Here is a 113,141-nt window from a genome sequence, read left to right on the forward strand (position 1 = left end):
GGCACGGAGGCATCGGCGATGCGGTTCACGAACGAGGTGTTCGCGCCGTTTTCGAGCAGGCGCCGCACGAGGTACGCGAGCAGCGTTTCATGCGTGCCGACCGGCGCGTAGACGCGGCACGGACGGTTGAGCTTGCCCTGCGAGAGCGGGCCCGTGACTTCTTCGTACAGCGGCTCGCCCATGCCGTGCAGGCACTGGAATTCGTACTGGCCGGGATAGTAGTTCTGGCCCGCGAGGTGATAGATCGCCGAGAGCGTGTACGCGTTGTGGGTGGCGAACTGCGGATACACGGCATCCGGCGCGCCGAGCAGCTTCTTCGCGCAGGCGAGGTACGAGACGTCCGTGTAGATCTTGCGCGTGTACACCGGGTAGCCTTCGAGGCCGTCCACCTGGGCGCGCTTGATTTCCGTATCCCAGTACGCGCCCTTTACGAGGCGCACCATGATGCGGTGACGGCTGCGGCGCGCGAGATCGACGATGTAGTCGATCACGAACGGGCAGCGCTTCTGGTACGCCTGCACCACGAAGCCGATGCCGTTCCAGCCCGCGAGTTCCGGGTCGAAGCACAGCGCTTCGAGCAGGTCGAGCGAGAGTTCGAGGCGGTCGGCTTCTTCGGCGTCGATATTGAGGCCGATGTCATAGCGGCGAGCAAGCACGGCGAGCGCGCGCACGCGCGGCAGCAACTCGCCCATGGTGCGTTCCTGCTGCGCGCGCGAGTAACGCGGGTGCAGCGCGGAGAGCTTGATCGAGATGCCCGGACCTTCGTAGATGCCGCGGCCGCCCGCGGCCTTGCCGATGGCGTGAATCGCCTGCTCGTACGAGGCGTAGTAGCGCTGCGCATCGGCCTCCGTCGTCGCGGCTTCGCCGAGCATGTCGTACGAGTAGCGGAAACCGCGCGCTTCGAACTTGCGGCTGTTGGCCAGCGCTTCGGAGATGTTCTCGCCCGTGACGAACTGCTCGCCCATCAGGCGCATGGCCATGTCCACGCCCTTGCGGATCAGCGGCTCGCCGCCCTTGCCGATCATGCGCGTGAGCGCCGACGACAGGCCGGTTTCGCTGTTCGTCGTGACGAGCTTGCCGGTGATCATGAGGCCCCAGGTGGCGGCGTTCACGAACAGCGACGGCGCGTGGCCGACGTGCGATTTCCAGTCGCCCTTGCTGATCTTGTCGCGGATCAGCGCGTCGCGCGTGGCGCGGTCGGGAATGCGCAGCAGCGCTTCGGCGAGGCACATCAGCGCCACGCCTTCCTGGCTGGACAGCGAAAACTCGTGGATCAGGCCTTCCACGCCGCCGCCGGTGCCCTTCGCGCGCAGCGTTTCGACGAGCTTCGTGGCGAGCTTCGTCACCTCGCCCGTGAGGTTGGCCGGCAGGCGCGCTTCGCCGATCAGGAACGGCACGCACTCCGGCTCCGGACGGCGGTACGCAGCCGTGATGGCCGCGCGCAACACCGACTGCGGTTGCACGTTTTGCGCAAATTCGAGGAACGGGTGCGACGCGGCTTCGTCGTCGTCAGCGGTAGCACCTTCCGCGAGATCGGTCGCACCGACATGACCGTTGAGTTCGGGAGGCAGCTGGCCGTGCTCGATTTTCTCGAGATAGGCAAAGATGGCTTGCTTGATGAGCCAGTGCGGCGTGCGCTCGAGCCGCGTGGCGGCGTCCTTGAGACGGGAGCGGAGGAGATCGTCGACTTTGACGCCAAGTGTGGTGCTAGCCATGTTTCCTTCGTATGCCGGCAGACCCGCACCGGCGGTGACCAAAAAGTTGGCGAATCGTAACCCTACAAATAAAAAGGTGCAACCACTCTCTCAAAATGGTTGCACCACGGTTGAGGCCTTGTGCAGCCTGGGTTTGCGGCCGATGGCCGTCCACCGGGCCGCGCGGGTTGCGCTCGGTATTTTCCCTGGCCCAGCAACACGCTGGACAACCCTAATCGATTCCGCGGCCGTGCCGTTATACAAACAGAGCGGGGGTTGTTGATCACAAGAAAGAGCGTAGGGACCGAAAAATGGAAAAGCTGCTGGTAATCGCAGGGATCTGGACGATGTGCGCCATGTGTGCCGTGCTGTTCATGCGCGGCGCGACGGCGCCGGATGAACGCCGCATGAGCTTGAAGCGCGCGGCGCGCAGGGAAGTGGCCGATACCGTCGGCCAGTAAGGAAGAAACGGGAAGTTGATGCCGGTGGCCCCGCTGCTGCGGTAACGGGGCCATGCCGGCTGCTGTCCGCGGCTAGATGTCGAGCGGATCGACTTCGAGGTTCCAGCGCAGCACGCCGCGCAAGGCGCGCAGCGCGGGTTGCCATGCGCGCAGCGTGGCCTGCAGCGCGGCACGCGACTGGCTTTCCACGAGCAGTTGCGCGCGATGCACGTTCATCACCTTCACGATGGTGAGCGGCACCGCGTCGTAGGCCATGACACGCTCGGCGCCCGGAATCGCCGTGAGCGCCTCTGCGGCCTGGGCGAGAAACGCCAGCGCCGCCTCGAGCGTGCGCCCTTCGGCGCGCAATAGCGCCTGATAGACGAACGGCGGCAGGTGCGCGTCGCGCCGCTCCGCGACCTGCGTATTCGCAAACCCCACATAGTCCTGGCGCGCCAGCGCGTGATAGAGCGCATGGCGCGGATAGCGCGTCTGCACGAGCACTTCGCCGGCCAGGCCGGCGCGCCCCGCCCGCCCGCTCACCTGCATCAGCTGCGCGAACAGGCGCTCGCTCGCCCGGAAATCGTGTGAAAAGAGCGCATTGTCGGCGTTCAGCACGCCAACGAGCGACACGCGCTGGAAGTCGTGCCCCTTCGCGATCATCTGCGTGCCCACGAGGATGTCGACTTCGCCCGCGTGCACGTCGGAGAAAAGCGCCTGCGCGCTGCCCTTGCGGCGCGTGCTGTCGGCGTCGATGCGCAGCACCCGCGCGCCCGGCACCGCGCTCGCGAGCGCCTCCTCGATGCGCTGCGTGCCGCGCCCCATCGGCGCGATGTCGACGTTGCCGCACTCGGGGCACGAATGCGGAATGCGCGATTCCCAGCCGCAGTGATGGCAGCGCAGCGCGCGCTCGGGCTTGTGCAGCACGACGTACGCGCTGCAGCGCGGACAGCCCGCCACCCAGCCGCAGGCGTCGCACGCGAGCGTGGGCGCGTAACCGCGACGGTTGAGAAACACGAGGCTCTGCTCGCCGCGCTCGAGGCGCGCCTTCATCGCCGCGACCAAAGGCCCGGAGAGCCCTTCGAACGACGCGCGGCCCCGCCGGCGCTCCTCTTCGAGATCGATCAGCTTGACCGTCGGCAGCACCGCATCGGCAATCGCTCGGCGCGAGAGCGTGAGGCGTGTGTAGCGGCCCTGCTCGGCCTGCCACCAGCTTTCGAGCGACGGCGTGGCCGAGCCCAGCACGACCGGCACACCCAGCTGCTTCGCGCGCCATACCGCGAGGTCGCGCGCCGAGTAGCGCAGCCCTTCCTGCTGCTTGTAGGCGGGGTCGTGCTCCTCGTCGACCACGAGCATCGCGAGACGCGGCAGCGAAGCCAGCACCGCGAGCCGCGTGCCGAGCACGATGCGCGCGCGGCCCGTGTGCGCCGCGAGCCAGTTGCGGGCGCGCTCGCCTTCCGCGAGGCCGCTGTGAAGCGTGACGATGGCCTCGTCGGCGAGCGTGGCCGCGAAGCGCGTCCGAAAAGCCGCCTCGAACTGCGGCGTGAGATTGATTTCAGGAACCAGCACGAGCGCCTGGGCGCCCGGGTCGCGCTCGAGCAGCGCCGCGAGCGCACGCAGATAGACCTCGGTCTTGCCGCTGCCCGTCACGCCGTGCAACAGGAAGGGCGCGAAGCCGCTCGCCGCGCCGATGGCTTCCACGGCGTCGGCCTGCTCGTCGCTCAGGCGCGGGACTTCCGCCACGGCGGCCGTCGCCGCGGCGCTGTGGGCCACGCTTGCGGCCGCGCCGAATTCGATGGATTCGTGCTCGACCCAGCCGGCTTCGCACCAGGCTTCGAGCGTCGCGATCGCCTTGGGATGCAGCGCGCGGGCCGCGGCGGCGTCGAGTTCGCCGGCGTCGGCCAGCGCCTGCGCGAGACGGCGCAGCGCCTGGGCGCGCGCCGGCAAGGCGTCGGGCAGCGCGGCGCGCCCTTGCGGCGACAGACGGTAGCGCTCCTCGGGGGCGAGCAGGCGCGTCCAGCGCGACGGATCGCGCAACGCCTGCGGCAGCGCCGGCAAGGCGACTTCGCCCAAGCCCCGCTGGTAGTAGTCGGCGGCGAAGCCGGCCAGCGCGAGCCATTGCGCCGAAAGCGGCGGACAGGCGGCACACACCGCGCTCACGTCACGGAGCTTGTTCGCGGGCACGTCGCTGTGAGTGGTCACTTCGCAGATCAGGCCGACCACGTCGCGACGCCCGAACGGCACGCGCACGAGCATGCCGGGCGCGGGGGCGCTGTCGAGGCCATAGCGATAGTCGTAGAGCGCATCCAGTGGATGGTCCAGCGCCACGCGCACGTACTGCCCTGTCATGCCTCGCTCCCAGGGAAGTTCCGTACGCCAGCGCACAGACACACAAACCTAAAGTGATACTTGAGATTTCGCGCTAAGTTTTGGATTCCGCAGAACAATCGCGCCCCCGAATCTGCGCCTGTGGATAACTTTGTTGAGAACTTGCCGGGCGCCGCCGCGGCGCTCCCGCGTGTCGTCGTTATGTGGGATACCGCACACAGCGCCGTGGAGCGCCGAAAGCCTTGTCTGTCAAGGGTCTGATTGATTCTCCCCAGACCTGAACGGGCGCCTGCGACAACCTTTCCCTCTTGCGCGCCGCAACGAGCCAAGTGTGTATAAGTCAAGTCTTGACAGGACCGCGATGGCGTCTGGATGGCCTCTTGGGCCCGGTCATACCCTGACGCCCGGAGCCCAGCTTGCTGCGACGCACCAAAAACGTCACGCACCGTTCGCGCGAATCGCGCGGCTGTGACGATGCACTTCGTCCACGAGTTCGGCCACGCTTTCGGGCGGCGTGAACTGCGAGATGCCGTGACCGAGGTTGAACACGTGGCCCGGGTGCGCGCCAAAGCTGTCCAGTACCGCGCGCGCCTGCTCGCGAATCGCGGCGGGCGAAGCGAACAGCACCGTGGGATCGAGATTGCCCTGCAGCGCCACGCGCTCGCCCACGCGCTCGCGCGCGCGGCCGAGGTTGACGGTCCAGTCGAGCCCAACGGCGTCCACCCCCGTATCGGCAATTTCGTCGAGCCAGAGGCCGCCGCCCTTCGTGAACGTGATCACGGGCACGCGCTCGCCGTCGTGCTCGCGCTTGAGCTGCGCCACGACCTGCGCGATGTACGCGAGCGAGAAGCGCTGATACGCGCCGTCCGCGAGTGCGCCGCCCCAGGTGTCGAAGATCATCACGGCCTGCGCGCCGGCTTCGATCTGCGCGTTCAGGTAAGCCGCCACCGCCTGCGCGTTGACTTCGAGAATGCGCTGCATGAGGTCCGGGCGGGCGTACAGCATCGACTTCACCGTGCGGAAGTCGTCCGAGCCGCCGCCCTCGACCATGTAGCAGGCGAGCGTCCATGGGCTGCCCGAGAAGCCGATCAGCGGCACGCGCTGGCGCCCTTCTGCATTGGTGAGCGCGCGGCGAATTTCGCGCACGGCGTCGGTCACGTAGCCGAGCGTCGCGCCGATATCGGGCACGGCGAGTCGCGCCACGTCTTCTTCGGTGCGCACGGGGTGCGCGAACTTCGGCCCTTCACCCGCCTGGAACGAAAGGCCGAGGCCCATCGCGTCCGGAATCGTGAGGATGTCGGAGAACAGGATCGCGGCGTCGAGCGGATAGCGCTCGAGCGGTTGCAGCGTGACCTCGGTCGCGTAATCGGGATTCTTCGCGAGGCCGAGGAAGCTGCCCGCGCGGCTGCGCGTGGCGTTGTACTCCGGCAGATAGCGGCCTGCCTGGCGCATCAGCCAGATCGGCGTGTACTCGGTCGGCTGGCGCAGCAGCGCGCGCAGGAAGGTGTCGTTCAGGAGAGTGTGGGCCACGTGCTGGATGCGCGAAGTCGCGCCAAGGTTCGGAAGCAAGCGGCCATTTTACCGGAGCGGCCGCCGCGTCATGCCCCTGATGGGCGGGATCAGAAAGCGCAATGCCACTGAAGTATAGGTCCTGCCTACCCAGGTAAGTCCGCGCTTAACGGCCGCGTACGCGAGGACTATCATCAGACGGCTTTCCAAAACATTACATCAATCAAAACCAGATCTGGAGACACGATGAAAAAAGCCGCCCTCGGCCTGACGATCGTTAGCGCCGCTTTGCTGAGCGCGTGCGCCACGAACCAGTCCGCCGGTACCCCCGCCAACGGTGCGCAGACCGCCACCGCCCCTTCGCGCCTCGACGAAATCATCGCGCGCGGCACGCTGCGCGCCTGCACGACCGGCGACTACAAGCCCTACTCGTTCTACCGACAGGACGGCACGTTCGAGGGCATCGACATCGACATGACCCAGTCGCTGGCGAAGTCGCTGGGCGTGAAGGCCGAGTTCGTGAAGACGTCGTGGTCGAACCTCATGAACGACTTCCTCGCGAAGTGCGACGTTGCGGTGGGCGGCGTCTCCACGACGCTCGAGCGCCAGAAGCGCGCGTTCTTTACCGAGGCCTATCAGGTCGACGGCAAGACGCCGATCGTGCGCTGTGAAGACGTCAAGAAGTACCAGACCGTTGCGCAGATCAACCAGCCTTCGGTGCGCGTGATCATGAATCCGGGCGGAACCAACGAGCGCTTCGCGAAGCAGTTCCTGCCGAATGCGAATCTCATCATGTATCCGGACAACGTGACGATCTTCAAACAGATTCTCGCGGGCAAGGCCGACGTGATGGTGACCGACGCCTCCGAGACCATGCTGCAGCAGAAGCTCAACCCGGGGCTGTGCTCGGTGCATCCCGACAAGCCGTTTCAATACGGCGAGAAAGCGTGGATGGTGCCGCGCGGCGACGTGGTGTTCCAGCAGTATGTCGATCAGTGGCTGCACCTTGCGCGCGCGAGCGGCGAATATCAGGCAATCTCCGACAAGTGGCTGAAGTGAGGTGTTGAATCGCGCCGCATTGTTATGGCCCTTCGAATTGCTACGATGAGTTGCAGAAGATGGGGTCACACGTGGCGCGCAAAGTTTGCATTTCACGCACGAGCGCAATGCCGACGCATTGCGCATGTGCGCAGCCGGTAATTCTGTAACGTACGCCTCGTGCGTAAAAGGCCCATGCCGTGGGCCTTCCTTCATGCAATTCGAATCCTCGCGCGCGGGTTGCCGTCAAGGCTGTCAAACAGCCTCGAAAAATAGCGGTAAAAATGACTTCCGCAAAACGCTCAGGATGGCAAAAAGAGCCGCAGAGCCTTATCTGACGGGCGTTACAACCTGAAACACTTTGTTACCGCGAACCTATCTTAATTCGCCCACAATGCCTTCAACGGTTTCAACACGGATGTGGCACGGTGCCAGTGTGAGCGGACACAAAGCACCAGCCGGTCGGCCCTACGCCGAAGCCCTCTCGAGGGGCATCCTTGTTGGAGCCGTGACCGGCGTCGAAGACGTTTCATGACCCGGCTCCTCCTTTGGTCTCCTCGCGCTAACCCCGTAGCGTGTGGTTTTTAGCGGGCTCCAGGCCCGCTTTTTTTTCGCCTGTACGTTTCGTTATTCAACAGGCATCGCTCTGCACCCACTCCCTCCAGCGTCAGATAATCGTTCGGTTTCCCGACTATTTTTGCGCGTTCTGCAATGCCGCAGCGGCGCCGTGAATCGTCCGCCGCGGCATTGCATCGAACCTCATATCAAGCCGTCTTCTGCTCGCTGATCTTGAGTTCATCGATCATGCGCGCGCGCATCACGAACTTCTGCACCTTGCCTGTCACGGTCATCGGCAGTTCGTCGACGAAGCGGATGTACTTCGGGATCTTGTAGTGCGCAATCTGCCCCTGGCAGAACGCCTGGATCTCCTCGGCCGTTGCCGCTTCGCCCGGACGCAGCACGATCCACGCGCACACTTCCTCGCCGTACTTCGCATCGGGCACGCCGAACACCTGCGCGGACTGCACCTTCGGGTGGCGGAACAGAAACTCTTCGATCTCTCGCGGATAGATGTTCTCGCCGCCGCGGATCAGCATGTCCTTGAGGCGGCCGACGATGTTGCAGTAGCCTTCGGCGTCGATCGTCGCGAGATCGCCCGTGTGCATCCAGCCATCGACGATCGACTCGGCCGTCTTCTCCGCGTCGCCCCAGTAGCCCTGCATCACCGAATAGCCCTTCGTGCACAGCTCGCCCGTTTCGCCCACCGGCACGGTGTTGCCGAGCGCGTCGACGATCTTCACTTCGAGATGCGGCTGAATGCGGCCCACCGTGGTCGTGCGCTTGTCGAGCGGATCGGTGGTCGAACTCTGGAACGACACCGGGCTCGTTTCCGTCATGCCGTACGCGATCGTGATTTCGGCGAGATGCATCTTCGAGACCACGCGCTTCATCGTCTCGATCGGGCACGGCGAGCCCGCCATGATGCCCGTGCGCAGCTTCGAAAGATCGAAGCGTGCGAACTCCGGATGATCGAGCTCCGCGATGAACATCGTGGGCACGCCGTGCAATGCCGTGCAGCCCTCCTCCGAAACCGCTTCGAGCGTCGCACGCGGATCGAACGCCTCGCCGGGGAACACCATGTTCGCGCCCACCGAGACGCACGCGAGCACCGCGAGCACCATGCCGAAGCAGTGATAGAGCGGCACCGGAATGCAGAGCGAGTCTTCTTCCGTGAGGCGCATCGCCTGGGCGATGAAACGCCCGTTGTTGAGCACGTTGCGGTGCGTGAGCGTGGCGCCCTTCGGATTGCCGGTCGTGCCGCTCGTGAACTGGATGTTGATGGCTTCGTCGGGCGATAGCGTCGCGTTGATGGCGTCGAGCCACGCCGTGCCGTCGCGCGCGATGCGCTCGCGGCCCATCTCCACGAGTTCGCTGAAGCAGAGCATGCCGGGCGTGGCCGTGTCGCACATGCGCACGACCGCGCGCAGTTCGGGCAGGCGCGCGGCCTGCAACTGGCCGGGCGTGGCGCTCGCAAGCTCGGGCGCGAGCGTCTGCAGCATCTCCAGATACTTCGAGGTCTTGAAGCTCTCGGCCGAGACGATCGCCTTGCAAGCGACCTTGTTCAGCGCGTATTCGAGTTCGGCGAGGCGGTAAGCGGGATTGATGTTGACGAGCACCGCGCCGATCCGCGCGGTCGCAAACTGGGTGAGCAGCCATTCGACGCGATTGGGCGACCAGATGCCGACGCGGTCGCCCTTGACGATGCCCAGCTCGGCGAAACCGGCGGCGAGCACGTCGACTTCGGCGGCGAACTCGCGCCAGTTCCAGCGGATGCCCTGCTCGCGGAACACCACGGCAGGCCGCTCGGGAAAGCGGGTCGCGGTCTCCTGCAGGAACGTGCCGAGGGTCGCGTCGCTGAGCGGCACGTCGGTCGTGCCTCGCACGTAGGAAAGGCCGTCTTTCGGCGCGATGAGCGGCTCATGTAGACCGGGCGCGGCGCGCGCGCCTGCTGCGTCGATTGCCATGATGGCTGTCTCCTGGGGAGCGTCACTCCCGCGTTTGAAATGAATTTGAAAACTATTGTGCCACCGGCTTTCCCGGGGGCGGCATCAAGTCTTACCCGCAGGGTCTGGGCCGGCTGCGAACGCATGATTTGGCATTACCTTTCCGTAAACGTCAAGTATGCCAGAGCGTTTTTGTCGACCTCCGTGGCTCACGGCATTTATGCCGCGTTTTTCATCGCGTTGCCATTGGGCCGTGCCCGCTCACCGGCGCCAAAATGCAAAAAGGGCTCCCAGCTTGGGGAGCCCTTTTCGCTTCGAACGCGGCGCCACGAGGGCGCGCGTACGAGAACCAATTAGTGCTGGTTCATCTTGCGCAGGCGCTGGATCGCCGCGAGCTGCGCGACCGCGTAGGCCAGCTCGGCCTGGGCGGTCGCGTACTCGAGGTTCGAGCCCGCGTTCTGCAGCGTCTCTTCAGCGCGCTTGCGCGCTTCCGTGGCCTTCGCCTCGTCGAGATCCTTGCCGCGGATCGCGGTGTCGGCGAGCACCGTGACGGCGCCCGGCTGCACTTCGAGAATGCCGCCGGCGACGAACACGAACTCTTCACCGCCGTCTTCGGCCACGATGCGCACTGCACCCGGACGAATACGCGTGATGAGCGGCGTGTGGCCCGGCAGAATGCCCAGCTCGCCCGCCTCGCCCGGAAGCGCGACGAACTTCGCCTGGCCGTCGAAGATGCTCTCTTCGGCGCTGACGACGTCTACCTTGATGGTTGCTGCCATATGTGTCGACTCCTTGGGGATCAATTGGCTGCTGTGGCGGACAAGTCGCGTGACCTATCCGCACTTCGGCAACTAACCCTTACTGGATCTTCTTGGCCTTTTCGAAGGCTTCGTCGATCGTGCCGACCATGTAGAACGCCTGCTCCGGCAGGTGATCGCATTCGCCGCCGACGATCATCTTGAAGCCGCGGATCGTTTCCTTCAGCGGCACGTACTTGCCCGGCGAGCCCGTGAAGACTTCCGCGACGTGGAACGGCTGCGACAGGAAACGCTGGATCTTGCGAGCGCGGGCCACGGTCAGCTTGTCTTCCGGCGACAGTTCGTCCATGCCCAGAATCGCGATGATGTCGCGCAGTTCCTTGTAGCGCTGCAGCGTCTGCTGCACGCCGCGCGTGATCGAGTAGTGCTCTTCACCGATCACGTTCGGGTCGATCTGGCGCGAGGTCGAGTCGAGCGGGTCGACTGCCGGGTAGATACCCAGCGAGGCGATGTCACGCGACAGCACGACGGTTGCGTCCAGGTGGCCGAAGGTCGTAGCCGGCGACGGGTCGGTCAAGTCGTCCGCAGGGACGTACACGGCCTGAACCGACGTAATCGAGCCCTTCTTGGTCGACGTGATGCGCTCTTGCAGCTTGCCCATTTCTTCAGCCAGCGTCGGCTGATAGCCCACTGCCGACGGCATACGGCCGAGCAGTGCCGACACTTCCGTGCCAGCCAGCGTGAAACGGTAGATGTTGTCGACGAAGAACAGCACGTCGAGGCCTTCGTCACGGAAGTGCTCGGCCATCGTCAGACCGGTCAGCGCGACGCGCAGACGGTTGCCCGGCGGCTCGTTCATCTGGCCGTACACCAGCGCGACCTTGTCGAGAACGTTCGAGTCCTTCATTTCGTGGTAGAAGTCGTTGCCCTCACGGGTACGCTCGCCCACGCCGGCGAACACGGAGAAACCACCGTGTTCCTTGGCGATGTTGTTGATGAGCTCCATCATGTTGACGGTCTTGCCCACGCCAGCACCACCAAACAGACCGACCTTGCCGCCCTTTGCGAACGGGCAGATCAGGTCGATAACCTTGATGCCGGTTTCGAGCAGTTCCGCCGACGGCGACAGCTCGTCGAACGCCGGAGCCTTCTGGTGGATCGAGCGCGTCGTTTCGCTCACGATCGGGCCGGCTTCGTCAATCGGACGGCCGAGCACGTCCATGATGCGGCCGAGGGTCGGCTTGCCGACCGGCACGCGGATGGGGTTGCCCGTGTTCTTGACCACGGTGCCGCGGCGCAGGCCGTCAGCCGAACCCAGACAGATGGTGCGGACAACGCCGTCGCCCAGCTGCTGCTGCACTTCCAGGGTCAGTTCCGACCCTTCGAGAATCAGCGCGTCGTAGATCTTCGGCATGCTCTCGCGCGGGAATTCCACGTCGATCACCGCGCCGATGCACTGTACGATCTTGCCTTCTACCAAAGCAGTTGTACTCATCGATTTTCCTTTAGATACCTGAATTCTTCACTCGCTCACCGGCATACACCGGCGCGGTTTCGCAATCGGTTCGCGCTTGTCGCTTGATCAAACGGCTGCTGCGCCGCCGACGATTTCCGAAAGTTCCTTCGTAATCGCGGCCTGGCGGCTCTTGTTGTACGAGAGCTGCAGTTCGTTGATGACCGTCTTCGCGTTGTCCGACGCCGCCTTCATCGCCACCATACGGGCCGACTGCTCCGAAGCCATGTTTTCCGCCACGGCCTGATAGACCAGGGCTTCGACATAGCGCACCAGCAGTTCGTCCACGACGGTTTGCGCGTCCGGCTCGTAGATGTAGTCCCACGCCGACTTCGGCGTCGTGCCGTCGTCGTTCGCTTCGAGACGCTCGGCCGACAGCGGCAGCAGTTGCTCGATCACAGGCTCCTGCTTCATCGTGTTGACGAAGCGCGTGTACGCGAGGTACACGGCGGAAAGCTTGCCTTCCGAGTACTGGTCGAGCTGCACCTTGATCGCGCCGATCAACTTTTCGAGGTGCGGCGTGTCGCCGAGTTGGACAACGTTCGAGACGACCTTCGCGCGCAGACGGTTCAGGAAACCGAGGCCCTTGCTGCCGATCGCAGTTGCTTCGATCGACGTGCCGGATGCTTCCAGATCCTTGAACTTCTGCAGCGTCGCGCGCAGCACGTTGGTGTTCATCCCGCCGCACAGACCCTTGTCGGTCGTGACGAGAATCACGCCTGCGACCTTCGCACCGGTGTTTTCCACCATGAACGGGTGGCGGTACTCGGGGTTCGCACGGCTCATGTGCGCAGCGATGTCGCGGACCTTGTCGGCATACGGGCGGGCGGCGCGCATGCGCTCCTGGGCACGGCGCATTTTCGACGCCGCGACCATTTCCATCGCCTTGGTGATCTTGCGCGTGTTTTGCACGCTCTTGATCTTGCCGCGAATTTCCTTCATTCCAGCCATTGCTTTGCTCCTTTGTCGACCCGGGTTAGCGCTTTCGCGCTGACTCGGGTCCCAGTCCGTTTATCGTGTTTGATTCCGGGACGGATCAATATGCGCCGGACTTCTTGAAGTCCTTGAGAGCCGCGTGGAGCGCGTTCTCGTCGTCCTTCGACAGGTCCTTCTTGTCCTCGATGCGCGCGACGAGGTCAGCGTGCTTCGACTTCAGGTATTCGCGCAGGCCCTTTTCGAACGGCAGGACGTCCTTGACGTCGATGTCGTCGAGGTAGCCGTTGTTCGCCGAGAACAGCGCAACAGCCAGTTCCCACACTTGCAGCGGCTGATACTGCGGCTGCTTGAGCAGTTCCGTCACGCGGCGGCCGCGCTCGAGCTGCTTGCGGGTCGCTTCGTCGAGGTCCGATGCGAACTGGGCGAATGCAGCCAGTTCACGGTACTGCGCGAGGTCGGTACGGATACCGCCCGACAGCTTCTTCACGACCTTCGTTTGAGCCGCACCACCCACACGCGACACCGAAACGCCGGCGTTGATTGCCGGGCGGATGCCTGCGTTGAAGAGGTCGGTTTCCAGGAAGATCTGGCCGTCGGTAATCGAGATCACGTTCGTCGGAACGAATGCGGTCACGTCGCCGGCTTGCGTTTCGATGATCGGCAGTGCGGTGAGCGAACCCGTCTTGCCCTTCACTTCGCCGTTCGTGAACTTCTCGACGTAGTCGGCCGACACGCGCGCGGCGCGCTCGAGCAGACGCGAGTGCAGATAGAACACGTCGCCGGGGTAAGCTTCACGGCCCGGCGGGCGGCGCAGCAGCAGCGAGATCTGACGGTATGCCCAGGCTTGCTTGGTCAAGTCGTCATAAATGATCAGGGCGTCTTGACCGCGGTCGCGGAAGTATTCGCCCATCGTGCAGCCGGCGTACGGCGCGAGGTACTGCAGCGCGGCCGATTCCGAAGCCGAAGCGGCGACGACGATCGTGTATTCGATCGCGCCCGTTTCTTCGAGCTTGCGCAGCACGTTCTGGATCGACGAAGCCTTCTGACCGATGGCGACGTAGATACAGATGAGGTCCTTGCCCTTCTGGTTGATGATCGTGTCGACGGCCACCGCGGTCTTGCCGCACTGACGGTCGCCGATGATCAGCTCACGCTGGCCACGGCCGATCGGCACCATCGAGTCGATCGACTTCAGACCCGTTTGCACCGGCTGCGACACGCCTTCACGCCAGATCACGCCCGGAGCGATCTTTTCGATCGCGTCGGTCATCTTGGCGTTGACCGGGCCCTTGCCGTCGATCGGGTTGCCGAGCGGGTCGACCACGCGGCCGATCAGTTCGGGGCCAACCGGCACTTCGAGAATGCGGCCCGTCGTCTTGACGATGTCGCCTTCCGAGATGTGCTCGTACTCACCCAGAATCACGGCACCGACCGAGTCACGCTCGAGGTTCAGCGCGAGGCCGAAGGTGTTGCCCGGGAATTCGAGCATTTCGCCCTGCATCACGTCCGACAGGCCGTGGATACGCACGATACCGTCGGTCACGGAGATCACGGTGCCCTGATTGCGAACGTCTGCGCTCGCTTCAAGGCCCTGGATCCGGCTCTTGATCAGCTCGCTGATCTCAGAGGGATTGAGTTGCATTATTCGCTCCTGATGTTCAATTCTGTTGCGTGCCAGCCGCCGCGCCCGATATTTGTAATCGGGGCGCTCAGGCGGTCAACGCCGCCTGCATGCTGGCGAGCCGCGCGCGGACCGAGGTATCGAGCACTTCGTCGCCGACCGTGACGCGCACGCCGCCGATCAGCGAGTTGTCGATCTCGACGGTCGGCTTCAGCTTGCATTTGAACTTGCGTTCGAGGCTGGCGACGAGGTCGTTCAACTGGGCGCCTTCGAGCGGGAACGCGCTGACGATCACTGCGTCAGCAGCGCCTGCCTTGGCATTCTTGAGCGCTTCGAACTGCGTCTGGATTTCCGGCAGCAGTGCCAGGCGATGATTCTCGATCAGCATCTGCACGAGGTTCTTCACCTCGGCCGATTCCTTGACCGGCGACTTCACCGCGGCGAGCAGCAGCTCGACGACCTGGGCATGGCTCACCTTGGGGCTCGTCGCGACCGACTGCACCTCGGGCAAGGCCGCAACCTGTGCCAGCTCCGAAACGAGCGTGGACCAGGCAGCGGTGTCACCAGCTTCGGCCACGCCAAACAATGCTTCTGCGTACGGGCGGGCGATGGTTGCAAGTTCGGCCATGATCAGAGCTCGGCTTTCAGTTGATTCAGCAGTTCGGCGTGGGCCGACTGATCGACTTCGCGCTTCAGGATCTGCTCGGCGCCTTGCACGGCGAGGGCGGCGACTTCGGAACGCAGTGCTTCGCGTGCCTTGACGACCTGCTGGTCGGCGTCGGCCTTCGCCTGGGCGATGATGCGTGCCGCTTCGGCGTGTGCCTGGGCCTTGATTTCTTCTGCGACGGCCAGCGCGCGCTTTTCAGCGTCGGCGATACGGCTTTGACCCTCGTTACGGGCAGTAGCGAGCTCTTCACCGACGCGCTTGTGCGCCGCTTCGAGTTCCGCCTTGCCCTTTTCCGCAGCGGCGAGGCCGTCTGCGATCTTCTTCGAGCGCTCGTCGAGGGCGTTGATCAACGGCGGCCACACGAACTTCATCGTGAACCACGCGAGGATCAGGAACACGACCATTTGCGCAAACAGGGTTGCGTTGAGATTCACGGTGTTTCCTTCATCGTTGCTATTCCGGGGAATTGAAACGGCAAGGCGCTCATCGGTTGTGAACTCGATCAGCGCCTCGTCTCCCGTTCCGCCATGCGCCCACTACCCGTTATAGGTCAGGCGCAACCTTCCAGGGAACTTAGCCCGCGAGCTTCGAGAGCAGCGGGTTAGCGAACGCGAACAGCATTGCAACACCAACGCCAATCAGGAACGCCGCGTCGATCAGACCAGCCAGCAGGAACATCTTCGTTTGCAGCGGGTTCATCAGCTCAGGCTGACGTGCGCACGCTTCGATGTACTTGCCGCCCATCAGGCCGATACCGATACAGGCGCCGATTGCACCCAGGCCGATGATGATGCCGATACCGATGGCCGTGAAACCCTGGATGTTGGCGATGAAAGCTTGCATGATCACTCCTTATTGAGATTTTCTGGAACTGGGGATTTAAAACTGCAAATCTGGTTTGACGAGCACTTAGTGCTTGTCGTGTGCCTGGCCGATGTACACCAGCGTCAGCATCATGAAAATGAACGCCTGCAGCAGAACGATCAGGATGTGGAAGATCGCCCAGACGCTGCCCGCAATCACGTGGCCGATGAAGCCAAGCACCGTCGTGTCCGCGCCGAAGCTCCACAGACCGCCCAGCAGCGCGATCAGCAGGAACAGCAGCTCGCCTGCATACATGTTGCCGAACAACCGCAGGGCGAGCGAAACCGTCTTGGCGACGAACTCGATGATGTTCAGTGCAAGGTTCGGGATCCACAGGAGCGGATGCGAGCCGAACGGGGCCGAGAGCAGCTCGTGTGCGAAGCCGCCAGGACCCTTGATCTTGAGGTTGTAGTAAATCATCAGCACGAACACGCCGAGCGCGATGCCGAACGTGCCGTTGAGGTCGGCAGTCGGAACGATGCGCTGGTGCGGCAGCACTTCTGAGAGGCCGAGCCAGCCGATCACGCGCGTGGGCAGGTCGACGGGAATGAAGTCGAGCGAGTTCATGAGCGCGACCCAGATGAAGACGGTCAGCGCGAGCGGTGCGATGAATGCGCGGTTGCCATGGACGATGGACTTGGACTGGTCCTCGACCATCTCGACCAGCATTTCGATGGCGCACTGGAAGCGGCCCGGTACGCCCGGGGTCGCCTTGCGCGCAGCGAGGCGCAGGATGAGGATCGTCACGACGCCGCACAGGATCGACCAGAACAACGTGTCGATGTTCCAGACGCTGAAGTCGACGATCGACGTCTGGTGCGAGGTCGCAAAGTTCTGCAAGTGGTGAGCAATGTACTCGGACGGACCCGGTGCGCTCGTTCCTTCGCTAGCTGCCATATCGTTAAAGCCACCCAAATTGTCGAAAATCGTTTTCGGCCGCTCCCGCCGCAATACTGTATTGCGGGAACGCACCGCCGTGGATCGTGTCTTATCTGCTTCGCATCGGCCAGCTAACTTCCACCGTCATCGCTTCGACGCCCTGACTTGAGGCGGCGCGATGTGGGTGGGTCAGCGCCACGCGAGCGCGATCCAGTATGTCTTTAGTGCGATCAGGTACGTGACGAGCAGGGGAATCCACTGCACGTCGTGATACCAGAACGCGATGGCGACGAACATCGCAATCGTCGCCCCCATCTTGAAGGCTTCACCGAGCATCCAGTTAAACACGGTGCCGGCACGACTCAACTGCTTCAGGCGCGCCGCGAACAGCGCACCGGGAAACCAGCAGATCGCTCCGCCCAGGAACGCAGACAGCGCAGCATCGGCCGGCTGCTTATAAAACAGCCACCATACCAACGTTGCAACCAGGGACAAAACCACTTGCGCCGCGACGACACGAAACGGCGTGACGCGCGATGGGCGACTCACCTGTGCGCCGAAAATTTGCTCGGCTTCGGCCCGGGTGAGCGGAACGATGTCGTTGTTATCTTGCTGGCTGGCGTCCAGCTCATCCCAGCGCGCGTTGTGATCCGCTTTGGAAACAACGCGTCCGGAATTTTTTGCCGCTGCATCCTGCCCCTGGCTGGATGCCCCGACTTCGCCCGGCGGTACATCGGGCCCTTCATGCGCCTGTGGCGCTTCGTCTGGCCTCTGACCCACCATCGCTTGATTCCGGAAATTCGCCGCGCACGCGCCTTATTACAGCGTACTTACAGCATCGCCAACCAAATAAATCCGGGCGATTGTAAGCGATAGTTGCAGGCAATTCAAGACTTTAGGCCCTTCAATAACACCTGTGAAATGCGACTTCATGATGCGGAAAACACGGCGCCGCGAAGGTGTGACCGGTAACTGTAAGGGACGCAGCAGGCAACGCGCAATCATCAGGATGACCAGGTAATTTTGAAGCCATCTGGCGCGCAATCCTGGCGATGCGCCACGATGTGGGACGGGGTGCCGTCAGAACAGATGCAGCAGCAGCGCGCCGCCCAAAAAGGCCACGATCCAGAACGGCACGGCGATCAGGTGAAACAGCAGCCACACGCCGCGCTGGCCGGACAGACGCACGGCGATGAGATTCGCCAGCGAGCCGATGGCGACCCCGAAGCCCCCCACGCTCACGCCAAACGCGAGCGCGCGCCAGTCGTGCGTGAAGCCCGCGAGCACGATGGCGGCCGGAACATTGCTAATAACTTGCGACAGCACCGCGCCTGCGGCAAAAGCGCGCATCGGCGTTTGCAGCGACAGCGACGTCAGCGCGTGATGGATGGCGGGCAGCGCGGCCACGCTGCGCAGGACGATGAACATCAGCACGAAGATCAGCAGCAGCAGCCAGTCGATCTTCAGCACGATGCGAATGCGCCAGATCACGAAGCCCGCGGCGACGGCGGCCAGCGCGACGCCTGCGTGGTGTGCATCGGCGAGCAGCACGAACGCGACGAAGAGCAGAGCCGCCACGCTCGCCAGCGCGCGATCGACGCGCTGCGGCGCGGCGTCTTTCGAGAGATCGAGCGGCGCGGCCCTGAAGAGGAACGCCGCGACCAGGATGAGCATCGCCATGAGAAACGCGCAAAGCGGTGCGAGCCCCACGACGAAGCGTCCGAACGACACCCCGCTCGCCTGCCAGAGAAACAGGTTCTGCGGGTTGCCGAGCGGCGTGAGCACCGAGCCCGCATTCACGGCAAGCGCGATGACGATCACGAGGCGCTTGAGCGGCAGCGGCATGAGCTTGTGCAGGGACAGCACGAGCGGCACCACGACGAAGAGCGCCACATCGTTGGTCACGATCATCGCCAGCACCGCGGCCAGCGCGACGAGCAACAATGCGAGCCCGCGTTCCGAATGAATGTGGTGGACGAGCTTGTGCGCGAGCCAGGTCAGCAGTCCTGAATATTCGATACCCTTCGTCAGAATGAGCAAGCCCGCGAGAGTCATCACCGTTTGCCAGTCGACGAGTGCGGGCAGCGAAGCGATGGGTCGAGGCGCGTAAATCTGCAACGCCACGAACGCCACGACGAGGATCGCGAGCACCGGCTCCGAAACGGCGAATGCGCCGATGCGGCGCAGCAGGCTCAAGGGCTCGCGCGCGCCCTGCTCCGATTCGCGCACCGGCTTTATGCGCCGGCGCGCGCGTTAGCCACGGCGGCGCCCATCGTGCCCATCGTGCCCATCACGCCGCCGTCTCGCCGCGCAGGCGCAGCAGGATGCCGTCGAGCGCGTCGAGGTCGCCGAAGTCGACCGTGAGCTGCCCTCGCCCGCGTCGGCCGAGTTTGATCTTCACCGAGGCGGCGAGCAGGTCCGACAGCTCCTCTTCGAGGCGGCGCGTGTCGCGCCCGCCGTCGTGCGCGGCCTTCGCCTTTACCGCCGGTGCGGCCTTCGTCGTCGCCGAAACGAGCTTCTCCGTTTCACGCACCGACATCCGCTTGTTGACCACCTGGTTCGCCAGCGTGATCTGCGTGGCGGCGTCCACGGCGAGCAGCGCGCGAGCGTGGCCCATGTCGAGATCGCCGGCCAGCAGCATGGTCTGCACGGGCGCCGCGAGGTTGAGCAGACGCAGCAGGTTCGACACCGCGCTGCGCGAGCGTCCCACCGACTCGGCCGCCTGCTCGTGCGTGAAGCTGAACTCGTCGAGCAGGCGCTGGATGCCCTGCGCCTCTTCCAGCGGATTCAGGTCCTCGCGCTGGATGTTCTCGATCAGCGCCATCGCGGCGGCGGCCTGGTCGGGCACGTCCTTCACGAGCACCGGCACTTCGGTCAGGCCGGCGATGTGCGCAGCACGGAAGCGTCGCTCGCCCGCGATGATTTCGTAGCGCCCCGTCGCAACCGGGCGCACGAGAATCGGCTGCATCAGACCCTGCGCGCGAATGCTCGCGGCCAGTTCCTGGAGCGCGCCCTCGTCCATGCGCGTGCGCGGCTGGTACTTGCCGGCCTGCATTTGCGTGAGCGGCAGCGTGTTGGGCGCGCCGTCGATCTTCACCGCCTCGGTGATGTCCGCGCTGCCGCCGAGCAATGCTTCCAGCCCCCGGCCCAGCCCCTTCTTCCGTGCTACTGCATTCATCGTGCTTCCCCAGTCTCGTCAGAGTGCGCGCACGCGCTCGATCATTTCCGCGCCGAACTGCACATAGGCCTGTGCACCGCGCGAGGCGCGATCGAACACCACGCCGGGCAAGCCGTAGCTCGGTGCTTCGGCAAGGCGGACGTTGCGCGGGATCACGGCGTCGAAGACCTTGTCGCCGAAGTGCTCTTTCAACTGCTCGGAAACCTGCTGCTGCAGCGTGATGCGCGGATCGAACATCACGCGCAGAAGGCCGATCACCTTCAGGTCGCGATTCATGTTCGCGTGGACCTGCTTGATCGTATTGATGAGATCCGAAAGGCCTTCGAGCGCGAAGTATTCGCACTGCATCGGGATCACCACGCCATGGGCGGCGCACAGGCCGTTGAGCGTGAGCAGCGAAAGCGCCGGCGGGCAGTCGATCAGCACGAAGTCGTAGTCGGCGTCGACTTCGGCGAGCGCGGCCTTCAGGCGCCGCTCGCGCTGCTCGACCGTCACCAGTTCGACCTCGGCGCCGGCCAGCTCGCGGTTGGCCGGCAGCACGTCGTAACCGACCTGCTCCGGTCGCGTGCGCGCGGCGTTCACCGTGACGCCGTCGACGAGCACCTCGTACACCGTGTTCTCGCACGCGGCCTTGTCGATGCCGCTGCCCATCGTGGCGTTGCCCTGCGGGTCGAGGTCGATGAGAAGGACACGTTGTCCCTGCGATGCGAGGCTCGCGGCGAGATTGACCGTTGTCGTCGTCTTGCCGACGCCGCCCTTCTGGTTCGCAACGCAGAAGATTTTTGCCATCTTTTGTGTGTCCCTTTTACTGCCTTAAGAAGTTTGCTTACGTTATGACCAAACCGCCTCGCACACCATTCGGCCGATTGGCCATCGCCGGACCGGCTCAGACCGCGGCGACCGGCTCAACAGACACTTCGGTCAGGTGACGCTCCGCGTCGAGCATCGGCACGCTCAGGCGAATCGTATTCAGTGCCCGGGTGCCGGCCGGCAGGCGCTCGATCTCGCCTTCGGGGTGCACACCCTTCATGGCCCAGATCGCGCCACCGTCGGCAACGAGATGACGGGCCAGTGTAACGAAATCGGCGAGATCCGCGAATGCCCGAGACACGATCAAATCGAATTTTTTCGATACTTCGATGCCGGGACGCAGCGATTCGACCCGGCCGGTCACCACCGAGAGGTTCGCGAGTCCGAGTTCAGCCTTCGCCTGCGACTGGAACGCCGACTTCTTCTGCACGATATCGTTGAGCGTGACCTGCCAGTCCGGGCGCACAATTGCGAGCACGATGCCGGGCAGGCCGCCGCCGGAGCCGACATCGAGCACCGTTGCTTCGGCGCGCGTCGGCAGATGCGGCACGATCGAGAGCGAATCGAGAATATGCTGGATCAACATCTGACGCGGATCGCGGATCGCCGTGAGGTTATACACGGCGTTCCACTTCGCGAGCAGCGTAACGTAGTCGAGCAACTGCTCGTGCTGCCGTTCGCTGAGTTCGACACCCAGCGCCTCTGCGCCCTCTTTCAGCAGACGAGCCAGCGCGTCGCGGTCCGCAATACCGGGTTGCCTCGAGCGGCCCGTCATTGCGCCACCGGCGTCGAGTCGGTGCCGCTTTCGTCAGCAGCGCCCGGATTCTGGCGGCGGCGACCAAGGCCGCGCTTGAGGTGCACCATCAGCAGCGAGATCGCGGCGGGCGTAATGCCCGAAATGCGCGACGCCTGGCCGATCGTCTCAGGGCGGAACTGGTTCAGCTTCTGGCGCGCTTCAAACGACAGGCCGCGCACTTCCGCGTAATCGATGCCTTCGGGCAGACGGGTATTTTCCTGCGCGCCATTGCGCTCGATCTCGTCGGCCTGGCGATCGATATAGCCCTGATACTTGATGCCGATTTCGATCTGCTCCTTGATCTGGGCGAGCAAAACCTCGTCGTCGGCGAGCGGGGTTTCCGGCGCGCAAGCGCCTTCGCGCAGACCGCAAACGCCGTCGTAACTCACGCCCGGGCGGCGCAGCAGGTCCGCAAGGTTGTATTCGCGGTCGATCGACTTGCCAAGCAGTGCCGTCGCTTCTTCAGCCGAAAGCGTCTTGGGGTTCACCCACGTCGACTTCAGACGCTCTGTTTCACGTGAAACAGCATCGCGCTTGCGGCAAAACGCGTCCCAACGAACGTCATCAATCACGCCCAGATCGCGACCGATCTCCGTCAGGCGCATATCCGCATTGTCTTCACGCAGGCTCAAGCGGTATTCGGCTCGGCTCGTGAACATGCGATACGGCTCGGAGACGCCTCGCGTCACCAGATCGTCAACCAGCACGCCGAGGTACGCCTGATCGCGGCGCGGGCACCATGCGTCCTTGCCCTGCACCTGGAGGCCTGCGTTCATGCCGGCGAGCAAGCCCTGCGCTGCAGCTTCCTCATAGCCCGTCGTGCCATTGATCTGGCCCGCAAAAAACAGGCCGTTGATCACCTTGGTTTCGAGCGATGCCTTGAGGCCGCGCGGGTCGAAGTAGTCATATTCGATCGCGTAGCCCGGACGCAGGATGTGCGCGTGCTCGAGGCCGCGCATCGAGTGCACGAGTTCGAGCTGCACATCGAACGGCAGGCTCGTGGAGATGCCATTGGGGTAGAACTCGTTCGTCGTCAGGCCTTCCGGTTCAAGGAAGATCTGGTGCGATTCCTTCGAGGCGAAGCGATGAATCTTGTCCTCGATGGACGGGCAATAGCGCGGCCCTACCCCTTCGATCACGCCCGTGTACATCGGCGAGCGGTCGAGACCGCCACGAATGATGTCGTGGGTGCGCTCATTCGTATGCGTGACCCAGCACGGAATCTGGCGCGGATGCTGCTCCGCGCGGCCGAGAAACGAGAACACCGGCACCGGATCGAGGTCACCCGGCTGCTCTTCGAGCATCGAGAAGTCGATCGTGCGGCCGTCGATACGCGGCGGCGTGCCCGTCTTGAGGCGGCCCTGCGGCAGCTTCAGCTCCTTCAGGCGCGACGAGAGCGTCACGGCAGCAGGATCGCCAGCGCGGCCACCCGTGTAGTTGTTCAGGCCCACGTGGATCTTGCCGTCGAGGAAGGTCCCCGCCGTCAGCACAACCGCACGGCTGCGGAAGCGGATGCCCACCTGCGTGACGGCGCCTACGACGCGGTCGCCTTCGACCATCAGGTCTTCCACGGCCTGCTGGAACAGCCACAGATTCGGTTGATTCTCGAGGCGTCGGCGGATCGCCGCCTTATAAAGAATGCGGTCGGCCTGCGCGCGCGTCGCCCGAACTGCCGGGCCCTTGGACGAATTGAGGATGCGGAACTGGATCCCGCCCTCGTCCGTCGCCGCGGCCATGGCGCCGCCGAGCGCATCGACTTCCTTGACCAGATGGCCCTTGCCAATGCCGCCAATCGACGGATTGCAGCTCATCTGACCGAGCGTTTCGATGTTGTGAGTAAGCAGGAGCGTCTTGACGCCCATGCGGGCGGCGGCAAGCGCAGCCTCGGTTCCGGCGTGACCGCCGCCGACGACGATTACGTCAAACTCTGTGGGATAAAGCATGGCGGGACCTCACGCATGGACGGAAACGACCGCGTGAGCCTTCTCAGAAAAAAATGGTATGCGCGAATTATAACGGTTTCGGGTTTTCGGCCGTTCACACCCGATTTTTGTTCCCGGACTCGGCCCGTGTTGAACAAAAAAAAGCGGCGTGTTTCACGTGAAACACGCCGCTCATTTCTACAGCAATAGACGAAGTCAGACCGGCTTCTTGGCCAACCCGAGATATGTTTCGATCACGCGCGGGTTCTGCGCCAACTCCCCTGCCGGCCCTTCGAGCGCCAGGTCGCCGGTTTCCAGCACGTAGCCGTAATCGGAAATCTGCAGCGCGGCTCGCGCGTTCTGCTCGATGAGCAGCGTCGCGACGCCGGTTTGCCTCAGCGCGCTGATGATGTGGAAGATTTCCTTCACGATCAGCGGCGCGAGACCCAGGCTCGGCTCGTCGAGCATCAGCAGATCGGGCTTGCCCATCAATGCACGGCCGACTGCGAGCATCTGGCGCTCGCCGCCCGAGAGCGTACCGGCCGCCTGCGCCCGGCGCTCCTTCAAGCGCGGAAACAGCGCGAAAACCGGTTCGAGCTGATCAAGGAAATTACGCTCACCGGCGCGCTTGCGACGGTATGCGCCAAGCACGAGGTTGTCCTCCACCGTCATCGAGGCGAACAGCTCACGCTTTTCCGGCACGAGACACATGCCGCGCGCCACGCGCCGCTCGATCGGCAGCGCGCCAATCTCTTCGCCCATATAAGCGATGCGGCCACTCGCGTGCCCCGCCACGGGCAGCGCGCCCATGATGGCGTTGAGCAGCGTGGACTTGCCCGCGCCGTTCGGACCGATCACGGAGACGATCTGCCCAGCGCCCACCTTGATCGCTGCCTTGTGCAGCGCCTCGATCTTGCCGTAGCGCACCGCGAGTCCGGAAACTTCCAGTACGGGAGTCGTCATCATTCCACCCCGCCCAGGTACGCTTCCAGCACCGCCGGGTCCTTCTGCACCTCTTCCGGCAGACCTTCTGCGATGCGCGTACCGAACTCCATCACCACGAGGCGGTCGGTGAGATTCATCACGAAATCCATGTCGTGTTCGACCAGCAGCACGCTCATCCCCTCTTCTCTCAGCTTGCGCAGCAATGCCGCCAACTGTTGCTTTTCCTTGTAACGCAGGCCCGCAGCCGGCTCGTCGAGCAGCAGCAAGGTCGGATCGCAGCACAGCGCGCGTGCAATCTCCAGGATGCGTTGCTGGCCGAGCGCAAGGCTGCCCGCTTCGTCATACATATGCTGCTCGAGCCCCACGCGGCGGATCTGCTTCGCCGCCTCGCTCATGAGCCGCCCTTCTTCCGTGGCATTGAGCTTGGCGACGCTGCGCAGCACGCCCGCGTGACCCCGCAGATGCGCGCCAATGGCGACGTTCTCGAGCACCGTCATCGTCGGCAGCAACTTGACGTGCTGGAACGTGCGGCCAATGCCGCGCGCGACGATTTCACGTGAAGTCAGGCGATCGATGCGCTCGCCGCGGAACGTGATCTCGCCGCTGGTCGGTTGGAGCACGCCGGTCACGAGATTGAAGGTCGTCGACTTGCCCGCGCCGTTGGGACCGATCAGGCCGATGATCTGCCCCGCCTTCACTTCGAAACTCACGTCGTTCACGGCCACGAGGCCGCCGAACTGCTTGCGCGCCTTGTTCACCGTGAGCAGCATTTCGCCGGTGGCCGGCTTGCTGCGCTGCGGCAAAGCCTCCGCGTGCTCGGGCACATGCGCCCGCGGACCGCGCGGGAAGAAGCGCGCCACGAACGGCCAGACGCCGCGCCGCGCGTATTGCAGCAGCAACACCATCAGAATGCCGAACACGATGATCTCGAAGTTGCCGTTCTCGCCGAGCAGCTTCGGCAGCAGCGTTTGCAGCCAGTCCTGCAGCACGGTGAGAATCGCCGCGCCCAGCACCGCGCCCCAGACGTGCGCCACGCCGCCCACCACGGCCATGAAGAGATACTCGATGCCGTGATTCAGACCGAACGGCGTCGGGTTCACCGCACGCTGCAAATGCGCGTACAGGAAGCCCGAAACGGCCGCGAGCACGGCCGCATAGACGAAGATCACCACACGCATCCAGCCGGTGTTCACGCCCATGGCCTCGGCCATCAAGCCGCCGCCGCGCAGCGCGCGAATCGCGCGTCCCATGCGGCTATTAAGCAGGTTCTGAACCGACACCACGGACGCTAGCACCACGACCCAGATCAGGTAGTAAATATGGCGGCCCGATTCGAGGTCGATGCCCAGCACGTTCAGCACGGGAATGCCGTTGATGCCGTCGTACTTGCCGAGCATGTCGAGATTGCCGAACAGGAAGAACAGCGCGAGGCCCCAGGCGATCGTGCCGAGTGGCAGGAAGTGGCCCGACAGACGCATCGTCACGAGCCCCAGAACGAGCGCCACGAGCCCCGTGATCACCACGCCGACGATCAGCGCGAGCCACGGCGAAACGCCGTACTGCGTCGTCAGATAGGCGGTCGCGTAAGCACCGAGCCCGACGAACGCGGCCTGCCCGAAGCTCGTCATCCCGCCGATGCCCGTGAGCAGCACGAGCCCGATCGCGACGATCGAATACAGGCCGATGTAGTTGAGCAGCGTGATCCAGTACTCGGGCACGTGCACCGGATGCGGCAGCACCGGCAACGCGAACATCACCACGAGGAACAGCCAGAAGAAGCGGTTGTGCATGACGAATCGTTTCATCGCGTCACTCCTCTTCCTCTTCGGCGTGCGGCGTCGAGAGCGAGCGCCACAGCAGCACGGGGATGATCAGCGTGAACACGATCACTTCCTTGTATGAGCTCGCCCAGAACGACGAGTACGACTCCAGCAGGCCCACGAGCACGGAACCTGCCGCAGCCAGCGGATAGCTCACCAGGCCGCCGATAATGGCGCCCACGAAGCCCTTGAGGCCGATCAGAAAGCCAGAGTCGTAGTAGATGGTGGTGAGCGGCGAGACGAGGATGCCGCACAGCGCACCGAGGCCCGCGGCGAGCGTGAACGCAAGCCGTCCGGCCTGTGTGGTGCCGATGCCGACGAGCCGCGCACCGAGCCGGTTCACCGAGGTCGCGCGCAGCGCCTTGCCCGAGATCGTGCGATCGAAATAGAGATACAGCGCGACGATCAGCACGGCGGCCGTGCCGATCACCCAGAGGCTTTGGCCCGAGATCGACAGGCTGCCGATGTTGAACGTTGCATCGGAGAACGCGTTCGTGCGCGAGCCTTCCGCGCCGAACATCACGAGCCCGAGGCCCACCATCGCGAAGTGCACCGCCACCGCTACGATCAGGAGCAGTAGCGTGGTCGCTTCGGCGATGGGCTCATACGCGAGGCGATAGATGAACGGCCCCATCGGCACGACGATCGCGAGCGTGAGCGCGATCTGTACGAGCATGGGTAGCTGCTGGCTCGCTACGCCGCGCGTCACCGCATAGAGCGCGATGGGAAAGAGCAGATACTTGCCCGCAAGCGTCACGAGTGTGCGCGCTGCATGGCGCCGGCGTTCGGCGTGACGCACGAGTCCGGCGGTCTCGACCACGAAGCACGCCGCGCCGAGCGCGACGAGCAGCCAGCAGGTGGCCGGAAACTTCTGCGATTGCAGTGCGGCGAGCGTGAGCGCGCCATACGAAACGAATTCGCCCTGCGGAATGAAGATCACCCGCGTGACGGAGAACACCAGCACCAGGGCGAGCGCTAGCAGCGCATAGATCGCACCGGTGGTGTTGCCGTCCTGCGCGAGGATCGCGGCGATCGATAAATCCATACTCCCCTCTTCCTGAAACTTTCTGGAACCCGGAAAAACTACGACGTCGAAACAACGGCAATGCTGGCGTGAGTGAACCTTCAGAGGCGCGGTTCGGACTTCATGTGTGAAAAGCCGGTGCGCAGCGACGACGCCGCACACCGGTCATGCTTGATCTCGCTTGATCGCAATTGTCAGTGGCCAGAATGACGCCGTGACACGCGCGTGGGTTTCACGGGAAAACGCGCGGCGCTTTCCCGTGCGCCGCACGTTATTCGCTCTGCAGCTTCCACTTGTTGTTGACGATCTCGACGATCACGCGCGCGCGCTGGTCGAGGCCCGCATGATCCGTCGCGCTCATGTTGAAGATGCCGTGCGCGCCCGCCACGTCCTGCGAGCTTTCGAGCGCGGCGCGCAGCGCCACGCGGAACGCCTCGGTACCCGGCTGGCCTGCCTTCAGCGCGACTGGAATGGCGCGCTGGAGCAGCTGCCCAGCGTCCCACGCATGACCGCCGAAGGTCGCCACCGTGCCGACGCCATAGGCCTTCTCATAGGCCGTCTTGTAGGCCAGCGCCGACTTCTTCACGGGGTTCGAATCGGGCAACTGGTCGGCCACGAGGATCGGGCCTGCGGGCAGCAGCTCGCCTTCGCAGTCCTTGCCGCAGACGCGCAGGAAGTCGTTATTCGCCACGCCGTGCGTCTGATAGATCTTGCCTTTGTAGCCGCGATCCTTGAGCGTGGTCGCGGGCAGCGCCGCGGGCGTGCCCGAGCCGGCGATCAGGATCGCATCGGGGTTCGCCGACATCAGCTTGAGCGCCTGGCCCGTCACCGACGAGTCGGTGCGGTTATAGCGCTCGTTCGCCACGATCTTGAGGTTGTGCTTTCCGGCCGCGTTGGTGAATTCCTTGAGCCAGCTGTCGCCGTAGGCGTCGGTGAAGCCGATGAAGCCCACCGTCTTCACACCCTGCTTCTCCATGTAGCTCGCGAGCGCGTCGGCCATCAGGCTGTCGTTCTGCGGCGTCTTGAAGGCCCACTGGCGCTTCCCCTCGACCGGTTCGACGATCGCAGCGGACGCGGCGAGCGAGATCATCGGCGTCTTGCCCTGCGCGACGACATCGAGCATGGCGAGCGAGTTCGGCGTGACCGACGAGCCGATGATGGCGTCCACGTGGTCTTCGTCGATCAGCTTGTGCGTGTTTTGCACTGCCTTGCTCGTGTCCGAGGCGTCGTCGAGCACGATGTACTGCACGCTCTTGCCCGCGATCTCCTTGGGCAGCAGCGCGATGGTGTTCTTCTCGGGAATGCCGAGCGACGCGGCCGGCCCCGTTGCCGAGAGCGTCACGCCAATCTTCACCTGCGCGGCGGCGATGCCCGCCGTGCCCATCAGCGCCACTGCGAGTCCGGCACTAATCGAGCTCAAAACCCACTTCTTCGTTTTCATTGCGCGTCTCCAAACGCTTCGTCTGCGTGTTGTCGATTGATCCTGCGCCGATTACTAGGATATTCGTAAATCGGCGCCGGCCTTTGAGTGTAGTAATCGGGATCGCGCGTGTAATGCATGGTTTTCCCTGCCTGCGGCGCCGCACAAGCCGCCGCACGCGTGGGTGCGCTTTCCCCTTTTATCGACTGACTACTGCCCTGCCTTTACTGCCTTCCCTGCTGCTGCAAAGCCGTTGTAACGGCAACAAAAAAGGCACCTCAATCGAGCGTGCCTTTTTCGTGTTTCGTGCGTCATTCAACCGGCGCTCAATCGCCGGCGAGCTTCCACTTGCCGCCGACGATCTCCACCATCACGCGGGCACGCTGGTCGAGACCCGCGTGGTCGGTCGCGCTCATGTTGAAGATGCCGTGCGCGCCTGCCACGTCATGCGAGTTTTCGAGTGCGGCGCGCAGCGCTTCGCGGAAGGCCTTCGTGCCCGGCTGACCGGCTTTCAGCGCGACCGGAATTGCGTGCTGGAGCAAAAGGCCCGCGTCCCACGCGTGACCGCCGAACGTCGAGATCGAGCCTGCGCCATAGGCCTTTTCATACGCTGCCTTGTACGCAAGCGCCGATTGCTTCACGGGATTCGCATCCGGCAATTGATCGGCGACGAGCAGCGGCCCGGCGGGCAGCCAGGTGCCGTCGCAGTCCTTGCCGCACACGCGCAGGAAGTCGTTGTTGGCCACGCCGTGGGTCTGGTAGTACTTGCCCGCGTAGCCGCGCTCCTTGAGCGTCTTCTGCGGCAGCGCGGCCGGCGTGCCCGCGCCTGCGATGAGGACCGCGTCGGGGTGCTGCGAGATCATCTTGAGCACCTGGCCCGTGACCGAGGCATCGTTACGCGCGAAGCGTTCGTTCGCGACGACCTTGATGTTCTGTTTGGCAGCGGCCGCGCTGAATTCCTTGTACCAGCTCTCGCCATACGCGTCTGCGAAGCCGATGAAGGCTACCGTCTTCACGCCGTGCGCCGCCATGTGCTGTGCGATGGCGCCGGCCATCAGCGCGTCGTTCTGCGGCGTCTTGAAGACCCAAGAGCGCTTGGCATCCATCGGCTCGACGATCGAGGCCGCGGCGGCCATCGAGATCATCGGCGTGGACGTTTCCGCGGCGACGTCGATCATGGCGAGCGAGTTGGGCACGACAGTCGAGCCGATCAAGGCGTCGACATGGTCTTCGCTCGTGAGCTTGCGCGCGTTCTTCACCGCCTGGGTGGAATCCGTGGCGTCGTCGAGCACAATGTAATCGACTTTCTGGCCCGCGATTTCCTTCGGCAACAGCGCAACCGTGTTCTTTTCCGGAATCCCGAGCGAGGCAGCCGGCCCCGTCGCCGACAGCGTCACTCCGATCTTCACATCTGCATACGCCCCGCCGGCCGTCGCCGCGAGCACCCCGGTCGCGACGCAAGCCGCCCCCATCCAACGCAAAACCAACTGCATCTCCACTCCTTCGATATTCGTTTTCTTTATTGCTACGGATTTGTGGCGCACCGCGGCCGATTACCTCATACGCAAATCGATAATCGGCTGCGGGAAATCAACGCAAAAATGCTGACCGCATGGTCGGTGATTGGCGAGTGTAGCGGTCTGCGTATTCAGATGGCAAGCGCTTTCCATTTGCTTACAGTGAGCAGGATTCCGCGCCCGCTTTGCGTAATGTGCAAACGCCTGTGCAGCGGGCGAAGCCGGCCGCGTGGCCTGATTTGCGTAATTTGGGAAGGGATAATCGACGCGTGCGAAGGTGCGTAAGTCGCACGCCTCGGAGCGGATAAAAGATAATCGGCTCGCCGTTGAAAACAGGCGCGCAGAAATATAAAAAGCGCTGTTGGACTCTCATCCAACAGCGCTTCCTTGTCCGGGCACTTGGTGCCTCAGTTGTCTCCTCGTTCTCCACCTGCAAATTCGGTGCATCAGAACTAAGTGCAACTTTAAACTTCACCCCCCTCTGCAGCAACTAGCATTTACCCTAGTGGTGCAGTGCGGCACCGAAATGGGGCGTTGCTACACAGGTTTGTCGCACGGCGGGCCGCCTCGGCATGCCGCAGCGCGACATCTTTGCGCGGGCTATGCCAGCTCAGGCCGGCGGGCGACCATTCTATCGTAGTCCGGAGCAGTCCTGGCATACCCGGCCGTCACGCGCGCAGGGGCCGCACGCGCGCCACGATCTCGCCGACGATGCCGCGCCGGAACGCCAGCACGCAGGCAATGAAGATGAGGCCCGTGACGATCGTTGTGGACTCACCGAGTGAGCGGAACCACTCCACACCCGTCCCTCTCGCGAGCGCCGTGCCGATGTCGCCTAGCCGGTCCTCCAGCGCGACGATCAGCGTCGCGCCGAGCAGCGGCCCGAACAGCGTGCCCATGCCGCCCACGAGCGTCATGAGGATCACGAGGCCGGACATGGTCCAGTACGCGTCGCCGAGCGTTTCGAAGCCGAGCACGAGCACCTTGAGCGCGCCGGCCAGACCCGCGAGCCCCGCCGACAACACGAACGCGAGCAGCTTGAAGCGGTCGGTGTCGTAGCCGAGCGAGACGGCGCGCGGCTCGTTCTCCTTGATCGCCACGAGCACCTGCCCGAACGGCGAATGCACGATGCGCACGATCAGACCGAACGCGAGCACCATCACGACGAGCACGACGTAGTACAGCGTGAGATCGGAACCGAGCGAGAGCACGCCGAACAGCTTGCCGCGCGGCACGCCTTGCAGACCGTCTTCGCCGTGCGTGAACGGGGCCTGCAGGAACACGAAGTAGACCATCTGCGCGAGCGCGAGCGTGACCATCGAGAAGTAGATGCCCTGCCGGCGAATCGCGAAGATGCCGACCACGAGCCCGAGGACCGTGGCCACCACCGTGCCCGCGAGCACGCCCACCTCGGGCGTGAAATTGAGCGACTGGATCGCATAGCCGGCGGTATAGCCCGCGCTCGCCAGAAACATCGCGTGGCCGAACGAGAGCAGGCCCGTGTAGCCGATCAGCAGGTTGAACGCCGCGGCGAACAGGGCGAAGCACAGCACCTTCATCACGAAGAGCGGATAGGCGCCGGCAAACGGCGCGACGATCAACCCGATCAGCAACAAACCATAGAGCGCTTTTCTTTGCATCATCGTTCCTTGCCGAAGAGACCAGCGGGGCGAATCAGCAGCACGATCGCCATGATTACGAACACCACGGTCGCGGAGGCCTCGGGCCAGAACACCCGCGTGAAGCCTTCGATCACGCCGAGCATGAGGCCGGTGAGGATCGAACCCATGATCGAGCCCATGCCGCCGATCACGACCACGGCGAACACGGTGATGATCATCGGCTGGCCCATGAGCGGCGACACCTGGATCACGGGCGCGGCGAGCACGCCCGCGAACGCCGCGAGTGCGACGCCGAAGCCGTAGGTGAGCGTGATCATGAGCGGCACGTTGATGCCGAACGCCTCGACGAGCTTGGGGTTCTCGGTGCCCGCGCGCAGATACGCGCCAAGGCGTGTCTTTTCGATCACGAACCAGGTCGCGAAACACACGGCAAGCGAAGCCACCACCACCCAGGCGCGATAGTTGGGCAGATACATGAAGCCGAGATTGGTCGCACCGGCGAGCAGGTCGGGCACATCATAGGGCTGGCCCGACGAACCGTAGATCGAACGGAACACGCCCTCCACCACGAGCGTGAGACCAAAAGTGAGCAGGAGTCCGTACAGATGATCGAGCCGGTAGAGCCAGCGCAGCATGGAGCGCTCGATCAAGACACCGAACAGGCCGACCACGAGTGGAGCGACGACGAGCATCACCCAGTACGGCAGATCGAAGTACGCGAGCCCCATCCACGTGAGCATCGCGCCCAGCATGAACAACGCGCCGTGAGCGAAGTTGATCACATTGAGCATGCCGAAGATCACCGCGAGACCGAGGCTCAGGATCGCGTAGAACGAGCCGTTCACGAGCCCGAGTAGCAACTGGCTCAGCATTGCCGGAAGCGGAATGCCAAAAATCGTCATGAGAGCCGCCCATTGACGCATTAACGGATTACACAATCATGCCGCGCCCGGCGCACCCACCTCGGGGCGCCGGGCGCGGCATCCGACTGCAGCATTTACGCGCGCGCGCTTACTTCCACAGCGCGCACTTGCTCTCCTGCTTCGTCGTGTAGGCCTGCTCACCCGGGATCGTCTGCAGGACCTTGTAGTAGTCCCACGGCTTCTTCGACTCGGACGGCTTCTTCACCTCGACGAGATACATGTCGTGGATCAGCACGCCGTCCTGGCGGATGTAGCCGCCCTTGGTATAGAAGTCGTTGACCTTGGTCTTCTTGAGCTGCTCCATGACCTTGTCGGAATCCGTCGTGCCGGCCGCCTGCACCGCCTTCAGGTAGGTCGTCACCGCCGAATAGTCGGCCGCCTGCAGTTCCGACGGCATCTTCTTCGTCTGGTCGAAGTAGCGCTGCGCCCATTTGCGCGTGTCGTCGTTCTGGTCCCAGTACCAGCCGGTCGTCAGCACGAGGCCCTGCGTGGTGTCGAGCCCGAGGCTGTGCACGTCGGGCAGGAACATCAGCAGCGCCGCCGTCTTCATCGTCTTGTTGATGCCGAATTCCTTCGCGGCCTTGATCGCGTTGACCGTGTCGCCGCCCGCATTCGCGAGGCCGAGGATCTGCGCCTTCGAGGCTTGCGCCTGCAGCAGGAACGACGAGAAGTCCGACGCCGAGAGCGGATGGCGCACTTCGCCGAGCACCTGGCCGCCGTTCGCCTTCACGACGTCCGCGGTGTTCTTCTCGAGCGACTTGCCGAACGCGTAGTCGGCGGTCAGGAAGAACCAGCTCTTGCCGCCCTGCTTGAGCACCGCGAGGCCCGTGCCCTTCGCGAGCGCGACCGTGTCGTAGCCGTAGTGCACCGTGTACGGCGTGCACTGCTCGTTCGTCAGGGCGTCCGTGCCCGCGCCCGTGTTGAAGTACACCTTCTTCTTCTCTTGCGCGACCTGGTTCATCGCCAGCGCCGTTGCCGAGTTCGTGCCGCCGAGCAGCATGGTGAGCCCGTCACGGTCGAACCATTCGCGCGCCTTCGAAGCGGCGATGTCGGCCTTGTTCTGGTGATCCGCGTACTCGACCTGGATCGGCTTGCCGAGCACCTTGCCGCCGAAGTCCGCGACCGCCATCTTGATCGCCGTGAGGCCGCCCTGGCCGTCGTCGTCGGCGTAAAGGCCGGACATGTCCGTGATGAAGCCGATCTTCACCGCGTCGTCGGCGGCCTGCGCGCTCCCCGCGCTGAACGCCATCGCAGCTGCCGAGGCGGCAAAAAGGCCCGCGAGCCGCGCGAACGTGGTTTTCTTCATTGCAGTCTCCTTCCTTGGTTGCGTAATTATTCAGGAACACTCCATGAACGCTGGAGGCAAAGCGATTCGCGCGGCACGGTTGCGTCGCGCAGCAAACCAGAACCGAAAATTAAACGCCCAGCAGGTCGTGCAGCACCGGCATCTTCCCCTCGAGCTCGGCAGTGCCGAAATGCTCGACGATGCGCCCGTGCTCCATCACGTAAAAGCGGTCCGCGAGCGGTGCCGCAAAACGGAAATTCTGCTCGACCATCACGATCGTGTAGCCGCGCGACTTGAGCGTGAGGATCATGCGCGCGAGCGTTTGCACGATCACCGGCGCGAGACCTTCGGATATCTCGTCGAGCAGCAGCAGGTTCGCGCCCGTGCGCAGGATGCGCGCCACGGCCAGCATCTGCTGCTCGCCGCCGGAAAGCCGCGTGCCCTGGCTGTTGCGCCGTTCGGCGAGATTGGGAAACATCGAGTAGATCTCGTCGAGCGACATGCCCTCCGCCAACTTCGCCCCTTTCGCCCCGATGTGCGGCGGCAGGAGCAGATTCTCTTCGCACGAGAGGCTCGCGAAAATGCCGCGCTCCTCGGGGCAATACCCCACGCCGCAGTGCGCGATGCGATAGGTGGGCATCTGGATGGTCTCGCGCCCGCCGATGCGGATCGAGCCCGTGCGCCGCCCGGTGAGCCCCATGATCGCGCGCAGCGTCGTCGTGCGCCCCGCGCCGTTGCGCCCGAGCAGCGTCACGACTTCGCCGCGCCCGACGGAGAGATCCACGCCGTGCAGAATGTGCGACTCGCCATACCACGCCTGCAGCCCCTCGATCTCCAGCGCCTTCGCGCTCTCAGTCGCGCCGGCAGCCGCGGCCGTTTCGCGTTCGGTGACCGTGTTCATGCGTGCGCCCCCGTGAGCGCCGCGTCCGCACTGCCCATATAGGCCTCGGCGACGAGCGGATTCTTCGAAACTTCGGCGTAGCTGCCTTCGGCGAGCACCTCGCCGCGCTGAAGCACCGTGATGGTGTCGGAGATGCCGGCAATCACGTTCATGTTGTGCTCGACCATGAGGATCGTGCGCCCGCTCGATACCTTCTTGATGAGCGCCGTCACGCGGTCCACGTCTTCGTGGCCCATGCCCTGGGTCGGTTCGTCGAGCAGCATCAGCTCGGGCTCCATCGCGAGCGTCGTGGCGATTTCCAGCGCGCGCTTGCGGCCATAGGCCAGCTCGACCGTGGGCACATCGGCGAAATCGGTGAGGCCCACCTGTGTGAGCAGATCCATCGCGCGGTCGTTGAGCTCCGCGAGCGTGCGTTCGCTCTTCCAGAAGTGGTAGGCGGTGCCGAGCGAGCGCTGCAGCCCCACGCGCACGTTCTGGAGCGCCGTGAGGTGCGGAAACACGGCCGAAATCTGGAACGAGCGGATGATGCCGCGCCGCGCGATCTGCGCGGGCCGCTCATGCGTGATGTCGATGCCGTTGAAAACGATACGCCCAGCGCTGGGCACGAGGAATTTGGTGAGGAGATTGAAGCAGGTGGTCTTGCCTGCGCCGTTCGGCCCGATCAGTGCATGGATCGAGCCGCGGCACACGCGCAGGTTCACGCCGTTCACGGCCGTGAAGCCCTTGAACTGTTTCGTGAGGTCGCGCGTCTCCAGAATCGTGTCGCCGAGAATCATGTCCCCTTCCGAGCGTGGTAAGGCGTAACACTGCAGACCGTCCGTGACTCGTGGTGCACGGTGAGGTCCGGCGCGGACGTGGCGGCGCGCCTCCCGATGCGCGCAACGCGCGCCTGCCGACTTTCGCGTCATTGTCTCGCCAATGATGCAGCGCAATCATTGGGATTTGCACTTAAGGGAGCGCCACAAGGACAGCGAACATTACAACCAATAGTTGACGACAGTTTGACGAAAGATGCCTGCAGGTTAGGCGCACGATCGCCACAAACCCGTATCTGACGGACGTACAGAAACACGCACGCGGAAGCGCTTCCGCGTGCGTCCCATATATTCATGAACCTGACGCTATCTTGCGCGTCGCTCCATGCCCTCAGGCGGTCGTCAGCGTTGCACCGGCGGCGGCCTCCGTTTGCGCACGCGCGCCCTCGCGGCGGTCGGTGCGCAGCATCTCGGCGGCGCGCTCCGCGATCATCAGCGTCGGCGAATTCGTGTTTCCCGAGGTAATGGTCGGCATGACCGAGGCGTCCACCACACGCAGGCCCTCCACGCCGCGCACCCGCAGGCGCGCATCGACCACGGCGTCGGGGTCGTCTGCGCGGCCCATGCGGCATGTGCCGACCGGATGAAAGATCGTCGTGCCGACGTTGCCGGCCGCCTCGCGCAACTGCTCCTCTGTCTGAAACGCGAGCCCCGGCAGGATCTCGTGCGGCTGGTAGCGCGCGAGCGCGCCGGAGGCCGCGATGCGCCGCGTGAGCCGCATCGCGTTGGCCGCAACGCGCAGGTCGCGATCGGTCGACAGATAATTGGGCGCGATCGCGGGTGCCTGCGACGGGTCCGCCGAAACGGCGTGGATACTGCCGCGCGACGTGGGCCGCAGGTTGCACACCGAGGCCGTGAACGCGTTGAAGCGATGCAGCGGCTCGCCGAAGCGGTCGAGCGAAAGCGGCTGCACGTGGTACTGGAGATCGGGCCGCGTGAGCGCGGGGTCGCCCGGGTCCGACTTCGCGAACGCGCCGAGCTGCGAGGGCGCCATCGACATCGGTCCGCTCTGGAACAACGCGTACTGCATGCCGATCATCAGCTTGCCCCACCAGTGCGCGGAGGCCGTGTTGAGCGTACGCACGCCGTTCACGCGAAACGCCATGCGCAATTGCAGATGGTCCTGGAGGTTCTCGCCCACGCCGCGCAGATCCTGCACGACGCCGATACCGAGCTGCGCGAGCCGCCCGGCCTCGCCGATGCCCGAAAGCTCGAGCAATTGCGGCGAATTCACCGCTCCCGCACTCAGGATGACTTCGCAACGCGCGCGCGCGATGTAATCGACGTCGCCGCGATACTCCACGCCCACGCAGCGCTTGCCTTCGAAGATCACGCGCTGCGTGAGCGCGCCGGTGACGACGGTGAGGTTGGGCCGCTTCATCGCCGCGCGCAGGAACGCCTTCGACGCGTTCCAGCGCACACCGCGCTTCTGGTTCACCTCGAAATAGCCCACGCCGCTGTTGTCGCCGCGATTGAAGTCGTCGGTGGCCGCAATGCCCTGCTCCTGCGCGGCGTGCGCGAACGATTCGAGAATCTGCCAGCGCAGGCGCTGCTTCTCCACGCGCCATTGGCCGCCCGCGCCGTGAAACTCGCTCGCGCCGCCGTGATGGTCTTCGCTGCGGCGGAACACGGGCAGCACGCTGTCCCACGACCAGCCGGCATCGCCGGTCTCGCGCGCCCAGTTGTCGTAGTCTTCGCGCTGGCCACGCATGTAGATCATGCCGTTGATCGACGACGAGCCGCCCAGCACGCGCCCGCGCGGGTACGAGAGCGAGCGGCCGTTGAGGCCTTTTTCGGCAGCGGTCTTGTAGAGCCAGTCCGTGCGCGGATTGCCGATGCAATACAGGTAGCCCACTGGGATGTGGATCCAGTGATAGTCGTCCGCGCCGCCCGCCTCGATGAGCAGCACGGAAACGTCCGCGTCTTCGGTCAGGCGATTGGCGAGCACGCAGCCCGCGGTGCCCGCGCCGACGATCACGTAGTCGAATTCGCCTTCGAGGCGGCGCGCGGCCTGGGCTTCACTCGGTGCAGGCATGATGTGTCTCCAGCGATGACTGCTCTCTTCATGTTGTATTTTTTGAACTGCGATTGCTGCGCCGGGCGGCATCGATCGCTTCGGATTCCTGTCGAGTCGCCCAGCTCGCGCCCGCCTACTTCGCCACCGGCATGGTGAATTCCGCGCCCTTGGCGATGCTGTCGGGCCAGCGCTGCATGATGCTCTTGTAGCGCGTGTAGAAGCGCACGCCTTCCTCGCCGTAGGCATGGTGGTCGCCGAACAGCGAGCGCTTCCAGCCGCCGAACGAGTGCCACGCCATCGGCACCGGAATCGGCACGTTGATGCCCACCATCCCCACCTTGATCTGGCGCGAGAAGGCGCGCGCGACGCCGCCGTCCGAGGTGTAGCACGACACGCCGTTGGCGAATTCGTGCGCGTTGATCAACTCGACGGCGCTCGCGAAATCGGGCACGCGCACGACCGACAGCACCGGACCGAAGATCTCTTCCTTGTAGATCGTCATGTCGGTTTTCACGTCGTCGAACAGCGTGCCGCCGAGGAAGAAGCCGTCCTCGTGACCGTCCACCTTGTGGCCGCGCCCGTCCACGACGAGCTTCGCGCCCGCCGCCACGCCCGCCTCGATATAGCCCTGCACTTTCGCACGATGCACGCCCGTGACGAGCGGTCCCATTTCCGAGGCGCCGTCCATGCCGCTGCCGATCTGCAGCGCCTTCACGCGCGGCGTGAGGCGCTCGACGAGTTCGTCGGCGATATGGCCCACGGCCACCGCCACCGAAATCGCCATGCAGCGCTCGCCGGCCGAGCCGTAGGCCGCGCCGATCAGCGCATCGACGGCCTGGTCGAGATCGGCGTCGGGCATCACGACGAGGTGATTCTTGGCGCCGCCCAGCGCCTGCACGCGCTTGCCGTGCTTCGTGCCTTCCGTGTAGATGTACTCGGCGATCGGCGTCGAGCCGACGAACGACAGCGCGGTGACGTCGGGATGCGCGAGCAGCGCGTCAACGGCCACCTTGTCGCCGTGCACGACGTTGAACACGCCGTCGGGCAGCCCGGCTTCCTTGAGCAGTTCGGCAAGCCGCACCGAAGCGGAAGGATCGCGCTCCGAAGGCTTCAGCACGAACGTGTTGCCGCAGGCGAGCGCGATCGGGAACATCCAGCACGGCACCATCATCGGGAAGTTGAACGGCGTGATGCCCGCCACGACGCCCAGCGGTTGGCGCAGATTCCAGTTGTCGATGCCGCCGCCGATCTGGTCGGTGAAATCGGTCTTCAGCAGATTGGGAATGCCGCACGCGAACTCGACCACCTCGATGCCGCGCATCACCTCGCCCTTCGCGTCGGAGAACACCTTGCCGTGTTCACGCGTAATGAATTCGGCGAGTTCGTCGTGATGCTGGTCGAGCAGATCCTTGAACTTGAAGAGAATGCGCGCGCGCTTGATCGGCGCCATCTCCGCCCAGGCGGGAAAGGCGGCCTGCGCGGCGGCAACGGCGGCGTCGACCTCCGCCACGGTGGCGAGCGGCACGCGCGCGCTCACTTTGCCGAATGCCGGATTGAAGACGTCGCCATGCCGCTCGCCCGTTCCAGCCAGCGGCTTGCCGTTGACGAAGTGCGTCAGCATGCGTACGCCGGCTTCGTTTTGATGTGTCTCGCCCATGGGTGTGCCTCTTGTGTCGTGAAGCCTCGATCTAACTAGCGTAATCGCCTGGCGTCGGCGCGATCCAATGATTAATGCTCAACAGCGATATAAGGCGGTTTAATATCAGGATATGGACCTGACCTTGCTCCGAGCGTTTGTCACGGTCGCGCGCGAGGGCAACCTCACGCGCGCGGCCACCCATCTGCATCTCACGCAGCCGGCCGTGAGCCTGCAGATCAAGCATCTGCAGGAGGCGCTCGGCGTTACGCTCTTCACGCGCACCTCGCACGGCCTCGCGCTCACGCGCGACGGCCAGGCGCTGCTGCCGCATGCCGAACGCGCGCTCGCCGCCGCCGGCGACGTGCTGCGCGCCGCTGCTGCACTACGGCACGAGGTGCGCGGGCGCTTGCGCATCGGCACCATTCTCGATCCGGCATTCCTGCGCCTCGGCGGCTTTCTGCGCCAGCTCGTCGAAACCTGGCCGCAGATCGAAACGGCGCTGCGCCACGGCATGTCGGGCTGGGTGCTCGACCAGGTGCGCTCGCGCGAACTCGACGTCGGCTACTACATCGGCCAGCCCGCGCCCGACCCCGACACCTTCCACGCCATCACGCTCACGCGCTTCCAGTACCGCGTGCTCGCGCCCGCAGGCTGGAAAGACCGCGTCAAAGATGCGCGCGACTGGCGCGCACTCGCCGCGCTGCCGTGGATCTGGACACCGCCCGCCTCCGCGCACAATCGCCTGCTCACCACGCTGTTCGAGGCTGCGCACGCGAGGCCGGTGAAGGTGGCCGAGGTGGACCAGGAGCCGTCGATGCTCGATCTCGTGAAGTCGGGCGTGGGCCTCACGCTCGCACGCGATTCCACGGCCCTCGCCGAAGCGCACGCGCACGGGCTCACCATCGTCGAAGGCGTGACGGTGCCCACGGAACTCACCTTCATCACGCTCGCCGCGCGGCGTGACGAGCCCACCATCGCGGCGGCGCTCAAGTCGATCGAAACGCAATGGGCGATATGAGCCGCGCTCATGAAGACACGCGCGCGCCGTTCATGTCTGACGTAAGCGCAAGCCTGGTCGCGTAACAGCGCTGTCACACAAGTTTTGATAGATTGGGAATTCGCTCCGCGTTTTCGGCACGCCCACGGGTGTGTTCACCCTGCGCGGCGCGTTTCCCGCTTCTCCCATCGTTCCCCTTGTTCTCTTCGTTCGACAGGAGCCTTGCATGGCCCGCAACATCGAAATCAAAGCCCGCGCCCGTCAATTCGACGCCCTGCGCGATCGCGCTTCCCAGCTCGCCACCGAAGCGCCGCTGATCTTTCGCCAGCAGGACTTCTTCTATGACGTACCGCGCGGCCGCCTGAAGCTGCGCCAGTTCGACGACGGCACGCCGCCCGAGCTGATCTTCTATCAACGCGATGACCGCGACGGCCCGAAGGCCTCGTACTACACGCGCAGCCCCGTCACGAATGCCGAGGCCATGCACTCGCTGCTCGCCACGGCGCTCACCACGCGCGGCATCGTCTCGAAGGAGCGCCACGTGTATCTGGCGGGCCGCACGCGCATCCACCTGGACCGCGTGGATGGTCTCGGCGACTTCGTCGAGCTGGAAGTGGTACTCGGCCCCGAGGACGACGAGCAAGGCGGCGAAGCCGAAGCGCACGCGGTGTTCGCGAAGCTCGGCGTGGACGAGAGCGATCTCGTCGCGGTGGCTTACGTGGATCTGCTCAATACGGCCAACGCGGCCTGACATCTGTAATTGGCCAAGCGGGCCCTTGCGGCCCGCTACGCCTTCCCTCCCATGCCACTCACGCCGCCGGCGCGCCCGGCTCCAGATGCCCGAGCGGCAGCGGCCCGTTGCGCTTGAACGTGGTGAGCACGATGTTCGAGCGCACGCTGTCCACGCCTGGCACGCGCATGAGCTTCTTCATGACGAAGGTCGAGAGCGCGTTCAGATCGGGCGCGACGATGCGCAGCAAATAATCGGCGTCCCCCACCACGGCATGGCATTCGAGCACTTCGGGCAGCACGTCGATCTGCTGCTGGAACTGCTCGATGATCGAATCCCCATGATGCTTGAGCTTGAGGCTCGTGAACGCGGTCACGCCCAGCCCGAGTTTTTCGGGGCGCAGCACCACGCGATAGCCGTCGATCACACCCGACGCCTCGAGGCGCTGCAGCCGCCTGCCGATCTGCGAGGGCGAGAGCGGCACCTGCTCGCCAAGCTGCTGATGGGTGGCGCGGCCAAAGCGCTGCAGCACGTCGAGCAGCGCCAGATCGAAATGGTCAAGTTCAAGCATGAATTGAATCCGCATTAATTGACTATATTGTGCTCGATTATTGCATATACCAGCCGCAACCCATGGAGTACGCGCACATGCCGCGCGCCAATCGCTCTAGACTTGCATGACAGCAAGCCTTTTTAGTGGAGCGTTACGAACATGGCCGCCGCCACCGCGAAACTGCAGGAGCAGTTCGACGCGGGTCTCACCACCCGTCCCGATTTCACGATCGACCAGCCGCTCGAACGCTACGGCGCGGCCGATCACGCCGTCTGGGACCAGCTCTACCGGCGCCAGCGCGCCCTGCTCGAAGGCCGCGCCTGCAAAGCCTTCCTGGAAGGGGCGTTGCGCATCGGCCTGAATGTTGCCCACGTTCCGTCCTTCGCGCAGGTGAGCGAGCGCCTGATGGCCGCAACCGGATGGCGCATCGTGGCCGTACCGGGCCTCGTGCCCGAGCGCATTTTCTTCGAGCACCTGGCGAACCGGCGCTTTCCGGTCACCTGGTGGATGCGCCGTCCCGATCAGCTCGACTATCTGGAGGAACCGGACTGCTTCCACGACCTGTTCGGCCATGTCCCGCTGCTCACCGACCCCACTTTCGCCGATGCGATTCACGCCTACGGCCGCGCCGCGCTCGCCGTCGAGGAACGCGCGTTGCCGTTGCTCGCGCGGCTCTACTGGTACACGGTGGAGTTCGGCCTGATGCGCGCCCCGAGCGCCCCCAACGGCGTGAAGATATACGGCGCCGGCATCGTCTCGAGCAAGGGCGAGACGCTATACAGCGTGGAGAGCCCGGCGCCCAACCGGCTCGGGTTCGACCTCGACCGCGTGCTGCGCACGCGCTATCGCATCGACACGTTCCAGAAGACCTACTTCGTGATCGATTCGTTCGCCCAGCTTTTCGACGCGCTGGGCGCGGGCATTGCTGCCCGTCTGGCTGACCCGGCGGCGCTCATCGCGGCGCAGCCTCACGCGGCAGGCGACGTGCTGCACAGCGACACGATCCTCACGCGCGGCACGCGTGAGGGCTGGCTCGACGACGGCGACGTCTGACCGACACGCGGGCTTTGCGCCGCAGCAAGCGCGCGTTCCTTGATGCGAGCGCTCGCACGCGTGCCCCAGACGTGAAAAAATGGCTGATCGGCTCACGGCGCACGCCCGGCCTCAAGCTCAATACAGGTGCAATGATGATCAACCGACTCACATCCGAAGAGCGCGCATCCGAACTCGCCGACCTGCGCGGCTGGCAAGCCGTCGCCGGCCGCGATGCGATCCAGCGCCATTTCCGCTTCGCCGACTTCAACGAAGCGTTCGGCTTCATGACACGCGTCGCCATCAAGGCGCAGGAAATGAACCATCACCCCGAGTGGTTCAACGTCTACAACCGTGTGGAGATCACGCTTTCCACCCACGAAGCCGACGGCCTCACCTCGCGCGACATCGAACTCGCGCGCTTCATCGACTCGATCGCGCCGGGGCCGCTCAGCGCATAAGCAGCGGTACTAACCATGGGTACGCTGTGCGCACGGCGAATGCACACAACGAGCGCACAGCGCGCCGTGAAAGCATAATGCAGGGTAGCGGGCCTTCAAACCTTCAGCTTTGAAGGCTATTCTTGATGGATACGTAAGACTCCCAGGCAGCGCGGGCAATCGGGTCTAAACGTTCCGGTGATATGGTGTTCTGACGCTGTACAATCAGCAGCGCATAAGGCTTGGAGAGCGCACTCGCCTCCTGGCACAACGCGAGTTCATCGCCAATCGAAGGCGAGCGGTTGCGCCAGAAGTTGATCGCGGCTTCGAGTTCGGTGATTGAAATATCGGACATGTGGATCGTGATCGCGCAACCGTCGGGCTGTGCCTCGAGGCCAGCAAGCGACGCTTCGCGAACTGCGTGCCTGAACGCTAAAACCCATTGTACTTGAGCGAATCCCATGCGACTCCTTCTGATCGAAGACGACCGCCCTATCGCACGCGGTATCCAGTCCAGCCTCGAACAAGCCGGCTTTACGGTCGACATGGTCCACGACGGCATCTTCGCCGAACAGGCCCTCACGCAGAATCGCCATGAGCTCGTGATCCTCGATCTGGGGCTGCCGGGCATCGACGGCATGACGCTGCTTTCGCGCTTTCGCCAAAGCAACCGGCATACGCCCGTCATCGTGCTCACCGCGCGCGACGAACTGAACGACCGCGTCCAGGGCCTGAATTCCGGCGCCGACGACTACATGCTCAAGCCGTTCGAACCGGCCGAGCTCGAAGCGCGTATTCGCGCCGTGATGCGCCGCAGCGGCCCGCACGGCGACGTGCCGCGCCCTGAAGTGTCGCTCGGCGGCGTGCGCCTGTCGGGCGTCGATCGCCGCATCTTCAACGACGACAAGCCGCTCGAACTCTCGCCGCGCGAGTTCGCCGTGCTCGAAATGCTGCTGCTGCGTCACGGCCGCGTGGTGAGCAAGGCGCAATTGCAGGACCACCTCACGCACTTCGGCGGCGACCTCGGCGACACCGCGATCGAAGTCTACGTGCACCGCGTGCGCAAGAAGCTCGAGAACTGCCGTGTCGAGATCGTCACGGTGCGCGGCTTCGGCTATCTGCTGCAGGAAATCCGCCAGGCGGCCTGATCCGCCTCGTTTTCCGGGCCAGCCAGCGGCGGCGGAGCAATCCGCCGCCGTTTGCGCTTGATGGCGCCGGCTTTGGGCGTCTCACTGGCACTTCAGCCGCCACGCCCGCGGCCCGCGTACAATGGATCGGTCCCGTGCCGCGCACGCCGCCGCACCCACGATTCATCATTCGCCCCGAAGCCATCATGTCCCCACCGGCCGCAACGAGCCTGCGGCGCACGCTGCTACGGCGCCTCGCCGCCCCGCTTTCGCTGCTCGCGCTGATGAGCGGCCTGATCGCCTATTGGCTCGCCTGGCAGTACACGCAGCACGTGGTCGACCGCTCGCTCGCCGACCTCGCCACGGCCATTTCCCGCCAGATCCAGATCGCCGGCGACGATGCCCCCAACACCGTCCCGCCGCTCGCGCAGGCGATGTTTTCCGATCCCGTCGAGCACCTCGTCTATCGCATCAGCAACGGCGAAACGGAAATCGCGGGCGACCACGACCTGCCGCTGCAGGGCACCAACGTGCGCCGCATGCACTACGCGTACGTGTTCGAAACGATCTATCGGGGCGTGACCGTGCGCGTCGCCCAGGTGCGCGTGCCGCAGCCGCATGGCAATCCGATCGTCGTGGAAGTCGGCCAGCCGGTGCATCATCGCTTTCGCATCGCGGCCGAATTTCTCGTCGCGATCATGATGCCGTTGCTGCTCCTGCTGCTCGCCGGCTGGGTCATCGTGTGGCGCGTGGTCAACCAGCAGCTCAACCCGCTCACCGCGCTCGCCGACTCGCTCAACCGCCAGACGCACACGTCGCTCGAACCCGTGGACGAGACCTACGTGCCGGTCGAGATCCGTCCGCTCACGGGCGCGCTGAACGCGCTGCTCGGCCGCCTGAAGACCGCGCTCGACGCGCAGCGCAAGTTCATCGCCGACGCGGCCCACCAGCTGCGTACGCCGCTCACGGCGGTGAAGCTGCACGCCGAGCAGGCCGTGAACGCACGCGAGCCGCAGAAGGTCACCGACGCGGTGCGCGAGCTGCGTGCGGCCGCCGATCGCGCGGTGCGTCTGTCCAACCAGCTGCTCTCGCTCGCGCGCGCGGAGCCGGGTGAACAGGCCGCGCGCTTCGTCGATATCGACATGGCCGCGCTCGCCTTCGAGACGGGCGCCGAGTGGGTGCCGCGGGCGCTGGCGAGCCACGTCGATCTCGGCTTCCAGCGCCTCGACGATCCCGAAAACGACACGCCGCTGATGGTGCGCGGCAACCCCGTGCTGCTGCACGAGGTCATCGCGAATCTGCTCGACAACGCGCTCAAGTATTTGCCGCCCGCGCGTCTCGAAGGCGCGCGCATCACCGTCACCGTTTCGCAGTCCTCCGCGGAAGGCATGCCGATGGCCGAGATCGTCGTGGAAGACAACGGCGGCGGCGTGCCCGCTTCGCAGCAGGCGGATCTCTTCAAGCGCTTCTTCCGCGGCGACGGCCAGAGCGAAAGCGGTGTCGATAGCGGCGCGGGCCTGGGCCTCGCGATCGTCCACGACATCATGACGCTGCATCGGGGCAGCGTGCATTACGAAGACGCGCCGGAAGGCGGCGCGCGCTTCATCGTGCGCGTGCCGCTCGCGCATCGCGGCGCGCCTGGCGGCAAGGACGCCAAAGACCGCAAGGACAGCAAGGAGGCCGCCGCGCTCGAGGCCGCAAATCTGCGTACGGACGAGGCCGGCGAGCCGCCGCGCGAGAACAAACCGAGCCACCAGGCGAGCGTCGATCTCTGACGCTGCAGGTGCCGGGAAAACGACAAGGGCCGCTCATGCGGCCCTTGTGCTTGATACGGTGCGACGCGCGCCGCGCCGCTTACTTCTTCTTTTTGCTCTTGCCTTTCGACGCTTTCGCGCCCTTCGCAGACTTGTCGTCGTCGGGCGGCGCGAGCATCGTGCCGCGGCACTTGCGGGCGCCGCAACGGCATTCGTATTCGCGCTTGAGCTTCTTCGTCTGCTTCGCGTCGATCACGAGGCCGTAGTCGTAGAAAAGCTCCTCGCCCTCCGGGATATCGCGCAGCGCGTGGATATAGACGTGTCCGTCGATTTCCTCGGCTTCGCAGTTCGGCGCGCACGAATGATTGATCCAGCGCGCGCTGTTGCCCTTCACCTTGCCGTCGATCACGTCGCCGTCGTCGAGCGCGAAATAGAACGTGTGATTCGGTTCGGCAGGATTATGCGGATGGCGCCGCAACGCTTCCTTCCAGGAGATGCGCTCGCCCTTGTATTCGATCAGTCGTTCGCCGGTCGCAATGGGGACCGCCGCAAACACGCCCTTGCCGTGCACGCCCGACTGGCGCACGACGATCCTGCGTTCACTCATTGAATGAATCCTTGTGAAGTACTGGGGGAGACTGTCCCGGTCATGACAGGCGGCGCGGAACATGTCCTCCCGCGCGCCGCCTGCGGCTCTCTCATGAAGCCGTGCCTGGCGGTCTGCCTGGCCTTGCATCGGCCCTTGCATCAAACCTCGCGTCCTGGCTCGTCGCGCTCCGTACGCAAACGCGGCGCCGATTGGGCGCCGCGCTCATGCGACGCCCGGCGCGCCACAGACGGCATCGTACACGCTCGCGCCTCTTTCGTTCAACCCATATGCGCCGTGAGAAACCGCCACGCGCCATGTGTTTCAGCGCTGGCCGAGCGTCGTCTCGCCGAACAGCTTCTTCAGCTCGCGCGGTTGCGAGCGCCAGTATTGCGGCGGCGCGCTCACGCTCGCGCCGAGTTGCGCCGCGGCGTGCCACGGCCAGCGCGGATCGTAGAGCATCGCGCGCGCCATCGCGATCATGTCGGCTTCGCCGTCTTCGATGATCTGGTTGGCCTGCAAGGCGTCGGTGATGAGGCCCACGGCAATCGTCGTCATGCCGGTTTCGGCCTTCACCTTGCGTGCGAACGGCACTTGATAGCCGGGTTCGAGCGGAATCTTCTGGAGCGGCGACACGCCCCCCGACGACACGTCGATCCAGTCCGCGCCGCGCGCCTTGAGCGCCTGCGCGAAGACGACGGTGTCCTCCGGCGTCCAGCCGCCATCGACCCAATCCGTTGCCGAAACGCGCACGCCAATCGGGCGATCGGCCGGAAATTCGGCGCGCACGGCGTCGAACACTTCGAGCGGAAAGCGCATGCGGTTTTCGCGCGAGCCGCCGTACTCGTCGCTGCGCTGGTTCGCGATCGGCGAGAGAAACTGGTGCAGCAAATAGCCGTGCGCCGCGTGGATTTCGAGGGCGTCGATGCCCAGACGCGCCGCGCGGCGCGCCGTGGCCACGAACGCATCGCGCACGCGATTCAGACCCGCGACGTCGAGTGCCAGCGGCGGCGCCTCGCCTTCCTTGTGCGCGAGCGCCGAAGGCGCGTGCGGCAGCCACCCGCCGTCGGCGACCGGAATCAGCTGGCCGCCCTCCCAGGGCACATGACTCGACGCCTTGCGCCCCGCGTGCGAGATCTGCATCGCGATGCGGACAGGCGAATGGCGGCGGATCGCGGCGATCACGGGCTCGAGCGCGGCTTCGGTCACGTCGTCCCACAGGCCGAGACAGCCCGGCGTGATGCGGCCGTCCGGCTCGACCGCCGTCGCTTCGATGCAGAGCATCGCCGCACCCGAAAGCGCGAGGTGGCCGAGATGGATCATGTGCCAGTCGTTCGCTTCGCCGCGCTCGGCGGAGTACTGGCACATCGGCGAAACGACGATGCGATTGGGGAGCGTCACGCCACGCAGTTCGAGCGGAGTGAAGAGCTTGCTCATGGGAGGTCCACGGACGGTTGGCAGAAGCGTCCGAGAATAGCACGCGCTTTTTTCACGCGTTCGACAGGGAACACGACGCCTGCGCGGCGCGCGCCGGCGCGAAGTGGATCAAGCCGGGTTCAGGCGCGGGTCAGGGTTGGCGCGCGGCCATCTGTGCGTCGACGGCATCGAGCCATTCGCCGAACATGCGGCTCGCCTGCGCTTCGAGGAGCGGCCCGTGGCGCGCCGTGTCGTCGCGCAACGCGTTCACGTCCACGCCCGCGCCGGCGATTTCCGCGGCATGACCGATCAGCCAGGGCTCGAAGCGGTCGGCGCGCACTTCGGGATGACACTGCAGGCCGAGCACATTGTCGCCCCACGAAAACGCCTGGTTCTCGCAGAGCGGCGTGGAAGCGAGGTGCGTCGCGCCCTGCGGCAGATCGAAGGTATCGCCATGCCAGTGCAGCATGGAGGTCGCCGCGCCGTCGAGGTGCTGCAGCGGCGAGGCGCGGCCAGCGTCGGTGAGCGTGAGCGGCGTCCAGCCGATTTCGGGCTGGGGCCCCGCATACACGCGAGCGCCGAGCACGCGCGCAATGAGTTGCGCGCCGAGGCAGATGCCGAGCGTAGGCAGACCCGCCGCGATGCGCTTTTCGATCATCGCGGCAAGGGGAACGAGTGTGGGATAGCGCGCATCGTCGCACGCGTTGATCGGGCCGCCGAGCACGACCATGAGCGACGCCGACAACGGATTGAGCGCGCCGACACGGGCGAAGCCGACGTCGACGTAGCGCACGGGGCGGCCGCGGTCGCCGAGCACGCGCTCGAAGCTGCCGAGGTCCTCGAAATAGACATGGCGCACAGCCAATACTTCGCGATTCATCGGCAAATTCCCGGGTCGGCTGTGGACGGCATGCACGTCACCGCTCTTTCACGGCGCGTGCGAACGTTTGCGCCAGCGGTCGTGACAAAAAACGTGTGGCCAATACTTGCGAGAACTACACAAATTGCCACGCACGCGTTTGATACACGCAAAGTCAGCACGCAACGTCGGCACGCCAACGACCGCGCGCTGCTTTGCATTACCGTGCATTACATGCATGACGCGCGCCGCCCGCATGGGGGCGGCGGCGCGGCTTCGGCCTTACACCGCGAAGATCTTCCAGTTTTTCTTCTGGGTCGTCACGTCGGCCTGTTCGTAGACCGAGCAATCGAGACGCAGATCCGTGTCAGCCATGTCGATGTTCAGCAGCTGGCAGTGATGCGGCGTCTTCTTCGGGTTCTTGCTCGGCTCGAAATGCGAGCAGGTCAGGCACATGCGGTGCTGCGGGCTGGTTTCCTGCGCTTCGAGCAGAAAAACCGTCTTGAGCAGCGTGCGATAAAGCGTGGACTGCTCGTCCGCCTTCAGCGTGCCGACCGCCTTCGACAGGAAGTCAGGCCACTGCGAGGCCTTTTTCGCCGCCGTGCGGCCGCGCGACGTGAGACGCACCGCGAGTGCGCGGCCGTCGTCGAGCGCACGGCGCTTTTCGACCAGCCCCTTGGTTTCGAGCGTGCTCACCGCATCGCTGGTGGTCGCGGCCGTGAGGGCCGTTTCACGCGCGATCTCGCCGAGGCGCATCGGCCCCTTACGCTGCATCAGCAGCACGAGAATTTCGCCCTGGGTAGGCGTGAGTCCTGCCCCTTCGGCCCAGTCCCACGCCTGGCTCCGCATTGCCGTGCTCAGTCGCAGCAGGCTATGGGTCACCCGCCCGGCTGCCTGCTCTCCGTATACGCCTTCGCTCATAGTCTTTCGCTGGTTATTGGCAGCTTGCGCTGCATCGTCAGCCGCCGCTTTGACCGACGGCCTGTGGGAACGCTGGCGCCCGGTTCCCCGAGCGCCGCACCATCTCAAAAAATTCCTGCTTCGCGTACGCCATCGTATGCGTTGCACTGTCATGTTTCTTGCCGCTGGCCCCGGAAACATCCTTCAAGTCCCGACGCCAGTGCAGCAAACCGACATTCTATGCGAGAGCGGCAAATCGCACAGCTAACTTATCCAGCGCGAATTGTGGATAACCCGTTGATAAGCAGGCTATTGCCTTGTGTACAGGTTCCGCGCTGCTCGCCGCCACCGCCCCGTGACCCATGCAGGTTATCGCGGATTTCTGTCCCGAACGCAACTGGAATCTGCCCGATTGTGACTAACCAATCATTACGTAGTCCATTGAGTTTGCAGGGAAAACGAAGGTTACCCACAACGGCCTGGGCCATTTGTCCTTGAATATGGACCATGTCGGGACCCAGGTCAAAAAAATAAGAACCCCCAGGTACCTCGAAGCCGGCAAAAAAAATTTCGTCCACCGCGAAAAAAGTGGCGTGCGGAACCAACGCGACCCGTTTTTGGCCCGCTTTTAACAGCTTCTTACCCGTTTTCCGGTCCCTGAAAGCACGAAGGGCAGCCCGAAAGCTGCCCTTGCATCCTGCTTTGCCGGCGCGGGGCGCATCCGGCACCCCGCGAAAATCGGTCAGTGGTCCTGTGTGTCCGCCGGCTCCCCCTTTCGATTCCCGTCAGGCGCGCCAGCGCAGACACTGCTGGCGCACCGCTTCGTGCAGCGATTTTTCCTCGGCCACCACGCTGCGCAGCCACGTGGCGTCGTTGTTCTGCGCACGGGCGATCGTGCCGATTTCGGTGAGCGCGCGCGTCGAGCCGAGCACCTCGCCGTGCGGCGCGATCCGGTCCAGCGTTTCGAGAATGTCTTCGGAAATCGTGCGGCGCTCGCCCGTTTGCGGATTCACGCAGGTGCCGGCCAAGCCGAAGCGGCACGCCTGGAAGCGGTTGAACGTGTAGACGAGGTAGTCGTCCTCGAGCGGCGCGATCGGCCGATCGGTGAGCAGATGGCGCGCGAGCGTCTGGATGTAGCAGGCGATCGCGGCGGCGCGCTCCACCGAAAGCGGCGTGTCCATCACGCGCACCTCGATCGTGCCGAAGCCGGGTTTCGGGCGGATGTCCCAGTAGAAGTCTTTCATGCTGTTGACAACGCCCGTGTGCACCATCTTCGAGAAGTACTCCTTGAACTCCTCCCAGCTCAGCACGAACGGCGCGCGGCCCGACAGCGGAAACGCGAACACGGAATTCAGTCGTGCCGAATGAAATCCGGTGTCCACGCCCTGAACATAGGGCGACGACGCCGAGAGCGCGATGAAATGCGGGATGAAGCGCGAAAGCGAGTGCAGCAGGAAGAGCGCGCTGTCCGCATCGGGGCAGCCGATATGCACGTGCTGGCCGAACACCGTGAACTGCTTCGCCAGATAGCCGTACAGCTCGGACAGATACTGAAAGCGCGGCGTATCGACGATGCGCCGGTCGCTCCATTGCTGGAATGCGTGGGTGCCGCCGCCGCACAGACCGACGTTGAGACGATCGGCCGCGCCGACGAGCACGTCGCGAATCTTGCGCAGATCGGCCACGGCCTGCTCGTGATTCGTGCAGATGCCGGTGGAGAGTTCGATCATGCTCTCGGTGATTTCGGGCGTGATATTGCCCGGAATCTCCTGATCTTTGACGAGGCGCATGAGGTCGCTCCCCGCCTTGGTCAGATCGTAGTCGTGCGTGTTGACGATCTGCATTTCGAGTTCGATGCCGAACGTGAACGGCTTCGAATCGACAAACGTTTCAAGTGACATGGCGTTTCCTTCGGGGCGTCGCGCGCAAGCCGCCGGCCGCGCGCGCCGCGAGATTCATTTTTCGCCGCGTTCGCCGACGAGCGCAAGCGCGCGGTAGACCACCCAGGGTCCGAAGAGCTGCAGCACGACGATCGAGCACAGAATGATCGCGCGCAGGCGCGGATCGAAGGTCGGATAGAGCTCGTAGGTGTCCTCGACGAGCAGCAGCGCGAGCGCCGACATGGGCGTCAAGGCGAGGCCGAGCGCCACCCCCTGCTTCCAGTGCAGCCCACTCGGCTTGGCGAATATCAGCACGCCGACGAGCTTGGCCGCGAGACGCGCGACGATCAGCCCCGCCGCCGCCACGCCGCCCACGAGAATGTCGTGCCACTCGAAGGTGGTGAGCGTGAGCACGAACAGAATCACCGTGAGCAGCCAGCCGGCCGTGCCGAAATGCTGCGGCCACAGCTGCGGGCGCGGCTCCAGATTCTTCACGATGATGCCGGCGGCGAGCAGGCTCAGGATCGTCGAGAGCTTGAGCAGGTGCGCTATGGCGATCGCGAGCAGCACGAGGCCGAAGAGCGCGACGAACGAGTGCTCGTCCTGCGGGCTCAGCCGGCGGTAAAACAGCGTGCATGCGCGGGCGAGCACGAACGCGAGAATCAGCGAGCCGATCAGCAGATAAAGCGGCTGCAGGATCGTCGCGAACACGTTGCCGTACATCTCCTGATGCAGCCAGGTCGAGGCGAGCTTTTCCACGATCACCGCATACATGCTGTTGAGCGCCGTGAGCGTGAGCAGGCGCTGCGTGACCTGGCCTTCTGCGCGCAGCTCCGTCTTGAGCTGGATCACCATGGCAGGCGACGTCGCCATGGCGATCGCCGACACGACGAGCGCGATCATCGTCGGTACGGAAAGGAACAGCAGCACCGCGAGCACGAGCACGAAGGTGAGCGAGGACTCGGCGAGGCTCGACAGGATGAGCCAGGGATTGCGGCGGATCCAACGCAGGTCGAGACGGCTGCCCAGTTCGAACAGCAGCAGGCCGAGCGCGACATCGAGCAGCGGCCGCGCGGCCGTGCCGACATCGGCGTCGATCACGCCGAACCCGGCCGATCCGGCAATGAGCCCGATCACCCCATAGCCCGAGATCCGCGGCAAGCGCCACGCCCGATAACAAAGCTCGCCGCACAAACCGGCGGCGAGCAGCGCGAGCCCGGCCCAGAAAATTCCGTCGAGCTGCAACGGCCAGGCGGGAAAAAACGAAAACGCCGACTTCATCGTGGTGGCTTCTCCTTGGCAACGACTTCTTGCGTGGGATCGAATCCGGCTGTCCGACGTTAGTTCGACATACGACTGGCTGACAGGCAAGCCGCGTGCCGCACGAGGCGAACGACACCTCTACTCCCCGTCCGTTGTCTGCCTGCCTGGCGCACCAATCCATGCAGCCGGCTGGCCCGACGATATGACGATTGGGCGAGCCGGCGCGACCAGGCGCTTCCTGCGGCGAGTGCGGACAAACCGTGCGGCAAAACGCTGCGACAAAGCAGCCGGCACATGACGGTGCGGCGAACAGCCGGTACGGGCGCGTTGCGTGTGGTGTGGCTGCGCCCGCGTTGGATGAACGAACGCTGCCGTCTACCCTGAGCACTCAGATTCAGGATGAGGGGCAACCGTTCCTTGGATGCGTCGACCGTCTGATGCGGCGTTTGACGCGGAAAGAACGGCGATTGTGCCATAGCTTTTTTGCAATTGTCCCCACCTCTTCGAAAGCATCGACAAAGACGGTAATAGCGTCCGTATTGTGCGCTTTTGGCGACGTATGCGGAAAAAATGACCGCATCTGCGGCCGGCTTTCGTCTGGGTTTTCAAGCCCCGGCTGGATCGTCTTTGCCGGCAGCGATGGCGCTAGCTTGGGGTTTACTGTTTACCGTATGTATACGTAGTAGAAGTTAACAAGAGCCTGGATTTCCTGTGGATAACCGGGGTTTACCGAAAGGAATCCACGAGTTGCCGCTCGTACAACCGCGCGCAAAGCATGTGCGGTCCATGCGCACTTCGAAGAGTAACTTTTGGGCCTGGAGCGGGGCGTGCCGAGTTACCCCGTTTACGTCCACACCGCTTCCACACTCGATTCGCTGGCAATTCGCGCGGTTATCCACAGATTGGCGTGGATAACCTGGGCGGCGCCTTTCCGAGTGAGGCGCTCAAAGACTGCGCTGGCGCAAGGCGCGCTGCAGGAAGCGCGCCGGATCCAGCTGGTCCGCGAGTTCCCGCTCCAGCGGCCACGGCTCGCCCTCCAGCTGCGATGCGATCAGCTCCGCCCCCAGCCCCGCCCAGACGAGCCCGCGCGAGCCAAACGCATACGCGCCGTAGAGGCCGCTTGCGCGCGGCAGGTCGAGCGGCCACGCGCCCGCCAGACGCTGGGCGTCGCGGCGGGCGGCGTCTTCGTCGGCGAGCGGGCCGAGCATCGGCATGCGGTCGCTGGTGACGCAGCGGAACGCCACGCGGCCCGCGAAATCGCGCTCGCCTGCGCTTTGGGCCGCGGCAAGCTCTGGGAGCATGTGCGCGACGCGTTCGATGTTCTCGACATGGCCGGCGGCGCGCAGCGCGTCGTCGGCGTCGTCGACTTCGTAGGTGGCGCCCGCGAGCGTGACGCCGCCGTCGAGCGGCACCGCATAGCCCTCGCCGATCACGGGTAGGTGCAGGTTCGCGAGCGGGCTGGGATCGACGAGCGTGAGCTGGCCGCGCACGATGCGGGTGGGCGCATGCGCGAGCGCGGCGGCGCGCGAGGCGTCCTGGGCGTTGGCGAAGATCACTGCGGCTGCCTGGGCGATGAGCCGACCGGCGTCGTCGAACACCTGCCATTCGTCGGATTCGGGTTCGCCGGCGCGCGCAATGTGACCGATACGCACACCGAAACGTGTCTCGACCTGGGCGCCGGGCAGCGCGGCGGCGAAGGCGCATTGGGCGCGGCAGAGGGTTGCCGGGTCGATCGCGCCGCCCTGCGGATAGAACCACCCACCCTGATTGAGCGCGACGCCGGCCAGCGTCTGCGCTTGCTCGCGCGTGACGGCGCGCACGAATTCTTCGGGATAGCCGAACGATTCCAGCGCGGCGGCGACGGCGCGCGACTCGTCGTCGGTGGCGAGATGGAGCAAGCCGGCGTGCGAGCGCCGGGGCGCATGGCCGGCGGCTTCGAGCGCGGCCCAGCGTTGCAGCGCATAGAGAAACCCCGCGCGCGTGATGCGCGACGCGCTGCTGTCGTCGCGCGAAATCAGCGGATGAAATACGCCTGCCGGATTGCCCGATGCCTCGAGCGCGGGCGCGGCGTTGCGTTCGACGAGCGTCACGCGCCAGCCGCGCACGGCCAGCCGCTCGACGAGCGCGCAGCCGGCGAGTCCCGCTCCCACGACGACCGCGTGCCGCTCGCGCAGCGCAAGCGGCAGCGGCGGCTCGTAGCGGCGCACGCGCCAGCGCGGCGCGAAGCGTCCGGCCAGCATCGCCCACTTGCCGTTGAAGCCTTCCACCTTGTGGTATTCGAAGCCGTTTTGCTGCAGCGCGCGCTTGACGTCGCCCGAACTGCTCCAGGTCGCGAAGGTGGCGTCCTCGCCGGCGATGCGCGCCAGCGCCTTGAAAATGGCCGGCGACCAGAGGTCGGGATTCTTCGCCGGGGCGAAGCCGTCGAGGTAGATCGCATCGGCGCGCATCCACATTTTGGGAAATACCTCGAGCGCGTCGCCGAACACGAGCGTGAGCGTGACGCGCCCGCCCTCGAATTCCAGGCGGTGCGTGCCCGGCACGAGCATCGGCCAGGCGTTCACGAGTTCGCGCGCGAGCGGCGCTTCGCGTGCGTGCGCAACGACTGCGTCGAGTGCGCTTCGCAGGTCGTTGCGCGCGAATGGATGTTTTTCCACCGAAACGAAATGCAGGCGTTCGCAGCGCGTCGGGTCGTCGCGCCATGCCGACCACGTGGCGAGAAAGTTTACGCCCATGCCGAAGCCGGTTTCGACCACGGTGAAGATCCGCCGGTCTTGCCAGCGCTGCGGCAACGCGTTGCCGTTCAGAAAGACGGCTTGAGCCTGTGCGAATGCGCCCGCAGTGCTGTGATAGACGTCGCCATAGATGGGCGAAAACGGCGTGCCGTCTTCCCGGAAAGCGAGCGTGGCGGGTGTCAGGGTGGCGGTCATGAGGAACGCGAAGCCAGAGGTGAGGAGAAAACGGGCAAGCAGCGAGGCTGCAAAAAGCGTGTGGCGAAGGCGGATCGCGTCGCCGCAAACGCTTGCCGGGCCGGCGTTTGCGCGCATGCTGCGTTGGCGCGGCGCAACGCGTGCGGCGGGAAAAACGTCGCAGACGGGGGGATTTGCGGGGGTGGACACCCGAAAAAGGTCTACAAGCTCCAAAAAACCCGCATGTCCCGCGCGAAATCTTCGAAACCCTTGTCGTTATTGGGTTTGCGCTGCGCTATCATAGCAAGCGCCGCCCAGGGAAGCGGCAGCACGGACGTTGCGGCATCAGACACACGCTAGTCGCCGCAACGCGAAAACGCCGGGGTGCTCCGGGTCCGTCGCTGCTCGACGGCGCGGCACGCGTCCGTATAATCGGCGCGTTCGCGCTGTTCGTGTCAACCTAAACACAGAAAGGAACTTCTCAATGAATAAACAGGAACTGATCGACGCCGTCGCAGCACAGACGGGCGCTAGCAAGGCACAAACCGGCGAGACGCTGGACACGCTCCTCGAAGTGGTCAAGAAGGCTGTGTCGAAGGGTGACGCGGTTCAGCTGATCGGCTTCGGCAGCTTCGGTTCGGGCAAGCGCGCAGCCCGTACGGGCCGTAACCCGAAGACCGGCGAAACCATCAAGATTCCCGCTGCCAAGACCGTCAAGTTCACGGCTGGCAAGGCGTTCAAGGACGCCGTCAACAAGCGCTAAGGCATTGCCGCTTTAAGTTGACACCCGCCCCTGGCGGGTTTTTTTTCGCCTGCGAGCCTCATGCATCGCGCGCGCAAAAGCAAACGGCGCCGCATTTTTGCGGCGCCGTTGTTCGTTGAGCGCGTCGTTTGGCTCAGTTCGGACGATGGACGATTTCGTCGTGATCGCCGTGATCATGATCGTGATCGTCGTCGTCGAGCTCCCAGGACGGGAACGGGTCGGCGTAGCCCAGCCAGGCTTCTGGGCCTGCCGCGTACTCCGCATCGTTGAGAAGGCATGCATCGAGCTTCGCGCGCCACGCGTCGCGGTCGAGATCCACGCCGATCATCACCAGCTCCTGGCGGCGGTCGCCGACGCTGGGGTCGTCGAGATCGCCTTGCCAGTCGGCGGCGATTTCCTTTTCGAGTTCGGCGTCCTGCGGCCATTCCTCGCGCGGCAGCGCCGCCCACCATGTGCCCGCGGGGCCGTGACGACACACGCCGCCCGCCTGCGAGAGCGTGCCCGTTACCTCGTTGCGCGTGGCGAGCCAGAAGAAGCCCTTCGAGCGCAGCACGCCCTTCCATTCCTGGTTGAGCAGCGCCCAGAAGCGCTCGGGATGAAACGGGCGGCGCGCGCGATAAACGAAGTTGCTGATGCCGTATTCATCGGCTTCGTTGCGCGGCGCATGCGTATGCGCCGGATCGTGGCAATGCGCCGGGTCATCGCAATGGTCATGGTCGTGCAGCGACGCGAGCCAGCCCGGCGCGCTCGACGCCGCATCGAAATCGAAGCGGCCGGTGTTGATCACCTCCTCGAGCGGCACGTTGCCGAAGCGGCTCACCACCTGCACCGCGCGCGGATTGATGCGCGCGAGAATGTGCTGCAGGCGCGCGAGTTCGTCATCGCTCACGAGGTCGGCCTTGTTGAGCACGAGCACGTCGCAGAACTCCACCTGATCGACGAGCAGTTCCACGATCGCGCGGTCGTCTTCCTCGCTCGCTGCCACGCCGCGCTGCGCGAGCTGGTCGGGGCTCGCGTAGTCGCGCAGGAAGTTGAATGCGTCGACGACGGTGACCATCGTGTCGAGACGCGCGAATTCGTCGAGCGCGACGCCGTCGTCGCCGGCGAACGTGAAGGTTTCCGCGATCGGCATCGGCTCGGCCACGCCGGTCGATTCGATCACGATGGCGTCGAAGCGCTGGCCGGCGCGAGCCGGGTCGGCGAGGCGCTGGATCCCGGTGAGCAGGTCGTCGCGCAGCGTGCAGCAGATGCAGCCGTTCGACATTTCGACCACGCGCTCTTCCACGCGCGAGAGCGCCGAGGCGTCGCGCACGAGCGCGGCGTCGATGTTCACCGAGGCGAGGTCGTTGACGATCACCGCCACGCGCAGGCCCGCGCGGTTCGACAGGATATGGTTGAGCAGCGTGGTCTTGCCCGCGCCCAGAAAACCCGAGAGCACGGTGACGGGCAGTGGCGGCTGGTTCATCGCAGTTTGGTGCAGAAAGTGAGTCGGGAGGCGCGCCGCGCGAAAGGATCGAAATCCTCGTAAGGGAGCGGCGCCAGCCAGCATTTTGCACCATGCACGCGCGCCGCGCAGGGCACGTGCGCCGCCGCATTCAGGGCGCGAGCACGCGGTGAGCGCTCAACAGGCGCTCAAGCGCGCTACTGCATGAGATGCCACTTGCGCAGAATGTCGGCGATCTGTTGCGCGTACTGGTCGCGCAGCGTCGGCGTTTCGGAATGGTAAGCGCCGACGGCAGCCCACGTGTTGCCGTATTTGTTCATCTTCTGGCGCAGGTGCCACGCGGCGATATAGACGTTCTTGCACGGCTCCATGAGCGTGCTTTGCGAAATGCCGTACTGCGAGAGCACGGGCAGATGCACGGAATTGATCTGCATGACGCCGTAGTCGATCGAACCGTTCGCATTCCTGTGTACTGCGTCGGGCCGGTTGTGCGACTCCTGCCAGGCAATGGCGCGCAGGATCAGCGGATTGACCTTCTGGTAGCGCGCGGCCTCGTCGAAACAGTCCGCGTGCGCGAGCGTGCTGACGCTCGCGGCGACGAGCACCACGGCGGCGGCAAGCGTAGCGGACCAGACGTTAGGCATGGCGACTCGCGCGAAAGCTGACAAAAGGACAAACAAAGGGCAAGCAAAGGACAAGCAAAGGACAAGCAAAGGACAAGCAAAGAGGCGAACGACGCAGCCTGCAGGATGACGCAATCTCTCGCTGGCCGGCCTGATTTCTGGCGCGCAATGCGGGAATTCCCACATAAAGACGGGGGAAACGTGCGTTGGCCATCCTTCGGGCCGCTCGTATGATACCGGTCACCGATGACGCGTCAAGCTGGCTGCTCAGACAAGACGCGGCGCTTCGAACCAATCGAAGTCCGCGCACGCCAGCTCGCGAGGCACGCATGCTTACAAACAGCTTGGGATTACCGGCTGGCGCGGCTCGGCGATTAGAAGAATTCCCCGGAGAGGCATTTTTTGTGACAAATTCGACATGAAAAACTGCTACTGTTCCATCTTTTGTTGACTAACGGACGTCCGGGCTGAGGAGAGCCGGCGCCGGCACTAGTCAGGAAAGCACAGGCGAGTCGGCCCCACAGCCGTACGTCGAGGACGAATAGCCGCGCGCGTCTGCCGCTGGCTTCGATAAGACACCCATGAGAAGAAATCGTATGGCTTTGCGTCGCGTCGCCACGGCGCTGCTCGTGAGCGGACTGATTACGGCACAGCTTGCCTATGCGCAGGTCACGCTCAATTTCGTCAACGCCGACATCGACCAGGTGGCGAAGGCAATTGGCGCCGCCACCGGCAAAACGATCATCGTCGATCCCCGCGTCAAGGGGCAGCTCAATCTCGTCTCCGAGAACCCCGTGCCTGAAGACCAGGCGCTCAAGACCCTGCAGTCGGCGCTGCGCATGCAAGGCTTCGCGCTCGTGCAGGATCACGGCGTCCTGAAGGTCGTGCCGGAAGCCGACGCCAAGCTGCAGGGCGTGCCTACCTATGTGGGCAATGCGCCCACCGCGCGGGGCGACCAGGTGGTGACCCAGGTGTTCACGCTCAGGCACGAGTCGGCGAACAACCTGCTGCCGGTGCTGCGCCCGCTGATCTCGCCGAACAACACGATTGCCGCCTACCCGGCCAACAACACGCTCATCGTGACCGACTATGCGGACAACGTGCGCCGCATCGCCTCGATCATCGCGGGTGTGGACTCGGCTGCGGGCCAGCAGGTCCAGGTGGTGCCGCTGCACAACGCGAATGCGCTCGACATCGCGCCGCAAATCGCGAAGATGCTCGACCCGGGCGCGATCGGCGCCTCGGACCCGTCGCTGAAGGTCTCGGTCATCGCCGACCCGCGCACCAACTCGCTGATGCTGCGCGCCTCGAACGCGCAACGCCTCGCCTCCGCGGTCCAGCTCTCGAAGCAGCTCGACGCGCCGACCAGCATGCCGGGCAACATTCACGTCGTGCCGCTGCGCAACGCCGACGCCACGCAGCTCGCCAAGACGCTGCGCGGCATGCTCGGCAAGGGCGGCAACGATACGTCGTCGTCCGGCAACGCGAACGGCTTCAACCAGGCTGGCAGCAGTGGCGGCGGCGGCGGCAGCATGTCGACGGGCACCTCCGGCACGCCGCCGCTGCCGTCGAGCTCGCTCAGCGGCGGTACGTCGTCGGGCAGTTCGCTGGGCGGGGGCAGCTCGTACGGCAGCGGTGGCGGCGGCAGCAACGAAGCGCCGTTCCTCGGCGGCGACAAGGACAAGGGCGACGAGAACCAGCCGGGCGGCATGATTCAGGCCGATGCGGCGACCAACTCGCTGATCATCACGGCCCCGGACGCGGTGTACCGCAACCTGCGCGCCGTGATCAACCAGCTCGATGCGCGGCGCGCGCAGGTCTATATCGAGGCGCTGATCGTCGAGCTGAACTCGACCACCAACGCCAACCTGGGCATTCAGTGGCAGGTCGCGAGCGGCAACGTCTATGCGGGCACCAATCTCGCGACGGGGAGCGGCAACAGCATCGTCAACCTGACGGCGGCCGCGGCCGCCGCCGCGAGCACCGGCGGCCTCGCCAACGCGCTCGGGACTTCCGGCCTCCAGCAGGGCCTGAACGTGGGCTGGATCAAGAACATCTTCGGCGTGCAGGGGCTGGGCGCGTTGCTGCAGGCGCTCTCGCAAACCGCGGACGCCAACGTGCTGTCCACGCCTAACCTCATCACGCTCGACAACCAGGAAGCGAAGATCGTCGTCGGTACGAACGTGCCGATCCAGACGGGTTCGTATTCGAACCTCACGAGCGGCACGGCGAGCACGGCGTTCAACACCTACGATCGTGTGGACGTGGGCCTGACGCTGCACATCAAGCCGCAGATCACCGACGGCGGCATCCTGAAGCTGCAGCTGTACACCGAAGACTCGGCCATCGTGACGGGCACGACCAACGCGACGACCAACCCGGCCGGCCCCGAGTTCACCAAGCGTTCGATCCAGTCGACCGTGCTGGCCGACAACGGCGAGATCATCGTGCTCGGCGGCCTGATGCAGGACAACTACCAGGTCGCCAACAGCAAGGTGCCGCTGCTCGGCGACATTCCGTGGATCGGCCAGCTGTTCCGCTCGGAAAACAAGACGCGCGAGAAGACCAACCTGATGGTGTTCCTGCGTCCGGTGATCATCAGCGACCGCGACACGGCGCAGGCGGTCACGTCGAATCGCTACGACTATATCCAGGGCGTGACGGGCGCCTACAAGTCTGACAACAACCTGATCAAGGATCGCGACGACCCGGTCGTGCCGCCGATGCCGGTCGGCCCGAGCCAGGGCGGCTCCGTGCTGAACCTGTTCGATCTCGACCAGATGCGGCGTCAACAGGCGCTGGGCGTGCAGCCCGCGGCGCCCGCGAACCCGGCAAGCGCCGTGCAGATGCAGCCCGCCGCACCCGTGCAGACGGCGCCGGTCGAAACCACGCCGGTGCAGCAGGCGGCGCCTGCCACCACGCGGGTGCAGCCGTGAGCACGCCGCACGCGCCTGCGGCCACCGGCGCTGCGGACCGCGAGCCGCCCTCGCCGCTTGCCGCGCGCCTCGTGCCGTACGGCTTTGCGCGCAGCGGCCAGATTCTGGTCGCCCAGCAGCGCGCGGAAGGCCTCGAAGTGTGGATCAGCGAGCGTACCTCGCAGGCCGCCATCGCCGAGGTCGCGCGCAACTTCGGCGCGTTCGCGCTCGTGCGCGTGCCGGCCGACGAACTCACGCAGGCCATCAACCAGGCGTACGCGCGCCAGGACGGCAGCGCCGCGCAGGTGGTGGGCGAAGTGGAAGGCGAAGTCGATCTCTCGCGCCTCATGCAGGACATTCCCGAAGTGGAAGACCTGCTCGAGTCCGAAGACGACGCGCCGATCATCCGCATGATCAATGCGCTGCTCACGCAGGCCGCGCGCGAGCAGGCATCGGACATTCATATCGAGCCGTTCGAGAATGCCTCGGTCGTGCGCTTTCGCGTGGACGGCACGCTGCGCGACGTCGTGCGCCCGAAGAAGGCGCTGCACGGCGCGCTGATCTCGCGTATCAAGATCATGGCGCAGCTCGACATCGCCGAGAAACGTCTGCCGCAGGACGGCCGCATCACGCTGCGCGTGGGCGGGCGTCCGGTGGACGTGCGCGTGTCCACGCTGCCCACCGGCCACGGCGAACGCGCGGTGCTGCGTCTGCTGGAAAAAGACGCGCAGCGCCTGAACCTCGAAGCGCTCGGCATGGCCGGCGACACGCTCGGCAAGTTCGACCAGCTGATCGCGAAGCCGCACGGCATCGTGCTCGTGACCGGCCCGACGGGCTCGGGCAAGACGACCACGCTCTACGCGTCGATGTCGCGGCTCGAAACGGCCACGACCAACATCATGACCGTGGAAGACCCGATCGAGTACGACCTCTCGGGCATCGGCCAGACCCAGGTGAACGAGCGCATCGGCATGACGTTTGCGCGCGCGTTGCGTTCGATCCTGCGTCAGGATCCGGACATCATCATGATCGGTGAAATCCGCGACCTCGAAACCGCGCAGATCGCCGTGCAGGCGTCGCTCACGGGCCACCTCGTGCTCGCCACGCTCCATACCAACGACGCCGCCTCCGCCGTCACGCGTCTGACCGACATGGGCGTCGAGCCGTATCTGCTCGCATCGTCTTTGCTCGGCGTGCTCGCGCAGCGCCTCGTGCGCCAGCTCTGCCCCGTGTGCAAGGAAGAACGCGAGGAAGACGACGGCAGAAAACGCTGGCATCCGGTGGGTTGCGATCGTTGCGGCCAGTCGGGCTACGCGGGTCGGCGCGGCGTGTACGAACTGCTGCTCATCGACGAGCCGATTCGCGCGCTCATCCACCGCAACGCCGCCGATGCGGAGATCTTCGAGGCCGGCCGCGCACAAGGCATGCGCACGCTGCGTGAAGACGGCGAGCGCTGGGTCGAGGCGGGCAGGACCTCGCTCGAGGAAGTGCTGCGCGTGACGGGCGGCGCGTGATGGGCCGCCCGATGAACCCCCAGTTGGACGCTCAATAAAAGCGAGGGCGATCAGCAACATGCCGGCATTTCGCTTCGAAGCCATCGACGCCACGGGCAAAGCGCAAAAAGGCGTGCTCGACGCGGACAGTGCACGCGGCGCGCGTGCGCTGCTGCGCGGCCAGGGCCTCACGCCGCTCGTGGTCGAACCCGCCGCGAGCCGCACGCGCGGCGCGCGCCAGCAGCGGCTCGCGCTCGGGCGCAAGCTCTCGCAGCGCGAGCAGGCGATCCTCACGCGCCAGCTCGCGAGCCTGCTGGTGGCGGGCCTGCCGCTCGGCGAGGCGCTTGCGGTGCTCACCGAGCAGTCCGAGCGCGACTACATCCGCGAACTGATGGCGGCCATTCGCGCCGAGGTGCTCGGCGGCCATTCGCTCGCGAGCGCGCTCGAGCAGCATCCGCGCGACTTTCCGGACATCTACCGCGCGCTCGTGGCCGCGGGCGAGCACACCGGCAAGCTCGGCATCGTGCTGTCACGTCTGGCCGACTACATCGAGCAGCGCAACGCGCTCAAGCAGAAGATCGTGCTCGCCTTCACCTACCCGACGATCGTCACGATCATCGCGTTCGGCATCGTCACGTTCCTGCTGAGCTACGTGGTGCCGCAAGTGGTGAATGTGTTTGCGAGCACGAAACAGCAGCTGCCCTTACTCACCATCGTGATGATGGCGCTCTCGGGGTTCGTGCGGCAGTGGTGGTGGGCGGTGCTGATTGCCGTGGCCGTAGTGGCGTGGATCGTGCGCTCGACCTTGCGCCGGCCCGGCCCGCGTCTCGCGTTCGACCGCTGGATGTTGACCGCGCCGCTCGCGGGCAAGCTCGTGCGCGGCTACAACACGGTGCGCTTTGCGAGCACGCTCGGCATCCTGAGCGCGGCGGGCGTGCCGATCCTGCGCGCGCTGCAGGCGGCCGGCGAAACGCTCTCGAACAAGGCAATGCGCACGAACATCGACGAAGCCATCGTGCGTGTGCGCGAAGGCACGTCGCTGTCTCGGGCGCTTGGCAACACGAAGACGTTTCCGCCCGTGCTCGTGCACCTGATCCGCTCGGGCGAGGCGACCGGCGACGTGACGACCATGCTCGACCGCGCGGCCGAAGGCGAAGCACGCGAACTCGAGCGTCGCACGATGTTCCTCACGAGCCTGCTGGAGCCGCTCCTGATTCTGGCGATGGGGGGCGTGGTGCTCGTGATCGTGCTCGCGGTGATGCTGCCGATCATCGAGTTGAACAACCTCGTGCAGTAAGGCGTACGAACTGCACGAAGTCGCAGGAAACCGAACGCGCGGAACTCAGCGCACGTAGATGGTGGGACCGGCTGCGTTGGGCGGCAGGAAAATTTCGGAGTGCGCGCCGTGGCGGTCGATGACGATCGAGCGGGGGCGTACTTCGAAGAGTTTGGAGTTCTGGTCGATCGGGCCGCCGAGCGAGATGGCCCGCGGCGGTTCTCCGCCCACGCTGACGATGGCCGCTGCGCCCTGCGCGAGCGAGAGGATGCCGAACAGGTGAATGTCCTGCACGGGATTGCGCTCGAGCCTGCCGCCGAACAGCGTGCCGGCTTGGTCGAGCGAAACCGGCGCCCGGGCGGCGGCGGCCTGCACCGGCGCCGCGTGGTTCGTGGCCAGGGTGATTCCCCACCACGTGGCCGTGGCACAGAACACCGCAAACGCGGCGAGGGAAAGAAGGCGGATTTGCAGTGGGTTCATGCGCTCATTGTACGAAGGTTTATGAAAATTTTGATGTACGCGTTTGCCATGCCCGCAAGGCGTCGGAAAGGCGTCATCGTGTGACATTACAATGACCCGTCATGCGTGCGAGGACCCGGCCGAATCGAGCGGCGGGTTCGATTGCAGGCGGGACGAAGCGCGGCGCACAGGCGTGCACCGCAACCATATCTAGCGAGGGAGGAAAGAACTCATGTCCATGTGGGCCAAACGCCGTGCCGAAATCGAAGTCACGCGCGCGCGCCGCCAACGCGGCTTCACGCTCATCGAAATCATGGTCGTGATCGCGATTCTCGGCATTCTGGCCGCGTTGATCGTGCCGAAGATCATGAGCCGTCCCGATGAAGCGCGCCGCGTCGCCGCGCGCCAGGACATCGGCACGATCATGCAGGCGATGAAGCTCTATCGCCTCGATAACGGCCGCTATCCGACCCAGGACCAGGGGCTGCAGGCGCTCGTGCAAAAGCCGACGACCGACCCCGTGCCGAACAACTGGAAGGACGGCGGCTATCTGGAGCGTCTGCCCAACGACCCGTGGGGTAACGCGTACCAGTACCTGAACCCGGGCGTGCACGGCGAGATCGACGTGTTCAGCTACGGCGCCGATGGCAAACCCGGCGGCGAAGGCAACGACGCCGACGTCGGGTCCTGGCAGTAAGTCGTCCGCCACGCCGCAGCCATGCAACCGAGCCGCCTCGTCCCTTGCCGGGACCGCCGATCGCCACGCAGCGCGCGCGCCTCTCGCGCGGGCATGCGTTCGCGCGCGGCGGGCTTCACGCTGCTCGAAATGCTCGTGGTGCTGCTGATCGCGGGGATTCTCATCTCGCTCGCTTCGCTCACGCTCACGCGCAATCCGCGCACCGACCTGAACGAAGAAGCACAGCGGCTCGCGCTGCTGTTCGAATCGGCGGGCGACGAGGCGCAGGTGCGTGCCCGGCCCATTGCATGGCAGCCGCTCGCGGGCGGGTTCCGCTTCGACGTCCATACCGAGGACGGCTGGCGTCCGCTGCGCGACGATCTGCTCGGACCGCGCAACTGGGAAGGCGGCGTGACCGGCGTGGCGATCACCTACCCCGGCAGCGACGACACGCAGGCCAACCGGCTCATTTTCGGCACGGAAGCCGTGGACGTGCCGGTGCAGGTCACGCTCTTCTCGGCAGCCGGCCGCGCGACGATCGTCGGCACCGGCACCGGCCGCTTCGAGGTGCGCTGAGATGCGGCTCTCGATGCGTGGAAGAAGGCGCGGCTACGGCGCTCGCGGGGTTCGTCCGGCTCGTCCGGTGCGTGAGCGCGGCTTCACGATGATCGAGGTGTTGGTTGCGCTCGCAATCATCGCGATTGCGCTGGCTGCTTCGCTGCGCGCTGTCGGTAGTCTCGCCGCGAGCGAGGCCGATCTGCACGATCGCCTGCTCGCGGGCTGGAGTGCGGACAACACGCTCGCGCAACTGCGTCTCGCGCACGCGTGGCCGGACCTCGGCGAGAGCACGTTCGACTGCTCGCAGGGCAATCTGCGCCTGACCTGCACACAGCATGTCGCGACGACGCCCAACCCCGTCTTCCGGCGCGTGGAGGTGTCGGTGGCGACGCCCGGCCGTTCCGGCAATCTCGCGCAACTCGTCACGGTGCTCGCCAATGAGACGAACCGCTCGTTGTGACCGCGCGCGCGCCGCCTCGTCAGCGCGCGGCTTCACGCTGATCGAGCTGCTCGTGGCGATCGCCATCATGGCCGTGGTGGCGATCCTCTCGTGGCGCGGCCTCGACGAGATCGTGCGCGGGCGCGAAACCATCACGCGCTCGATGGCGGAAGAGCGCGTGTTCGCGCAGATGTTCGACCAGATGCGCATCGACTTGCGCGAAGCGACCTCCGACGACGAGGCGGGCGGCGTCGCCATCTCGCTCGACGGCGGCGCGCTGCAGATCGTGCGCGCGTTCGCGGTGCCGCCGGGCGCGGCGCCGCGCCTGCAGGTGGTGCGTTACCGCGTGTCGGGCGGCCAGGTGGTGCGCTATGCGTCGCCCCCGCTCGCCAATCTCGGCGAGCTGCGGCGCGCGCTGCGCGGCGGCGAAGGCGACAACTGGGGCGCATTGCCGATGATGAGCGGCGTGGACGTCATCAACGCGCGCCTGTATGTGCCGAAAACAGGCTGGACGGCGAACATGCAGGACGTGCGCTCGCAGGTGAGCGGCTACAACAACGATCTCAAGGTGCCGCAGCTCGGCAACGCGCCGCTGCCGCGCGCGGTGACGGGCGTGCAGGTGAGCGTGGGTTCGCATTCGCTCGAGCGGCCGGTGACCCGCATATTCATGGTGGGGGAATGACGTTGCGCACACAACGAACTTCCACCAGACGATTCCGACCATCCAGCCGCTCTACGCGCGCACGGCGCGGCGCGGCCATCATCAGCGCGTTGCTCGTCGTGGCGCTGTCGGCGATCCTCGTCTCGGGCATGTTGTGGCGCCAGCAGGTGCAATTGCGCCGTATCGAGAATCAGCGGCTGCTCGCACAGGCGCAATGGATCGCGCGCGCCTCGCTCGACTGGACGCGCCTCGTGCTGCGCTCCGAAGCGGACACATCGGCGGGCATCACGTATCTCGGCGGCGCGTGGGGCGTGCCGCTCGCGAGAACGCGCCTGTCGGACTTTCTCGGCCAGATCGGTGAGGCGCACGCGCAACAGGGCGCGGACACCTGGCTCTCGGGTTCGATCGAAGACGCTCAGGCGCGCTTCAATCTGCGCGATCTGGTGGCGAGCAGCGCGCCGGGCTCGCTGCAGCTGAACCTGACCGAGATCGAAGCGTTCGCGCGCCTGTTGCAGATTCTCGGCATCGACCAGCAGCTCGCCAAGAACACCGCGGTGTATCTGCGCTCGGGCCTCGCCTACTCCGCAACGCGCTTCCAGACGCAAACCGCCACGACGAGCGGCACCTCGCAAACCGAGGTGCTCGCAGGCGGCGGTTCGACCGGCGGCGGCAACTACACCGACAACCCCGGCCTCTCGGATGCCGACAGCAACAGCGGCGTCGCCCCGATCCTGATGACGAGCGTCGATTCGCTGCTCGACGTGCCCGGCTTCACGCCCGACGCCGTCGCGCGGCTGCGCCCGTTCGTGACGATCCTGCCCACGGTGACGCCCGTGAACATGAACACGGCGAGCGCCGAGGTGATCGCCTCCGTCGTAACGGGCATGAGCCTGTCGAACGCACAGGCCCTCGTCGCGCGCCGCCAGAGCGTGTTTTTCCGCAACGTGAGCGACGTGCAGCTCGCGCTCGAAGGCGTGGGCGTGAAGCAGGCCTCGATCGATACCACGCAGATCGACGTCAACACGAGTTATTTTCTCGTCCATGGGCGCGTGCAGCACGAGCGCGCCGAGGTGGACCGCACGACGCTAGTCTGGCGCGACCCGCTCACTCATACGACGCGCATCGTGCGCGTTCGCGACGAACCATGAATCCGTCCCCGACCAACATCGAAAAGAGGTGCGTTTGAGCACGCTGATCGTTCTCATGCCGCCCCGCGACCCGGCGGTCCACTCGCAGGAATGGCAGCTGCCGGAGCTGCCGTTCGTGCTGCTCGACAAGACGGGCAACACGCAGCGCGCGGGCCGCTCGGCGCTGGGGCTGCTGCCGAAGGCCTCGGCCACCATCCTGATGATCGCCGCGCGCGACCTGCTCACGCTCGCCGCCACCGTGCCGCCGCTCAAGGGGCCGCGGCTGCGTCAGGCGCTGCCGAACGTGGTCGAGGATCATCTGATCCAGGATGCGCAGACCTGCCATCTGGCGCTCGATCCCAAGCGCCTGGCCGACGGCCGCCAGGTCGTGGCGGCCATCGATCGCGGCTGGTTCCGCTTTCTGCTGGAAGGCTTCACCGCCGCGGGGCACCGCAATCTGCGCGCCGTGCCGGTGGCGCGCTGCCTGCCGGCCGCGCAGGCGGTGGAAGCGGTTCAGGAGGTTCCGGTGACGGAACCTGCCGGGGCGGCAGAGCCGGGCGCAGCGCCTGAAGCCGCGGCTCCCGCCACGCCCGCGCCCGAACCCGTGACCGCGTGCGTGCTCGGCCATGTCGTCGCGACCGCGCCCACGCTGCTGCCCGGCGTCGCGCTCGAGCCCGCGGCCGCCACGGCGCAAGCGGCGCTCGAACTCGCGATCGTGCGCGGCGCCCTCGCCGAGGGCTTCGCGGTGCCCGCCGCGAGCGTCGCCGCCACTGTCACGGCGCTCGCCGGCGGCGCGCCGGTTTCCGGCTACGTGCTCACCAATCTGCCGGGCGAGCCCGTGAGCGCCGCCGCGCGCGCGTCGCTGGCCGCCGCGTTGCCCGGTGCGCAGACGCTCACGTTCGAGGCGCTCGCGCGCCGCGCGCTCGCCTGCCGCTTCGACCTCTGCCAGTTCGAGTTCGCCTCGCAGCCGTGGCGGCTCGACCGCGCGACGCTGCGCCGTCTGCGGGTGCCGATCGTGCTCGTGGCGGCCTCGCTCGTGGTGGCGGTCGTCGGCGCGAATATCCAGTGGCTCATGATGGCGCGCCAGCGCGACGCGATCAGCGCCCAGATGACCGAGCTGCTCCTCAACGCGTTCCCGAAGACGACCGTGGTGCTCGATCCCGCCGGCCAGATGGCGCGCCAGTTGCAGCAGTTGCGCCTGGCCGCGGGCGAGCCCTCGCCCGACGACTTCCTCGCACTCTCCGACGGCTTCGCGCGCTCGCTCGGTCCGGTGCCCGCGAACGGCATCGCGGCCCTCGACTATCACGACCGGCGTCTGGACGTGACCTTCAAGCCAGGCGTCAACGTCGACGCCGATCTCGCGAAACGCCTCGCGGGCAACGGCCTTGCGGGCACGGTCGATGCCAGCACGGGCAAATGGACCATCAGGAGCGCATCGTGAAGACAACGGCTATAAGCGGCGCGTGGGCCGAGGCCTGGACGAACTTCTGGGAGGCGCGCTCGACGCGCGAAAAGACGCTGCTCACGTGGGGTGGCGCGGTGCTTGCGCTGGCGATCGGCTGGTCGGTGCTGTGGCAGCCCGCCGCCGACGGCCGTGCGCGCCTGCGTCAGAGCCTGCCCGGCATGCAGCGCGAACTCGCGCAGATGACGGCCGAGGCCGACGAGGCGCGTTCGCTGGCCGGCGCGGCGGCCAGCGTGGCGCCGGGCGGCCAGGCGCTCAAGGACGCGCTCACCGCGTCGCTCGCCGATCACGCGCTCACGGGCGCGCAGATTCAGCTGATCGGCACGACGGTGCAGGTGCAGATGAAGAACGCGTCGTTTCCGGCGTGGGCCGCGTGGCTCGACGACGTGCGCAAGCAGTTCAAGGTGCAGGTGGTCGAGGCGCACATCACCGCGCTGAAGGCCGATGGCCAGGTCGATTTGACGGCCTCGCTGCAACCGGCGAATACGCATTAAGAAGAAAAAGCGCGCATCGAAAAGCGCGCAATGAGAATCGCCGGAGAAATACGCAATGAGTTACTGGATGCGGCGCCTGCGCGCCGCGTTGCCCTGGCTGATCGTGGGCGTGCTGTCGAGCGCTGTGGTGTTGCTCGCCCGCCTGCCCGCGGCCTGGATCGCACCGCAGTTCGCGCGCGCGACCCAGGGCCACGTGAATCTGATCGACCCGGAAGGCTCGCTCTGGCACGGCTCCGCCACGCTGATGCTCGCCGCGGGCCAGGACGCACGCGGCGCGACGCTGCTGCCGGGGCGCATCGTCTGGCGTACGGCGTTCTGGCCGCTGTTCGTCGCGCGCGTGCGCATGGAGATGCTGCAGACCGAAGCGATGCCCGACGCGGTCACGGTGGATGCATCGTTGCGCGGCGCGAACCTGAGCGCGGGCACGATCGCCGTGCCGGCGTCGCTGCTCGCGGGTCTCGGCGCGCCTTTCAACACACTCGATCTGGACGGCAAGGTGCGGCTCGCATGGAGCCCGTGGCGCGTGTTCGGCACGGATGCGTTCGGACGACTGACCGTCTCGCTCGCCGACATGAGTTCGCGCGTATCGCTCGTGAAGCCGCTCGGCACGTATCAGGTGGTGCTGCAGGCGCAAGGGGCGACCTCGACGCTCGACCTGTCGACACAAAAGGGACCGCTGATGCTCGCGGGGCGCGGCTCGTTCTCGCGTGCGTCGGCATCGTTTCAGGGCACCGCGAGCGCCGCGCCGGATCAGCGCGACAACCTCGCGGGCCTGCTGAATCTGCTGGGGCGGCCGGTCGGGCCGGGAACCGTCGCGCTGACGTTCATGCGCTGAGGTTCGTGGGCTGAGCGTGCGCCCGCCTGAGCGGGCGCGTATGCGTTACTGCGGCTGGGCGGCCGTCGGAGCCGCCGTCGCCGCCGCTGGGCCCGAAGCTGCCGAAGCCACCGCGGGCGCGGCGACGCTGCCGGTCTCGCGGTCCATCTGCGAGGCATCCCAGCCGCCGCCCAGCGCCTTCACGAGCCCCACCGACGACACCATGCGCTGCCCGCCGATGCTCACGAGCTTCTGCTGCGCGGTAAAGGCCGTGGCCTGCGCGGAGAGCACGTTCTGGAAGTCGGTCGTGCCCGCCTTGTACTCGTTCGTCACGATCGCGAGCGCATGCTGCGCCGACTCCACCGCCTGCTGCTGCACGACGACCTCTTGCCCGAGGATGCGCTGCGAAGCGAGGTTGTCCTCCACGTCCTGGAACGCGGCCAGCACCGTTTGCCGGTAGGTGGCCACCTGCTGGTCGTACGCGGCGCGCGCGGCCTCGGTCTGCGCCTTGCGCAGCCCGGCGTCGAAGATCGTGCCGGCAAGCGAGGGCCCGAGCGTCCAGAAGCGCGAGGGCATCTGCAACAGCTGCGACATGACCGAGCTTTCGAAACCGCCGTTCGCGGACAGCGTGAGCGTGGGGAAATACGCCGCAATCGCGACGCCGATCTGCTCGTTGGCGGACGCCGCCTTGCGCTCGGCCGAGGCAATGTCGGGCCGGCGCTCGAGCAGCGCCGAAGGCATGGCGAGCGGCACCGTGGGCGGCGTGGCGGCGAGCGGCGACGGCGGGATCGAGAACGTGGAGGCGGGCTGGCCGACCAGCACGGCGATCGCATGCTCGTCCTGGGCGCGCGCCACACCGTTGTCGATCGCCGAAGCCTGGGCCGATTGCAGCTGGGTTTGCGCCTGGATCACGTCGGCGCGGCCCGCCACGCCCTGGGCGTACTGATTCTGCGTGAGCTGCAGCGACTTCTGGTACGCGACGACCGTATCGTCGAGCAGCTTCTGCTGCGCGTCGAGCGAGCGCAACGTGAAGTAGGTTTGCGCGAGCGTGGCCTGGGCCGACAGACGCGCGTTCGCGAGATCGGCGGCGGCGCCCTGCTGGCTCGCCTCCTGCGAGCTGACCGTGCGGCTCACCTTGCCCCAGAGATCGGGTTCCCAGGTGGCGTCGAGCCCCAGGTTGACGTTGTTGTTGATGCTGCCGCTCGACAATCCGCCGCTCGAGTTGGCCACGCGCGTGGGCGTGTACGAGCGCGTGCCCGCGAACGAGCCGCTGATCACGGGGAAGTACGCCGCCCGCGCCTCGCCCACGAGGGCGCGCGCCTGACGGTAGGCGGCGGCGGATTGCGCGACCGTCTGGTTGCTGGTGTTGAGCTGATCCATCAGCGCATTGAGCGGCGCGTCGTCGTAGATCAGCCACCAGGCGCCGCGGTCGGCGGTATCGGCCGGTTGCGCGACCTTCCAGCCCTCGGGCGCTTCCTTGAACGAAGCGGGCACGGCGGCGCTGGGCCGGTGATAGTCGGGGCCGACGGCGCAGCCGGTCAACTGGAAGGTGAGCGCGGCGGCCGCGCACAGCGTCAGGATGGAAAGCGGCTTGGGCGCGTGGCGCGCCACGGACCCGGCGGGTCCAGCGGTCGCGCCGGAGCGGACGAAACGGCAAGGCATGCAAGGATTCCTGTCGATGCAACCGGCGCGCGTTCGGGCGGCCGGCCGCGCACGGGGTTGTCGCGTTGCGGCAATGGTAGCGCACGCGCTAGTCACTGCACGGAATCCGAAAGCTTACGCGTTGGAAGGGTTGGCGGGTGTTACGGCGTGAGGCGCGCAGGTTACGCGTCGTTACGGCGGCGCTTCGGCGCGCGGCAGGCGAGCTGGCCGCCACCGCACGCGGGCGCATCCGCTGCCGGTGTTGCCGCCGTTGCGGCCGCGGGCGTGGCCGGCACGACGGCGCTTGCCGCGGCGGTTTCGGGCTGCGCGCGCCGACGCTGCGCCAGCACCACGGCCACCACCGCGATCGAGCCGCCCGGCAGCGCGAACATGGCTGCATACAACGCGAGCTTGCGCCAGCGCGACGACTCACCGGTCTTCGCGAAAGCGAGGCGGGCGGTGTCGGTGACGGAGCGGCCAAGGCCGCCAAGCGCGTTGATCAGGAAAAGCATGATGCGGAAACGAGTGGACGTAGACGAATGAAACTGGTTGCCTGTCATAATATTGACTATGCAATCAAATCACAACATACTTTGCAGCGCATCAAACCAACTGTTGTTTTTACGCGGCGATCGCGACGACAGAAGCGATCGCGACCTGCTACCTGATTTATCTGCCTGAGCAGCGACATAACCCGCTATAATCCGCCCGTCTTTTGAGATGCTGCAAAGCGAACTGCCATGAGTGACGGTCCTTTCGTCCCGGCCGGTCTGGGCGTCGAGCCAAGTCTCGGCTATTTCCTGTCGACGGCGCGCAACGTGCTGGCCGGGCGCATCGACCGTGCGGTCGCGCCGCTTGGACTCACATCGTCGCAAATTGGTGTGATCCTTTTATTGTGGTTCGAGCGCGCCAGCACGCCGAACGAAATGTCGCGCGCGCTCTCGTACGACACCGGCTCCATGACGCGCATGCTCGACCGGCTGGAGAAAAAGGGCTTTCTCGAGCGGCAGCGCAGCCAGGCGGACCGCCGGGTCGTGGAACTCGCACTGACGGATCAGGGACGCACGGCGGCGCAGCAATTGCCCGACCTGATCGCCGCGGAGATGTCCGAGCAGTTGCGCGGCTTCTCGCCCGAAGAAGTCGCGACGCTGGTTCATTTGCTGCAGCGCTTCATCGCCAATGACGGCTCGACCACACCGCTGTGCGGATCGATGATCGGCACCGGCAAGGACGCAGAAGCGCCGGCGCAGGAAGACGGCGGCTAGCGCCGCGGCACGACGCGCCGCGGCGCAACACGTGGCGTAGTTTGATCCAATCACTGTCTGGGCAGAATATGCACAGACACGAAATAGCACGCTGCCGTGCGCTGCCCCCTGGAGGCGGCAGCCACGGCCGACCCAACAAGGACACGGAACATGGCAGCTTCCCCCGCGGTGCCCGCGCAGGCCGAACCCGCACCGTTTTCCGGCGGCACGCTCGCGCTCCTCACAGTCGGGCTCGCGCTCGGGACCTTCATGGAGGTGCTGGACACCTCGATCGCCAACGTGGCGGTGCCGACCATCTCGGGCAACCTCGGCGTCGCCAACAGCGAAGGCACGTGGGTCATCTCGTCGTATTCGGTCGCCTCGGCGATTGCGGTGCCGCTTACCGGCTGGCTCGCGCGCCGCGTGGGCGAAGTGCGCCTCTTCACGCTCTCCGTGCTGCTGTTCACGCTGGCCTCGGCCGCTTGCGGCTTCGCCACGAACTTCGAGACGCTGATTGCGTTCCGTCTCGTGCAAGGGCTCGTGTCCGGCCCGATGGTCCCGCTCTCGCAGACCATCCTCATGCGCTCCTACCCGCCCGCCAAACGCGGCCTTGCGCTCGGCCTCTGGGCGATGACCGTGATCGTTGCGCCCATCTTCGGTCCGGTGATGGGCGGCTGGATCACCGACAACTACACGTGGCCGTGGATCTTCTATATCAACGTGCCGATCGGCATCTTCTCGGGCATCTGCGCGTACCTGCTGCTGCGTGGCCGCGAGACGAAAACGACGAAGCAGCGCATCGACGCCGTGGGCCTCGCGCTCCTCGTGATCGGCGTGTCGTGCCTGCAGATGATGCTCGACCTCGGCAAGGATCGTGACTGGTTCAACTCGACGTTCATCGTCACGCTCGCCATCATCGCGGTGGTCGCGCTTGCGTTCATGCTCGCGTGGGAGGCCACGGAAAAAGACCCCGTGGTCGATCTCTCGCTCTTTCGCGACCGCAACTTCGCGCTCGGCGCGATGATCATCTCGTTCGGCTTCATGGCCTTCTTCGGTTCGGTGGTGATCTTCCCGCTCTGGCTGCAGACCGTCATGGGCTACACGGCGGGCCTCGCGGGCCTGGCCACCGCGCCGGTGGGCCTGCTCGCGCTCGTGCTCTCGCCGCTCATCGGACGCAACATGCATCGGCTCGATCTGCGCATGGTCGCGAGCTTCGCCTTTATCGTGTTCGCGCTCGTGTCGCTCTGGAACTCGACGTTCACGCTCGACGTGCCGTTCGACCACGTGATCCTGCCGCGTCTCGTACAGGGTATCGGCGTGGCCTGCTTCTTCGTGCCGATGACGACGATCACGCTCTCGAGCATTCCCGACGAGCGGCTCGCGAGCGCCGCGGGCCTCTCGAACTTCTTGCGTACGCTCTCGGGCGCGATCGGCACGGCGGCGAGTACGACGTTCTGGGAAGACGCCGCCATCTATCACCACGCCGTGCTGTCGGAATCGGTGACCCAGTCCTCGCCGAACACCGTCGCGTACAAGGACGCGCTCGCGAACCTCGGTTTCGCGGGTCAAAGCCTGACTGCCAAGCTCAACGACGTCGTGACGACGCAAGGCTACATGATGGCCACCAACGACTTCTTCCGCATTTCCTGCGCGATGTTTGTCGTGCTGGCCCTGCTGGTGTGGGTGACGAAGCCGAAAAAAGGCGCGGGACCGGCAATGGGTCATTGACGGTCCCGCGAAAGGTCGCCCGAGCGAGCCGCGGGCGACCAGGTGCGCGTTGCGCGGCGTGACTAGCGCTGCGTGATGCCGCTTGTCTGGATCTCGACGCGACGGTTCTGCGCGCGGCCTTCAGGCGTGGCATTCGACGCGATGGGCCGCGAGAAGTCGTAGCCGTGCACTTCGTACTGGCCGGCGTGGAGGCCGCGCGACTGGAGATAGTTGCGAACGGCCTCGGCGCGGCGCAGCGAGAGGCGATCGTTATAGGCCTTCGAGCCGACCGAGTCGGTGTGGCCGTCGATCACGACCGTACCGATGTTCACACCGTCGCTTTCCCTGACGAACTGGTCGAGCGTGCGCTTGCCGTCGGGCAGCAGATCGGCCTTGTCGAATGCGAAGTTGGCGTCGGCATTCAGCGTGATCGTGCGCGGCTGAACCTGGGGCGGCGTCTCGCCGATCGGCGCCGGCGCCGGCGCAGGGACTGGCTGCTGTGGCGTCTGGCAGATGAACGTGATTTCACGCGGGTCGTCTTCCGGCTTGAAGCCGGCAACGGCGTGATCCACCGACGAGACGCGCAGCGGCGTCTTGCTGCCGCAGATCTCGTTGACCTTTTTCATACAGGTTCTGGAGCTTTCCAACAGGCCGGAACATTGCACGCGATACGCCTGTGAGCCGTTAGCGAGCGTGACGATGTCGAGATTGTGAGTGGGGCCTGAGGCGGTAGTGCAGCCAGCGGCGGCGGCGATGACGGCAGCCGCGGCACTGGCAGACAGGAGGCGCAGTTTCATTGTCGATTCGAGTTGTGGATGAGGATGAACGGCCCAGACCACGCAGGCCGAAACCAGCCCAAGATACGGGCTCCTCAATCCCTCCCTCAATCAGACAATGCCCAAAATCGGCCATGTGCCGATCAATGCGCGCTCGACGCCGGCTCCGCCACGGCCGCGCCGCTCACGCCGGCCGTGTCGCCGCCTGCGCCCGTGGTCGTGTCGCCGGGAATCGGCGCATCGACGCCGGTTCGCGCATACTGCTTGAACGCCGCGCCCGCCGACCACGGGTTGGGCTTGCAGCCGAGCGAACTGTCGCAATGCGCGGCGAAGCCGATCGTGGCCGTGCCGTCGGCGTTGGCCTGCTTCGTGATTTCATAGGCGAGCAGACGCCGGCCGCCGCCCGGGCCCGACGTCTGGATCAGCGTGTCGGTCACGGTCTGCACTTCGTACTTCGAATGACTGCGCACCCAGTCCTGGGCGCGTTGCCACCAGAGATCGCATTCCGTCTTGTTCGAACAGGTGAGCGGCGCGGTCGCGATCTGCATGACGTCGGGATTGACCTGCCCGCGCGACGCGCAGGCCGCAGCCGTCGCGCACAGCAGGATCGCAAGCATTCGTTTCATCGCGTGGATTCCTCCCAGAGTGAGCCGCATTGCGCGCGACCCGTGCATTTTTGGTGTTTTCAGCTTCGTTCGTCCGGCGCGCGCGTCGTCCGCGCGGCTCGGAAACGCGGCGCCTACCCTGGTTGGACCGCATCTGCACGCTGGTGTTGCGAGCAAATGCGGTGCCTGGGACAAACCTCGAGGGATGGGTGCGCGCCGCAGCGGCGCACCGGCGCGCGGCTCAGACGCTGAAGCGATTGAGCGTATAAGCGCGATACGCGGCGACGAACGCGTCGAACGAGCCGACTTCGTCGCGCTCGAGTTGCGCCTGCTCCGCGAGCGATTCGCGCGCGAGCGTTTCGAACTCGGCCGTAGCCGCGGCGTCGAGCGGACGCGCGAGGAATTGCGCCGCGTGGTGCTCGCTCTGTGCACGGGCAAATTGCAGGAAGGACTGCTTGCCATCGCGCATGGTTTGCAGCACGCGCGCCGATGGCGTGAGCGACGGGTCGGCCAGCTTTGCGCGCTGTGTCGCGAGCGAGCGCGTGTGTTCGTCGCTGCCATGCGCCGCGTCGAGTACGGCGGCCGCCTGGCCGATCTTCTCGAACAGCGCTTCGGCCCATTCGAGCATCGGCACGTCCTTGCCGTCGCGCTTGAGCGCGAGACCCGGGCGGCGCCCTTCTTTCGTCACCAGGCCAAAGTTTTGATTCGATTCGGCGTAGGCGTCGGCAGGCAGGAACGGGCTTTCATCCAGCGCGCAGGCGAGCAGGTAGGCGTCGAGGAACCGTGCGGTCTCGAGCGAGATGCCGGTCGACTCGAACGGGTCGATGTCCATGCAGCGCACCTCGACGTACTGCACGCCGCGCGCGGCGAGCGCATGCAGCGGCCGCTCGCCCGGATGCGTGACGCGCTTGGGGCGGATCGTTGAGTAGAACTCGTTCTCGATCTGCAGCACGTTCGTGTTGATCTGCACCCACTCGCCGTCGCGATGCGTGCCGATCGCCTCGTAGGGCGGATACGGCTGGCTCACGGCCTGCGCGAGCGCGTCGAGATAGCCTGCCAGCGTGTCGTAGTCGGCGCGCAAGGCGGACTGGCCCGTCGTGTTCGAGTAGCCGAGATCGCTCATGCGCAGGCTCGTCGCGTACGGCAGATAGAGCGTGTCGGCGTCGAAGGTTTCGAGCTTGTGCTCGCGGCCGCGCAGGAAGCGCGCGTCGAGCGCGGGCGAGGCGCCGAACAGGTACATGAGCAGCCAGTTCGTGCGGCGGAAATTGCGGATCAGCGCGAGGTAGCGCTCCGACTGATAGTCGGTGAGCGAGGCCGTGGACTGATGATGCGCATGCAGCACGCGCCACACGTCCTCGCTCAGCGAATAGTTGTAGTGGATGCCGGCAATGCACTGCATCGTGCGGCCGTAGCGCAGCGCGAGGCCCATGCGGTACACGTACTTGAGGCGGCCGATGTTCGAGCTGCCGTAGTGCGCGATGGGAATGCCGTCGTCGGTGTCGGGCAGGAGCCCCGGCATCGATTCGTTCCAGAGCATCTCGCCGTCACGCGCGAGTACGGCATAGACGTAGCGATGCAGCTCGTCGAGCTTCGCGAGCGTGATCGACGCATCGGGTTCGGCGGGCGTGATGATCTCGATCAGCGCTTCCGAATAGTCGGTGGTCAGCGACGGATGCGTGAGCGCCGAACCGAGCGCTGCCGCGTGCGGCGTCATGGCGAGACGGCCGTCGCGCGTCACGCGCAGGCTCTCCTTCTCGATGCCGCGCAGGCCGCGCGTGAGCGCGCCGCGATGTGGCCCGTCGCCCAGCACGGAAAGGCGCTGTGCGAGAACGTCGTTCGTGCGTGTAGAGGTCGTGTCTGACATTGAGGCAAGTCGGGCTCGGGCCGGCGGCGCAGTGCTGTGCGCAGTGTTACTGACATTCGCCGGCCGGGATTCTTTTCGGTAGCGGGCACTTTAACATCTCGCCGAAAGACCTGCTTGGGCCTGCCTCGGGCGGGGTTTGGGCCCGTCGGCGCGCGCTTCTCGCGGTGATGGCCCCCCTTTCCTGCGCTGCCTTCCGTCGCGCTAGCCGCCGCGCGCCGCGCCAGCGCGATCGGCGATTTCGTTCCACAAATGCATGGCCGCGTACGCGCGCCACGGGCTCCATGCATCCGTGCGGGTGCGCTGTTGGGTCGCGCGCACGAGCGCCGGGTCGCGCGCCGCGATGGCCTGCATGAGCACGAGATCGGTCGCGGGCCAGGCGTTCGCGTCGCGCCATGCGCGCATCGCGACGTATTCGACGGTCCAGGGGCCGATGCCGGGCAATGCGAGCAGCGCGGCGCGCATGGCGTCGAGGTCGGCGGGTTCGGCTGCAATCGCGTCGATTCGTCTGCTTTGACGCTTGCGGCGCGGCTTGTCTGGATCGTTCTGCGCGTAGTCGCGTTCGATGATCACCGCGCCGCTCGCCACGGCCTGCGCGAAGCCCTGCAGCGCGGCGACGCGTTTGCCCGGCATGCCGATGCCCGCGAGATCGGCGGCGGCGAGCGCGGCGGGCGTCGGAAAGCGCCACGCGGTGCGCGCGTGCGCATGCTCGTCGATGCGCTTGCCCACGCGTTCGACGAGGCGCCCGATGATCGTCGTCGCCGCTTTCACGCTGACCTGCTGGCCGACGATCGCGCGCACCACGAGCTCGAAGCCGGACCAGGCGCCGGGCACGCGCAGCCCCGGCACGGCCGCGACGAGCGGCGCGAGCCACGGGTCGCTGCGCAGATGCGCGGCGACGGCGGCGGGATCGGCATGCAGGTCGAACATGCGCGAGAGCGGCGCGGCGAGTGCCGCCGCGTGCGCGCTCACGGGTCCGTCGATCTGCACGACGAGGCAATGCTTGCGCGCGTGACGGCGCACGGCGAGCGTGCCGCTCGCGCCGTTGAAGTCGATCGCGCGCAGCCACGCGCCGTCCTCCACGGCCTCGACGCCCGGCGTTGCGCGGCCGCTGAAGAAGCGCAGCACGCGTGGCCAGTCGTAGGGCGCGCGAAACGGCAGTTCGAGTGTGGCGCTGTGCGTCGGCGCCTCGGGTTGTGCTGCGGATTGCGAGGCAATGGCGCTCAAGTGGCGGTCTCCGGCGTGTTGGCGCGGTTCGAGGTCGAACGGGTGCCTTTCAGGTTTTTTGCGCCATTTTGCGCACCTTGCGATGCGCGTGCTTCGCCGTCGAGCAGCGCCGCCTTGCGCTCGAGCCCCCAGCGATAACCCGCGAGCGAGCCGCCCTTTTGCACGACGCGATGGCACGGAATTGCCAGCGCCACCGGATTCGACGCGCACGCACTCGCCACGGCCCGCACTGCGCGCGGTGCGCCGAGCGTTTCGGCGACCTGCGAGTAGCTGCGCGTCTCGCCGTAGGGAATGCGCTGGAGCGCGTCCCAGACGCGCTGCTGGAACGCCGTCGCGGCAATGTCGAGCGGCAGATCGAAACGCTCGCGGCGGCCGTGCAGATAGGCGTCGATCTGCGCGGCGAACGGCGCGATCGCGGCCTTGTCCTCGGTACACTGCGCGTTCGCGAAATCGGCCGTGAGTGCGGCGGTGAGCGTCGCGGCATCGTCGCCGAACGCGATCCGGCAGATGCCCTTTTCCGTTGCCGCGATGAGCACGAAGCCGATCGGCGTGGGCGTGGCGGCGTAGTGGATCGTCAGCCCCGCGCCCTTGCGGCGATAGGCGGAAGGCGCCATGCCCAGCTCGCCCGGCACGCTGTGATAGAGCCGCGACGACGAGCCGAAGCCCGCGTCGGCGCTGGCACGCGTGACGTCGGCGCCCTCGCCGAGCGCGTCGCGCAGCACGGCCCCGCGGCGCGCCGCCTGGTATTGGCGCGGCGAGACGCCCAGCACGCGCTTGAAAAGGCGCTGCAGGTGAAACGGGCTCAGGTGCACGGCTTCGCCCAGCTGTGCGAGCGTGAGCCGCTCTTGCGGGTCGGCGTCCAGCGCCGCACACGCGCGCCGCACGATTTCCAGCTCGCGCGGCAGGCCGCCCGGGCGGCAGCGCTTGCATTCGCGATAGCCGGCGGCGCGCGCGTCGTCGGCCTCGGCGAAGAATTCGATGTTCTCGCGGCGCGGCAGCCGCGACGCGCACGAGGGGCGGCAGAACACGCCGGTGGTGCGCACGGCGTAGAAGAACGCGCCGTCGGCGCGGGCGTCGCGCGACGTGACGGCTTGCCAGCGGTCGGCGTCGTTCGTCCACTCGCTGTCTGGCGTCTGGCTGGGTTTGGCGGGTTTCATCGCTGGTTTCATTGCAGGGACGGCGCACATTTGAGGCTCCTCGAAGTGCCTGTCTGTATGCCCTTACTCTAACTTCGCGTACGGACGACGGCGCGCCGGATCTTGCGCTGTCATTGCGGTCGACTTGTGCCGTGAATGCGCCATGATCGGGCACTTTTATGGCCTTCGGTGAATCCCTGGTGGCGTCTTGCCGATTCCCGTGCGACAAAATGGCAACTTTGCGGGTTTTCCCTTAAAAAGTTGTTGCGTCGCGACAGCCGACTCGGTATAGTGGTTCCTGTCTCCTCCATGTCTCCTCCTGATATGGATTAAGCCCGCTCAATGCAGCGGGCTTTTTTTCGTCCAGCGTTTCCCTACGTCAACTCGCCCCACCCGCGGCGCGTCCCTCGCCTCAGAGCCTGAAGCTATTTTCCGCCGGTTCCCACGGTTCTGCTGCCCGCGATTCCGGTTCGCAAGGCTCGCTGAGATGCGCGCCTTCTGCGCAGCCCGGCTTGCACAGGTTCATCATGAGATTCTCAGCACGACCTCGAGGACGCCATGCGGATCCAGATTCGCGAAATCGATCACGTCGTTATCCGGGCGGCCGATGTGGCCGCCATGACGCGTTTCTATTGCGAAGTACTCGGTTGCCAGCCGGAGCGTGAACAGCGCGATCTCGGCCTGATGCAGTTGCGCGCGGGGCGCTCGCTGATCGATCTCGTGTCGATCGGCGGCCCGCTCGACCGGGGTTCCGGCGCAGCGCCGGCTGGCGCGAGCGGCAACATGGATCATCTTTGTCTGCGCGTGGAGCCGTTCGACGCCGAGGCGCTGACGTCACATCTGACGCAGCATGGCGCGCGTCCCGGCAATGCGGTCGAGCGCTATGGGGCGGAGGGTTTGGGGCCGTCGCTGTATCTGTTCGACCCGGAGGGCAACATGGTGGAACTCAAGGGGCCGCCGCACGCTTGAGGGCGCACAGCCGGCTTTCAGACGTTCTCGGGCGCCTTGAACACGCTCCATTCGACTGCCACTGGCTCGGCGCTCGTATTGCCGATCCACGCCGCGCCGTCCTGCACCGTGCATTGCAGGCGCATGGTGCGCTCGGCCAGCGCGCCGAGCGACGCGGCAACGCTCTCGCCCAGCGACCAGACCGTCACGTTGCGCAGGCGCTCGACCTTGTTGCGCACGCCTTGCCACCAGATGTCGGAGGTGCGTCCGCCGTAGGCGATCACGATGACCTCGCCCGCGCGCCCGCTTGCCTTGGCGATGCGGCGCTCGTCGGGCTGGCCAACCTCGATCCACGTTTCGATCGCGCCCGTGTAGTCCTTGCACCAGAGGTCGGGCTCGTCCGTATCGGACAGGCCCTTGCAGAATTCGAGCCGCTCGCCTGCAAACAGCGCGAACGCCGCGATGCGGACCATCATGCGGTCGTCGGTTTCGGACGGATGGCGCGCGATCGTGAGCGCATGGTCGGCGTAGTAATGCCGGTCCATGTCCGCGATCTGCAGTTCTGCCTTGTAGATGGTCGATTTGAGTGCCATACCGAATTCCGGTCTTGCGAAAGCCGCACATGATAGCGAAGTTTCTAGCAAGCCACGTGCCGGTCGAATGGACGCGCAGCGCGCGTCGCTGCGGTGCGCGATGCAATGCGGATGGTCTGACGGGAAAATGACGGGGGTTTGACAGCGGCGCGCGGCGAGTTGCATCGCGTCACGGCCGCGCGCCCGGCAAGCACGATGGCCCGGCGCACGTGCGTCGGGCCATGTCGAGAGGCGCGTTGGGAGCTTACTGCTTGATGAAGCGGTCCGTGGTCCAGAGACCTTGCTCGTCGCCGTTCGCGGCGTTGACGAACTCGACGTCGTGGCCCACCACCTGTACGACGCGGAACGACTGGTTGTCGGGCGTGGACAGACACTGGAATCCCGTGAAGTATTCCTGCATCTGCTGATGCTCGCCGGCCTGCTCGTGAAGCGCGACGGCGTCGAGCTTGTCTTTCGTGAGGCAGCCATAGGAGCCCGGCTTGAGCTGCACCGTTTGCTGCGGCTTGACACTCACATCCTGAGCCTGAACCGCGACGACGCAAGCGAGGCTGGCCGCCGCGACGACCATACCGGTTAGCTTTTTCATGATTGCCTCCTGCGGGTTTTTACTCAGGTTAGCTATGTATTTAACTCTCATGCCTCACCCGCGTCTTTAAACATAGAAAACTGCCGAAAGACTGCAAGCCCGACTTGTGTGCGTTCGCAACAGTCATGGAGGCTTGCAGCATGGTGTCGAGTGCCGTTATGTCTTTCAGCCTGGCGCTAAAGGGCGTCCAGCAGCACTCCGAAGCATCGATTACATCGTCCCGCGCCTTATCCGACAAGGCGCAGCCGGTTATAGCCAGGATAGGGAAATCAAGCCCGCTTTGATTTAAACGGTTTAATAGCTCGCCAGGCGACCAATGACGCGGCGCACCTAAAGTCCCGTAAGCGCCAACTGGAAACGCGCGCATTAATGGATTGGCGACAGAATAAAAACGATGCCAGATGCTCCATGAGCCTCTCGAAACGAACCCGCGCGCCCCGCTTGCATACGGCAAAAGTTCGTGGATAAATCGGGCTTCCCAATGGAGGAACCCCATGACTTTCGCTCACTGGCTGCCGTTCGCGGTCGCGTCGGCCATTCTCGTGGCCATTCCCGGCCCGACCGTACTGCTCGTCGTTTCCTACGCGCTTGGCCACGGCCGTCGCTACGCGCTCGCTACCACGGCCGGCGTCGCGCTCGGCGACTTCACGGCGATGACCGCTTCCATGCTCGGACTCGGCGTGATCCTCGCGGCTTCCGCCACGCTGTTCTCGGTGCTCAAATGGATCGGCGCCGCCTATCTGATCTATCTGGGCGTGAAGCTCTGGCGCGCGCCCGTTGGCGTTGGCGACGCGCCGGACACCTCCGAGACCCGCACCGGCCGCATCTTCGCGCATGCGTACGCCGTCACCGCGCTCAACCCGAAGAGCATCATTTTCTTCGTCGCGTTCGTGCCGCAGTTCATCGATCCGCATCTGGCCATGACGCCGCAGATCGTCGTGTTCGAAGCCACCTTCATCGTGCTGGCGACGCTCAACGCGCTCGCCTACGCGCTGCTCGCGGCGGCCGCGCGCCAGGTCGTGCGCAGCCCGCGCGTACAGCGCGCGGTCAATCGTACGGGCGGCACGCTGCTCATCGGCGCCGGGCTCTTTGCCGCCGCCTGGAGAAAGTCGGCGGCGTAAGCGGCGCAACCGGATCGACGGCGAGCTTGATGCGGGGCACGTCCCGAGCCCTGCGAACCCCGCCGCAAACCGGGCACGCAGGCTGCTCAGCGCGGGTTGTGATGGTTGGCGAACATTGTTTTCAAGCTTCAGTGCGCGCCCAATGTGCAAACTGTCGCGTCTTGGCTACAATGCAATTGCAAACCGCTTGACAACCAGGAGGTAATCGTGATCGAACACGTAATACTGGGCGCGTTTCTGGTGATTCCCCTTGTCATTGTCGTCTTCCTGTTTTCCGACGAAATCCTCGAGGAGCATCGACAGCGCGTAGAAGCGGGAGACGGACATCATATGGACTGGCGTCATCCGCTACGCAGCTTCCTGCATCACTGAGCGGGAGCACGCATCGCGCGGATGAACGCGCCGAAGCACATGGGTGGCACTCGTGGATTTCGAGTTCTCCTGGATGGCGTACTTCGTCGCCTTGTTCGTGCTGATGGTGCTATCCATCGCGCTCACCCTTCTCTGTCCGTCTGCCGGGCAGCGCGGTAGCACGCCGCGCACACACGAGGCAGACGCGCACGACGGCGAGCACGCACGCTGACGGGACTCGCTCCCGGCCAGCGCGCGCCGGCAAGCCACACCCCCCGTAATTCCGCGTTACCACTTGCAGCACCTGTATCCAGCAATCGGGCTGACAATCGCTCGCATGTTTTCAAAGGTTCTCAGGGAGAACGACATGCGAAAGATGGCAGCCGTTTTGGTGCTGGCGGGGTGTGCGGTGGCAGCTGGCCCCGCGAGCGCGCACGATCACGGCGGTGACGTGGTGGGTGCGCTGGTTGGCGGCGCGTTGATTGGCGCCGCGGTCGGCGCCGTGCTCAACAGCGGCCCGGCGGTGGCCTACCCGGCTCAGCCGGCCTATGTGCAGCCCGCGCCCGTGTATGCCGAGCCGGCACCGGTTTATGTCGCCGCCCCGGCCGGCGCGGCGTGTTACGACCAGTATTCGGGCCGCTACGTGCCCTGCGCACCGGCCCAGCCTGCACCGCCGCCGCCGCAATATGACGACGGCTACGCGCAGCCCGGCTACGGACAACAGCCGGGCTATGCCCAGCCCGGCGGCGGCTGGTAATGCCTGAAGCGGCGCACGCGACGGTGCGCCGCCGATCACCCCGGTTGCTCCTCGCGCCTAGCCCGTCTGCTCGACGGGCGTCACCCTCAGATTGAGTCGCTGCGTCAAGCGGATCACGCCGATTTCCACCGCGCGATCAATGCGCGAAACGTCGAAGAGACGTTGCAGCGTGTCGATACCGTCGACCGGCACGCCATCGATCGTCACGATCGTGTCGTCCGTGCGCAGACCGCCCAGCGCAGCGGGACTGCCCTTGACGATCTCCATCACCCGCACGCCGGTGGTCGTGCTCAAGTCGAAGTAACGCTGAACCTTGCGCGCGATCGGCACCGTGGTGCCGGCAATGCCGATATAGGCGCGCCGCACCCGGCCGTGCGCGAAGAGCTGCGTGATGACCCACTTTGCCGTGTCGATGGCCGTGGCGAAGCAGATGGCCTGCGCACCCGGAATGATCGCCGTATTCACGCCGATCACCTGACCGGCCGAATTGATGAGCGGCCCGCCCGAGTTGCCCGGATTGAGCGCGGCGTCGGTCTGGATCACGTCGTAGATCATGCGGCCGGACTCCGAGCGCAGCGAGCGGCCGAGCGCCGACACGACGCCCGTCGTCACCGTTTGCGCGAGGCCGAGCGGGCTGCCCACGGCGATCGCGATCTGCCCGACACGCAGGCCCGCCGAATCGCCGAGCTGCGCGTGCGGCAGCGCCTCTGCCGCGCCGATACGCAGCACGGCGAGATCCGTGCTCGGGTCGTCGCCGACGAGGTCGGCACTCTGCGTCGTGCCGTCCGCGAGCGTCACGCTCAGCTTGCTGGCGCCATGCACGACGTGGCTGTTCGTCAGCAAGTAGCCGTCGGGCGTGAACAGGAAGCCCGAGCCGCTGCCGCCGCGCGCGGGCGCCTGGCCCGATGCGCGGCGCTCGACGGCAATATGCGCGACGGCGGGCTGCACGCGCTCCAGCGCGCCGATCACGGTGCGCGAATAGGCGTCGAGGAGCGCGTCGTCGTCGAAGCCCGGGCGCTGGCCCGCGCCGTCGGGAGGGACGCCGCGAGCCAGATCGTCAATGAAGGAAGGTCGTCTGCCCACGATCTGAATCTCCGAAAAAAGTGGGCTGTACATGCAGGGGGCGCGCGACGTTTTCAAGAGCGCGCGCCGGGTCGGCCGGAACGTTAAGGATTGTCAAATCGGGGCGCAAAGCGTTGCTGCGCCTTGTGCGAGCCGCGAGAATGATATGGCGGCGACTAACCCTCGGCGCCGCGTAGGATGCCTAATGGCAAGCTCTTGACCGCGGCCCCTGCCGCGGTCTTTTTACGTCTGCCAGCCCGTTGGCGAGCGCCAAAAAAGAAAAAAGCCCGCTTGCGCGGGCTAATCCATGCTCGGGTGACATGGCGAGGTTAAGCGGGAATTCGCGGCGCGGGGCGCGCGCAAAGCAAACGTGTGAACCGGTGTGTCAGGCGGCCAGCGCCTCGCGCACCGTTGCGCCGCTCGCAGCCCGACGCGATTCGAGCTCGACCATGAGCGCGTCGACGGTGCGGAACTGGGACGGCGTAATCTGGACGAGGTCGAGCAACGCGCACAGGCGCGTGTACCAGTAATCGAATGAAAAGACGGCCGGCGTCGTGCCAGCGGCTAACGAGGGTGCCATCGCGCGCGTGATATGCGCGATCTCGTCGTCGATGAATCTCATGGTTGCCCCCGTGCGCTGGTCCAACGTCTTGTGAAAACGTGTCTCGCCACTTTAATTCGGCGGCGGCGCGTGTCCAGCTATCACATCGGATAGGTCAAGTTCAAAGGTCAGGCCTCAACCTTTCAGACGGCTTGTTACGGTCCCCTTAACGTCGCCAGCCGTGGCCGTAATAGCCGCCCACGCCAACCCCGATATCCACCGACGGCGCCGCATAGTAGCCCGGCGCATAGCCATAGCCGTAGGCCGGCGCAGGCGCGTACGCATACGGCGGCGCCACCACACAACCGGTGAGGCCAGCCGACAAGCCAACCAGAGCAATAACGCAGAAGAGTGTTTTCATCGTCGTTCTCCTATGCCACTGATTGTCGACGAGCCACGCCGCGGCAAGGGTTTGGAAAAGCAACGATGTGTGTCCACAAATTACAACCGCACACAGCGGCCGCTGGGCGCTTATGGAGTGAGACAGGGGCGTGTCAGCGAGCGAAAGCGTCGAGGCCCGCACAAAGCAATTGACTGCTTGGGGGCTGCTTGATAGATCGCACTACGAACTAAATGACCTGGCAGTTAGCTCGTAGTGCGCAGAGATGAGGCTGAACAAGCTTTGCTTTTGAGCAGCGTCGCCAGTTTGCTCGACGGTCGCTGGAAAAAGCGCCCAGGCCCGAAGGCCCGAGCGAAGCCGTCACGTCAACGACGGCGGAGGTATTCGTTCAGGTATGCGAAACGCCTGCGCGGGATCTTCGCAAGCGTTTCAGCAGTATTGCCGTGTTACGGATGGTTATACATCGCGTTCCAGTCGGCCTTGGGCACCGCCGGGCGGCCTGCATCCGAGTTGCCGGCTGCCACGCCGCCATAGCCGCTCGTTGCGCCGTTCGCGGCGGCTACCTTGGCTTCGGCTGCGAGAAGATCGTCGGGGTAGTGCGGGTCCGCCCCTGCGCCCGGATGCCAGCCCGCCTTCGCGAGCTGCTCGAGCTCGGCGCGCACCTGGGCGCGGGTCACGGGCGCATTCGATTGCGCGAACGATGCCATCGGCACCACGAGTGCAACGGCAACGGCTACGGTCTGGATCAGGGACTTCATGCTAACTACCTCCTTTGGCTTTTGATTCGGTGCGACAACGTGTCTGCATCCGATGAGCGAAAGTCTAGGAGGATTGCCGCCGAGGGTTAACCCTCGGCCTTCGAAGGGATTGTTCCAGGCTGAAGAAGAATGGGGTGGGGCGGTGCGCGCTTGCGGGTTACTTCCCGATACAAAAGCGGCTGAAAATCACCCCCAGCAGGTCATCGGACGTGAATTCGCCGGTAATCGAATTCAGCGACTCCTGGGCGAGCCGCAGCTCTTCGGCGAACAGGTCGAGCAATTGAGAATTCTGGTCGGCATGCGCCGCCGCCTGTGCGAGATGCTCGCGCGCCGCACGCAGCGCGATGAGATGGCGCTCGCGCGCGAGATAGACACTCTGCGCGTCCGCCTGCCAACCCGCAATGCGCAGCAGCTCGGCGCGCAGCAGGCCGACACCGTCGCCCTGTTTCGCCGAAAGACGCAACTCGCAAACATCGCTGCCGTTCTCGGCACGACGCTTCGCCACTTCGGGCGGCACACCGGTCAGGTCGGTCTTGTTGAGCACGCGTACGACCGGCACACCGGCGGGAAAGCGCGCGGCGATCACCTCGTCTTCAGCGTTCATACCCGTGCGCGCATCGAGCAGATGCAGCACCACGTCTGCGCGGCCGATCTCGCTCCACGTGCGCTCGATGCCGATCTTCTCGACCTCGTCCTCCGTGTCGCGCAAACCTGCCGTGTCGATGACATGCAGCGGAATGCCTTCGACCTGGATGGTCTGGGAAATCTTGTCGCGCGTCGTGCCGGCCACGGGCGTCACGATCGCGAGCTCCGCACCTGCCAGCGCGTTCAACAGCGACGACTTGCCCACGTTGGGCTGTCCCGCGAGCACGACCGAAAGACCCTCGCGTAGCAGCGCGCCCTGGCGCGCTTCGGAGAGCACGTGGTCGAGCTGCTCGCGAATGCGTGCGAGCTTGCCGCGGGCGTCCGCGGCCTCGAGGAAGTCGATCTCTTCCTCGGGAAAATCGAGCGTCGCCTCCACGAGCATGCGCAGCGTCACGACGTCGTCCACGAGCGCGTGAATGTCGCGCGAGAACGCGCCATCGAGTGAGCGGCCCGCCGAGCGCGCCGCCGCTTCGGTGCTCGCCTCGATCAGGTCGGCCACGGCTTCCGCCTGGGCCAGATCGAGTTTGTCGTTGAGGAACGCGCGCCGCGTAAATTCGCCAGGCTCGGCGAGGCGCAATCCGAACTCGCGGCCGGCCTCGATGCAGCGCTGCAAAACCAGTTGCAGCACGATCGGGCCGCCGTGGCCCTGCAGTTCGAGTACGTGCTCGCCGGTGTACGAATGCGGCGCGGGGAACGACAGCGCGATACCCCGGTCGAGCACCGTGCCGGCGCCGTCGAGGAACGGTACGTAGCTCGCGTGGCGCGCAACCAGCTCCTGGCCCGTGAGGGCCTGCATCAACGCAGCGGTCGCCGCCGCGCCGGCGCGGCCGGCTGAGACGCGCACGACACCAATCCCGCCGCGTCCGGGCGCAGTTGCAATGGCGACGATGGGATCGGTATCGGTGGCGAGCATGATGGGCGGACCGTAGAGCAGGGCTGGAATCGGGATGGAGTGCGGGGACTCGCTGCGGTCTTGCGAGCACTCGCAAAACGCGAGGCATTGTAACGTGCCGGATAGAGCGTTTTCCGGCTGGAAGCTCGGCTAAGAATCGTCTCGCTTTATCTTAATTTAGCTAAGATTAGTCTTAAGGAATTCTGTCAGATTTCAGAGAATTCGGGCGCTGGATCTCGCCGACGTCTTGCCACAAGCGAATTCGTGGAGATCTCGACCAAAGTCATACGGCAACCAGAAGCAGGTGAATTTTTACTTATGCGCGCTAAATGTAGCCTAACTGGTTGTCATCTTCGGCGATTTCGGGTTGCACAATCTGGCCCATGCCGACCTCCAACGAAAAAGCCGCTTTTGCCGAACGTCTCAGGTTCGCCATGAAGCGCGCGCCCGAAAAACTGCGCGGCAGCACCGACCTGGCGAACCGGTTCAATCTGCGCCATCACGGCGAGCATCCGGTTTCGCCGCAAACCGCTCACAAGTGGCTGAGCGGCCGCACCATTCCCACCCAGGACAAGCTGGAGACGCTCGCGAAATGGTTCGACGTGGACATCCACTGGCTGCACTACGGGCCTCCGGGCAATGCAGGCGCCGGCGTGCCGCGGCCACGCAAGCCCGACGGCAAATATCCAGTTTCCGAGGAAACGCTCGAACTGGCCTCGAAGATCGAGTCGCTCAGCGCCCATCACCGCTATCTCGTGCAAGAACTGGTCGCCCAATTCTACGGCGACGCGGACAAGAGCTAACGCGCACACCCGAACGCTGCGCTCTGCGCCGTCAAGGAAATGGCGCTCCGATCATGCAAAAAGCCGTCCGGTTCGCACCGGACGGCTTTTTTTCGAGCCTTGATTCAGGTGGCGGCATCACTGCCGCCCCGGCGCTCAGGCGAGCTTCTTCTTGCCCTTACCCATCATGCGCGTGATGTAGTACTGCTGCGCGATCGACAGCACGTTGTTCACGACGTAGTACAGCACGAGGCCGGCCGGGAAGAAGAAGAACATGACCGAGAACGCGATCGGCATGAACATCATCATCTTCGCCTGGACGGGGTCCGGCGGCGTCGGGTTCAGCTTGGTCTGCACGAACATCGAGACGGCCATCAGCACCGGCAGGATGAAGAACGGATCCTGCTGCGAGAGGTCGTGAATCCAGAGAATCCACGGCGCGCCGCGCATTTCCACCGACGAGAGCAGCACCCAGTACAGCGAGATGAACACCGGGATCTGGATCACCACCGGCAGACAGCCGCCGAACGGGTTCACCTTCTCGGTCTTGTAGAGCTCCATGAGCGCCGCGTTCATCTTCTGCGGGTCGCTCTTGAAGCGCTCGCGCAGCGCCTGCATGCGCGGCGTGATTTCCTTCATGCGCGCCATCGACTTGTAGCTGGCGGCGGAGAGCGGGAAGAACACGGCCTTGATGAGCAGCGTGAGCAGCACGATCGACCAGCCCCAATTGCCCACGTAGCCGTGGATCTTCTCGAGCAGCCAGAAGAGCGGCTTGGCGATGATCGTCACCCAGCCGTAGTCCTTCACGAGTTCCAGGCCCGGCGCGATGCCTTCGAGCATGCGCTCTTCCTGGGGACCCGCGAAGAGGCGCGCCTGCACGGTGTCCGTCGCACCCGGTGCGATCGTGCCGAGCGGCTGCTTCATGCCCACGCGATAGAGCGAGTTGTCGAACTTCTCGACGTAGATGCTGCGCTTGACGCCTTGCTGCGGAATCCACGCGGTCGCGAAGTAGTGCTGCACCATCGCGATCCAGCCGTTATCGGCCTGGGTCACGAAGTCGGCCTTGTTCTTGTCGATGTCGCCGAACGTGATCTTCTGGAAGTGATGCTCGTTCGAGTAAACCGCCGGCCCGATGAAGGTGTGCGAGAAGCGCGGCGTTTCGACCGGCTGGCTGTCACGCACGATTTCCATGTAGAGCGTGGGCGAAACCGGCGCGCCGCTGACGTTCTGCACCTTCCAGTCCACGCCGATCACGTAGCTGCCGCGCGTGAACGTGTAGGTCTTGGTGACCTTCACACCGCCTTTCTCGGGCGACTGCAGCGCGATCTGGAAGGAGTTGGCGTCGCCGGTCAGTTCGCGCGGGCCTTCGACTGCCGTGAACACGTCGTTGTGGTTCGGGAAGTCGCCGCCGAGCAGGCCGGTGCGCGCAAGGTACGTGTGGTCGTTGGTGTGGTCGAACAGCGTGATGTACTGGTCGGGACCCTTGCCGTCGGCGCTTTCCTTCAAGAGCGAAAGCTTCACGAGCGTGCCGCCGCGCGTGTCGATCACGCCGTCGTAGACGTCGGTGCGAAAGTGAACGAGTTGTGCTGCGGCTGCAGCCGGCTGGGCGGTGTTCGTCGGCGCCTGGCCCGCGGCGGCGGCGGCCGTCGGCAGGTCGGACGCGCCGTTGGCGGCGCTAGCCGGCGCAGGGCCGCTCGCGGCGGTTTGCGTCTGCGTTTGCGTCGCGTTCGGGAAGAACATCGACTGGCGTCCATGGTCGCGCTGCCAGTTGTCGTACAGCATGACAGCTGACATGAAGAAGATGACCCATAGGACGGTGCGTTTAATATCCATGCGTTGTCTCAGTGTCGATGGAATGGCGCGTCAGCGCTTTTTCGGAGATGCAGGCGGGACGAGATCGACGCCGCCCGCCGAAAACGGATGGCAGCGGCACAGCCGCCGCGCGGCGAGGTAAGTCCCACGCGCGGCGCCATGATACTGGATTGCCTCGCGTGCGTAATCCGAACAGGAAGGATAAAAACGGCACCGGCTGCCGAGGAGGGGACTCACGGCAAGCTTGTAGAAACGCAGCAGTGCGATCAATACCGTTTGCATGGCGTTGCGGCCTGGCTGCGCCGCGTTCGATGACGAACCACGTGCCGCTTGCGCGGCGGCGACGTCGGATATGCCGGACTCGCGCGCCCCGCTCATGATGCGCGGGTCTTGCTCTCGTCCGGCGGCAAATCTTTACTGGCCTGGGCCTGCGCCGGTTTCCCGGCTGCCTGCCCAGTTGGTGCCGCAGCCTGCGTTGCGCAAGGGGTGCGCGCAGATGTCGCAGGCACGGCGCCGCCACGCCGCGTGACTTCGCGCGCGGCCTTTTCGAGCAGCGTCTCGATCTCGCCGCGGCACAAAGCTTTGAGCCCCGGCGAAGACGCACCCGGCAGCGCCTTGCGGTCGAACTTCGTATGCAGGCGCAGCAGCAGGTCGAAACCTTCGAACTGCGCACGACGCACACGAAACGCTTCGCGGGCAATCCGGCGCACCAGGTTGCGCGTGACCGCGCGCGGTGCGTACTTCTTGCCGATCACGAGTCCGAGCCGCGCCTCGTTGCCGGTGGGCCGGCCGTACACGACGAAGTGCTCGGTGCGGCGCCAGGGGCGCAAACGAAAAACGGATGAGAACTCATCCGTTTTCAGTAGCCTTGCGGCTTTCGGAAAAGCGGCTTGCGTTCGCGACGGCATGACGCCCCGATCAGTTACCAGGTTCGTCCTGTTCGCCGTGCTCGCGAGCGGGCCGCTACCCGTGATTTCGCTGATAGCGATGCTGCCCGACTTAGACGGCGAGGCGCTTGCGACCCTTCGCACGGCGTGCGTTGATCACTTTGCGGCCACCGGCGGTCTTCATGCGCACGCGGAAACCGTGGGTACGCTTGCGACGGGTAACGGAAGGTTGGAAAGTACGTTTCATGTTGCTCTCACTGTTGAGTTTTGACCGCGGCGAGCATCGCGGAAAAAGGCAATGGCCGGTGGTACTAGGGATTGGTTTTCGAGGAACCCGCTATTTAAGCCGGTTTTTCGTTGGCCGTCAATAGGTTAGGCGATCGAACCTTCCGGGACGGGCGCGCAGCGCCTGCATCGGCCGCGGCGAGGGCACGAACGAGCGTGCGTTGATCCGTCCCTGTGGATAACTTCCTGGTGAGGGGATTTCGGCGTTAGAATCTCGCCTATCCCAAGAATCCTGCATGCCGCTCCGGCCCGCCTGCTTGCCGCAAGACCTTTGCCGCGCGGGCTTCCGGAGCCATTGCCGTCGCCTCGTCAGGGCCTCGTCGCATCTGTGCGACAAGAGCGAAGCGACCGCAACGCATGCAAACAAAACGACCACAGCAACTCGATGAACGAATTCTGGCAACACTGTTCCGCACTACTGGAGCGTGAGCTAACGCCCCAGCAGTACGTGACGTGGATTAAACCGTTGGCCCCGGTTGCCTTCGATGCTGCGGCGAACACGCTGCAGATAGCCGCTCCCAACCGTTTCAAGCTCGACTGGGTCAAGAGTCAGTTCTCGGGCCGGATCACCGATCTGGCGCGCGACTTCTGGCAAACGCCCGTCGACGTGCAGTTCGTCCTCGACCCGAAGGCGGGCATGCGCGCGCCTCATGTCGCACCGGCACCCGCCGCCGCATCGCGCGCCCCGCTGGCTGCCGCGCCGGCGTCCGCGTCGGTCGTGAGCGCAGCCGCCGCGCCGCACCCGGCCGCCGTGACGGGCGGGACGGGACTCGCGGGCATGGTGCAAGCCGCGTCGGCCGCCGCCGCGCAGGCCACCGCCGATGACGCCGCCGACCTCGACCTGCCGAGCCTCGACGCCAACGAAGCCGCCGCCGGCCGCCGCACATGGCGTCCGGGCCAGGGCGCGGCCGCCGCCGCTTCGAGTGGCGAGCCCGACCCGACCTACGAGCGCTCGAAGCTCAACCCGGTGCTCACGTTCGACAACTTCGTGACGGGTAAGGCGAACCAGCTCGCGCGCGCGGCCGCCATCCAGGTCGCCGACAACCCCGGCATCTCATACAACCCGCTGTTCCTCTACGGCGGCGTGGGCCTCGGCAAGACCCACCTGATCCACGCGATCGGCAACCAGCTGCTGCTCGACAAGCCGGGCGCGCGCATCCGCTACATCCACGCCGAGCAGTATGTGTCCGACGTGGTGAAGGCCTACCAGCGCAAGGCGTTCGACGACTTCAAGCGCTACTACCACTCGCTCGACCTGCTGCTGATCGACGATATTCAGTTCTTCTCGGGCAAGTCGCGCACCCAGGAAGAGTTCTTCTACGCGTTCGAGGCGCTCGTCGCCAACAAGGCGCAGGTGATCATCACGAGCGATACCTATCCGAAGGAAATCTCGGGTATCGACGACCGTCTGATCTCGCGCTTCGACTCGGGCCTGACCGTAGCGATCGAGCCGCCCGAGCTCGAAATGCGCGTGGCCATTCTGATGCGCAAGGCGCAATCGGAAGGCGTGAGCCTGAACGAGGACGTGGCGTTCTTCGTCGCGAAGCACCTGCGCTCGAACGTGCGCGAACTCGAAGGCGCGCTGCGCAAGATCCTCGCGTATTCGAAGTTCCACGGCCGCGAGATCTCGATCGAGCTGACCAAGGAAGCGCTCAAGGACCTGCTGACGGTGCAGAACCGCCAGATTTCGGTCGAGAACATCCAGAAGACGGTGGCGGACTTCTACAGCATCAAGGTCGCCGACATGTATTCGAAAAAGCGCCCGGCGAACATCGCGCGCCCGCGCCAGATCGCCATGTATCTGGCCAAGGAGCTCACGCAGAAGAGCCTGCCGGAAATCGGCGAGCTGTTCGGCGGCCGCGACCACACCACGGTGTTGCACGCCGTGCGCAAGATCGCCGACGAACGCACCAAGGACGCCCAGCTCAATCATGAGCTGCACGTGCTCGAGCAGACGCTGAAGGGGTAATACGCATCAGGCGGCAACGGAATGGCGGGGCGGACGTCGCATCCCGAAAGGTTTGCCTTGTTTATTTCGCGGATCGCCCCCAATTTAGGGAAGTGGTCCGTTTTCAGGCACAATATGGGTTTAACCGCCCGGCGGTCCGGGGCGGGAACCACGCCGCGGCCTGTGCTGCATCAACCGCCTGAGCGGCGCCAAAGCCGCGTGACATTCGTGGGGTCACGTCGGCAAAACCGGCGCCAGGCGGGCGCGCAGTCCGTCACATCAACGAAGGAACTCTATGCAACTGGTCAAGACCGAACGCGATAACCTGCTGAGGCCGCTGCAAACGGTGAGCGGCATTGTCGAACGCCGCCACACGTTGCCGATCCTCGCCAATCTGCTGATCACCAAAACCGGTTCCGACGTCTCGTTCCTGTCGACCGACCTCGAGTTGCAGATCACCACGACCGCCGACTTCGGCGTTGGCAACGACCAGGTTGCCACGACCGTCGCCGCGCGCAAGCTGCTCGACATCCTGCGCGCGATGCCCGACGGCCAGGTCACGCTCACGCTCGCGGACAAGCGCCTCACGGTGCAGTCGGGCAAGAGCCGCTTCGCCCTGCAGACGCTCGCCGCGGACGAGTTCCCCACGGTGGCGCAGGCGAAGGACTTCGGCGCGAACCTCGCGGTGCCGCAGAAGACGTTCCGCCAGTTGCTCGGCATGGTGTATTTCGCCATGGCGCAGCAGGACATCCGTTACTACCTGAACGGCATGCTGCTCGTCGTGGACGGCGACCAGCTCATGGCAGTCGCCACCGACGGCCACCGCCTCGCGTTCTCGTCGATGAAGATCGAAGGCTCGTTCGCGCGCCAGGAAGTCATCATCCCGCGCAAGACCATTCTCGAACTCCAGCGCCTGCTCGAAGACATCGACGACGTGCTGAAGATCGACATCGGTTCGACCCAGGTGAAGTTCACGTTCGGCCAGGTCGAGCTCGTCTCGAAGCTCGTGGAAGGCAAGTTCCCCGACTTCCAGCGCGTGATCCCGAAGGCGCACAAGAACACCTTCCAGATCGGCCGCGAAGAACTGCAACGCTCGCTGCAACGCGCGGCGATTCTCACGTCCGACAAGTTCAAGGGCGTGCGCTGCATCATCGAGCCGGGCCAGCTCAAGATCATGTCGACCAACGCCGACCAGGAAGAGGCGCAGGAAGAGCTGGAAATCGCCTACCAGGGCGACACCATCGACATCGGGTTCAACGTCACGTATCTGCTCGACGTACTCGCGAACCTGAAGGTCGACACGCTGGAAGTGAGCCTCGGCGACGCCAGCTCCAGCGCGCTCATCACGATTCCCGAGAACGAGGAATTCAAGTACGTGGTGATGCCGATGCGCATCTAAAAAGCGCGACAGAAGAAGAACACCAGGGGGCGCTGCGCCCCTTTGGCGTTTTTATGGCTTTTTGAAAGAGTCTCGAGCAGTAACACAGGCAGTACGCAGAACCGGAAAATTCCATGACTGATACGAACAACTCGCAACCCGACAACAGCTACGGCGCCTCGTCGATCCAGATCCTCGAAGGTCTGGAGGCCGTGCGCAAGCGCCCCGGGATGTACATCGGCGACACGTCGGACGGCACCGGTCTGCACCACCTCGTCTTCGAAGTGCTGGACAACTCGATCGACGAAGCCCTCGCCGGCTACTGCAACGACATCCACGTGGTGATCCACGCGGACAACTCCATCTCCGTCACCGACAACGGCCGCGGCATTCCCACGGACGTGAAGATGGACGACAAGCACGATCCGAAGCGCAGCGCCGCCGAAATCGTGATGACGGAACTGCACGCGGGCGGCAAGTTCGACCAGAACAGCTACAAGGTCTCGGGCGGCCTGCACGGCGTGGGCGTGTCGTGCGTGAACGCGCTTTCGAGCTTCCTGCGCCTCACCGTGCGCCGCAACGGCAAGAAGCACTTCATGGAATTCCACCGTGGCGTGCCGCAGAACCGCATCCTCGAAGAGCGCGACGGCCACGCGATCTCGCCGATGCAAGTGCTCGGCGACACGGAAAATCGCGGCACCGAAGTGCACTTCATGGCCGACGAGACGATCTTCGGCAGCGTCGAATATCACTACGACATTCTCGCCAAGCGCATTCGCGAACTCTCGTTCCTGAACAACGGCGTGCGCATTCGCCTGACCGATCAGCGCACCGGCAAGGAAGACGACTTCGCCTTCGCGGGCGGCGTGAAGGGCTTTGTCGAGTACATCAACAAGGCCAAGCAGGTCCTGCACCCGAACATCTTCTACATCTCGGGCGAGAAGGAAGGCGTGGGCGTCGAAGTGGCGATGCAGTGGAACGACAGCTACAACGAAAGCGTGCTGTGCTTCACGAACAACATCCCGCAGCGCGACGGCGGCACGCACTTGACCGGCCTGCGCGCGGCGATGACGCGCGTGATCAACAAGTACATCGCCGACAACGAAATCGCCAAGAAGGCCAAGGTGGAAACCTCGGGCGACGACATGCGCGAAGGTTTGTCGTGCGTACTTTCGGTGAAGGTGCCGGAGCCGAAGTTCAGCTCGCAGACGAAGGACAAGCTGGTTTCCTCGGAAGTGCGCGCGCCGGTCGAAGACGTCGTGGCGAAGGCGCTCGAAGAGTTCCTGCTCGAAACGCCGAACGACGCGAAGACCATTTGCGGCAAGATCGTCGACGCCGCACGTGCGCGTGACGCTGCGCGCAAGGCGCGCGAAATGACGCGCCGCAAAGGCGTGCTCGACGGCGTGGGCCTGCCGGGCAAGCTCGCGGACTGCCAGGAAAAGGATCCGGCGAAGTCGGAGGTCTATATCGTCGAGGGCGATTCGGCAGGCGGCTCGGCCAAGCAAGGCCGCGATCGCAAGTTCCAGGCGATCCTGCCGCTGCGCGGCAAGGTGCTGAACGTCGAGAAGGCCCGCTACGACAAGCTGCTGTCTTCCGAGCAGATCGTCACGCTGATCACCGCGCTCGGCTGCGGCATCGGCAAGGACGACTACAACCTCGACAAGCTGCGCTATCACCGCATCATCATCATGACCGACGCGGACGTGGACGGCGCGCACATCCGCACGCTGCTGCTCACGTTCTTCTATCGCCAGATGCCGGAGATGATCGAGCGCGGCTACGTGTATATCGCGCAGCCGCCGCTGTACAAGCTCAAGGCCGGTAAGGACGAGCGGTATCTCAAGGATGATTCGGAGCTCAACGCGCATATGCTGCGCCTCGCGCTGCAAGGCTCGGAGCTCGTGCCGAACGAGGGCGCCACGCCGATCTCCGGCGACGCGCTCGGCGAACTCGCGCGCTCGTACCAGCTTGCGCGCGGCGTGGTGGATCGTCTGTCGCGTCTGTACGACGAGCGCGCGCTCGAAGCGATCATGGACGGCGTGGCGATCGACCTGTCGAGCGAAGCCTCGACCGAGGCTTCGGCGCGTGCGCTCGAAGCGCAGCTGCGCGACGATCCGCTCAAGCCTGAAGTGAGCGTGGTGCCGATGTACGATCAGGTGCGCGAGCAACGTTCGCTGCGCGTGGAGCGCCGCCATCACGGCAACGTGAAGGTCTCGGTGATCGACGAGGAGTTCCAGCTCACCGCCGACTATCAGCAGCTCGTGAACACGGCCAATACCTTCAAGGGCTTGATCGGCAAAAACGCCGTGATCAAGCGCGGCGAGCGCAGCATGGCCGTGAACGACTTCAAGAGCGCGATGAAGTGGCTGATCGCCGACGCCGAGCGCAACGTGTCGAAGCAGCGCTATAAGGGGCTTGGCGAGATGAACCCCGGGCAGCTGTGGGAAACGACGATGGACCCGACGGTGCGCCGTCTGCTGCGCGTGCAGATCGAGGACGCGATCGCCGCCGATGGCATTTTCACGACGCTCATGGGTGACGATGTCGAACCGCGTCGCGCGTTTATCGAAAGCAATGCGCTGCGGGCGGGGAATATCGACGTTTGATCGTCTGCTGCTGTCATTGAACAACAAACGCCCGGTTTCCCGGGCGTTTGTTTTTTGTACGGCCGCACGCCGCAACTCAAACCGGTAACCCCACCGGGATGACATAGACGACGCTCTGCCCGGCAGGCAAACCGAGCGCGTGCGCTGCCTGCGGCCCATCGACCGCGCCCACGGGCACGGCGACGAGCCCGAGCGCAGCGGCCTGCAGCAGCATGTTCTGGGCGGCGTGCCCGGCCTCCAGGTCGCTATACACGCCGGCTCTCCCCCCATACCGCTGCTTGAGCCGGCCGGGATCGGCAGCCACCACGATCAAGGCTGGCGCCGCCCCGACAGACGCCTGGTTGAGTGCAAGCGCTTGCAGCTTGGGGCGCATATCGGGCGTCGCTCGCGTCTGCGCGCGGTGGCCTTGAGGCACGTAGTGCATCACCTCAGCTGCCGTCACCATGTAGAGTTCAAGCGCATACAAGGCGCCGGCCGAAGGTGCCGCGCGCTTGCCGTCCGGGCTGGTGATGCCCTGGCCGGCCCACAGCAGCTGGCCGATGGTCTCGACAGGCAGCGCGTCGGAGCGGAACCTGCGCACGGACCTGCGCCGCTGGATGGCATCCTCGAGAGAGACCGTGCCGGAGACTTTGGGCTTGGGCAGTTCGATCTCGTCGGTGTACTTCGCCGGGCTCGCCTGTGCCTGGCCGGTGGAAACCTGGGTCATTGCGCCCGCAGCCAGCGCGGCCAGCAGTTCACGGCGTTTCATCCGGCGCCTCCATGAGTGACGGAGCAGGCCTCGATGGCCTTCGCGATTCTTACTATTTCACCTTTTCGAGCGACACTCGGGCCATGGCGCAATTTGATCAACAGTCACCACTGGCCCACTCGCAGAAGTTATAGACCGTAAATTCGAGATTGCGAGGTCCGATTCAACATCGCGATTTTCACTAACGAAACAGCGCCCATAGAGGCGCTATTTTTTCGTCTGGAAGACAGCAGGAATTCGCGTTCTGCACTATCCACAGCCCCCAGCGGATAACCGCCGGAAAACCCCCGGAAATCACTGTGCATGAATCGGGGATAACTTCGCCTGCACGCAAACTGTGGAAAAGTTGCCAGCAGCAACCTGGCGTTGTCCCGTTAACGCCCGCAAGGTTATGGTTTTTCCACAGCCTTGTTTACTCAATAGTTTTCCGGGGTTATCCACAGAATACCCAGGGGCTTGTTAACTATTACTACGTTTACGTATACATACGTTATTAAAACCTTAGAATCCTCGCACCGGAAACGAAGATGCCGCCGTAAGACAGCCCGGCGGCATCGTTCAACCCGTGCGAATCGCATACCTCATGCGAGGGGGATATAAAGCTCCGTCTTCAGGTCATCCGGCGCTGCCTCATCGGGCGTATTCAGATAAACCTCGAACGATGGCGCCGAAAAGTCCGGCGTGCGTCCGAGCTTATTCAACCCTTCGTTGTAAAACCACATCCACACCTGGCCCAGCCCTTGATACGGCCCCTTGTACAGCACCATCGCGTGCTCGCCGCCGCGCAGCTGGAACTTCTCGACCGGCGCCACGACCTCCACATCGGTTTCGTGCCCCAGATGCAGCGCCGCCTTTGAGCGCAGCTTCGACTCGTCGACCGTATTGGGATCGTCGTAATAGATGCCGACCATCTTCGAGCCCGACGTGCGCACGTTGCGCTCGCCGAGCCATTGCGCGAGCGTGTAGAACGCGTCGCCGATCTTCATGTACGGACCCACGTGGCTGACGGCGAGCAGGTCCATCGGCTCGAGGGTGAGGAGTTTCACGTCGTGGTTTTGCATGATGGCGTCTCCTGGTGCGATGGCCGCGCGAATGCGCAGCGCCTGCGGACCAAGATAGCACCACGCTCCGTGCGACGTCCCTGGCGTGCCGGGCGCTCGAACCTCACAAGCTCACGCGCGTCACCGGATGCGCCTCGAGCCACGCGTTCTCTTCGTCGTCGTAGAGCCGCGAGCGCGTGAGAAAGCGCAGGCCCGTGGGTCGTTCGAGCGAAAACATGCCGCCGTTGCCTGGCACGGCGTCGATGATGAGCTGGGTGTGCTGCCAGTATTCAAACTGCGCCTGGGTCATATAGAACGGCATCCCGCCGATTTCTCCCAACTGCACGTCGGCATTGCCGACCATGAACTCGCCGACGGGAAAGCACATGGGCGCGCTGCCGTCGCAGCAGCCGCCCGACTGGTGAAAGAGCAGGGACCCGTGCTCGCGCGCCAACTGCTCGATCAGCGCGAGCGCGGCCGGTGTGGCGGTAACGCGTTCGACCATGTCGTGAGGCTCCTCTCAAGGTGCAATGACGGAGGCGTCGCGCGCGGCTGCGGCTGCTCGACCGCAAAACGCCGCGCGCGACGCACAGGGCACACCGTGCGATCAGAAGAACCCGAGCGGCTGCTCGCTATAGCTCACGAGCAGGTTCTTCGTCTGCTGGTAGTGGTCGAGCATCATCTTGTGGTTCTCGCGCCCGATGCCCGACTGCTTGTAGCCGCCGAACGCCGCGTGCGCCGGGTAAGCGTGGTAGCAGTTGGTCCACACGCGCCCCGCCTGGATCGCGCGGCCGAAGCGGTAGGCTCGCGTGCCGTCGCGCGTCCACACGCCTGCACCGAGGCCGTAGAGCGTGTCGTTGGCGATTTCGAGGGCTTGCTCTTCGGTCTTGAAGGTCGTGACGGACACCACGGGTCCGAAAATCTCTTCCTGGAAGATGCGCATCTTGTTGTGGCCACGGAAGACGGTGGGCTTCACGTAATAGCCGTCGCCGAGTTCGCCGGTGAGGCTGTTGCGCTCGCCGCCGATCAGGCACTGCGCGCCTTCCTGCTTGCCGAGGTCGATATACGAGAGGATCTTCTCGAGCTGCTCCTGCGAGGCCTGCGCGCCGATCATCGTCTTCGTGTCGAGCGGGTGACCCTGCTGGATCGCCGCGACGCGCTTGAGCGCACGCTCCATGAAGCGGTCATAGATCTTCTCGTCGATGAGCACACGCGACGGGCAGGTGCACACCTCGCCCTGGTTGAGCGCGAACATCGCGAAGCCTTCGAGCGCCTTGTCGAAATAGCTGTCGTCGTGGTCGAGCACGTCGGCGAAGAAGATGTTCGGGCTCTTGCCGCCCAGCTCCAGCGTCACGGGAATGATGTTCTGGCTCGCGTACTGCATGATGAGGCGGCCCGTGGTGGTCTCGCCCGTGAAGGCGATCTTGGCGATGCGCTTGTTCGAGGCGAGCGGCTTGCCGGCTTCGAGGCCGAAGCCGTTCACCACGTTGAGCACGCCGGCCGGCAGCAGGTCCTGGATCAGTTCGGTGAGCACGAGGAACGACGCGGGCGTCTGCTCGGCGGGCTTGAGCACCACGCAGTTGCCGGCCGCGAGCGCCGGCGCGAGCTTCCACGCGGCCATGAGAATCGGGAAATTCCACGGGATGATCTGGCCGACCACGCCCAGCGGCTCATGGAAGTGATACGCGACCGTATCGTGATCGATCTCGGAGATGCCGCCTTCCTGCGCGCGCACGCAGCCCGCGAAATAGCGGAAGTGGTCGGCGGCGAGCGGGATGTCGGCGGCGAGCGTTTCGCGCAGCGGCTTGCCGTTGTCGATGGTCTCGGCCACGGCGAGCTTGTGGAGGTTCTGCTCGATGCGATCGGCAATGCGGTTGAGAATGTTGGCGCGCTCGGTGGGCGAGGTCCTGCCCCATGCGGCCTTGGCCTTGTGTGCGGCGTCGAGCGCGAGTTCGATGTCGGCTTCACGCGAGCGCGGGATGGACGTGAACGCGTGGCCGGTGATGGGCGACACATCGTCGAAATACTCGCCGCCGAGCGGCGCGACCCACTCGCCGCCGATGAAGTTGCCATACTGCTTCTTGTACGGGAATTCGGTGGTCAGGAATTGCATGTCCGCGTGATTCATCTGCGTGCTCCTCTGTGTTCTCGATCTCGATATGGATGGACGCGGCGAGGCCGCGCTACCGCGGCACGCTAACGCGAGAACCATGCCAGCGCGGCGGCGCCTTCGGGCAGTCGCGGCCTGGCGCGTGCATGCCGCTCGAATGCGCGGCGCGCGAGCCTTCAGGGCCGCGAAAGGATTGCGTCAGGCCGGAACAGGAGCGCGGCCAACTGCTCAAGAAGTGAACAGCCTGGGAGCGCAATAGCGGCGGGAGTCGGAGATTTGCGGCGCGCGGGCCGTACTTGCGGTAGGCTTTGCACCCGTAACAGTCAGGAGAGTCTGCATGTCGAGTACATTTGTTTGCCGCAACCAGTCGTGCGGCACCCCGTGGGAACAGAACGAGGTGGTGATCAAGAACGAAGGGCAGGGGCCCTTGTTCCGGTGTCCGCTGTGCGGCGCCCGCAACTACCTGGAGCAGTTCGAAGACGACGATGGCAACGTTGTCTACGAACAGGTGGACGGCAAGCCGTTCCTCTGAGCGCTGGCGGCTAGAGGTTCTGGGCCGCGAGCATGACGCCGAAGAAGAGGCCGAAAAGCGAGGCGAGCGGATCGGCGTTCGATCGTCTGGATTCCGAAGCTTTTTGCCGTCCATGCCGTTACGGACCTGGCAAGCGTGGCAAGTGCATGACCGGCTTGCCGGCGAACGACGAAGCGCGAGAGTCGCGCCAGCGAGGAACCGCTTTCAGCGGCGTCCATCCCCAATTTAGTCGGACTATTTGTTACCTATCCATACGGGTAGGCTGGCGAGCGCCCCCGAGCGGCCTACAGTACTTCATACGATAAGAAACACGGCAGGACCAACGGGGATAGCCATGACATTCGTCGAACAGGAAATCGCGCACATCGCGCGCGTGATGCCGCCGTCGCTGGCTGGCGATTTCGAAATGCCGGTGATGGGTGTCGCGTACTGGCGCAAGCGCCTGCACGCGCTTCTGAAGCAAAACCATCTGACTCACGTTCAACTCTCGACCGTCGACACGCTGCTGCGCCAGCTCGACGGCTTCGAGGCGCTCGGCCGCTGGCTGCCGCGCCCGAAGCAGGCCTCGCGTCACGTGAGGCGCGTGAAGTAACTCAGGCCTGTGGCGGCGGAGAAATGCAAAAAGCCCGATCGCAAGGATCGGGCTTTTTGGCTGAATTCGCTGGTGGGGCGTGAGTGACTCGAACACTCGACCTACGGATTAAGAGTCCGCTGCTCTACCAACTGAGCTAACGCCCCCAACAGAAGAAAGATTATGCAGGACTTTTTTGGGCTTGGCAAGCCCCTTCTGCAAATTATCTGGAAATAGTTTGTCGATGCGGTGCAGGCTCCGTCTGCGAACGCGTTTGCCCCTTTACCACGGGGGCCTTGCTGTCCCGGTATGATGTCGCCACTCCTGGCATCAAGCCAGGTTTCAAGCCAGCCGCTGTGCACCGCCCGTTTGCCGAAGCCAAAGCTGGCCGAGGTCGGTGGCAATCGGCTGGAATCGTCGCACGGCAATCCACAAAGGCAAACGATGGACGACAACGCAATCGACGCGCTGCTGGAGCGCGTGCTGGCCCCGTGGGTGCGCGCGCTCGGGATGAAGCCCGTCGAGGTCTCGGAAGACAGCGCCACCTTGCGCCTGCCGTTTTCCGGCGAGCTGCGCCATTCGGGCGGCGTGATCTGCGGCCAGGTGTTCATGGCGGCGGCGGATACGGCCATGATCGTCGCGATCACGGCCGCGCTCGGCGGCTTCAAGCCCATGACGACCGTTGCGCTGAACACCAATTTCATGCGCGCGGTGCGCAAGGGCGACGTGCTCGTGACGGCGCGCGTGCTGCGCATGGGCCGCAATCTGGTGTTCGGTGAAATAGAACTCTACGACGAAGACGGCCGGATGGCCGTTCACGCGACCTCGACCTACGCGCTGCTCGATTAAGCTTGGCGCTTCCGATCGGTTTCGGTCGCTTCGAAGGACGCAGAAGGCATGTTCGATCAGATGGTTTTCGCTGGCGGCGGCAATCGCTGCTGGTGGCAGGCAGGGTTTTGGGACATCGTCCAGCCCGAGCTGCGCATTCGCCCGCGCGTCATTACGGGCATTTCGGCAGGCGCGGCCACCGCGTGCATGCTCTATACGCGCGACGCCGACTGGGTCATGCGTTATTACGAGGAAGCGCTGCGCCACAACAAGCGCAACGCCTACTGGGGCAATCTGCTGCGCGGCGAGTCGGTGTTTCCGCACTACCGCATCTATCGCCAGGCGCTGCTCGACATTTACGGCGAGCCGTTCACGCAGCTCCAGGACGCGCCTGAGATCCGCATCGGCGTGTCGCATGTGCCGCGTTGGCTCGGCGCGCGCAGCGCCGTGGCGGCCGGTCTCATCGCGTACAACATCGAAAAACACATCCGCAAGACGCTGCACCCCACGCTCGGGCGCAGGCTCGGGTTTCATCCGGAGTTCGTGACGGCGCAGGAATGCGCGAGCGTGGAGGACCTGGCCGATCTCATCCTGCAGTCGTCATGCACGCCGCCGTTCACGCCGGTGCTGCGGCGCGACGGCCGCCCGGTGCTCGATGGCGGCATGGTCGACAACGTGCCGGTCGGCGCGCTCGACGACACGCCGGGCCGTGTGCTGGTGATGGTGACGCGGCTCTATCCGCGTCCCCAGATGTTCGTGGTGCGGCATCAGGCAACGCAGGGCGTGCAGCAGCGCCTGTACGTGCAGCCGTCGGCCAGGGTGCCGATCTCGAGCTGGGACTACACGAGCCCACAGCAGATGCAGCATGCCTACAACCTCGGCCGCGTGGACGGCGAGCGTTTCCTCGCGCGCTTGCCCGAGGTCATGGAAGCGGCCGCTAACGCCTGAGCGCACGCGGCCGCATCGAAACCAGACGGAAAGTCGCACGAAGGGCGGCGCGCGCCGCCCCGTACCGCCGCGCTTACTTGCGGCGGCCGCCCTGCAGCGCTTCGGGGTTCGCGACGCTCACGTGATCGCCCGCGTCGAACGCGAGGATATTGCGGAACGCTCCGCCGAAGTACAGCTCGTAGCTCTCGCGCTCCACGTAGCCGATGTGCGGCGTGCAGATCACGTTTTCCATGCGCAGCAGGCTGTAGCCCTGCAGGATCGGCTCGCTCTCGTACACGTCGATCGCGACCATGCCCGGCCGGTTGTGCGCAAGCGCGCCGAGCAGCGCGTTTTCTTCCATCAGCTCCGCGCGGCTCGTGTTGACGAGCAGCGACGTGGGCTTCATGCGCAGCAGATCTTCCTGCTTGACGATCCCGCGAGTGTCATCGTGCAGGCGTAGATGTAGCGAGAGCACGTCGCTCTCCTCGAACAGCGCCTCGCGGCTTGCGGCGGCTTCGTAGCCGTCGGCGCGCGCCGCTTCGAGCGAATGCTCGCGGCCCCACACCAGCACGCGCATGCCGAAGGCCTTGCCGTAGCCGGCCACGAGCCGGCCGATCTTGCCGTAGCCCCAGATGCCGAGCGTTTGCCCGCGCATCACCTGGCCGAGGCCAAAGTTGGGCGGCATCGCCGAGGTCTTGAGGCCCGACTGCTGCCACGCGCCCTGCTTGAGGTTGGCGACGTACTGCGGAATGCGGCGCTGCGCGGCCATGATGAGCGCCCACGTGAGTTCGGCGGGCGCGACGGGCGAACCGGTGCCTTCGAGCACGGCGATGCCGCGCTCGGTGCAGGCCTCGATGTCGATGTGCGGACCGGCCTTGCCCGTCTGGCTGATCATGCGCAGATGCGGGAGCTTGTCGAGCAGTTGCGAGGTGATGCGGGTGCGTTCGCGAATCAGGACGAGCGCGTCGACTTCGGCGAGGCGGCTGGCGAGCTGGCCGAGGCCGCGCACCGTGTTGTTGAAAACCTTGACCTCGTGGTCGGCGAGCAGTTGAAAGCAGTCGAGCTTGCGGACGGCGTCCTGGTAGTCGTCAAGGATGGCAATTTTCATGGCAGCGGGTTGTTTTGCGTGTTTTGCATCGCGCCTTTCGTAGCGCGACTTCGGTGTTCATCTGGTGGTTATCCCACTATGCAGCGCCGGGAAGGCTGGTATGAATATAGGGAGCCTTCACGTCGCTCGCCGCGTGCGCAGCAGGCATTGCAATTGCGCAAGCCCGAAGCTACGCACGCAGGTTTTTGACGCGGTAATCAGCCGCGAATTTGCAACTTTTAACAGCTTGTCGGGCTCCGATGCAAGCCGCTTTACAGACGGTTTCGAACCCCAGGCTAAAGGACCTTGACGACCTGCCCAACTGCGCGAATCGATTCGCATGTTGATCTGCCATCGACATCCGGTTCGCATGAGTTGCGCCTCTCGCGTGCAGCGTTGAAAAGGGCCGATTCCCTTTTTACAGCCCTAAAAATGGAGACAGCTCGATGAACCATCCCGATTACCAAGCCCAGGCCGCCGCGCAGGTGCCCGCCTGGGTCCGGCACCGGAAACTGATCGACTGGGTGCAGAAAATCGCAGCGCATACGCAGCCGGACCGCATCGTCTGGTGCGACGGCTCCCAGGAAGAATACGACCGCCTGTGTGCGCAGATGGTCGAGGCCGGCACGATGCGCCGTCTCAATCCGCAGAAGCGGCCGAATTCGTATCTCGCGTGCTCCGACCCCTCGGACGTCGCTCGCGTGGAAGATCGCACCTTCATCTGCTCGCCCACCAAGGAAGATGTCGGCCCCACCAACAACTGGGTCGCGCCTGCCGAAATGCGCACGACGCTCGACGGCCTGTTCGCGGGCTCGATGCGCGGCCGCACGATGTATGTCGTGCCGTTCTCGATGGGCCCGCTCGGCTCGCCGATCGCGCATATCGGGGTAGAGCTTTCCGATAGCCCCTACGTGGCCGTGAACATGCGCATCATGACGCGCATGGGCCGCGCCGTGTACGACGTGCTCGGCGAAGACGGCGCGTTCGTGCCGTGCGTGCACAGCGTGGGCGCGCCGCTCGCGGCGGGCGAGCAGGACGTGCCGTGGCCGTGCAACAAGACGAAGTACATCGTCCACTTCCCGGAAACGCGCGAGATCTGGAGCTATGGATCGGGTTACGGCGGCAATGCGCTGCTCGGCAAGAAGTGCTTCGCGCTGCGCATCGCTTCGACCATGGGCCGCGACGAAGGCTGGCTCGCCGAGCACATGCTGATTCTCGGCGTGCGTTCGCCGGAAGGCCGCAAGTACCACGTCGCGGCGGCGTTCCCGTCGGCGTGCGGCAAGACCAACTTCGCCATGCTGATTCCGCCGCCTGCCATGAACGGCTGGGAAATCACCACGATCGGCGACGATATTGCGTGGATCAAGCCCGGCGCCGATGGCCGTCTCTACGCGATCAACCCGGAGGCCGGCTATTTCGGCGTGGCGCCGGGCACCGGTGAGAAGACCAATTTCAACGCCATGGCGACGCTCAAGGAGAACGTGATCTTCACGAACGTCGCGCTCACCGACGACGGTGACGTCTGGTGGGAAGGCATGACCGACGAGCCGCCCGCGCACGCGATCGACTGGCTCGGCAACGACTGGACGCCCGCCATCGGCAAGGAAACCGGCCGCAAGGCCGCGCATCCGAACGCGCGCTTCACGGCGCCCGCGTCGCAGTGCCCGTCGATCGATCCCGAGTGGGAGAACCCCAAGGGCGTGGCCATCGATGCGTTCATCTTCGGCGGCCGCCGTTCGACCACGGTGCCGCTCGTGACCGAGGCGCGCGACTGGACCGAGGGTGTCTACATGGCCGCGACCATGGGCTCGGAGACCACGGCCGCGGCCGCGGGGCAGCAGGGCGTAGTGCGCCGCGATCCGTTCGCGATGCTGCCGTTCTGCGGCTACAACATGGCCAACTACTTCGGCCACTGGCTCGACGTGGGCGCACGCCTCGCCAAGGCCGGCGCGACGGTGCCGCGCATCTTCTGCGTGAACTGGTTCCGCAAGGGGCCGGATGGCAAGTTCGTGTGGCCGGGCTTCGGCGAGAACATGCGCGTGCTCGAGTGGATGGTGCGCCGTATCGAGGGCAAGGCCACGGGCGACGAGCACGCATTCGGCGTGTCGCCGCGCTACGGCGATCTCGACTGGAGCGGCCTGAACTTTACGCAGGAGCAGTTCGAGCAGGTGATTTCGGTGGATGCCGACGCCTGGCGTGCCGAACTCGCGCTGCACGCCGAGCTGTTCGACAAGCTCGCTCATGGCTTGCCGGAAGTGCTGAAGGACGCTCGCAAGACGCTGGAAACGCGCCTGTAAGTATGTGATGTGAGCGCTCGCTAACTGAATGGCCGCCTTCGGGCGGCCTTTTTATTTTCGGGGTCGAATGCATTGGTGCGGTGCACAGGCCCGTCTGTTCGCCGTTTGAGCGGCTATTTCGCTGCAATGCGCAAAATTGTTTCGTTCGAGGTAACAATCGGACCTCGGTTGATGCATTTTGGGGTGCAGTCGAAGAATTCGTAAAGAAAATGAGGGCTTCGGAGGCAACTTCTGCAGGATTTCTGCTGTCGTAGGAGAATTCGCGGTTTCCTCCGCTGATTAACAGCGGGGTAGTAACAGGCAGGAGTTGTCTCATGGATCATTTGCAGTCGATGCGAGTATTCGTCAAAGTGGCCGACCTCGGCAGTTTCGCCCGGGCCGCTTCCGCGATGGATATCTCCAACGCGGTTGCGACGCGGCATGTTGCCGACCTCGAAGGTCGACTCGGCACGCGTTTGCTCAACCGCACGACCCGCAGTCTCTCCCTGACCGAATCGGGTCAGGTCTATCTCGAGCGCGCCCGCCAGATCCTCGATGAACTCGAGGATGTCGAACAGATGGTCGTCGCGCGCAATCACGAGCCCGTCGGCACGCTGCGCATCGTCGCGCCGGTCGTGTTCGGGCTCCATAATCTCGCGCCGGTGCTGCAGACGTACACGCAGCGCTATCCGCAGGTCATTCCCGACGTCACGCTGGTGGACCGTCAGGTCGATCTCGTCGAAGAGGGCTTCGATCTGGGCGTCGTGACTGCGCGCCAGATGCGCAGCGCCAGCATCGTCACGCGCCGCCTCACGACGGGTTGCATGACGGTGTGCGCCACGCCCGCGTACCTCGAAAAGCACGGCACGCCCACGCGCCCCGAGCACCTCATGGAGCACCCGAGCCTCTCGCTGCCTTCCGAGTACTGGGGTGACGAGCGCGTGTTCACGGGGCCGGACGGCGAAATCCGCGTGCGCCCGACCAACGTGATCGTGGCGAACAACACCGAGATGCTGCGCCAGTTCGCGCTGCTCGGCATGGGCATCGCGATCCTGCCGAGCTACCTGATCGGCCGCGACATGACGCGCGGGCGCCTCGTGCGGCTGCTTGGCGACTATCGTCTGCCGCAGGTGGAGATCAACGTCGCGTATCCGAGCCGGCGTCACCTGCCGGCCAAGGTGCGCACGTTCATCGACCATCTCGTCGAGCACTTCAGCCAGACGCCGAACAGCCAGCTTGGCGAGCAGTGGGTCAAGGATGGTCTTGCACGTCCGGCAGCGGCGGCTCGCAACGGTGTTGCGGGCGACGACTACGATGGCGTGCAGCCCGCGCCGGGCGGTAGCCTGCACGACGGCGAGCACAACGGCATGGACGGCGAGCGCGCACCGAAGGCCGCGCGCGCTTCGGCGGCGCGCACCCGGACTTCGGCGATCTCGCCGCTATAAGCCCGATATCGCCGTTCATCCGGCGATAAAAAAGGCGCAGCTTCGTGAGAAGCTGCGCCTTTTTGCCTTGCTGCACCAAGGCCGGCGACGGCCCTGGTGAGGATGGGCTTTACGACCCTGTCTTGCGCGCCGGCGTCTTGCGGGCGGCGGTCTTGCGCGCCGGTGCGGCCTTGGCGGCCGCCGTCTTGCGCGCGGGCTTCGCCTTGCCTTCTTCGGCCGACTCCGCCGCGTCGTTCGCGGCATCGTCCGTCGCCTCGGCCGATGCGGCCGACTTCTTCGCGGCCGTCTTGGCCGCCGTCTTCGCGCTCGGCTCCTTCTTCTCGAACTCGAAGCCGATCTTGCCGTCCGGCTGCTTGACGAGGAAAGCCTTGAAGTTGCGGCCCGTGCGCGACGATTTGAAGTTGGTCAGCAAGTCGGTGCGGCCTTCGGCCAGCAGCCTGGCCATCTGGTCGCGCGCGATCTCCTGCTGCAGGATCACCTTGCCCGAGCGGAAGTCGCAGGTCTTCGGATTCGCGACCGAGTGCTCGCACACGTAGCTCATGCCGTGCTCGTACACGCGTCCCTTGCACTTCGGGCAAGCGCCCACCGGCTCCTGCTGCGAGAAGTCGGGCGCTTCGCCGTCTTCCGCGCCGGAGTCCTGGCCGAAATCGAACTCGAGCTTGTAGTTCTTGATTTCATCGTCGAACGAGAGCTTGAGGATGGCCGAGAACGGCCGGCCCATCTTGCTGCGGAAGCCCGAGAGCGGGCCGATCGTCTTGTTCTGCAGCAGTTCTTCGACTTCGGGGATTTCGAACTGACGGCCGCCCGGAATCTTCGAGATCGAGAACTCGCACTTCGTACACGCGAAGCGGCGATAGTTTTCCTTCACCTGGCCGCCGCAATTCGGACACGGCGTTTGCAGCGTCGCGTAGTCGCCGGGGATCGTGTCCGAGTCGTATTCCTTCGCGCGCTTCACGATGGTCTGCGTCATGCGGGCGATTTCCTGCATGAACGCGTCGCGCGGAAGCTTGCCGCGCTCCATCTGCGAAAGCTTGTACTCCCACTCGCCGGTAAGCTCCGGCGCGGTCAGTTCCTTCACGTCGAGGCCGCGCAACAGCGTCATGAGCTGGAACGCCTTGGCCGTGGGGATCAGTTCGCGGCCTTCGCGCACGAGATACTTTTCGCCGAGCAGACCTTCGATGATCGCCGCGCGCGTGGCCGGCGTACCCAGGCCCTTGGCGGCCATGGCCTCGCGCAGCTCTTCGTCGTCCACGAGCTTGCCCGCGCCTTCCATGGCCGAGAGCAGCGTCGCTTCGTTGTAGCGCGCAGGCGGCTTGGTCACGAGCTGGTGCGCCGCGATCTTGTCGGTCTTGACCTTCTCGTCCTTCTTCACCGGCACGAGGTTGGCGTCGTCGCCGCCCGCATCGCGACCATAGACCTGCAGCCAGCCCGGCTCGACCAGCACCTTGCCTTCGGTCTTGAAGTGATGTCCGGCGACTTCGGTGATACGCGTGGTGACGCGATATTCCGCCGCCGGGAAGAACACGGCGAGGAAGCGTTTCACGACGAGGTCGTACAGCTTCTGCTCGGGCTCCGAGAGCGACTTCGGCGCCTGCAGCGTGGGGATGATGGCGAAGTGGTCGCTGATCTTCGAGTTGTCGAAGATGCGCTTGTTCGGCTTCACCCAGCCCTTGTCGAGCACCTGCTTGGCGTGCGGCAGGTAGTTGTTGCTCTCCTTGAGCATCTCGAGCGTCTCTTTCACCGTGCCCATGTAATCCTCGGGCAGCGCGCGCGAATCGGTACGCGGGTAGGTGAGCACCTTGTGCTTTTCGTACAGCGCCTGGGCAAGGCCAAGCGTGTTCTTGGCCGAAAAGCCGAAACGGCCGTTGGCTTCACGCTGCAGGCTCGTCAGGTCGAAGAGCGCGGGCGAGAGCTGGGTGGACGGCTTCGATTCCTCGCTGACCGTGCCTTCGCGGCCATGGCAGGCCGCCACGATGGTCTCGGCGGCCGGCAGGCT

The 113,141-nt window shown here is 65.1% G+C and carries 103 protein-coding genes, 1 tRNA gene and 1 pseudogene (2 of these 105 cut by a window edge); 37 read left to right on the forward strand and 68 right to left on the reverse strand.

All coding sequences use genetic code 11. From position 1 onward, the window contains the following. Positions 1–1,715 carry the beginning of a trifunctional transcriptional regulator/proline dehydrogenase/L-glutamate gamma-semialdehyde dehydrogenase gene (gene putA / locus AB4Y35_RS07470; RefSeq protein WP_368703970.1) on the reverse strand. It extends 2,233 nt beyond the left edge of the window, so only the first 1,715 of its 3,948 coding nucleotides appear in the window; the start codon lies at positions 1,713–1,715; its stop codon lies beyond the left edge, outside the window. A gap of 290 nt (positions 1,716–2,005) precedes the next feature. On the opposite strand from putA, the gene AB4Y35_RS07475 reads away from it, so the two are divergent. Then, the gene (locus tag AB4Y35_RS07475) at positions 2,006–2,155 is read left to right on the forward strand and encodes a hypothetical protein (protein ID WP_165979378.1); all 150 of its coding nucleotides are present in this window, start codon (positions 2,006–2,008) and stop codon (positions 2,153–2,155) included. Positions 2,156–2,227: 72 nt separating this feature from the next. On the opposite strand, the gene AB4Y35_RS07480 is transcribed toward AB4Y35_RS07475, so the two are convergent. Both AB4Y35_RS07480 and hemE read right to left on the reverse strand, forming a co-directional pair. Continuing rightward, positions 2,228–4,483, reverse strand: a complete 2,256-nt coding sequence (locus tag AB4Y35_RS07480) for a primosomal protein N' (RefSeq protein ID WP_368703971.1) — start codon at positions 4,481–4,483, stop codon at positions 2,228–2,230. A 417-nt stretch (positions 4,484–4,900) separates the two neighbouring features. Further along, positions 4,901–5,992, reverse strand: coding sequence for a uroporphyrinogen decarboxylase (gene hemE / locus AB4Y35_RS07485; protein ID WP_368703972.1), 1,092 nt, complete (start codon positions 5,990–5,992; stop codon positions 4,901–4,903). Between the two features lie 225 nt (positions 5,993–6,217). Here hemE and AB4Y35_RS07490 point away from each other — a divergent pair, with 225 nt between their 5' ends. Next, on the forward strand, positions 6,218–7,030 hold the full coding sequence (locus tag AB4Y35_RS07490; protein ID WP_368695045.1) for a transporter substrate-binding domain-containing protein: 813 nt from the start codon (positions 6,218–6,220) through the stop codon (positions 7,028–7,030). 743 nt (positions 7,031–7,773) lie between these two features. Here the strand turns inward: AB4Y35_RS07490 and AB4Y35_RS07495 are convergent. The 27 genes from AB4Y35_RS07495 to AB4Y35_RS07625 form a co-directional block, all read right to left on the reverse strand. Further along, positions 7,774–9,534 carry an AMP-binding protein gene (locus tag AB4Y35_RS07495; RefSeq protein ID WP_368703973.1) on the reverse strand — a complete coding sequence of 587 codons (1,761 nt, stop codon included), beginning with the start codon at positions 9,532–9,534 and terminating at the stop codon, positions 7,774–7,776. Between the two features lie 332 nt (positions 9,535–9,866). Further along, positions 9,867–10,292 carry a F0F1 ATP synthase subunit epsilon gene (locus AB4Y35_RS07500; protein WP_028203314.1) on the reverse strand — a complete coding sequence of 142 codons (426 nt, stop codon included), beginning with the start codon at positions 10,290–10,292 and terminating at the stop codon, positions 9,867–9,869. Positions 10,293–10,371: 79 nt separating this feature from the next. After that, a complete protein-coding gene (atpD, locus tag AB4Y35_RS07505) occupies positions 10,372–11,766 on the reverse strand; it encodes a F0F1 ATP synthase subunit beta (RefSeq protein ID WP_321922700.1) in 1,395 nt (464 codons plus the stop codon). An 87-nt stretch (positions 11,767–11,853) separates the two neighbouring features. Continuing rightward, positions 11,854–12,735, reverse strand: a complete 882-nt coding sequence (gene atpG / locus AB4Y35_RS07510; RefSeq protein WP_028203312.1) for a F0F1 ATP synthase subunit gamma — start codon at positions 12,733–12,735, stop codon at positions 11,854–11,856. Positions 12,736–12,820: 85 nt separating this feature from the next. Continuing rightward, a complete protein-coding gene (atpA, locus tag AB4Y35_RS07515; RefSeq protein ID WP_069264448.1) occupies positions 12,821–14,362 on the reverse strand; it encodes a F0F1 ATP synthase subunit alpha in 1,542 nt (513 codons plus the stop codon). Positions 14,363–14,429: 67 nt separating this feature from the next. After that, the gene (locus tag AB4Y35_RS07520) at positions 14,430–14,969 is read right to left on the reverse strand and encodes a F0F1 ATP synthase subunit delta (protein WP_158758934.1); all 540 of its coding nucleotides are present in this window, start codon (positions 14,967–14,969) and stop codon (positions 14,430–14,432) included. 2 nt (positions 14,970–14,971) lie between these two features. Next, positions 14,972–15,442, reverse strand: a complete 471-nt coding sequence (locus tag AB4Y35_RS07525; protein WP_133183351.1) for a F0F1 ATP synthase subunit B — start codon at positions 15,440–15,442, stop codon at positions 14,972–14,974. A gap of 139 nt (positions 15,443–15,581) precedes the next feature. Beyond that, positions 15,582–15,851 (reverse strand): F0F1 ATP synthase subunit C, encoded by a 270-nt coding sequence (atpE, locus tag AB4Y35_RS07530; protein WP_028203308.1) that lies wholly within the window; start codon positions 15,849–15,851, stop codon positions 15,582–15,584. Positions 15,852–15,917: 66 nt separating this feature from the next. Further along, a complete protein-coding gene (gene atpB / locus AB4Y35_RS07535) occupies positions 15,918–16,769 on the reverse strand; it encodes a F0F1 ATP synthase subunit A (RefSeq protein WP_368703974.1) in 852 nt (283 codons plus the stop codon). A 171-nt stretch (positions 16,770–16,940) separates the two neighbouring features. After that, a complete protein-coding gene (locus tag AB4Y35_RS07540; RefSeq protein WP_368703975.1) occupies positions 16,941–17,534 on the reverse strand; it encodes an ATP synthase subunit I in 594 nt (197 codons plus the stop codon). Positions 17,535–17,831: 297 nt separating this feature from the next. Then, a complete protein-coding gene (locus tag AB4Y35_RS07545) occupies positions 17,832–18,947 on the reverse strand; it encodes an SLC13 family permease (RefSeq protein WP_368704626.1) in 1,116 nt (371 codons plus the stop codon). Positions 18,948–19,041: 94 nt separating this feature from the next. Further along, the gene (locus tag AB4Y35_RS07550) at positions 19,042–19,929 is read right to left on the reverse strand and encodes a ParB/RepB/Spo0J family partition protein (RefSeq protein ID WP_042265990.1); all 888 of its coding nucleotides are present in this window, start codon (positions 19,927–19,929) and stop codon (positions 19,042–19,044) included. A gap of 18 nt (positions 19,930–19,947) precedes the next feature. Then, on the reverse strand, positions 19,948–20,718 hold the full coding sequence (locus tag AB4Y35_RS07555; RefSeq protein WP_069264452.1) for a ParA family protein: 771 nt from the start codon (positions 20,716–20,718) through the stop codon (positions 19,948–19,950). A gap of 97 nt (positions 20,719–20,815) precedes the next feature. After that, on the reverse strand, positions 20,816–21,514 hold the full coding sequence (gene rsmG, locus AB4Y35_RS07560) for a 16S rRNA (guanine(527)-N(7))-methyltransferase RsmG (protein ID WP_368703976.1): 699 nt from the start codon (positions 21,512–21,514) through the stop codon (positions 20,816–20,818). Next, the gene (gene mnmG / locus AB4Y35_RS07565; RefSeq protein WP_368703977.1) at positions 21,511–23,478 is read right to left on the reverse strand and encodes a tRNA uridine-5-carboxymethylaminomethyl(34) synthesis enzyme MnmG; all 1,968 of its coding nucleotides are present in this window, start codon (positions 23,476–23,478) and stop codon (positions 21,511–21,513) included. The genes rsmG and mnmG overlap by 4 nt, the downstream gene beginning before the upstream one ends. A gap of 195 nt (positions 23,479–23,673) precedes the next feature. Further along, positions 23,674–24,423 carry an ABC transporter ATP-binding protein gene (locus AB4Y35_RS07570; RefSeq protein ID WP_368703978.1) on the reverse strand — a complete coding sequence of 250 codons (750 nt, stop codon included), beginning with the start codon at positions 24,421–24,423 and terminating at the stop codon, positions 23,674–23,676. After that, entirely contained in the window at positions 24,420–26,207 is a 1,788-nt protein-coding gene (locus AB4Y35_RS07575; RefSeq protein ID WP_368703979.1) for an ATP-binding cassette domain-containing protein, read from the reverse strand. Before AB4Y35_RS07575 ends, AB4Y35_RS07570 begins: the two co-directional genes overlap by 4 nt. A 4-nt stretch (positions 26,208–26,211) precedes the next feature. Beyond that, complete coding sequence (locus AB4Y35_RS07580; protein ID WP_368703980.1) at positions 26,212–27,267, reverse strand: branched-chain amino acid ABC transporter permease; 1,056 nt, start codon at positions 27,265–27,267, stop codon at positions 26,212–26,214. A gap of 250 nt (positions 27,268–27,517) precedes the next feature. Beyond that, a complete protein-coding gene (locus AB4Y35_RS07585; RefSeq protein ID WP_368703981.1) occupies positions 27,518–28,687 on the reverse strand; it encodes an ABC transporter substrate-binding protein in 1,170 nt (389 codons plus the stop codon). Between the two features lie 305 nt (positions 28,688–28,992). After that, the gene (locus tag AB4Y35_RS07590; protein WP_368703982.1) at positions 28,993–30,159 is read right to left on the reverse strand and encodes an ABC transporter substrate-binding protein; all 1,167 of its coding nucleotides are present in this window, start codon (positions 30,157–30,159) and stop codon (positions 28,993–28,995) included. Between the two features lie 692 nt (positions 30,160–30,851). Continuing rightward, positions 30,852–31,823 (reverse strand): branched-chain amino acid ABC transporter permease, encoded by a 972-nt coding sequence (locus AB4Y35_RS07595; RefSeq protein WP_368704627.1) that lies wholly within the window; start codon positions 31,821–31,823, stop codon positions 30,852–30,854. Beyond that, the gene (locus AB4Y35_RS07600) at positions 31,823–32,707 is read right to left on the reverse strand and encodes a branched-chain amino acid ABC transporter permease (RefSeq protein WP_342920302.1); all 885 of its coding nucleotides are present in this window, start codon (positions 32,705–32,707) and stop codon (positions 31,823–31,825) included. Before AB4Y35_RS07600 ends, AB4Y35_RS07595 begins: the two co-directional genes overlap by 1 nt. 109 nt (positions 32,708–32,816) lie before the next feature. After that, complete coding sequence (locus tag AB4Y35_RS07605) at positions 32,817–34,034, reverse strand: ABC transporter substrate-binding protein (RefSeq protein ID WP_368703983.1); 1,218 nt, start codon at positions 34,032–34,034, stop codon at positions 32,817–32,819. A gap of 109 nt (positions 34,035–34,143) precedes the next feature. Then, a complete protein-coding gene (locus AB4Y35_RS07610; RefSeq protein ID WP_368703984.1) occupies positions 34,144–34,914 on the reverse strand; it encodes an ABC transporter ATP-binding protein in 771 nt (256 codons plus the stop codon). Continuing rightward, entirely contained in the window at positions 34,911–35,690 is a 780-nt protein-coding gene (locus AB4Y35_RS07615) for an ABC transporter ATP-binding protein (RefSeq protein ID WP_028203291.1), read from the reverse strand. Before AB4Y35_RS07615 ends, AB4Y35_RS07610 begins: the two co-directional genes overlap by 4 nt. Positions 35,691–36,060: 370 nt before the next feature. Then, the gene (locus tag AB4Y35_RS07620; RefSeq protein ID WP_368703985.1) at positions 36,061–37,764 is read right to left on the reverse strand and encodes a GMC family oxidoreductase; all 1,704 of its coding nucleotides are present in this window, start codon (positions 37,762–37,764) and stop codon (positions 36,061–36,063) included. A gap of 115 nt (positions 37,765–37,879) precedes the next feature. Further along, positions 37,880–39,403 (reverse strand): CoA-acylating methylmalonate-semialdehyde dehydrogenase, encoded by a 1,524-nt coding sequence (locus tag AB4Y35_RS07625; RefSeq protein WP_368703986.1) that lies wholly within the window; start codon positions 39,401–39,403, stop codon positions 37,880–37,882. Positions 39,404–39,515: 112 nt separating this feature from the next. On the opposite strand from AB4Y35_RS07625, the gene AB4Y35_RS07630 reads away from it, so the two are divergent. Together AB4Y35_RS07630 and AB4Y35_RS07635 are read left to right on the forward strand one after the other, a co-directional pair. Then, entirely contained in the window at positions 39,516–40,403 is an 888-nt protein-coding gene (locus AB4Y35_RS07630; protein ID WP_368703987.1) for a LysR family transcriptional regulator, read from the forward strand. A gap of 205 nt (positions 40,404–40,608) precedes the next feature. Then, complete coding sequence (locus tag AB4Y35_RS07635) at positions 40,609–41,133, forward strand: class IV adenylate cyclase (RefSeq protein WP_069264482.1); 525 nt, start codon at positions 40,609–40,611, stop codon at positions 41,131–41,133. Between the two features lie 58 nt (positions 41,134–41,191). Here AB4Y35_RS07635 and AB4Y35_RS07640 read toward each other — a convergent pair whose 3' ends face one another. Next, on the reverse strand, positions 41,192–41,683 hold the full coding sequence (locus AB4Y35_RS07640) for an Lrp/AsnC family transcriptional regulator (RefSeq protein ID WP_028203286.1): 492 nt from the start codon (positions 41,681–41,683) through the stop codon (positions 41,192–41,194). Between the two features lie 141 nt (positions 41,684–41,824). Between AB4Y35_RS07640 and phhA the strand changes: the two genes are divergently transcribed. Then, positions 41,825–42,718, forward strand: coding sequence for a phenylalanine 4-monooxygenase (gene phhA / locus AB4Y35_RS07645; RefSeq protein WP_368703988.1), 894 nt, complete (start codon positions 41,825–41,827; stop codon positions 42,716–42,718). A gap of 86 nt (positions 42,719–42,804) precedes the next feature. Then, positions 42,805–43,158: a 4a-hydroxytetrahydrobiopterin dehydratase gene (locus AB4Y35_RS07650; RefSeq protein ID WP_256094713.1), complete on the forward strand. Its 354-nt coding sequence runs from the start codon at positions 42,805–42,807 to the stop codon at positions 43,156–43,158. A gap of 103 nt (positions 43,159–43,261) precedes the next feature. Here the strand turns inward: AB4Y35_RS07650 and AB4Y35_RS07655 are convergent, their stop codons facing one another. Further along, the gene (locus AB4Y35_RS07655) at positions 43,262–43,492 is read right to left on the reverse strand and encodes a DUF3717 domain-containing protein (RefSeq protein ID WP_069264749.1); all 231 of its coding nucleotides are present in this window, start codon (positions 43,490–43,492) and stop codon (positions 43,262–43,264) included. 106 nt (positions 43,493–43,598) lie between these two features. Here AB4Y35_RS07655 and AB4Y35_RS07660 point away from each other — a divergent pair, with 106 nt between their 5' ends. Both AB4Y35_RS07660 and AB4Y35_RS07665 read left to right on the forward strand, forming a co-directional pair. After that, entirely contained in the window at positions 43,599–44,285 is a 687-nt protein-coding gene (locus tag AB4Y35_RS07660) for a response regulator transcription factor (protein ID WP_027815974.1), read from the forward strand. Positions 44,286–44,470: 185 nt separating this feature from the next. Further along, on the forward strand, positions 44,471–46,039 hold the full coding sequence (locus AB4Y35_RS07665; protein WP_368703989.1) for a sensor histidine kinase: 1,569 nt from the start codon (positions 44,471–44,473) through the stop codon (positions 46,037–46,039). Between the two features lie 79 nt (positions 46,040–46,118). Here AB4Y35_RS07665 and AB4Y35_RS07670 read toward each other — a convergent pair whose 3' ends face one another. The 8 genes from AB4Y35_RS07670 to mnmC form a co-directional block, all read right to left on the reverse strand. Beyond that, positions 46,119–46,625 (reverse strand): SET domain-containing protein, encoded by a 507-nt coding sequence (locus AB4Y35_RS07670; protein WP_368689511.1) that lies wholly within the window; start codon positions 46,623–46,625, stop codon positions 46,119–46,121. A 303-nt stretch (positions 46,626–46,928) separates the two neighbouring features. After that, positions 46,929–48,041: an NADH:flavin oxidoreductase/NADH oxidase gene (locus AB4Y35_RS07675; protein WP_368689510.1), complete on the reverse strand. Its 1,113-nt coding sequence runs from the start codon at positions 48,039–48,041 to the stop codon at positions 46,929–46,931. Between the two features lie 130 nt (positions 48,042–48,171). Next, entirely contained in the window at positions 48,172–48,900 is a 729-nt protein-coding gene (locus AB4Y35_RS07680) for a glutamine amidotransferase (RefSeq protein WP_368703990.1), read from the reverse strand. A 261-nt stretch (positions 48,901–49,161) separates the two neighbouring features. Beyond that, the gene (locus tag AB4Y35_RS07685) at positions 49,162–49,800 is read right to left on the reverse strand and encodes a MarR family winged helix-turn-helix transcriptional regulator (RefSeq protein WP_368689508.1); all 639 of its coding nucleotides are present in this window, start codon (positions 49,798–49,800) and stop codon (positions 49,162–49,164) included. Between the two features lie 248 nt (positions 49,801–50,048). Then, positions 50,049–50,507, reverse strand: coding sequence for a hypothetical protein (locus tag AB4Y35_RS07690; protein ID WP_368703991.1), 459 nt, complete (start codon positions 50,505–50,507; stop codon positions 50,049–50,051). Between the two features lie 57 nt (positions 50,508–50,564). After that, on the reverse strand, positions 50,565–51,680 hold the full coding sequence (locus AB4Y35_RS07695; protein ID WP_368703992.1) for a YbdK family carboxylate-amine ligase: 1,116 nt from the start codon (positions 51,678–51,680) through the stop codon (positions 50,565–50,567). Positions 51,681–51,734: 54 nt separating this feature from the next. Next, on the reverse strand, positions 51,735–52,940 hold the full coding sequence (locus tag AB4Y35_RS07700; protein ID WP_368703993.1) for a cation:proton antiporter: 1,206 nt from the start codon (positions 52,938–52,940) through the stop codon (positions 51,735–51,737). Positions 52,941–53,866: 926 nt separating this feature from the next. Continuing rightward, positions 53,867–55,849 (reverse strand): bifunctional tRNA (5-methylaminomethyl-2-thiouridine)(34)-methyltransferase MnmD/FAD-dependent 5-carboxymethylaminomethyl-2-thiouridine(34) oxidoreductase MnmC, encoded by a 1,983-nt coding sequence (mnmC, locus tag AB4Y35_RS07705; RefSeq protein WP_368703994.1) that lies wholly within the window; start codon positions 55,847–55,849, stop codon positions 53,867–53,869. Between the two features lie 463 nt (positions 55,850–56,312). On the opposite strand from mnmC, the gene AB4Y35_RS07710 reads away from it, so the two are divergent. Beyond that, positions 56,313–56,591, forward strand: coding sequence for an HU family DNA-binding protein (locus AB4Y35_RS07710; protein WP_027815965.1), 279 nt, complete (start codon positions 56,313–56,315; stop codon positions 56,589–56,591). 133 nt (positions 56,592–56,724) lie between these two features. On the opposite strand, the gene AB4Y35_RS07715 is transcribed toward AB4Y35_RS07710, so the two are convergent. Both AB4Y35_RS07715 and AB4Y35_RS07720 read right to left on the reverse strand, forming a co-directional pair. Further along, positions 56,725–58,056, reverse strand: a complete 1,332-nt coding sequence (locus AB4Y35_RS07715; RefSeq protein WP_368703995.1) for a GTP-binding protein — start codon at positions 58,054–58,056, stop codon at positions 56,725–56,727. Between the two features lie 176 nt (positions 58,057–58,232). After that, positions 58,233–58,679 (reverse strand): lytic transglycosylase domain-containing protein, encoded by a 447-nt coding sequence (locus AB4Y35_RS07720; protein ID WP_368703996.1) that lies wholly within the window; start codon positions 58,677–58,679, stop codon positions 58,233–58,235. Positions 58,680–59,254: 575 nt separating this feature from the next. Here AB4Y35_RS07720 and gspD point away from each other — a divergent pair. Genes gspD through gspF form a run of 3 tightly spaced genes read left to right on the forward strand, consistent with a single transcriptional unit; the run spans position 59,255 to position 64,363 of the window. After that, entirely contained in the window at positions 59,255–61,594 is a 2,340-nt protein-coding gene (gene gspD / locus AB4Y35_RS07725) for a type II secretion system secretin GspD (RefSeq protein WP_368703997.1), read from the forward strand. After that, complete coding sequence (gene gspE, locus AB4Y35_RS07730; RefSeq protein WP_368703998.1) at positions 61,591–63,087, forward strand: type II secretion system ATPase GspE; 1,497 nt, start codon at positions 61,591–61,593, stop codon at positions 63,085–63,087. The genes gspD and gspE overlap by 4 nt, the downstream gene beginning before the upstream one ends. Positions 63,088–63,145: 58 nt before the next feature. Beyond that, positions 63,146–64,363, forward strand: coding sequence for a type II secretion system inner membrane protein GspF (gene gspF, locus AB4Y35_RS07735; RefSeq protein ID WP_028203270.1), 1,218 nt, complete (start codon positions 63,146–63,148; stop codon positions 64,361–64,363). Between the two features lie 45 nt (positions 64,364–64,408). On the opposite strand, the gene AB4Y35_RS07740 is transcribed toward gspF, so the two are convergent. Then, entirely contained in the window at positions 64,409–64,822 is a 414-nt protein-coding gene (locus AB4Y35_RS07740) for a hypothetical protein (RefSeq protein WP_342920285.1), read from the reverse strand. A gap of 211 nt (positions 64,823–65,033) precedes the next feature. Between AB4Y35_RS07740 and gspG the strand changes: the two genes are divergently transcribed. The 8 genes from gspG to AB4Y35_RS07780 are packed head-to-tail and all read left to right on the forward strand — an operon-like array spanning position 65,034 to position 71,053. After that, complete coding sequence (gspG, locus tag AB4Y35_RS07745) at positions 65,034–65,498, forward strand: type II secretion system major pseudopilin GspG (RefSeq protein WP_302056945.1); 465 nt, start codon at positions 65,034–65,036, stop codon at positions 65,496–65,498. Between the two features lie 21 nt (positions 65,499–65,519). After that, a complete protein-coding gene (locus AB4Y35_RS07750; RefSeq protein WP_342920283.1) occupies positions 65,520–66,053 on the forward strand; it encodes a GspH/FimT family pseudopilin in 534 nt (177 codons plus the stop codon). A gap of 13 nt (positions 66,054–66,066) precedes the next feature. Next, positions 66,067–66,495, forward strand: coding sequence for a type II secretion system minor pseudopilin GspI (gspI, locus tag AB4Y35_RS07755; protein WP_368703999.1), 429 nt, complete (start codon positions 66,067–66,069; stop codon positions 66,493–66,495). Next, positions 66,473–67,156 (forward strand): type II secretion system protein J, encoded by a 684-nt coding sequence (locus tag AB4Y35_RS07760; protein WP_368704000.1) that lies wholly within the window; start codon positions 66,473–66,475, stop codon positions 67,154–67,156. Before gspI ends, AB4Y35_RS07760 begins: the two co-directional genes overlap by 23 nt. A gap of 2 nt (positions 67,157–67,158) precedes the next feature. Continuing rightward, complete coding sequence (gspK, locus tag AB4Y35_RS07765; protein ID WP_368704001.1) at positions 67,159–68,283, forward strand: type II secretion system minor pseudopilin GspK; 1,125 nt, start codon at positions 67,159–67,161, stop codon at positions 68,281–68,283. 34 nt (positions 68,284–68,317) lie between these two features. Continuing rightward, complete coding sequence (gene gspL / locus AB4Y35_RS07770) at positions 68,318–69,703, forward strand: type II secretion system protein GspL (protein WP_368704002.1); 1,386 nt, start codon at positions 68,318–68,320, stop codon at positions 69,701–69,703. Further along, positions 69,679–70,218 (forward strand): type II secretion system protein M, encoded by a 540-nt coding sequence (locus AB4Y35_RS07775; RefSeq protein WP_368695024.1) that lies wholly within the window; start codon positions 69,679–69,681, stop codon positions 70,216–70,218. Before gspL ends, AB4Y35_RS07775 begins: the two co-directional genes overlap by 25 nt. 55 nt (positions 70,219–70,273) lie before the next feature. Continuing rightward, positions 70,274–71,053, forward strand: a complete 780-nt coding sequence (locus tag AB4Y35_RS07780) for a type II secretion system protein N (protein WP_368704003.1) — start codon at positions 70,274–70,276, stop codon at positions 71,051–71,053. Positions 71,054–71,098: 45 nt separating this feature from the next. On the opposite strand, the gene AB4Y35_RS07785 is transcribed toward AB4Y35_RS07780, so the two are convergent. Together AB4Y35_RS07785 and AB4Y35_RS07790 are read right to left on the reverse strand one after the other, a co-directional pair. Beyond that, positions 71,099–72,694: an efflux transporter outer membrane subunit gene (locus AB4Y35_RS07785; protein ID WP_368704004.1), complete on the reverse strand. Its 1,596-nt coding sequence runs from the start codon at positions 72,692–72,694 to the stop codon at positions 71,099–71,101. Between the two features lie 161 nt (positions 72,695–72,855). Continuing rightward, positions 72,856–73,185 (reverse strand): hypothetical protein, encoded by a 330-nt coding sequence (locus AB4Y35_RS07790; RefSeq protein WP_324150871.1) that lies wholly within the window; start codon positions 73,183–73,185, stop codon positions 72,856–72,858. A 228-nt stretch (positions 73,186–73,413) separates the two neighbouring features. On the opposite strand from AB4Y35_RS07790, the gene AB4Y35_RS07795 reads away from it, so the two are divergent. After that, entirely contained in the window at positions 73,414–73,938 is a 525-nt protein-coding gene (locus AB4Y35_RS07795) for a MarR family winged helix-turn-helix transcriptional regulator (RefSeq protein ID WP_368689491.1), read from the forward strand. A 150-nt stretch (positions 73,939–74,088) separates the two neighbouring features. Beyond that, positions 74,089–75,645, forward strand: a complete 1,557-nt coding sequence (locus AB4Y35_RS07800; protein WP_368689490.1) for a DHA2 family efflux MFS transporter permease subunit — start codon at positions 74,089–74,091, stop codon at positions 75,643–75,645. Positions 75,646–75,707: 62 nt separating this feature from the next. Here the strand turns inward: AB4Y35_RS07800 and AB4Y35_RS07805 are convergent, their stop codons facing one another. The 5 genes from AB4Y35_RS07805 to ada form a co-directional block, all read right to left on the reverse strand. Next, the gene (locus tag AB4Y35_RS07805) at positions 75,708–76,250 is read right to left on the reverse strand and encodes an OmpA family protein (RefSeq protein ID WP_368704005.1); all 543 of its coding nucleotides are present in this window, start codon (positions 76,248–76,250) and stop codon (positions 75,708–75,710) included. 293 nt (positions 76,251–76,543) lie between these two features. Next, positions 76,544–77,026, reverse strand: a complete 483-nt coding sequence (locus tag AB4Y35_RS07810; protein ID WP_368704006.1) for a hypothetical protein — start codon at positions 77,024–77,026, stop codon at positions 76,544–76,546. A 220-nt stretch (positions 77,027–77,246) separates the two neighbouring features. Further along, positions 77,247–78,869 (reverse strand): glutamate--cysteine ligase, encoded by a 1,623-nt coding sequence (gene gshA / locus AB4Y35_RS07815; RefSeq protein ID WP_368704007.1) that lies wholly within the window; start codon positions 78,867–78,869, stop codon positions 77,247–77,249. A gap of 201 nt (positions 78,870–79,070) precedes the next feature. After that, positions 79,071–80,084 carry a DNA-3-methyladenine glycosylase gene (locus AB4Y35_RS07820; RefSeq protein ID WP_368704628.1) on the reverse strand — a complete coding sequence of 338 codons (1,014 nt, stop codon included), beginning with the start codon at positions 80,082–80,084 and terminating at the stop codon, positions 79,071–79,073. 5 nt (positions 80,085–80,089) lie between these two features. Next, a complete protein-coding gene (gene ada, locus AB4Y35_RS07825) occupies positions 80,090–81,250 on the reverse strand; it encodes a bifunctional DNA-binding transcriptional regulator/O6-methylguanine-DNA methyltransferase Ada (protein WP_368704008.1) in 1,161 nt (386 codons plus the stop codon). Between the two features lie 537 nt (positions 81,251–81,787). Between ada and AB4Y35_RS07830 the strand changes: the two genes are divergently transcribed. Next, a complete protein-coding gene (locus tag AB4Y35_RS07830; RefSeq protein WP_368704009.1) occupies positions 81,788–82,198 on the forward strand; it encodes a VOC family protein in 411 nt (136 codons plus the stop codon). A 17-nt stretch (positions 82,199–82,215) separates the two neighbouring features. Here the strand turns inward: AB4Y35_RS07830 and AB4Y35_RS07835 are convergent, their stop codons facing one another. Both AB4Y35_RS07835 and sap1 read right to left on the reverse strand, forming a co-directional pair. Then, a complete protein-coding gene (locus AB4Y35_RS07835; RefSeq protein ID WP_368704010.1) occupies positions 82,216–82,770 on the reverse strand; it encodes a YaeQ family protein in 555 nt (184 codons plus the stop codon). A gap of 244 nt (positions 82,771–83,014) precedes the next feature. Then, positions 83,015–83,356 carry a surface attachment protein Sap1 gene (gene sap1, locus AB4Y35_RS07840; RefSeq protein WP_368704011.1) on the reverse strand — a complete coding sequence of 114 codons (342 nt, stop codon included), beginning with the start codon at positions 83,354–83,356 and terminating at the stop codon, positions 83,015–83,017. Between the two features lie 494 nt (positions 83,357–83,850). On the opposite strand from sap1, the gene AB4Y35_RS07845 reads away from it, so the two are divergent. The 4 genes from AB4Y35_RS07845 to AB4Y35_RS07860 all read left to right on the forward strand — a co-directional run bounded on the left by AB4Y35_RS07845 (position 83,851) and on the right by AB4Y35_RS07860 (position 85,585). Beyond that, positions 83,851–84,477 (forward strand): LysE family translocator, encoded by a 627-nt coding sequence (locus AB4Y35_RS07845; protein ID WP_368704012.1) that lies wholly within the window; start codon positions 83,851–83,853, stop codon positions 84,475–84,477. Positions 84,478–84,684: 207 nt separating this feature from the next. Then, complete coding sequence (locus AB4Y35_RS07850) at positions 84,685–84,849, forward strand: hypothetical protein (protein WP_167334410.1); 165 nt, start codon at positions 84,685–84,687, stop codon at positions 84,847–84,849. A 43-nt stretch (positions 84,850–84,892) separates the two neighbouring features. Then, positions 84,893–85,060: a hypothetical protein gene (locus tag AB4Y35_RS07855; protein ID WP_165979377.1), complete on the forward strand. Its 168-nt coding sequence runs from the start codon at positions 84,893–84,895 to the stop codon at positions 85,058–85,060. 135 nt (positions 85,061–85,195) lie between these two features. Beyond that, positions 85,196–85,585: an ecotin precursor gene (locus AB4Y35_RS07860; RefSeq protein ID WP_368695018.1), complete on the forward strand. Its 390-nt coding sequence runs from the start codon at positions 85,196–85,198 to the stop codon at positions 85,583–85,585. A 57-nt stretch (positions 85,586–85,642) separates the two neighbouring features. Here the strand turns inward: AB4Y35_RS07860 and AB4Y35_RS07865 are convergent, their stop codons facing one another. The 5 genes from AB4Y35_RS07865 to mnmE form a co-directional block, all read right to left on the reverse strand. Further along, the gene (locus tag AB4Y35_RS07865; protein WP_368704629.1) at positions 85,643–86,647 is read right to left on the reverse strand and encodes a S1C family serine protease; all 1,005 of its coding nucleotides are present in this window, start codon (positions 86,645–86,647) and stop codon (positions 85,643–85,645) included. 385 nt (positions 86,648–87,032) lie between these two features. Then, positions 87,033–87,269 carry a hypothetical protein gene (locus AB4Y35_RS07870; RefSeq protein WP_368704013.1) on the reverse strand — a complete coding sequence of 79 codons (237 nt, stop codon included), beginning with the start codon at positions 87,267–87,269 and terminating at the stop codon, positions 87,033–87,035. A 145-nt stretch (positions 87,270–87,414) separates the two neighbouring features. Further along, positions 87,415–87,609 carry a hypothetical protein gene (locus AB4Y35_RS07875; protein ID WP_028203247.1) on the reverse strand — a complete coding sequence of 65 codons (195 nt, stop codon included), beginning with the start codon at positions 87,607–87,609 and terminating at the stop codon, positions 87,415–87,417. Between the two features lie 425 nt (positions 87,610–88,034). Beyond that, positions 88,035–88,346 (reverse strand): DUF4148 domain-containing protein, encoded by a 312-nt coding sequence (locus AB4Y35_RS07880; protein ID WP_069264556.1) that lies wholly within the window; start codon positions 88,344–88,346, stop codon positions 88,035–88,037. A 157-nt stretch (positions 88,347–88,503) separates the two neighbouring features. Next, positions 88,504–89,904, reverse strand: coding sequence for a tRNA uridine-5-carboxymethylaminomethyl(34) synthesis GTPase MnmE (mnmE, locus tag AB4Y35_RS07885; RefSeq protein WP_368704014.1), 1,401 nt, complete (start codon positions 89,902–89,904; stop codon positions 88,504–88,506). 362 nt (positions 89,905–90,266) lie between these two features. Here mnmE and AB4Y35_RS07890 point away from each other — a divergent pair, with 362 nt between their 5' ends. Further along, positions 90,267–90,686, forward strand: coding sequence for a helix-turn-helix domain-containing protein (locus AB4Y35_RS07890; RefSeq protein ID WP_368689476.1), 420 nt, complete (start codon positions 90,267–90,269; stop codon positions 90,684–90,686). A gap of 135 nt (positions 90,687–90,821) precedes the next feature. Here AB4Y35_RS07890 and yidC read toward each other — a convergent pair whose 3' ends face one another. The 4 genes and pseudogenes from yidC to rpmH all read right to left on the reverse strand — a co-directional run bounded on the left by yidC (position 90,822) and on the right by rpmH (position 93,611). After that, positions 90,822–92,498, reverse strand: a complete 1,677-nt coding sequence (gene yidC / locus AB4Y35_RS07895; protein WP_368704015.1) for a membrane protein insertase YidC — start codon at positions 92,496–92,498, stop codon at positions 90,822–90,824. Positions 92,499–92,528: 30 nt separating this feature from the next. Then, a complete protein-coding gene (yidD, locus tag AB4Y35_RS07900; RefSeq protein ID WP_028203242.1) occupies positions 92,529–92,759 on the reverse strand; it encodes a membrane protein insertion efficiency factor YidD in 231 nt (76 codons plus the stop codon). 203 nt (positions 92,760–92,962) lie between these two features. After that, positions 92,963–93,385 (reverse strand): annotated as a pseudogene (rnpA, locus tag AB4Y35_RS07905) (ribonuclease P protein component); the annotation flags it as partial. Between the two features lie 91 nt (positions 93,386–93,476). Then, positions 93,477–93,611, reverse strand: a complete 135-nt coding sequence (rpmH, locus tag AB4Y35_RS07910) for a 50S ribosomal protein L34 (protein ID WP_026120950.1) — start codon at positions 93,609–93,611, stop codon at positions 93,477–93,479. Between the two features lie 423 nt (positions 93,612–94,034). Between rpmH and dnaA the strand changes: the two genes are divergently transcribed. The 3 genes from dnaA to gyrB all read left to right on the forward strand — a co-directional run bounded on the left by dnaA (position 94,035) and on the right by gyrB (position 99,581). After that, entirely contained in the window at positions 94,035–95,618 is a 1,584-nt protein-coding gene (gene dnaA / locus AB4Y35_RS07915; protein WP_368704016.1) for a chromosomal replication initiator protein DnaA, read from the forward strand. 274 nt (positions 95,619–95,892) lie between these two features. Continuing rightward, complete coding sequence (gene dnaN / locus AB4Y35_RS07920; protein ID WP_028203240.1) at positions 95,893–96,996, forward strand: DNA polymerase III subunit beta; 1,104 nt, start codon at positions 95,893–95,895, stop codon at positions 96,994–96,996. A gap of 113 nt (positions 96,997–97,109) precedes the next feature. Further along, a complete protein-coding gene (gene gyrB, locus AB4Y35_RS07925; protein ID WP_368704017.1) occupies positions 97,110–99,581 on the forward strand; it encodes a DNA topoisomerase (ATP-hydrolyzing) subunit B in 2,472 nt (823 codons plus the stop codon). A gap of 76 nt (positions 99,582–99,657) precedes the next feature. On the opposite strand, the gene AB4Y35_RS07930 is transcribed toward gyrB, so the two are convergent. From AB4Y35_RS07930 to adh, 4 genes are all read right to left on the reverse strand, one after another. Further along, positions 99,658–100,329 (reverse strand): SagB/ThcOx family dehydrogenase, encoded by a 672-nt coding sequence (locus tag AB4Y35_RS07930; protein WP_368704018.1) that lies wholly within the window; start codon positions 100,327–100,329, stop codon positions 99,658–99,660. A 581-nt stretch (positions 100,330–100,910) separates the two neighbouring features. Continuing rightward, positions 100,911–101,390 (reverse strand): GyrI-like domain-containing protein, encoded by a 480-nt coding sequence (locus AB4Y35_RS07935; RefSeq protein WP_368704019.1) that lies wholly within the window; start codon positions 101,388–101,390, stop codon positions 100,911–100,913. Positions 101,391–101,493: 103 nt separating this feature from the next. Then, complete coding sequence (locus AB4Y35_RS07940; protein ID WP_368704020.1) at positions 101,494–101,874, reverse strand: DUF779 domain-containing protein; 381 nt, start codon at positions 101,872–101,874, stop codon at positions 101,494–101,496. A 102-nt stretch (positions 101,875–101,976) separates the two neighbouring features. After that, positions 101,977–103,497, reverse strand: coding sequence for an aldehyde dehydrogenase (adh, locus tag AB4Y35_RS07945; RefSeq protein WP_368704021.1), 1,521 nt, complete (start codon positions 103,495–103,497; stop codon positions 101,977–101,979). A 319-nt stretch (positions 103,498–103,816) separates the two neighbouring features. Here adh and AB4Y35_RS07950 point away from each other — a divergent pair, with 319 nt between their 5' ends. After that, positions 103,817–104,011, forward strand: coding sequence for a hypothetical protein (locus AB4Y35_RS07950; protein ID WP_368689468.1), 195 nt, complete (start codon positions 103,817–103,819; stop codon positions 104,009–104,011). Positions 104,012–104,345: 334 nt separating this feature from the next. Continuing rightward, positions 104,346–104,603, forward strand: coding sequence for a hypothetical protein (locus AB4Y35_RS07955; protein ID WP_051481331.1), 258 nt, complete (start codon positions 104,346–104,348; stop codon positions 104,601–104,603). A 70-nt stretch (positions 104,604–104,673) separates the two neighbouring features. On the opposite strand, the gene AB4Y35_RS07960 is transcribed toward AB4Y35_RS07955, so the two are convergent. Next, a tRNA-Lys gene (locus AB4Y35_RS07960) sits at positions 104,674–104,749 on the reverse strand. Between the two features lie 277 nt (positions 104,750–105,026). Here AB4Y35_RS07960 and AB4Y35_RS07965 point away from each other — a divergent pair. Continuing rightward, positions 105,027–105,431, forward strand: coding sequence for a PaaI family thioesterase (locus tag AB4Y35_RS07965; RefSeq protein ID WP_028203232.1), 405 nt, complete (start codon positions 105,027–105,029; stop codon positions 105,429–105,431). A gap of 48 nt (positions 105,432–105,479) precedes the next feature. Next, positions 105,480–106,358 (forward strand): patatin-like phospholipase family protein, encoded by an 879-nt coding sequence (locus tag AB4Y35_RS07970; RefSeq protein WP_368704022.1) that lies wholly within the window; start codon positions 105,480–105,482, stop codon positions 106,356–106,358. A 73-nt stretch (positions 106,359–106,431) separates the two neighbouring features. On the opposite strand, the gene AB4Y35_RS07975 is transcribed toward AB4Y35_RS07970, so the two are convergent. Beyond that, complete coding sequence (locus tag AB4Y35_RS07975; RefSeq protein WP_069264581.1) at positions 106,432–107,445, reverse strand: D-2-hydroxyacid dehydrogenase family protein; 1,014 nt, start codon at positions 107,443–107,445, stop codon at positions 106,432–106,434. Between the two features lie 425 nt (positions 107,446–107,870). On the opposite strand from AB4Y35_RS07975, the gene AB4Y35_RS07980 reads away from it, so the two are divergent. Beyond that, positions 107,871–109,721 carry a phosphoenolpyruvate carboxykinase (GTP) gene (locus tag AB4Y35_RS07980; RefSeq protein ID WP_368704023.1) on the forward strand — a complete coding sequence of 617 codons (1,851 nt, stop codon included), beginning with the start codon at positions 107,871–107,873 and terminating at the stop codon, positions 109,719–109,721. Between the two features lie 314 nt (positions 109,722–110,035). Further along, positions 110,036–111,145, forward strand: coding sequence for a LysR family transcriptional regulator (locus tag AB4Y35_RS07985; RefSeq protein ID WP_368689466.1), 1,110 nt, complete (start codon positions 110,036–110,038; stop codon positions 111,143–111,145). 109 nt (positions 111,146–111,254) lie between these two features. Here AB4Y35_RS07985 and AB4Y35_RS07990 read toward each other — a convergent pair whose 3' ends face one another. Beyond that, positions 111,255–113,141 carry the 3' portion of a DNA topoisomerase III gene (locus tag AB4Y35_RS07990; RefSeq protein ID WP_368704024.1) on the reverse strand. Its footprint extends 771 nt past the window's final position, so 1,887 of the gene's 2,658 nt are visible here — the last part of the coding sequence; the start codon falls outside the window, past its right edge; it ends in the stop codon at positions 111,255–111,257.

The organism is Paraburkholderia sp. EG286A (assembly GCF_040965375.1).
Lineage (GTDB): Bacteria > Pseudomonadota > Gammaproteobacteria > Burkholderiales > Burkholderiaceae > Paraburkholderia.

What these genes read in the sequence shown, in the direction of transcription:
- AB4Y35_RS07475 (WP_165979378.1), top strand. Translation starts at nt 2,006, where the DNA reads ATGGAAAAGCTGCTGGTAATCGCAGGGATCTGGACGATGTGCGCCATG.
- AB4Y35_RS07480 (WP_368703971.1), bottom strand. Translation starts at nt 4,483, where the DNA reads ATGACAGGGCAGTACGTGCGCGTGGCGCTGGACCATCCACTGGATGCG.
- AB4Y35_RS07490 (WP_368695045.1), top strand. Translation starts at nt 6,218, where the DNA reads ATGAAAAAAGCCGCCCTCGGCCTGACGATCGTTAGCGCCGCTTTGCTG.
- AB4Y35_RS07495 (WP_368703973.1), bottom strand. Translation starts at nt 9,534, where the DNA reads ATGGCAATCGACGCAGCAGGCGCGCGCGCCGCGCCCGGTCTACATGAG.
- AB4Y35_RS07500 (WP_028203314.1), bottom strand. Translation starts at nt 10,292, where the DNA reads ATGGCAGCAACCATCAAGGTAGACGTCGTCAGCGCCGAAGAGAGCATC.
- atpD (WP_321922700.1), bottom strand. Translation starts at nt 11,766, where the DNA reads ATGAGTACAACTGCTTTGGTAGAAGGCAAGATCGTACAGTGCATCGGC.
- atpG (WP_028203312.1), bottom strand. Translation starts at nt 12,735, where the DNA reads ATGGCTGGAATGAAGGAAATTCGCGGCAAGATCAAGAGCGTGCAAAAC.
- atpA (WP_069264448.1), bottom strand. Translation starts at nt 14,362, where the DNA reads ATGCAACTCAATCCCTCTGAGATCAGCGAGCTGATCAAGAGCCGGATC.
- AB4Y35_RS07520 (WP_158758934.1), bottom strand. Translation starts at nt 14,969, where the DNA reads ATGGCCGAACTTGCAACCATCGCCCGCCCGTACGCAGAAGCATTGTTT.
- atpE (WP_028203308.1), bottom strand. Translation starts at nt 15,851, where the DNA reads ATGCAAGCTTTCATCGCCAACATCCAGGGTTTCACGGCCATCGGTATC.
- atpB (WP_368703974.1), bottom strand. Translation starts at nt 16,769, where the DNA reads ATGGCAGCTAGCGAAGGAACGAGCGCACCGGGTCCGTCCGAGTACATT.
- AB4Y35_RS07540 (WP_368703975.1), bottom strand. Translation starts at nt 17,534, where the DNA reads ATGGTGGGTCAGAGGCCAGACGAAGCGCCACAGGCGCATGAAGGGCCC.
- AB4Y35_RS07550 (WP_042265990.1), bottom strand. Translation starts at nt 19,929, where the DNA reads ATGAATGCAGTAGCACGGAAGAAGGGGCTGGGCCGGGGGCTGGAAGCA.
- AB4Y35_RS07555 (WP_069264452.1), bottom strand. Translation starts at nt 20,718, where the DNA reads ATGGCAAAAATCTTCTGCGTTGCGAACCAGAAGGGCGGCGTCGGCAAG.
- rsmG (WP_368703976.1), bottom strand. Translation starts at nt 21,514, where the DNA reads ATGACGGGCCGCTCGAGGCAACCCGGTATTGCGGACCGCGACGCGCTG.
- mnmG (WP_368703977.1), bottom strand. Translation starts at nt 23,478, where the DNA reads ATGCTTTATCCCACAGAGTTTGACGTAATCGTCGTCGGCGGCGGTCAC.
- AB4Y35_RS07570 (WP_368703978.1), bottom strand. Translation starts at nt 24,423, where the DNA reads ATGATGACGACTCCCGTACTGGAAGTTTCCGGACTCGCGGTGCGCTAC.
- AB4Y35_RS07575 (WP_368703979.1), bottom strand. Translation starts at nt 26,207, where the DNA reads ATGAAACGATTCGTCATGCACAACCGCTTCTTCTGGCTGTTCCTCGTG.
- AB4Y35_RS07580 (WP_368703980.1), bottom strand. Translation starts at nt 27,267, where the DNA reads ATGGATTTATCGATCGCCGCGATCCTCGCGCAGGACGGCAACACCACC.
- AB4Y35_RS07585 (WP_368703981.1), bottom strand. Translation starts at nt 28,687, where the DNA reads ATGAAAACGAAGAAGTGGGTTTTGAGCTCGATTAGTGCCGGACTCGCA.
- AB4Y35_RS07590 (WP_368703982.1), bottom strand. Translation starts at nt 30,159, where the DNA reads ATGCAGTTGGTTTTGCGTTGGATGGGGGCGGCTTGCGTCGCGACCGGG.
- AB4Y35_RS07595 (WP_368704627.1), bottom strand. Translation starts at nt 31,823, where the DNA reads ATGCAAAGAAAAGCGCTCTATGGTTTGTTGCTGATCGGGTTGATCGTC.
- AB4Y35_RS07600 (WP_342920302.1), bottom strand. Translation starts at nt 32,707, where the DNA reads ATGACGATTTTTGGCATTCCGCTTCCGGCAATGCTGAGCCAGTTGCTA.
- AB4Y35_RS07605 (WP_368703983.1), bottom strand. Translation starts at nt 34,034, where the DNA reads ATGAAGAAAACCACGTTCGCGCGGCTCGCGGGCCTTTTTGCCGCCTCG.
- AB4Y35_RS07610 (WP_368703984.1), bottom strand. Translation starts at nt 34,914, where the DNA reads ATGAACACGGTCACCGAACGCGAAACGGCCGCGGCTGCCGGCGCGACT.
- AB4Y35_RS07615 (WP_028203291.1), bottom strand. Translation starts at nt 35,690, where the DNA reads ATGATTCTCGGCGACACGATTCTGGAGACGCGCGACCTCACGAAACAG.
- AB4Y35_RS07620 (WP_368703985.1), bottom strand. Translation starts at nt 37,764, where the DNA reads ATGCCTGCACCGAGTGAAGCCCAGGCCGCGCGCCGCCTCGAAGGCGAA.
- AB4Y35_RS07625 (WP_368703986.1), bottom strand. Translation starts at nt 39,403, where the DNA reads ATGGGCGAGACACATCAAAACGAAGCCGGCGTACGCATGCTGACGCAC.
- AB4Y35_RS07630 (WP_368703987.1), top strand. Translation starts at nt 39,516, where the DNA reads ATGGACCTGACCTTGCTCCGAGCGTTTGTCACGGTCGCGCGCGAGGGC.
- AB4Y35_RS07635 (WP_069264482.1), top strand. Translation starts at nt 40,609, where the DNA reads ATGGCCCGCAACATCGAAATCAAAGCCCGCGCCCGTCAATTCGACGCC.
- AB4Y35_RS07640 (WP_028203286.1), bottom strand. Translation starts at nt 41,683, where the DNA reads ATGCTTGAACTTGACCATTTCGATCTGGCGCTGCTCGACGTGCTGCAG.
- phhA (WP_368703988.1), top strand. Translation starts at nt 41,825, where the DNA reads ATGGCCGCCGCCACCGCGAAACTGCAGGAGCAGTTCGACGCGGGTCTC.
- AB4Y35_RS07655 (WP_069264749.1), bottom strand. Translation starts at nt 43,492, where the DNA reads ATGTCCGATATTTCAATCACCGAACTCGAAGCCGCGATCAACTTCTGG.
- AB4Y35_RS07660 (WP_027815974.1), top strand. Translation starts at nt 43,599, where the DNA reads ATGCGACTCCTTCTGATCGAAGACGACCGCCCTATCGCACGCGGTATC.
- AB4Y35_RS07665 (WP_368703989.1), top strand. Translation starts at nt 44,471, where the DNA reads ATGTCCCCACCGGCCGCAACGAGCCTGCGGCGCACGCTGCTACGGCGC.
- AB4Y35_RS07670 (WP_368689511.1), bottom strand. Translation starts at nt 46,625, where the DNA reads ATGAGTGAACGCAGGATCGTCGTGCGCCAGTCGGGCGTGCACGGCAAG.
- AB4Y35_RS07675 (WP_368689510.1), bottom strand. Translation starts at nt 48,041, where the DNA reads ATGAGCAAGCTCTTCACTCCGCTCGAACTGCGTGGCGTGACGCTCCCC.
- AB4Y35_RS07680 (WP_368703990.1), bottom strand. Translation starts at nt 48,900, where the DNA reads ATGAATCGCGAAGTATTGGCTGTGCGCCATGTCTATTTCGAGGACCTC.
- AB4Y35_RS07685 (WP_368689508.1), bottom strand. Translation starts at nt 49,800, where the DNA reads ATGAGCGAAGGCGTATACGGAGAGCAGGCAGCCGGGCGGGTGACCCAT.
- AB4Y35_RS07695 (WP_368703992.1), bottom strand. Translation starts at nt 51,680, where the DNA reads ATGTCACTTGAAACGTTTGTCGATTCGAAGCCGTTCACGTTCGGCATC.
- AB4Y35_RS07700 (WP_368703993.1), bottom strand. Translation starts at nt 52,940, where the DNA reads ATGAAGTCGGCGTTTTCGTTTTTTCCCGCCTGGCCGTTGCAGCTCGAC.
- mnmC (WP_368703994.1), bottom strand. Translation starts at nt 55,849, where the DNA reads ATGACCGCCACCCTGACACCCGCCACGCTCGCTTTCCGGGAAGACGGC.
- AB4Y35_RS07710 (WP_027815965.1), top strand. Translation starts at nt 56,313, where the DNA reads ATGAATAAACAGGAACTGATCGACGCCGTCGCAGCACAGACGGGCGCT.
- AB4Y35_RS07715 (WP_368703995.1), bottom strand. Translation starts at nt 58,056, where the DNA reads ATGAACCAGCCGCCACTGCCCGTCACCGTGCTCTCGGGTTTTCTGGGC.
- AB4Y35_RS07720 (WP_368703996.1), bottom strand. Translation starts at nt 58,679, where the DNA reads ATGCCTAACGTCTGGTCCGCTACGCTTGCCGCCGCCGTGGTGCTCGTC.
- gspD (WP_368703997.1), top strand. Translation starts at nt 59,255, where the DNA reads ATGGCTTTGCGTCGCGTCGCCACGGCGCTGCTCGTGAGCGGACTGATT.
- gspF (WP_028203270.1), top strand. Translation starts at nt 63,146, where the DNA reads ATGCCGGCATTTCGCTTCGAAGCCATCGACGCCACGGGCAAAGCGCAA.
- AB4Y35_RS07740 (WP_342920285.1), bottom strand. Translation starts at nt 64,822, where the DNA reads ATGAACCCACTGCAAATCCGCCTTCTTTCCCTCGCCGCGTTTGCGGTG.
- gspG (WP_302056945.1), top strand. Translation starts at nt 65,034, where the DNA reads ATGTCCATGTGGGCCAAACGCCGTGCCGAAATCGAAGTCACGCGCGCG.
- AB4Y35_RS07750 (WP_342920283.1), top strand. Translation starts at nt 65,520, where the DNA reads ATGCAACCGAGCCGCCTCGTCCCTTGCCGGGACCGCCGATCGCCACGC.
- gspI (WP_368703999.1), top strand. Translation starts at nt 66,067, where the DNA reads ATGCGTGGAAGAAGGCGCGGCTACGGCGCTCGCGGGGTTCGTCCGGCT.
- AB4Y35_RS07760 (WP_368704000.1), top strand. Translation starts at nt 66,473, where the DNA reads ATGAGACGAACCGCTCGTTGTGACCGCGCGCGCGCCGCCTCGTCAGCG.
- AB4Y35_RS07775 (WP_368695024.1), top strand. Translation starts at nt 69,679, where the DNA reads ATGGACCATCAGGAGCGCATCGTGAAGACAACGGCTATAAGCGGCGCG.
- AB4Y35_RS07780 (WP_368704003.1), top strand. Translation starts at nt 70,274, where the DNA reads ATGAGTTACTGGATGCGGCGCCTGCGCGCCGCGTTGCCCTGGCTGATC.
- AB4Y35_RS07785 (WP_368704004.1), bottom strand. Translation starts at nt 72,694, where the DNA reads ATGCCTTGCCGTTTCGTCCGCTCCGGCGCGACCGCTGGACCCGCCGGG.
- AB4Y35_RS07790 (WP_324150871.1), bottom strand. Translation starts at nt 73,185, where the DNA reads ATGCTTTTCCTGATCAACGCGCTTGGCGGCCTTGGCCGCTCCGTCACC.
- AB4Y35_RS07795 (WP_368689491.1), top strand. Translation starts at nt 73,414, where the DNA reads ATGAGTGACGGTCCTTTCGTCCCGGCCGGTCTGGGCGTCGAGCCAAGT.
- AB4Y35_RS07800 (WP_368689490.1), top strand. Translation starts at nt 74,089, where the DNA reads ATGGCAGCTTCCCCCGCGGTGCCCGCGCAGGCCGAACCCGCACCGTTT.
- AB4Y35_RS07805 (WP_368704005.1), bottom strand. Translation starts at nt 76,250, where the DNA reads ATGAAAAAGGTCAACGAGATCTGCGGCAGCAAGACGCCGCTGCGCGTC.
- AB4Y35_RS07810 (WP_368704006.1), bottom strand. Translation starts at nt 77,026, where the DNA reads ATGAAACGAATGCTTGCGATCCTGCTGTGCGCGACGGCTGCGGCCTGC.
- gshA (WP_368704007.1), bottom strand. Translation starts at nt 78,869, where the DNA reads ATGTCAGACACGACCTCTACACGCACGAACGACGTTCTCGCACAGCGC.
- ada (WP_368704008.1), bottom strand. Translation starts at nt 81,250, where the DNA reads ATGAAACCCGCCAAACCCAGCCAGACGCCAGACAGCGAGTGGACGAAC.
- AB4Y35_RS07830 (WP_368704009.1), top strand. Translation starts at nt 81,788, where the DNA reads ATGCGGATCCAGATTCGCGAAATCGATCACGTCGTTATCCGGGCGGCC.
- AB4Y35_RS07835 (WP_368704010.1), bottom strand. Translation starts at nt 82,770, where the DNA reads ATGGCACTCAAATCGACCATCTACAAGGCAGAACTGCAGATCGCGGAC.
- sap1 (WP_368704011.1), bottom strand. Translation starts at nt 83,356, where the DNA reads ATGAAAAAGCTAACCGGTATGGTCGTCGCGGCGGCCAGCCTCGCTTGC.
- AB4Y35_RS07845 (WP_368704012.1), top strand. Translation starts at nt 83,851, where the DNA reads ATGACTTTCGCTCACTGGCTGCCGTTCGCGGTCGCGTCGGCCATTCTC.
- AB4Y35_RS07860 (WP_368695018.1), top strand. Translation starts at nt 85,196, where the DNA reads ATGCGAAAGATGGCAGCCGTTTTGGTGCTGGCGGGGTGTGCGGTGGCA.
- AB4Y35_RS07870 (WP_368704013.1), bottom strand. Translation starts at nt 87,269, where the DNA reads ATGAGATTCATCGACGACGAGATCGCGCATATCACGCGCGCGATGGCA.
- AB4Y35_RS07875 (WP_028203247.1), bottom strand. Translation starts at nt 87,609, where the DNA reads ATGAAAACACTCTTCTGCGTTATTGCTCTGGTTGGCTTGTCGGCTGGC.
- AB4Y35_RS07880 (WP_069264556.1), bottom strand. Translation starts at nt 88,346, where the DNA reads ATGAAGTCCCTGATCCAGACCGTAGCCGTTGCCGTTGCACTCGTGGTG.
- mnmE (WP_368704014.1), bottom strand. Translation starts at nt 89,904, where the DNA reads ATGCTCGCCACCGATACCGATCCCATCGTCGCCATTGCAACTGCGCCC.
- AB4Y35_RS07890 (WP_368689476.1), top strand. Translation starts at nt 90,267, where the DNA reads ATGCCGACCTCCAACGAAAAAGCCGCTTTTGCCGAACGTCTCAGGTTC.
- yidC (WP_368704015.1), bottom strand. Translation starts at nt 92,498, where the DNA reads ATGGATATTAAACGCACCGTCCTATGGGTCATCTTCTTCATGTCAGCT.
- yidD (WP_028203242.1), bottom strand. Translation starts at nt 92,759, where the DNA reads ATGCAAACGGTATTGATCGCACTGCTGCGTTTCTACAAGCTTGCCGTG.
- rpmH (WP_026120950.1), bottom strand. Translation starts at nt 93,611, where the DNA reads ATGAAACGTACTTTCCAACCTTCCGTTACCCGTCGCAAGCGTACCCAC.
- dnaA (WP_368704016.1), top strand. Translation starts at nt 94,035, where the DNA reads ATGAACGAATTCTGGCAACACTGTTCCGCACTACTGGAGCGTGAGCTA.
- dnaN (WP_028203240.1), top strand. Translation starts at nt 95,893, where the DNA reads ATGCAACTGGTCAAGACCGAACGCGATAACCTGCTGAGGCCGCTGCAA.
- gyrB (WP_368704017.1), top strand. Translation starts at nt 97,110, where the DNA reads ATGACTGATACGAACAACTCGCAACCCGACAACAGCTACGGCGCCTCG.
- AB4Y35_RS07930 (WP_368704018.1), bottom strand. Translation starts at nt 100,329, where the DNA reads ATGAAACGCCGTGAACTGCTGGCCGCGCTGGCTGCGGGCGCAATGACC.
- AB4Y35_RS07935 (WP_368704019.1), bottom strand. Translation starts at nt 101,390, where the DNA reads ATGCAAAACCACGACGTGAAACTCCTCACCCTCGAGCCGATGGACCTG.
- AB4Y35_RS07940 (WP_368704020.1), bottom strand. Translation starts at nt 101,874, where the DNA reads ATGGTCGAACGCGTTACCGCCACACCGGCCGCGCTCGCGCTGATCGAG.
- adh (WP_368704021.1), bottom strand. Translation starts at nt 103,497, where the DNA reads ATGAATCACGCGGACATGCAATTCCTGACCACCGAATTCCCGTACAAG.
- AB4Y35_RS07950 (WP_368689468.1), top strand. Translation starts at nt 103,817, where the DNA reads ATGTCGAGTACATTTGTTTGCCGCAACCAGTCGTGCGGCACCCCGTGG.
- AB4Y35_RS07955 (WP_051481331.1), top strand. Translation starts at nt 104,346, where the DNA reads ATGACATTCGTCGAACAGGAAATCGCGCACATCGCGCGCGTGATGCCG.
- AB4Y35_RS07965 (WP_028203232.1), top strand. Translation starts at nt 105,027, where the DNA reads ATGGACGACAACGCAATCGACGCGCTGCTGGAGCGCGTGCTGGCCCCG.
- AB4Y35_RS07970 (WP_368704022.1), top strand. Translation starts at nt 105,480, where the DNA reads ATGTTCGATCAGATGGTTTTCGCTGGCGGCGGCAATCGCTGCTGGTGG.
- AB4Y35_RS07975 (WP_069264581.1), bottom strand. Translation starts at nt 107,445, where the DNA reads ATGAAAATTGCCATCCTTGACGACTACCAGGACGCCGTCCGCAAGCTC.
- AB4Y35_RS07980 (WP_368704023.1), top strand. Translation starts at nt 107,871, where the DNA reads ATGAACCATCCCGATTACCAAGCCCAGGCCGCCGCGCAGGTGCCCGCC.
- AB4Y35_RS07985 (WP_368689466.1), top strand. Translation starts at nt 110,036, where the DNA reads ATGGATCATTTGCAGTCGATGCGAGTATTCGTCAAAGTGGCCGACCTC.